The organism is Modestobacter lacusdianchii (assembly GCF_054177765.1).
Genome location: NZ_JBJJTJ010000005.1, coordinates 110016 through 207807, shown reverse-complemented (window position 1 = coordinate 207807; position 97792 = coordinate 110016). Strand labels below are relative to the sequence as shown.

The following is a 97792-nucleotide window of genomic DNA, read 5'->3' as shown; positions in this document are numbered from 1 at the left end:
CCCCCCCCCCCCCGCCCCCCCCCCCCCCCCCCCCCCCCCCCCCCCCCCCCCCCCCCCCCCCCCCCCCCCCCCCCCCCCCCCCCCCCCCCCCCCCCCCCCCCCCCCCCCCTCTGGCGTTGCTCATACCCTGACCGCATGCGCTCCCGCCGCCGTGGCACCCGCCCGTTCCCGTCCCCGCTGCGGGTCGCGGTCGTCGGGGTGGTGGTCGGCCTCCTGGCCCTGCTCGGCGGGTGCGGCAGCGACGACGCCGAGCAGCGCGAGCCCGGGGCCGAGGTCACCTCCCAGGAGGCCGAGGTGCTCAGCCAGGTGCTGTACGCCAACCGCCAGCAGGGCGGGGCCGACTTCGAGGTCACCGCACCGTTCGCCGAGGGCGCCCTGCTCACCCTGACCGGCGAGGTCGACTTCGCCCGCGGCATCGGGCGGGCGCAGGCGGTCACCAGCTACGGCGACGGCCGCCCCGAGGACGCCCGCACCCTCTTCTTCACCGCGGACGACCTCTGGCAGGGCGGCGTCCCCGGTCTCGACGCGGCGCTGACCGCCGCCGGCCTGCCCCCGGCCACCTACGTCCGCCGGCCGATCGCCGCGACCGACGCCTCCGGGACGGCGTCGCTGCTGGACGTGCTGGTGCAGATGGTGCCCCGGCTGTCCGCACGCTCCGCCGACGACCCGCGGTCCTTCGCCGACTACACCTGGGTCGGCAGCCGGTCGGTCAACGGGAAGCTGAGCTCGGTGTTCCAGAGCGGGACCGGCGCGCGGATCGCGGTCGCCGCGGACAGCAAGCTGCTGGTCCAGTACCTGACCCGGCTGCAGGACTTCGACGTGACCATCACCCTGGCCGACCACGGCGAGCGGGAGATCACCCTGCCGGCCGACGAGGACACCGTCTCGCTGACCGAGCACCCGGAGGTCGCCGCGGCGCTGGGCCTGTAGCCGGACAGCACAGGAGGGGGCGGCCTCTTCCCCAGGTCGCCCCCTCCTGTGGGCTCTTCCTACCAGTCCGGAGCGCCGACCGGGAGTCGACACGCCGGGACGGCGTCAGTTGGCCGAGGGGTCCGCCGGCGCCGTCGACAGCACGCCCAGCCGACCCGACTGGCGCCGCAGCACCGACCGCCACAGGTCCGGCCCCGTCGCGTCGGTCAGCACGTCGGAGGGGACGCCGTCCACGCACGCCCACGCGCCCTCGGCCAGCTCGGTGGCCAGCTGACCTGCGGACCAGCCGGCGTACCCGGCGAAGACGCGCAGGCCGCCGATCTCACCGTCCAGCTCGTCCGGGTCGCTGTCCAGGTCGACCAGGTGCACCGCACCGGTCACCTCCCGCAGGCCGCTCCCGGCCGGCAGCGGCGAGGTGCCCGTGCGGGTGGCCAGGCACAGCGCCGTGTCGGTCTCGCACGGCCCACCGACGTGGAAGACGCCGGGCTCGACCGCCAGCTCCGACCAGCCGGGCAGAACGTCGCCGATCCGCACCTCGCTGGGCCGGCCCAGCACCACACCGATCGTGCCGGTGTCGGAGTGGTCGAGCACGTAGACCACGGCCCCGGCGAACGTGGGGTCGGTCAGCGCGGGCATGGCCACCAGCAGCGAGCCGGGCCGGACGTCGTCCAGACAGCCCACCGAGAGGGCGGGTACGGCGTTCGGCCGGCGGCGCCCGGCGGCCTGTCCGGCAGCGGGACGACGCTCGGGCTCGGGTGACGAGGGCACCGGGTTCATCGCGTCCCAGTGTGCATCAGGTGTGCGGCAGGGTGGTGGCTCGGCGACCCCGCTCCTGACCGTGCGGCCCGCGCTCCTGCTCGCGGCGTGACCTGGCGGCTCCCGTACGGCGACGTAGGGTGGCTGGGATGCACCAGTCGCCCACCACCGTGCGGCACCTGCTGCGGCGCGGCGACTTCCGCCGGCTGCTGCTGACCCGGCTCTCCTCGCAGTTCGGCGACGGCGTCTTCCAGGCCGCGCTGGCCGGCACGGTGCTGTTCAACCCCCAGCAGGCGGCCGACCCGATCGACGTCGCCGCCGGGTTCGCCGTCCTGCTGCTGCCCTACTCGCTGGTCGGGCCGTTCGCCGGTGTGTGGCTGGACCGCTGGAGCCGGCGCCAGGTGCTGCTGGTGGCCAACGTGGTCCGCGCACTGCTGGTGGTCGGCGTCGCCGCGCTCACCCTCGCCGGCGTGCAGGGCGTGCTGTTCTACGTCGCCGGCCTGCTGGTCTTCTCGGTCAACAGGTTCGTGCTCTCCGCGCTGTCCGCGGCACTGCCGCACACCACCGACGCACCGTCCCTGGTCTCGGCCAACGCGCTCTCCACCACGGCCGGGGCGGTGGCCGCGGTGCTCGGCGGTGGCGTGGCGATCGGGTCCTCCGCCGTCCTCGGGTCCGGCAGCGGGGCCTACGCCGCGCTGGCCCTGGCCTCCGCGCTGCCCTACCTCATCGCCTCGGCGGTGGTCGCCGGGTTCGCCCGCCCGTACCTGGGGCCGGACCACCTGACCGTGGCGGCGACCGTCAGCGCCCGGGACGTGCTGCACGGCATGCTCGCCGGCACGCGGCACGTGCTGGCCCACCCGCCGGCCGGCGCCGTCCTGTCGGTGATGGCCGTGCACCGGGTGTGCTACGGCCTGCTCACGCTGATGACCCTGCTGCTCTACCGGAACACCTTCACCGACTCCACCGGGCTGTTCCGGGGCGGCCTGGCCGGGCTGGGCGAGGTGCTCGCCGCCGGCGCGGCCGGCACCCTGCTGGCCGCCACGGTGACCCCGTGGGCGGTCCGCCGGTGGGGCAAGGCCGCCTGGGTGGTGGCCATGCTGCTGCTCGGCGGGGCCGGCCAGCTGGTGCTCGGCGGGCTGTTCGAGCCCCCGGCGGTCGTGGCCGCCGTCCTGACCCTCGGGTTCGTCGCCCAGGGCATCAAGATCTGCGTGGACACGACGCTGCAGGAGGCGGTGGACGACGACTTCCGCGGCCGGGTGTTCTCGGTCTACGACGCGCTCTTCAACGTGACCTTCGTGCTCGCCCTGCTGGCCGGGGCGTTCGCGCTGCCCGCCTCGGGGGTGAGCTGGCCGCTGCTGGTGGTCATCGGGGTCGGCTACCTGCTCACCGCCCTGCTCTTCGCCCGCTGGGCCCGGGGGCAGGCCCGCCGGGCGCGGGACACCCCGCTGGCGCTGCGGGCGCTGCCCGGCCTCCGGCACGAGACCGGCCAGCACGCCTGACCCCTGGCGGTACGCCTCAGCTGCGGGAGCGCCACCAGGCCAGCAGCTCGGCCTCGGCCTCCTCGGGCTCCAGCGGGCCGCGCTCCAGCCGCAGGTCCTTGAGGAACCGCCAGGCCTCGCCGACCTCGCGGCCCGGAGGGATCTCCAGCAGCTCCATGATCCGGTTGCCGTCCAGGTCGGGCCGGATCCGGGAGAGGTCCTCCTGCTCCGCCAACGCCTGGATGCGCTCCTCGAGCGAGTCGTAGGTCGCCGACAGCGCCGCGGCCCGCTTCCGGTTCCGCGTCGTGCAGTCCGAGCGGACCAGCTTGTGCAGCCGGGGGAGCAGGTCGCCGGCGTCGGTCACGTACCGGCGGACGGCGGAGTCGGTCCACTCCCCGCGGCCGTAGCCGTGGAAGCGCAGGTGCAGGAAGGTCAGCCGGGAGACCGCCTCGACGATCTCCTTCGGGTACTTCAGCGCGGTCAGCCGCTTGCGCACCAGCTTCGCCCCGACCACCTCGTGGTGGTGGAAGGAGACCCGGCCGCGGTCCTCGTGGCGGCGGGTGGCCGGCTTCCCGATGTCGTGCAGCAGCGCGGCCAGCCGGAGCACCAGGTCCGGCGACGGCGACGCCGGGTCGGCCTGCTCCAGCGCGATCGCCTGGTCCAGCACGGTGAGCGAGTGGACGTAGACGTCCTTGTGCTGGTGGTGCTCGTCGATCTCCATCCGCAGCGCGGCGAGCTCGGGGAGCACGACGTCGGCCAGACCGGTGGAGACGAAGAGGTCCAGCGCCTCGCTGGGGGAGTCGCTGAGCAGGGTGCGGGAGAACTCGTGCTGGACCCGCTCGGCGGTGATCCGCGCGAGCTCGGGGGCCAGCTCGGTCATCGCCTGGACGACCTCGGGGTCGGGGACGAGCTGGAGCTGGGCGACGAAGCGCACCGCGCGCAGCATCCGCAGCGGGTCGTCGGCGAAGGAGTCCACGGCCCGGCCCGGGGTGCGCAGCCGGCGGGCTAGCAGGTCGCCCAGGCCGCCGAACGGGTCGGTCACGGTGCGGTCGGGGCCGAGGGAGACGGCCATCGCGTTGACGGTGAAGTCGCGGCGGGCGAGGTCCTCGACCAGCGAGTCACCCCAGGCCACCTCGGGGTTGCGCGACTCCCGGTCGTAGCGGTCGGCGCGGAACGTGGTGATCTCCACCCGTTCACCGCGCACCTCGGCGCCCACCGTGCCGAAGGCGATGCCGGTGTTCCACGTGGAACTGGCCCAGCCGCGCAGCACCTCGAGGGTCTGCTCCGGCCGGGCGTCGGTGGTCAGGTCGAGGTCACCGGTCGGCAGCGGCTGCCCGGTGCCCGCGGCCAGCAGCGCGTCGCGCACCGAGCCACCCACCAGGTGCACCTCGTGGCCGGCGGCGGTGAACCGCTCGCCCAGGGCCACCAGCACGGGGGAGACGTCGACGAGCTCGCGCACCGTCTGCTGCACCGCCGGGGGGACGGGCACGGGCGGTGGGGTCGGGCCGGAGGCGGCGCGACGCGAGGGCTCTGTCGACACGACGATCGAGGGTAGTGCCGTCCCGCGCGCTACCCTCCTGGCATGGCTGGGACGGGCGGGCGACAGCGCCCCGGCCGCCGCCTGCGCCGCGTCGACGAGACATCGGCCGGAGGCCTGGTGGTGGCCGACGACGACGTCACCGGCCCCCGCGCGGCCCTGATCGGCCGCACCGACCGCCGCGGCCGGCTGCTCTGGTCGCTGCCCAAGGGGCACATCGAGCAGGGCGAGACCCCGGAGGACACCGCCGTCCGCGAGGTCGCCGAGGAGACCGGCATCATCGGTGAGGTCGTCGCACCGCTCGGCATCATCGACTTCTGGTTCGTCGCCGACGGGCGGCGGGTGCACAAGACGGTGCACCACTTCCTGCTGCGGGCCGTCGGCGGCGCGCTCTCCGACGCCGACATCGAGGTCACCGAGGTCGCCTGGGTGCCGCTGACCGAACTCGGCGGGCGGCTGGCCTACGCCGACGAGCGCGCGCTGGTGGAGCGCGCGCCGGGCCTGCTGGCCGACAGCGCGTGACACGGCGGGCCGCCGGCCGCGCCGACGGTCGCCCCCGGACCCTCCCCGCTGCCCTCCAGTCGCCTCGCGACACCCGCTCCGGCCGGGTGGCGGCGCGGGCCGCGGCGCTGACGCTGGGGGCGGCGCTGACGCTGGGCGCCGGTCTCGTCGCCCCACCGGCCGTCGGGGCAGCGCCCTCCGACACCGACGCCGGCGCCACCGACGCCCTGAGCGCGCACCCGCTGCGGGTGACGGTGAGCCGGCTCGACCCACGGACGGTCACCCCCGGCGCGCTGATCGAGCTCACCGGGACCCTGGTGAACGACAGCACCGACACCTGGACCGACCTCGAGGTGCGCCTGCAGCGCGGGGAGCGGATCTCCACCCGGGCCGGCCTCGCCGCCGACGTCGACGACCCCGGCGAGGCCACCGCGGCCGCCGCCGCCTTCGTCCCGGTGCCCGGTGGACTGGCGCCCGGCGCCTCGCGGGAGTTCACCTACACGACCACCGCCGAGCAGCTGCAGATCGGCGCGGACGGCGTCTACCCGCTGCTGGTCAACGTCAACGGCGTCCGGTCCGGCGGCGGCGTCGAGCGCGCCGGTGAGCTCTGGACCCACCTGGTGGCCCAGTCGCCCACGCCAGCCGACCCGGCCGTGCCCACCGACCCCGCCGACCCCGCTGCACCGACCACTCCCACCGGCCCGGGCACCCGGACGTCGGTGGCCTGGGTGTGGCCGCTGACCGACGAGCCCCACCGGGACGCCACCGGCGCGTTCACCGACGACGAGCTGGCCGCCGAGGTCGCCGACGGCGGCCGGCTGGACCGGGCCGTGGAGGTGCTCGAGCGGATCCCGCAGGCACCGGGGGCCCAGCCGGGTGAGAGCCGGCCGGCCGTGCCGGTGACGCTGGCGGTCGACCCGGCCCTGCTGGAGGAGCTGGAGGTGATGGCCGACGGCCCGTACACCGCCGGCGGTGAGCAGGGCACCGGCACCGCCGACGCCGCCGAGCTGCTCGACCGGCTGCGGGCCGTCGCCGACGACCACGACGTCGCGGTGCTGCCCTACGCCGACGTCGACGGCGACGCACTCGTCGCGGCCGGGCTGCCGGCCGTGCTGACCCGCACCCTGCCGGGCACCGCCGAGGGCACCGCCCGCCAGCCCCTGGACGACGACGGCACGGCCGCGGCGTCCCCGACCACCCCGCCGGGGGAGGTCACCGGCACCCCGACCCCGGACGCCCAGGAGACCGCCCCGACCGGAGCGGGTGCCGAGGTGGTCCGCGAGGTGCTCCGGGTGGAGCCGCGCACCGACCTGGCCTGGCCGGTCGGCGGCACCGTCCGCGCGGACACGCTGGACCTGCTGCAGGCCGGCGGCGCCCGCACGGTCGTGCTGGCCGAGCAGGCGCTCACCGAGGGCGACCGGGCGGTGGGTGCCGAGGGCGACCCGGCCGACGTCCGCGGCACCCTGACCACCGCCGGCGGGGACGTGACCACGCTGCTGGTCGACGGGCGGCTGGCCGACGCCGTCGCCGGTGCCACGCCGGACTCCGGTGTCGGGCGGCTGGCCGAGCGGCGCTACCTCGCCGAACTGGGTGCGCTGAACACGCAGCTGGCCGAACGCGCGCCCGGCACGACGCAGACCGTCCTCGTCGTCCCGCCCCGGCTGGTCGACCCCGACGTGGACAGCGTCACGGCGATGATCACCGACACCGTGACCCAACCCTGGCTCGCCCCGGTGCCGGTGGCGGCGCTGGACCAGGGGCCGCCCGCCCCGACCGCTGCGCTGGTGCCCGGTGCCGAGACCTTCCTCGCGGCCGAGGGGATGGCCGCGATCGCCGAGAGCGCCCGGGTACGCGACGACTTCGCCGCCGCGGTCGACGACCCCGGCACGGTGCTGGCCGGCTACGACGCCGCGCTCGCCCGGGCCGCGTCGGGGCAGTGGCGCAGCGACACCGACGGGTTCGCCGACGCGGTCGCCCAGCTGCGCCAGACCATGGGCGACCTGCGCGAGCAGGTCACCCTGCTCGCCCCCGTGGAGGGCACCTACAGCCTGGCCTCGAGCACCGCCCCGCTGATCCTCACCGTGCAGAACGACCTGCCCTTCGCCGTCCAGGTCCGGCTGGAGCTGCGCACCCGGGGCGCGGTCGGGCTGGACACCGAGGACATCGGCGTGCAGACCCTGCCGCCGCTGTCCCGTACCCCGCTGGAGGTGCCCACCCAGGTGCGGCAGTCCGGCGGCTTCGCCGTCACCGCCCTGCTGACCACCCCCGGTGGCGTCCCGCTGGGCGAGCCGGTGCAGATGCAGGTCAAGAGCACCGTCTACGGGCCGATCACCCTGGGGCTCACCATCGGCGCGGCCGGCCTCCTCGGGCTGCTGTTCCTGCGCCGCGGCGTCCTGTTCCTGCTCAAGCGGCGCCGCGGGGAGACCGACGACGACGCCGCGGCGCACGGCGTCGGCTCCCAGCCGCCGACCCGGAGCCCGGTGTGACCGGCGGCCGCCGACCCGGCCCGCCGGACCAGCAGCGCGCCGACGACGGCCGCGACGAGCCCCGCCCGCAGCGCCCGCGGCCGGCCGCGCCGCTGCCCCCGCCGCCGTACCGGGGTGCGCCCTCGACCGGCGCCGGCCCCGTCGCGCCGCCGCCGCGTCCGGCCACCCCCGCCCGGGAGGCCGCACCCCCCGCCCGGCCGGCGCCCCGCCCGCTGCCGCCACCACCCGGCTACCCCGGCGCCCGGCCCGCTGCCGGGCAGCCCGCCGTCCCACCGCTGCCCGCGGGCCCACCGACGCCCGCCGTCCCCACACCTGCTGCGCCGGCGTCCCCGCCGCCGGCCGACGCCGCCCGGCGGCGTGCCCCGCTGCCTCCGGTGCCCCCGCCGGCGCGGCCGCGCCGCTTCGTCCCCGGGCCGGACGACACCCAGCTGATCCCGGTCGTCCCCGCGCTGCCCCGCTACCTGGAGGAGGAGCCGGACGAGCCCGAGGAGGCCGGCACCGACGGCGGTGCCTCCCGGGGCAGCCGGAGCGTGCTGCGGGCCGCCGGCACCATGGCCGTGGCCAGCCTGGTCTCCCGGCTCACCGGCTTCCTGCGCACCGTGGTGCTCACCGCCGCGCTCGGCTTCGGGCTGGTCGGCAACGCCTACACGGTGGCGAACACGCTGCCCAACATCGTCTACGAGCTGCTGCTCGGTGGGGTGCTGACCTCCGTCGTCGTCCCCCTGCTGGTCAGCGCCCAGGAAAGGGACACCGACGGCGGTGTGCGGTACACCCAGCGGCTGCTCACCCTGGCCACCGTCGGCCTGGCCGCGCTCACCGTCCTCGCCGTGCTCGCGGCGCCGGCGCTCACCTGGCTGATGGGCATCCGGGAGGACCCGGGACAGGTGGAGCTGGCGAACTGGCTGGCCCGGATCCTGCTGGTCGAGATCGTCTTCTACGGGATCGGCGCGCTCGCCACCGCGGTGCTCAACTCCCGGCAGGTGTTCGGCCCACCGGCCTGGGCGCCGGTGCTGAACAACGTGGTGGTCATCGCCACCGGCGCGGTGTTCCTCCTCGCCTCCGGGCCCGGCGACCTCACCCCGCTCACCATCACCGCCGGTCAGGTCTGGCTGCTGGGCATCGGCACCACCCTGGGCATCGCGGTGCAGGCACTCGTGCTGCTGCCGCTGCTGGGGCGCAACGGCGTGCCGCTGCGGCCCAGCTGGGGGCTGCGCGGCACCGGGCTGGGCGAGGCCGGCACGCTCGGGCTCTGGGTGATCGGCTACGTGCTGGTCAGCCAGATCGGGGTCGTGGTGGCCAGCGTCGTGGCCAACGCCGCCGCCGACGCCGGCGGCCTCGGGCCGTTCGCCTTCAGCAACGCCAGCCTGCTGTTCCAGATGCCGTACGGGATCATCGGCGTCGCCCTGCTCACCGCCCTGCTGCCCCGGATGAGCCGGGCCGCCGCGCGGCACGACACCGCCGGCGTGGTCGCCGACCTCTCCCTGGGCACCCGGCTGTCGGCCACCGGCCTGCTGCCGGTCACCGCGCTGCTGATGGTGCTCGGCCCGGCCGTCGGCGTCCTCGCCTTCGCCCGGGGGAACGCCGACGTCTCCGACGCCCGCGGGGTGGGCGTCGCCCTCGCCTTCGGCGCGTTCGGGCTGCTCCCGATGGCGGTGACCCTGCTGCAGCTGCGGGTCTTCTACGCGATGAAGGACGCCCGCACCCCCACGCTCATCCAGGTGGCGATGGTCGCCGTCCGGGTGCCGCTGCTGCTGCTGGTGCCCGTGCTGGTCAGCCCCGAGCACGTGGTCGCCGGGCTGATGGTGGCCACCAGCGTCACCTACGTCGCCGGCTGGGTGGTCGGCAGCATCGCGCTGCGGCGCAAGCTGGGCGTCCGGGTCAGCGCCGAGGCGTCCACCACGGTGCTGCACATGGCCGGCGTCTCCGCCGTCGCCGGGGCGCTGGGCTGGGCGGTCGTCTCGCTGGCCGGCCGTCACCTGGGTGAGTCCACGGCGGGCTCGCTCGCGACCGTCGTCCTCGGTACCGTGGTGGTGGGCAGCGCGGTCGTCGCGGGTGCCGTGGTGGTCGGCGTCCCGGAGCTCCGGGACGCAGTGGCCGGCGTCCGGTCTCGGCTGGGGCGGTCACGGTGACCGGCCGGTCCGTTGCCCGACCCGGGGGCGCCGTCCCCGGCCGTGAACGAGCAGGGGGTCGGCAGCGTCCGTGACGTCGACGACCACTGGCCTGCCCGACCGGTACCGCCCGCTCGACCAGGTGGCCCCTGACGAGCAGACCGCCACCGGCGTCATCCGGTCCTGGCGCGCCCGCGACCGGGTGCTCAACCGCGACGTGCTGCTGCGGGTGCACACCCCCGGCGGCCCGGCCGCCCGGGAGTGGATCAACCGCGCGCTGACCGCCGGCGGGCTGGCCACCCCCGCGCTGGCGATGGTGTACGACGCCGCGGAGGGCAGCGAGTCCGGCGGTGCCGCCTACGTGGTCAACGAGTGGATCGAGGGCACCCGGCTCTCCGACTGGCTGGCCACCGAGGGGCCGCTGCCCGAGCGGGAGACCAGGGCCGTCGTCCGCCGGCTGGCCGAGGGGGTCGCCGAGGCCCACCGGGTCGGTCTCGCCGTCGGCGGCCTGACCCCGGAGCACGTGGTGCTGCGCCCCGGCGGCCTGGTCGGGCTGCTCGCCGTCCCGGCGGCCAGCGGCACCGAGAAGGGCGACATCACGGCCCTCGGCGCGCTGCTCGAGCTCTGCCTCACCGGCCGCCGGTCCGACCTCCCCGGCGCCGGTCCGGTGCACATCAGCTCTCCCGACCTGGCCGCGCTGGTGCGGCGCGCCCGCTCCGACGACCCGGCGACCGGGCTGTCCAGCGTCGGCACGATGGTCTCGCTGCTCGCCGATCGCCCCCGCGCCACCACCGGCCCCCAGGAGGCCACCGGCCCGGACGCCGGCATCGACAGCGGCTGGATGCGCCGGCTGCGCGACCGCCGTGACCTGGCCGACGCCGAGGACGCCCGCTCCGGCGGCGACGGTGAGCACCCCGTCCGGCTCGACCGGTCGACCCTGCCCCCCGTCCCCGGGGCGTCGCTCGCCCGCCCGCTGGCCGCCCGGCACGCCCGCCCGGCCGACGACGAGGACGACCTGGACCTCGGTGAGACCTTCACGGGGCTGGACGACCGGGAGCGGCCCCCGTCGCGGCCGGAGCCGACCGCCCGGCGCCGGCTGGCCGTCGTCGGCCTGCCCCTCCTGGCCCTGGTGATGGTCATCGCCATCGGCTGGTGGTTCGGCACGAACGTGCTCTCCGTGGCCGGCAACGTCGACGGGGAGCCCACCGGCTCGGTGCCCTCGATCAGCGCCCCGGCCGGCGGCGGGGCCGAGGCACCGGTCGCCGGGAGCCCCGTGGCGATCTCCGCGGCCACCGTGTTCGACCCCTTCGGTGACGGCGAGCCCGAGAACGACGACGACGTCCCGCTCAGCTTCGACGGTGACCCGACCACCAGCTGGTCGACGCTGACCTACCGGGGCTCGGCCGACTTCGGCAACCTCAAGCCCGGTGTCGGCGTGCTGTACGACCTGGGCAGCGAGCAGTCGCTGGGCGGTGTCTCGGTGCAGACCACCCTCCCCGGCGCGACGGTCGAGGTGCGCACCGGCGGCACGGCCGACGACGACCTGGACGCCTTCACCGTCGCCGCCACCGGCGAGCTGGGCGGCAGCGACGACCTCGCCTTCGACGCGCCGGTGACCAGCCGGTACGTGCTGGTCTGGGTCACCGGCCTGGTGTCGGTCGACGACGGGTTCGCCGCCGACCTCGCCGAGGTCACGGTCACCACCGCCGGCTGAGGTACGACCGCCGACCCGTGCGGTGCCGTCGGGGCAGCCGGGGAATGGCGCACCTACCCTGTCCGTTGTGCGCCCCGTGACGACGAACCAGCCGACCCCCGGACCCGCGGTCTCGACCGACGGCCCGCCCGCCATCCCCCCGGCGGAGCACGACGGGGTCCGTGACCTGATCATCATCGGGTCCGGTCCTGCCGGGTACACCGCTGCCACGTACGCCGCCCGCGCGAACCTGCACCCCCTGGTGTTCGAGGGCTCCCAGTTCGGTGGCGCGCTGATGACCACCACCGAGGTGGAGAACTTCCCCGGTTTCCCCGAGGGCGTCCAGGGCCCCCAGCTCATGGACGACATGCGCACCCAGGCCGAGCGCTTCGGCGCCGAGCTGGTCGCCCGCGACGTCACCGAGGTCGACCTGACCGTCGACCCGAAGGTGGTCAAGGTCGGCGACGAGGTGCACCGCGCCCACGCGGTCATCGTGGCCACCGGGTCGAAGTACCGGTACCTCGGGCTGGACAACGAGCAGCGGCTGCTCGGCCGCGGGGTCTCCGCGTGCGCCACCTGCGACGGCTTCTTCTTCCGCGACCAGGACATCGTGGTCGTCGGCGGTGGTGACTCGGCGATGGAGGAGGCCACGTTCCTCACCCGCTTCGCCAAGTCGGTGACCGTGGTGCACCGGCGTCCCGAGCTGCGCGCGTCGAAGATCATGCAGAAGCGCGCCCAGGACAACGAGAAGATCCGCTGGGCCCTGGGCAAGCAGGTCACCGACGTGCACGGCGAGGACACCGTCAGTGCCGTCGAGCTGACCGACGTCAGCACCGGGGCCACCGAGCAGCTGCCGGTCAGCGGCCTGTTCGTGGCGATCGGCCACGACCCGCGCACCGAGCTGTTCGTCGGGCAGTTGAAGCTGGACGACGAGGGGTACGTGGTGGTCGACCACCCGACCACCCGCACCAACATCGAGGGCGTGTTCGCCTGCGGTGACGTCGTCGACCACATCTACCGGCAGGCGATCACCTCGGCCGGCACGGGCGCGTCCGCCGCGATCGACGCCGAGCGCTGGCTGGCCGAGACCTTCGACGAGCGCTGAGCGGGCATAGACCGGCGCACCCGCCCGTTGGACCCACCAGCACCTCCGAGCAACCACAGGGAGCAGCACCATGGCAGGCAAGAACACCGTGACCGTGACCGACGCCAGCTTCGCCAGCGACGTCCTGGGCAGCGACAAGCCCGTGCTGGTCGACTTCTGGGCCGAGTGGTGCGGGCCGTGCAAGATGGTCGCGCCGGTGCTCGAGGAGATCGCGGCCGAGCACGCCGACAAGCTCACGATCGCCAAGCTCAACATCGACGAGAACCCGCAGATCGCCCGCGACTACCAGGTCATGTCGATCCCCACGATGACGGTCTTCCAGGGCGGCAAGCCGGTCAAGAGCATCATCGGCGCCAAGCCCAAGGGCGCCATCCTGTCGGACCTCTCCGACTACATCTGATCCGCGCCGGCACCGCCGGCCACCCGCGGACACCGGTCCGCGCAGCACGACACACGAGGCCCGCCGGCCCCCCGACCGGCGGGCCTCGTCGTACCCGGGCCACCTGAGCCCGCCGGGACGACGCCCCCCGGGGGCCGTGCCACCGCCCCGGTGCACAGGGTCACCGGGCGCACCAGCCACAATCGACCCCACCCCCGCCGGACCACCCCGGCCACCGAGACCGGAACAGGAGCGACGACCTGCACATGGACGTCCTGCGACTCGGCAGCACCGGCCCCGCCGTGGCCGAGGTGCAGTCGGTGCTCCGTTCCCTCGGTCTGCTCGCCGGTGACCCTGCCCAGCCGGCGGGTCCGGCGGCCGACTACGACACCGACACCGAGCTCGCCGTCCGGCACTTCCAGCAGGTGCGCGGGCTGTCGGTCGACGGCCGCGTCGGTGACGAGACCTACCGCGCGCTCAACGAGGCCCGCTGGTCGCTGGGTGACCGGCTGCTGCGCTTCGACCCCGAGCACCCGGCCCGCGGCGACGACGTGCGCCGGCTGCAGGAGCTGCTGCTGGAGCTGGGCTACGACGCCGGCCCCGCCGACGGCATCCTGGGACAGGGGACCGAGACGGGCCTGCGGGGGTTCCAGCGCGACTACGGCCTGACCCCTGACGGCACCTGCGGACCGGCCACCCTGCGGGCCCTCAAGCAGCTGGGCCGGCGGGTGACCGGAGGCCGTCCCCAGCTGCTGCGGCAGAGCGCCTCGATGGTCGAGTCCGGCTCGCACCTGATCGGCCGGGTCATCGTGATCGACCCCGGGCACGGCGGCGAGGACACCGGCTACACCGCCGGGGAGACCACCGAGTCCGACCTGGTCTTCGACCTGGCGTCCCGGATCGAGGGCCGGCTGGCCGCAGCCGGCGCCACCGTCTACCTCACCCGGGGCCGCACCGGCGACCCGACGGCCGGGGACCGCACCGCCTTCGCCAACCAGGCCCGCGCCGACCTGTTCCTCTCCCTGCACATGGAGGCGCACGGTTCCGCGCACGCCCGGGGCGTGGCCAGCTACTACTACGGCACCGGCTCGGGGGCCAGCTCCACCGTGGGCGAGCAGTTCGCCAACCTGGTCCGCCGCGAGGTCATCGCCCGCACCGGCATGCTCGACTGCGGCTCGCACCCCAAGACCTGGGACATCCTGCGGATGACCCGGATGCCCGCCGTCCGGGTCGACTGCGGCTACCTCTCCCACCCGGTCGACCGCCTGCTCCTCCTGGACGCCCGCCTGCGCAGCACCATCGCCCAGGCCGTCGTCGCCGCCGTCCAGCGGTTGTTCCTCCCCGCCGAGGCCGACCCACCGACCGGCACGTTCCTGCTGCCCGCCCGGAGGTGACGGACGCCGGTCTCACCCGGCGGGGCAGCGGCTTACACTGCGACAGGTGACCCCTCCTGTGCCCGACCCCTCGGTCGGAACCGGTCAGGCCGGGGCGCATCCCAGCGGTGCGTCCCCGCACGTCTCCCCGCGGCACCCGCGGCTGGACCCTCTGGCAGACCGGTACGCAGCACGCACCCACGGGATGAAGAGCTCGGAGATCCGGGCGCTGTTCTCCGTGGTCAGCCGCCCCGAGGTGGTCTCCCTCGCCGGCGGCATGCCCGCGGTCACCGCCCTCCCGCTCGATGCGGTCGGCTCGATGATCGGTGAGCTGGTCTCCGGGATGGGCGCCCAGACGCTGCAGTACGGCTCGGGGCAAGGCGACCCGCGACTGCGCGAGCGGATCTGCGACGTCATGGCCCTGGAGGGCATCACCGACGCCTCGCCCACCGAGGTGGTCGTCACCGTCGGCTCGCAGCAGGCCCTCGACCTCGTGACCCGGGTGTTCGTCGACCCCGGTGACGTGATCCTGGCCGAGGCGCCGTCCTACGTGGGGGCCCTCGGTGTCTTCCAGGCGGCCCAGGCCCAGGTGCGGCACGTCGCGATGGACGACGACGGCCTGATCCCCGAGGCGCTGGAGCAGGCGCTGCTGGAGTGCCGGGCCCGCGGCGAGCGGGTCAAGTTCCTCTACACCGTGCCCAACTTCCACAACCCGGCCGGTGTGACGCTGACCGAGCCGCGACGGCAGGCCGTCGTCGCCCTCGCCGAGCAGTACGACCTGCTGGTGATCGAGGACAACCCCTACGGCCTGCTCGGCTTCGACCAGGAGCCGATGCGCGCGCTGCGGGCCCGCAACGCCGACCGGGTCATCTACCTCGGTTCGTTCTCCAAGACCTTCTCCCCGGGCCTGCGGGTGGGCTGGGTGCTCGCGCCGCTCGCCGTCCGGGAGAAGCTGGTGCTGGCCACCGAGGCGCAGGTGCTCTGTCCCCCGTCGCTCACCCAGTACGCCGTGGCCCGGTACCTGGACACCCAGCCGTGGCGGGAGCAGATCAAGGTCTTCACCGAGCTGTACCGGGAACGCCGCGACGCGACCCTGGAGTCGCTGGCGGCGCTGATGCCTCCGGGCACCACCTGGACCAGGCCGGACGGCGGCTTCTACGTGTGGCTCAAGCTGCCCGACGGGCTGGACGCCAAGCTGATGCAGCCGCGCGCGGTGGCCGCCCACGTCGCCTACGTGCCCGGCATCGGCTTCTACGCCGACGGTCAGGGGCAGCAGCACATGCGGCTGTCCTACTGCTACCCCGAACCGCACCAGATCCGGGAGGGCGTGCGCCGCCTCGCCCGGGTGATCGAGGCCGAGCTCGACCTGCACTCCACGTTCGACGCGGTCGACACCGGCACGTTCCGGGCGGTGAGCCCGGCCGCCACCCGGCCGGTCACCGAGCCCGAGAGCCCTCCGCCGGTCATCGGGCCGGCGAACACCGACCAGAGCGAGGACCGTCAGCCATGACCGACCAGGCTGCCGCACCGGCGGAGGCCCCCGAGGCGGCACGGACGCCGCTGCGCGCGCTGGTGCTCGCCGGCGGGCTGACCTTCGAGCGGGAGGTCAGCATCAACTCCGGGGGCCAGGTCGTGGAGGCGCTGACCCGGGCGGGTGTGGACGCCGAGCTGCACGACGCCGACACCGGGCTGCTCCCCGGCCTGGCCGCGTCGCCGGCCGATGCCGTCTTCATCGCGCTGCACGGGGCGACCGGCGAGGACGGCGCACTGCGCGCGGTGCTCGACCTGGCCGGCGTCCCGTACGTCGGCTCGCCCGCCGCGGCCTGCCGCCTGGCCTGGGACAAGCCGGCCGCCAAGTCGGTCGTGCGTGGTGCTGGGTTGGCCACCCCGGACTGGGTGGCGCTGCCGCACAGCACGTTCCGCGAGCTGGGTGCCGGCGCGGTGCTCGACCTGATCGTGGCCCGGCTCGGCCTGCCGTTGATGGTCAAGCCGGCCTCGGGCGGCTCGTCGCTGGGGGTGCAGAAGGTCAGCCGCGTCGAGGACCTGCCGGCGGCGATGGTCAGCTGCTTCGCCTACGGCGACACCGTCATGGTGGAGCGCTACGTCGACGGCGTGGAGCTCGCCCTCTCGGTGATCGACCTGGGGGAGGGGCCGGAGGCGCTGCCTGCCGTGGAGATCGCGCCGGAGTCGGGTGTCTTCGACTACACGTCGCGGTACACGCCGGGCCTGACCGAGTACCACGCACCGGCCCGGGTCAGCGACGAGGTCGCCGCCCGGGCGGCGGAGGTCGCCCTGCGGGTGCACGGTGCGCTCGGGCTGGCCGGGCTGTCCCGCACCGACGCCATCGTCACCCCCGACGGGGAGGTGCACTTCCTCGAGGTGAACGTCTCCCCGGGCCTGACCGAGACGTCGATGTTCCCGATGGCGGTCGAGGCGGCGGGGCTGCGGCTCGGTGACGTGCTGAGCCGACTGCTCGCCCGCGCGGCCACCGAGGGTCCGATCCGGCCCTGACGGGAGCCACCCCACGTTGCGTCTGTGACGCAACGTGGGGGCGACTCACTCCTGGGGGCTGCGGCCGGTGATGTCGGGGGCCATCATGCCGACGATGCGCTGCAGGTCGTCGACCGAGCCGAACTCGACCACGATCCGGCCCTTGGCCCGGCCGATCTGCACCTTGACCTTCGTCTCGAAGACGTCGGACAGTCGCCCGGCCAGGTCCTCGACGCCGGGGGCGGTGATCTTGCGGGCCGACCTGCGGGCGGCCGCGGGGGTGTCGGCGACGGCCATCGCGACCGCCTCCTCGGTGGCGCGCACCGACATGCCCTCGGCGACGATCCGGGTGGCCAGCGCGTCCTGCGCCTCGGCCTCCGGCAGACCGAGCAGTGCGCGGGCGTGCCCGGCGGAGATGACGCCCGCGGCGACCCGGGTCTGCACCTTCACCGGCAGCTTCATCAGCCGGATGGTGTTGGTGACCTGGGAACGGCTGCGCCCGATCTTGCTGGCCAGCTCCTCGTGGGTGGCCCCGAACTCCTCCAGCAGCTGCTGGTAGGCGGCTGCCTCCTCGAGCGGGTTCAGCTGGACGCGGTGGATGTTCTCCAGCAGGGCGTCCCGGAGCATGGCGTCGTCGGTGGTGTCCCGGACGATCGCCGGCACGGTCTCCAGGCCGGCAGCCCGGGAGGCACGCAGCCGGCGCTCGCCCATGATCAGCTCGTACCGGCCGTCGCCGGCCTCCCGGACGACGATCGGCTGGAGCAGCCCGAACTCCCGCACCGAGTGGGTGAGCTCCTCCAGGGCCTCGTCGTCGAAGACCTGCCGGGGCTGCTTGGGGTTGGGGACGACGTCCCCGACCGGCACCTCGCGCAGCTGGGCGCCGGGCACGCCGGCCACCTCGTCCAGTGCCCGCGCCGGCAGCTCGTGCACCGACGCGGTCCGCTCCGGTGCCGCCGGCGGCGTGCTGCCGGCCTGCTCCACCGCGGACGCCGCCTCGGCGGCCTCAGCCGCCTCCGCCGCACGGGCTGCCGGGGTGGCCGTCGGCGCCGGGGCGCTGGTGGGGATGAGGGCCGCCAGGCCCCGGCCGAGACCGCCGCGCTTGCTCACGAGTCCTCCTCGCTGGTGCCCGGGGTCCGCGGTCGCGGCCCGGGGATGTCAGTGGTGCGCCGGGTGGTCACGTCGCGTGCCGCCCGCGGGGGGCGGGGGTGGTCATCGGCTCGCCGAGCACCAACGCAGCCACCGACGGCATGGTCGGTGGGCCGGCCGCCGGCGGCGGGGGCGGGGGAGGGGGCGTCTGCACCACCGGCGCGCTCGGGGCGGCCGGCAGGTCGGCACCCCGGTTCGCCAGCTCCCGGGCGGCCTCCACGTAGCTGGTGGAACCGCGGGAGCCCGGGTCGTAGGTGAGCACCGACTGGCCGTACCCCGGCGCCTCGCTCACCCGGACGTTGCGGGGGATCACCGCCGTGAGCACCAGGTCGCCGAAGTGGTTGCGCACCTCGTCGGCGACCTGGTCGGCGAGCTTCGTCCGGCCGTCGTACATGGTGAGCAGGATGGTGCTCACCGAGATCCCCGGGTTGAGGTGGGCGCGCACCAGGTCGATGTTGGAGAGCAGCTGCCCCAGCCCCTCGAGTGCGTAGTACTCGCACTGGATCGGGATGAGCACCTCGTCGCCGGCCACCAGGGCGTTCAGCGTGAGCAGGCCCAGGGACGGCGGGCAGTCGATGAGCACGTAGTGCGGGCGCTGCTCGGCGGGGAGCTCGTGGAGGTAGGTCTCGATGGCGCGACGCAGCCGGTGCTCGCGGGCGACGACGGAGACCAGCTCGATCTCGGCGCCGGCGAGGTCGATCGTCGCGGGGACGCACGAGAGGTGCGGACTGGCGGTGGTCGGGTGGGTGACCTCGGCCAGCGTGTTGTCGCCGACGAGTGCGTCGTAGATCGACGGGGTGCCGACGGTGTGCTCGACACCGAGGGCGGTGCTCGCGTTGCCCTGGGGGTCCAGGTCGATGACCAGGGTGCGCAGCCCGTACATCGCCAGCGCGACGCCGAGGTTCACCGTCGAGGTCGTCTTGCCGACGCCACCCTTCTGGTTGGCGATCGTGATGACCCTGATCCGCCCCGGTGCCGGGAAGGGGTCCTGGTCGGCCGCGTGCAGGACGCGGGTCGCCCGCATCGCCTCCATGGCGATCGGGCTGTCGAACTCGGCACCGACTGTCTGATCGGCGGCGAGGCTGGAGCGCAGCCGCTCGCCCGGGTCCGTCATCGGTGCGTCCTCCTCACCACCGTGTTCCACGTGGAACGCCGATGCATCGCGGTGGCCAGTTCCACGTGAAACGCACTCACCCTGACGTCGGAGCCGAACGGGCCGGACCGCCCCGCGTCATGACCACCACGGTAGTGGCTGCGGCACCCAACTCCACACCGACCGCCCGGATGTGCACGTCCCGCATCCCGGCCGCCTCGAGCTCGGGCACCAGGTCGGGCACCTCGGCCGCCGCCCGGGCGCCGACGAGGGCGATCAACTGGGCTCCGGGGGCCAGCAGGCCGCGGCACCAGCCGACCAGGCGGGGCAGTGGTGCGACCGCCCGGGCGGTGACCACGTCGACCGGACCGACGGCCCGGACGACGGAGCGCTCCTCCGCGCGGCCGCGGACCACCCGCCACGGCGCCCCGAGGTCGGCGACGACCTCCTGCAGGAACTCCACCCGGCGGGCCATCGGCTCGACGAGGGTCAACGTGACGTCCGGGCGGGCCAGCCCCAACGGGATGCCGGGGAGCCCGGCACCGCTGCCGACGTCCACGACCCGTGCTCCCGCCGGAACCGCCTCGGCGAGCGCCACGCTGTTGAGCACGTGCCGATCCCAGAGGCGCGGCACCTCACGCGGCCCGATCAGGCCTCGGAGGACCCCCTCACCGGCGAGCAGCGACACGTAGCGCGCCGCGTCGTCGACCGCCGCACCGAACAGCCGGGCAGCCACCGGTGGCACTTCCGGAACCGCTTGGTCTCGCTGGTCGGCCGGGGTGTCCGCCCCAGCCGGGTCACCCGGGTCGCTCACCGCTCGGGCAGGACCACGACGCGACGGTTCGGCTCCTCGCCCTCCGACTCGCTGTGCACACCCTCGGCCGCGGCGATGACGTCGTGGACGACCTTCCGCTCGAAGGGGTTCATCGGGGCCAGCCGCTCGGCCGCCCCGCTCTGCGCCACCCGCGCGGCGGCAGCGGAGGCCAGGTCGGTCAGGTCCGCCCGGCGCTTGGCCCGGAAGCCACCGATGTCGAGCATCAGCCGGCTGCGGACGCCGGTGGACTGCGCGACGGCCAGCCGGGTCAGCTCCTGCAGCGCCTCCAGGGTGGCGCCGTCCGGCCCGATCAGCGTCCGCAGCTCGCCGCCGACGACCGCCACCGAGGCCCGGTCGCCCTCGACGTCCAGGTCGATGTCGCCGTCGACGTCCAGGATGTCCAGCAGCCGCTCGAGGTAGTCGCCGGCGACGTCGCCCTCGCGGACCAGCAGCCCCTCGGCGCCGTCCTCGTCGTCCGCGTCGTCCGCGTCGACGTCCACCGGCTCGACGACGGCGTCGGCGGAGGCCGGGTCGGCGTCGGGCAGGGCCGGGTCGCCGGTGCCGCCGGCCCGGGTGAGCACCGCGTCCGAGGTGGCCTCGGCCGTGGTGGCGGTGTCGCTCGTGGGGTCGCTCACGGTGTCGTTGTCAGGTGCGCTCACGGAGTCCTCCAGGGTCGTGCAGGCGGCCGGGCGAGCCCGGTGGTCGGGGCCGGGCACTCGACGGGCGCGGGGCCCGGGTGCACCGGTGCGTCAGCGGCGCTTGCGCTTGCCGCGGTTGGCCGGCCCGGCAGCCGACCGGCTGCCGGTCGAGCCCGAACGCGGGCGGTTGGACCCGGGTGGCCGACCGTTGGCCTGGCCGGACGGCGGCGCACCGTCGCTCGCGCCCGCCCCGGCAGTGCTGCCCTCGGCAGGGGAGTCGACCGGCTGACCGTCGGCGTCGACCGTGGACGCCGGCGCGCTGGTGGCCGCACGGGCGCCGGGCTTGGGCCGGACCGGCTTCGCGCCGGGCTTGGGCGCCAGCGACTTCGGGTCGATCTGCGGCTTGTCGGCGGCGGCCTTGGCGAGCGCAGCGGGCGACCCGGGCGGCGGCAGCTTCTTCAGGATGTAGAACTGCTGGCCCAGGGTCCACAGGTTGTTGGTGAACCAGTACAGCAGGACGCCGATCGGGAAGAAGAACCCGGAGACGAAGAGGCTCAGCGGCATGCCGTACAGCAGCAGCTTCTGCACCATCGCGGCCTGACCCTCGACCGGGCCGGAGCGCTTCATGATCTGCTTCTGGGTGAAGAAGGTCGTCGCGCACATGATCACGATCAGTGCGAACGCGACGATCCGGATGTTGGTGTAGCCGACGCCCGGCAGCGCCAGGATCAGCTGCTCCTTCTCCCCGGACATGTTGAACGAGGAGGAGATCGGCGCACCGAACAGCTGGGCCGAGGCGGCCTGGTCGGTGAGGGTGTCGTCCCAGCTGTAGAGGCCGTCCTTGCCCGGGGCGATCCGGCGCAGCACGTGGAACAGCGACAGGAAGATCGGGATCTGCGGCAGGATCGGCAGGCAGCCGGCCAGCGGGTTGACCCCGCGCTCCTTCTGCAGCGCCATCATCGCCTGGCTGAAGCCCTGCTTGTCACTGCCGTACTGCTTGCGGAGCTTCTGGATCTCCGGCTGGATCTCCTGCATCGCCCGCTGGGACTTCACCTGCTTGACGAACAGGCGGAACAGCAGCACGCGGATGGTGACGACCAGGAAGACGATCGACAGCGCCCAGGTGATGCCGCTCGCGGGGTCGAGGAACGTGGAGAACAGTGAGTGCCACTGCTTCATCACCCACGCGATCGCGGTGTACAGCCAGTCAAGCAACGCCAGCCTCCTGCTGCGCAGACCGGCAGGGAGCCGGCGGGGTGGCACGGTCGGGACGACGTGTGCCGTCAGCCGTCGGGGCGGTCCCGGCCCCGGGGGCCGGTTCCGGTGCCGTGGGACACGACGAGTGGGTGGCCGATGCAGTTCCGCAGGCCGGGTGCGGCGGCACGAGGTCGACGCCGCCGGGGTGCCAGGGGGCGCACTTGGCCAGCCGGCGCACCGCCAGCCAGCTGCCGCGCGCGGCGCCGTGCACCTCGATGGCCTCGGCGGCGTAGGCGCTGCAGCTGGGCACGAACCGGCAGCGCGGGGGGAACGCCGGGCTGATCGCCCGCTGGTAGAAGCGGACGCCGGTGAGCAGCCACCGCCCGGGCGAGAGCGTCACGAGCGTCGGGCCGGGCGGTCGCCGAGCAGCCGGGCGAGGCCGGCGTCGAGGTCCCGCCCCAGCACGGTCGAGTCGGCACCGGCCGCCTCGGGGCGGGCGCGCACGACGAGGTCGGCGGACGCCGGGAGGCGGTGCAGCTGGGCACCGACCAGGTGCCGCAGCTGCCGGGTCACCCGGTGACGGCAGACGGAGTTGCCGACCGTCTTGCCGACCACGAAACCGGCCCGCGGCCCGGTCGGGGGGTCCAGCGGACCCCCGGTCCGGGCGACGGGCCGTTCGGGGAGGTAGTGCAGCACGAGGGTCGGACGCCCGGCACGCCGGCCGGATCGCACCACCGTGGTGAACTCCGGCCGCCGGCGCAGGCGTGCCTGCGCGGGCAGCACCTCAGGCGGAGAGCTTGTCGCGACCCTTGCGCCGGCGGCCGGCGAGGATGGCGCGACCGGCCCGGGTGCGCATGCGCAGCCGGAAGCCGTGGGTCTTGGACCGGCGGCGGTTGTTCGGCTGGAAGGTGCGCTTGCTCACGAGGGACTCCCACTGCTGACGACGTCGGTGCGGCGCGTACCCGGTCGGGCAGCGCACGCGCGGGGGACGAGCTGGTCACGGGCCGAGGGCCACGCGACCGACGCCCGGCACCCCGTGGCTGGTCTGCTGCGCACCGGCCCCGGCCACCCCGCAGGTGGGGGAGTACACCGGGCCCTGTGCACAGACTCCGACCAGCATAGCCGAGACCCCGAGGGAGCCGGTGCGCTGGCCGGACCGGTCATGGTGCACCGCATCACCGCCCCCCGGTGCCGGACACGCCGTCGGGCCGGCAGCAGGCGGGCGGCGCGTGATTGCCGGGCTGTGGACGGGGCTGTTAGCGTCGCCGTCGCTCCGCGTTGGACGAACGGTGGCCGGTTCGTACGCCGATCCCGCCGTCCCGCCGGCCCGCACTCTCTCCTCCCGACCTCCCGGCAGGGCACCGACCAGCGACGACGTCGGATCCCGCAGCCGGGGACGCCGGTTCCGGGACCACCTGTCGCCGGGCGTGCACAGACTGTGGACACTCGTGTGGACAGCCAGCCCCCGCACGTCCACAGCTGGGGACCGGACGGGGGATCCAGCGGGTCGTCTGCACCCGTCCCCACCTGTGGACGGCGGTGCGGGGCGCAGGACCGAAGGCACGGGAAGGGACACAGTCGATGGCCGACTCTCCGGTCGACCTGGCGACGGTCTGGGACCAGATCCGCGAGCGGCTCTCGACCAGCCTGTCCCCACAGCAGCGGGCGATGCTCGAGCTCACCCGCCCGCTGGGCCTGGTCGAGGACACCGCCGTGCTCGCGGCCCCCAACGAGTTCACCCAGACCGTGCTCGAGTCGCGGATGCGCATGGTGCTGGCCGAGGCACTGTCCGCGGAGTTCGGCCGGGCCATCCGGGTCGCCGTCCAGCTCGAGGACATGCCGGCCGCCCCACCGCCGGAGCCGGCCACGCTGCCCCGCCGGGTCGAGCCGGACAGCCGGCGCTGGGCCCCGGTCGAGCGCGAGCGCCCCGCCGAGGACGTCGCCCCGGACTGGTCGGCCGACGACCGGCTGACCCAGGAGCGGCTCACCCAGGACCGGATCGCCCACGACCGCGCCGCCGAGGACCGCGCCGCCGAGGACCGGGCCGACCGGGACCGGGTGGACGACGGTCGCAGCGCCTTCGGGGTGCGCACCGATGCCCCGCGCCCGGAGGCCTGGCTGCCCGAGTCCGGCGACGGCCGGGACTGGTCGCGTGGTCAGGCCGCCGCCGAGGCCGACGGCGGACCGCGCCGGCTGGCGCCCTGGGACCGCGATCCCGGTGACGACGACGGCAACGGCGCGGCTGCCTCCGCGGGTCAGACGCCGGGCGAGGGTGAGCGGCGTCCGGCGGACCGGTCCGGCCGCGGAGCGGGTGCGGTCCCGCTGTTCGCCGACCGGCGGCCGGCCGGGCTGGACCCGGGCCTGAACGCCAAGTACGTCTTCGACAGCTTCGTGATCGGCAACAGCAACCGGTTCGCCCACGCGGCCGCGGTCGCGGTCGCCGAGGCGCCGGCCCGGGCCTACAACCCGCTGTTCATCTACGGCGACTCCGGGCTGGGCAAGACCCACCTGCTGCACGCGATCGGGCACTACGCAGCGCGGATGTTCCCCAACGTGCGGGTGCGCTACGTCAGCACCGAGGAGTTCACCAACGAGTTCATCAACCTGGTGCACTCCGGCCGGGCCGAGGACTTCCGCCGCCGCTACCGGGACATCGACTTCCTGCTGATCGACGACATCCAGTTCCTGGAGCGCGCCGAGCGGACGCAGGAGGAGTTCTTCCACACCTTCAACACGCTGCACAACGCCAGCAAGCAGATCGTGATCACCTCCGACCGGGCGCCGAAGAAGCTGACGACGCTGGAGGACCGGCTGCGCACCCGCTTCGAGTGGGGGCTCATCACCGACGTCCAGGCCCCCGACCTGGAGACCCGCATCGCGATCCTGCGGAAGAAGGCCTACGGCGAGCGGCTCCAGGCGCCGGACGCGGTGCTGGAGTTCATCGCCAGCAAGGTGCAGACCAACATCCGCGAGCTCGAAGGCGCGCTGATCCGGGTCACCGCCTTCGCCAGCCTGAACAAGCAGCCGGTCGACCTGTCGCTGGCCGAGCTGGTGCTCAAGGACCTGATCAGCGACGAGCAGGGCCCGCAGATCACCGCGGCGATCATCATGGCCGCCACCGCGGAGTACTTCTCCGTGACGATGGAGGAGCTGCAGGGCAGCAACCGCAGCCGCACCCTGGTCAACGCCCGGCAGATCGCGATGTACCTGTGCCGGGAGCTCACCGAGCTGTCGCTGCCGCGGATCGGTGCCTCGTTCGGCGGCAAGGACCACACCACCGTCATGCACGCGGTCAAGAAGATCACCGGCCTGATGAGCGAGCGCCGGGCCACCTACACGCAGGTCACCGAGCTCACCGCCCGGATCAAGAGCCGCGCCCGCCAGTGACACCCGCGCCGGCGTCCGGGCTCCGGCCCCGGACGCCGGCGGTCCGACCCGGCTCAGGAGGGCGGTCAGCCGGCAGCCGACCGCCCGGCGTGCTCGTGCTGCCCTCCACCGGTCTCCCGCGCGGTCCGGGTCGCTGCCACGGGGCCGGTCGCCTGGCGGTGACCCGTGCCCGGCGGTCCTCCATCGGGTGTCAGCACACCGTCCCCTGGTGACCGTGTGCACTCACACCGTCACCCGTCTGCGGTACATGTCGCCTTGTCCCCAGATCTGTGCACAGCCTGGGGAGAGCGGTCACCCACCGTCCGCAGCCTGGTCAGCACCGCCGGTCACCCGCTCGTCGCGCTGGACACGCAGGTCAGCGGTGTGCGTCCCGGACGGCGTCGTCCCCTGCGTGTCCACAAGTCGCCCACCGGGTGCGGTGGACAGCCGGTCGTCGTCCCCGGGGATGGGGACGAGCCTGCGGGGAAGGAGGGGACGTGGGGTGGAGAGCGGCCGGTGACGGTGCACAGCGGTCGAGTTGTCCACGTGTCGACACAGGCGGAGGGTCAGCGGCCCACAGCGGACCAACAGGCCCGAACCGGCCCTGACCTGGGCAGAGGGGCTCGTTCCCCAACATCCACACCGGTGATGACGAGGATGAGTGAGTTCTCTCCAGGTGTTCTCGAACCACACTCTGGGTGGGGACGGCCCGGTGCGGGGCCTCCCGGCACCCGACCGGGACGGCACCGGCGAAGGCCGTGACCGGGTGGGCGGAGCGGTCGACAGCGGTCTCTCACCAGGGGACTGGTCAGGGAGGGGGCTGTTCGGGAGAGGATGGCGCCGCACACCGCGCAGGACCGGCCGGCGCAGGCAGCAGTGCAACACCAGCAAGGGGTGGGTTACGAGATGAAGTTCCGGGTGGCACGTGAGGTGCTCGCCGAGGCAGTCGCGTGGACGGCGCGCAGCCTGCCGCCGCGGCCGTCGGTGCCGGTGCTCGCCGGGATCATGCTGGAGGTGCAGGGCAGCCAGCTGTCGGTCTCCGGCTTCGACTACGAGGTGTCCGCACGGTCGGAGATCGACGTCCAGTCCACCGAGGACGGCCGCACCCTGGTACCGGGCCGGCTGCTGGCCGAGATCACCCGTGCCCTGCCGCCGCACCCGGTGGACGTCGTGGCCGAGGGGGCCCGGCTGGCGATCAGCTGCGGCAACGCCCGGTTCAGCCTCCCCACGCTGCCGGTGGAGGACTACCCCTCGCTGCCCTCGCTGCCCTCCACCGCCGGGGTCGTCGACAGCGACGCCTTCGCCGAGGCGGTCGGGCAGGTGGCCGTCGCCGCCGGCCGGGACGACACGCTGCCGATGCTCACCGGCGTCCGGCTGGAGATCGAGGACGACCTGGTCACCCTGGCCGCCACCGACCGCTATCGGCTCGCCGTCCGTGAGTTCGCCTGGCGCCCGGAGACCCCGGGGCTGTCCGCCGCCGTGCTGGTGCCGGCCCGCACGCTCGCCGACGCCGCGAAGACGCTGACCAGTGGCCCGGAGGTGGTGCTCTCGCTGTCCTCCGGCGGCTCCGGTGAGGGCATCCTCGGCATGTCCGGCAAGGACCGGCAGACCACCACCCGGCTGCTGGACGCCGAGTTCGTCAAGTACCGGGCGATCATGCCCAGCGAGTCGGCCTCCTTCGCCACCCTGCCGGTCGGGCTGTTCACCGACGCCGCCAAGCGGGTGGCCCTGGTGGCCGAGCGGGGCACCCCGCTGCGCTGCGAGTTCACCCCCGGCCAGGTCACCCTCCGGGCCGGCGGCACCGACGACGAGGGGCAGGCCGAGGAGCGCTGCGACGTCGAGTTCGACGGCGACCCGCTGACCATCGGCTTCAACCCGACGTTCCTGCTCGACGGGCTGGCCGCGGTCCACACCGAGCGCGCGCGGATGGACTTCACCACCGCGCTCAAGCCCGCCGTGCTCTCCGGGGTCGACGAGCCCTCGGCCGACGACGCCGACGCCGACGCCGGCAGGCCCGCCGAGCGCCCGGGCAGCTACCGCTACCTGATCATGCCGGTGCGCCTGCCCGGCTGACGAAGGACCACCTCGCCCCCCACCCGCTCGCACGCTCACGGGCGGGCTCCTGCGAGGGGGGCCGAACCCCCGGCGCGCGGGTGCTGGACGGGGCGAGCACGATGGGCGGCAGCGAGTGATGCGGGCAGGGCCCGCTGACACCGGGCGCCGCAGCGGCGCGGCCGCCCGTCGACACCTGCCGCGGGAGCCCCGCGGACCACGAGCGACAGACGAGACTGAGGAGCGGGACGTGCAGCTGGGGATGGTCGGGCTGGGCAAGATGGGCGGCAACATGGCCGAGCGGCTGCGCCGCGCCGGTCACGAGGTGGTCGGGTACGACGCGTTCTCCGACACGCGGGACGTCGACAGCCTGGAGGCCCTGGTCGAGGCGCTCGAGGCGCCGCGCGTGGTCTGGGTGATGGTGCCCAGCGGCGAGCCGACCCGGTCGACGGTGCGTGCCCTGGGTGAGCTGCTCAGCCCCGGCGACGTCGTCATCGACGGTGGCAACTCGAAGTTCACCGACGACAAGGTGCACGCCGAGGAGCTGGGCGCCAAGGGCCTGGGCTACATCGACGCCGGCGTCTCCGGCGGCGTGTGGGGCCTGGAGAACGGCTACGCCCTCATGGTGGGTGGCTCGAAGGAGGACGTCGCCAAGGCCCAGCCGGTCTTCGACGCGCTCCGCCCGCCGGCTCCCGCCGACGAGTCCGGCGAGGCGCTGCCCGGCGCGGGCTTCGTGCACGCCGGCCCGTGCGGTGCCGGCCACTTCGCGAAGATGGTCCACAACGGCATCGAGTACGCGATGATGCAGGCCTACGGCGAGGGCTACGAGCTGCTGGCCGCCGTCGACCTGATCGAGGACGTCCCTGGCGTCGTCGCCTCCTGGACCCAGGGCACGGTCATCCGCTCCTGGCTGCTCGACCTGCTGGTCCGCGCCCTGCACGAGGACCCGCAGCTGGAGAAGATCACCGGCTACGCCGAGGACTCCGGCGAGGGCCGCTGGACCGTCGAGCAGGCGATCGAGCACGCCGTCCCGATGCCGGCCATCTCGGCCTCGCTGTTCGCCCGGTTCGCCTCCCGCCAGGACGACTCGCCGACGATGAAGGCGGTCGCCGCGCTGCGCAACCAGTTCGGCGGGCACGCCGTCCGTGCCCAGGTGGCCGAAGACCCCGAGTGATGGCCCCGACCCCCACAGCCCCCGGGGGCCAAAGTCGCGACTTTGGCCCCTGGGGGCGGCTCACCTGAGCCGTGTACCTCCGGCATCTGCAGGTCGGCCAGTTCCGCAGCTGGGAGGCCGCTGACCTGGCGTTGCCCCCCGGACCGACCGTGCTGGTCGGCCGCAACGGCCAGGGCAAGACCAACCTGGTCGAGGCGGTGGGCTACCTGGCGACCATGAGCAGCCACCGGGTGTCCTCCGACGCCCCGCTGGTGCGGCACGGGGCGAGCCAGGCGGTGGTCCGGGCGGCGCTGCGCCGCGACGAGCGCGAGCTGCTGGTCGAGGTGGAGATCAACCCCGGCCGGGCCAACCGGGTGCGGGTCAACCGCGCCCCGTTGCCCCGGCCCCGGGAGCTGCTCGGGCTGGTCCGGACGGTGCTGTTCGCCCCCGAGGACCTCGCGCTGGTGCGCGGCGACCCGGCCGAGCGGCGCCGGTTCCTCGACGACCTGCTGGTCAGCCGCACCCCGCGACTGGCCGGGGTGCGCGCCGACTACGACCGGGTGCTCAAGCAGCGCAACGCACTGCTGAAGACGGCGAAGCTGGCCCGCGGCGACGCGCTGGCCACCCTCGAGGTCTGGGACGGGCACCTCACCGAGCTGGGCGGTCAGCTGCTGGCGGCCCGGCTGCGGCTGGTGGCCGACCTGGCGCCGCACGTCGCCGAGGCCTACGCCGGGGTCGCCGGCCCGGGCGCCGACCGGGCGGCACTGGGCTACAGCAGCTCCGTGCCGCTGGCCGGCGACGGCGCCCCGCTCGACCCGGCGCGACCGCTCCCCGGCCCCGCGGAGCTCGCCGCCGCCCTGCGCGCCCGGATCGCCGAGCGCCGCAGGGAGGAGGTCGACCGCGGGGTCACCCTGGTCGGCCCGCACCGCGACGACCTGGTGCTGCACCTCGGGCCCGCCCCGGCCAAGGGGTACGCCAGCCACGGGGAGTCCTGGTCGTTCGCCCTCGCCGTCAAGCTGGCCTGTTTCGCGCTGCTGCGGGCCGAGGGTGACGACCCGATCCTGGTGCTGGACGACGTCTTCGCCGAGCTCGACGCCGGCCGCCGCTCGGCGCTGGCCGAGGTCGCCGCCGGCGCCGAGCAGACGCTGGTCACCGCGGCCGTGGCCGAGGACGTGCCGGAGGCGCTGCGCGGCACCCGGGTCCAGGTCGCCGAGGGGCGCGCGGTCGTGCTGCCGGGCCGGGACGCCGGGGAGCCGGCCGCCGCCGAGGTGGCGGAGGATCGGGACGACAGCGCCCCCCGCCCCCAGGAGGCCGACCGTGCCTGACGAGCGACCGGCACGCCCCTCGGACATCGCCCGCGCCGCACTGGAGGCGGCGCGGGCAGCCTCGGCCGCCCGGCCCCAGCCCACCCGGCGGCGGGTGGCCGGGCCGCGCCGCCGGTGGACCGGGCCGGGACCGGGTGCCGACGACCCGCAGCCGCTGGGCAAGCTGGTCGACTCGCTGGTCAGCCAGCAGGACTGGACGGCGCGCACCAAGGTCGGCGCGGTGTTCGGCCGGTGGGACACGCTGGTCGGGCCGGACATCGCCGCGCACTGCCGCCCCGAGTCGCTCAACGAGGGCGAGCTGCTGGTGGTCGCCGAGTCCACCGCCTGGGCCACGCAGCTGCGCCTGCTGGCCCCCTCGATCCTCGGCCGGCTGCGCGCCGGGGTCGGCGGGGACGTCGTGACCAAGCTGCGCGTTGTCGGTCCGACGGCGCCGAGCTGGAAGAAGGGCCCGCGCACCGTCCGCGGCCGGGGGCCGCGGGACACGTACGGCTGAGGTGCTCCACGCGGGCACCCGGCGACAACAGGCACAGGACGACGAGGAGCACCCCGCGATGAGCACCCCGCGCGACCGGAACGGCGACGGCTTCGACGACGGTCCCGCCGGCTGGCAGGAGCCCGCCCACCTGGGCGGCGACGACCCGACCCGCTCGTCCGAGGGCAGCGACCGCCCGGCGGACGACGCGCCGGCCGGCGGCAGCACCGCGGCCGGGGGGTGGCAGCCCCCGGGCTGGGACCTGCCCGCCGTCGAGCCGGAGCGGCGGACGCCCGACCCCGACGCGGGCCCCGGGCCCGATGCGGCGTCCGAGGCACCTCCCGGGTCCGAGGCAGCTCCCGGGTCCGAGGTGCGTCCCGGGTCGGAGGTGGGCTGGCAGCCGCCGGGCGTGGAGCAGCGGCCGTCCGACGTCCCGCCGGAGCAGGCACCCCCGCGACGCGGCCTGGGCGGGCTGTTCGGCTCCCGCCGCCCCGCCGGCGGCGACACCGGCCCGGACGCCCCGCCGGCCGGCCCGCCGCCGGAGCAGCCCGGCGGGTGGAGCCCGATCCGCCGGCGGAACCAGGCCATCCCGGTGCCGCCGTCCGACCCGGCCGCGCTGCTGGCCTGGGCGCAGCACCTGGGCTGGGTGCCCTCCGACGGGACGACCGAGGAGGACGCCGCCCTGCTGCCGCTGCTGCAGAGCGCCCCGGTCCGCCCGGGCAAGGAGGACCGGCCCAGCCGGGTGCTCCGCGGCCGGGGCAACGGGCTGGACCTGGTGGCCTTCGACATCGCCTCCCCGGCCGGCCGCTCCTGGCTGAGCACGCACGCGGTCACCGCGGCGCCGGTGCTCGGCTCGGTCCCCGGCTTCCGGCTGTCCCCGGCCCGGATCTGGCGGCACGGCACCGGCGGGCTGCTGCAGATCCCCAGCCCCGACCCCGAGTTCGACCGGCGCTGGGTGCTCCTCGCCGCCGAGGACGGCCCCCAGATGCGGCGGCTGGCCGAGGACCCGATGGTCCGCCAGTCGCTGCTGGGCAGCGACGACGGTGACGAGCTGTGGTCGGCGGCCGGGTACGTCGCCGCGGTGCGGCCGGACGCCAACCGGCCGCAGCTGATCGAGCACCACGCCCGGCTGCTTGCCGCCGTGGTGGGCGCGCTCACCGTCTCCTGGTGACCGTGACCACCGCGCGCCGCAGGTGAGCACGACCGCCGGCGAGGAGGCTCCCGAGGCATCCGCGCAGGCCGGGCTCCGGGAGCTGCTGCCCCTGCTCCGCCCGCACCGCCGGGCGCTGGCGGGCGCGGCGGTGCTCTCCCTGGCCTCGGCGGCCGCCGCGCTGGCCCAGCCGGCGCTGGTCGGGCAGGTGATCAGCGCGGTGGGCTCCGGCGGTGCGCTGCTGCCCGGGGTGGTCGCGCTGGTCGTCGTCCTGGTGGTCGCCTCGGTGCTGGGCGCCGGCCAGCAGTACCTGCTGCAGCGCACCGCGGAGGGCGTGGTGCTGAGCACCCGGCGGCTGCTGGTCGACCGGCTGCTCCGGCTGCCGATCGCCGAGTACGACCGGCGGCGGACCGGTGACCTGATGTCGCGGGTCGGCGCGGACACCACCCTGCTGCGGGCCACGGTGACCAGCGGGGTCGTGGAGCTGGTCGGCTCGGCGGTGGTCGGCGTCGGCGCCCTGGTGGCGATGGCGCTGGTCGACGTCTGGCTGCTGCTGGTCACCGTGCTCGCGGTCGGCGTCGGGGTGACCACCGCGGTGCTGGCCTCCCGGCGGGTGCGGGCGCTGTCCCGGCAGGCGCAGGAGCAGGTCGGGGCGATGAGCGCGGCGGTGGAGCGGGCACTGTCGGCCGTGCGCACCATCCGGGCCAGCGGCGCGACCGCCCGGGAGGTCACCGCGGTCGGCGTCAGCGCCGAGCGGGCCTTCCGGGCCGGCGTCTCGGTGGCCCGGCTGGAGGCGCTGGTCTCCCCGGCCGGCTCGATCGCCGTCCAGGGGGCGTTCCTGTCGGTTCTCGGCCTGGGCGGCTACCGGGTGGCCACCGGCTCGATCGCCGTCGCCGACCTGGTCGCCTTCATCCTGTACCTGTTCCTGCTGGTCATGCCGCTGGGCCAGCTGATCGGCTCCTACACCCAGCTGCAGGCCGGGCTGGGTGCGCTCGCCCGGGTGTAGGAGGTGCTCGCCCTCCAGCCCGAGGACGACGAACGCCCGGCCCGCCCCGGCGCCCCTGCGCCGGCCGTGCTCCGGGTGCCGGCGGCAGGTGACCCGGTGCCGCTGCTGGAGCTGGACGGTGTCGGCTTCGGCTACCCCGACGGCACGGCGGTGCTGCACGAGGTCTCCTTCACCGTCCCGGCCGGCACGCGCACCGCGCTGGTCGGTCCGTCCGGCGCCGGGAAGTCGACCGTGCTGGCGCTGCTGGAGGGCTTCTACCCGCTGTCGGCCGGCACCGTCCGGTGGGCCGGGACCGACGTGCGCGAGCTGCCGCGGTCCGCGCTGCGGGCCCGGATGGGCTACGTGGAGCAGGAGGCGCCGGTGCTGGCCGGCACCGTCCGGGAGAACCTGCTGCTCGCCACGCCGGACGTGCCCGAGGAGCAGCTGTGGCGGGCGCTGGCCGAGGTCGGCCTCACCGGCGTCGTGCGGCGGTCGCCGCTCGGGTTGGACGTGCCGGTCGGGGACGACGGGGTGCTGCTCTCCGGCGGCGAGCGCCAGCGGCTGGCGATCGCCCGCTCGCTGCTCTCCCGGCCCGCGCTGCTCCTGCTGGACGAGCCGACGGCGAGCCTCGACGCCCGCAACGAGCAGCTGCTGCGGGAGACCCTCGCCGCGGCCGCCGTCGACCGGGCGCTGCTGGTCGTCGCGCACCGGCTGTCCACCGTCGTCGACAGCGACCAGATCGTCGTCCTGGACGGCGGCCGGGTGGTGGCCGTCGGCACGCACGACGAGCTGGTCGACACCAGCCCGCTCTACCGCGAGCTCGCGACCGCCCAGCTGCTGGTTTGAGGACCCCCTCGCCCCCCACCCCTCGTACCTCGGGGCGGGCCCCTGCGAGGGGGCCGGGGGGCGCCGGGGTCGGGGTGTTGCGGTGGTTCCACGTGGAACGGGTGGGTGGTTGCGGTCGACAAGCGGGCCGGGGCGCTGGACGATCCGTGCCTACCGCCAGGGAGGCAGGCCGATGGCCGAGAGCGTGCGCACCGACGACGAGACCGGCGCCAACGGCCAGCCCAGCCTGAGACGGGTGCTCGGCCCGGGTCTGCTGCTGCTCTTCATCGTCGGCGACATCCTGGGCACCGGGATCTACGCGCTGACCGGGCATCGCCGCCCAGGTCGGGGGCGTGGTGTGGCTGCCGTTCCTGGTCGCCTTCCTGGTCGCGCTGGTCACCGCGTTCAGCTACCTGGAGCTGGTCACCAAGTACCCGCAGGCCGCCGGGGCGGCGCTGTACACGCACAAGGCGTTCGGCGTCCACGTCATCACGTTCCTGGTCGCCTTCGCGGTGATGAGCTCGGGGATCACCTCGGCGTCCACCGCGGCCCGGGCGTTCAGCGCCAACGCCGCCGACGTGCTCGGCCTCGGCTTCTCCGACGGCATCGGCATCACCCTCATCGGGCTCGGCTTCATGACGCTGGTCGCGCTGGTCAACCACCGCGGCGTCGGCGAGAGCGTCAAGGCCAACGTGCTGCTCACCTGCGTGGAGCTGACCGGTCTGCTGATCGTGATCGGCGTCGGGGCGTGGGCGCTGGGCGCCGGCGAGGGCGACTTCTCCCGGGTGACCGACTTCGACACCGGGGAGCGCTCGGTGCTGGGTGGGGTGATCGCCGCGACCGGGCTGGCGTTCTTCGCGATGGTCGGCTTCGAGGACTCGGTGAACATGGCCGAGGAGTGCAAGGAGCCGCGGCGGATCTTCCCGAGGGTTCTGCTCGCCGGGCTGCTGGCGACCGGCGTCATCTACGTGCTGGTGTCGATCTCGGCGATCGCGCTCGTGCCGGCCGACGCCCTCAGCGAGGGCGACACCCCGCTGCTGCAGGTGGTCGAGGCCGGGGCGCCGGGCTTCCCGATCGGGGTGTTCGGCGTGATCACGATGTTCGCCGTCGCCAACTCGGCGCTGATCAACATGCTGATGGCCAGCCGGCTGGTCTACGGCATGAGCAGCCAGCACGTGCTGCCCCCGCTGCTGGGCAGGGTGCACCCCACCCGCCGCACCCCCACCACGGCGATCCTGTTCACCACCGCGCTGGCCTTCGGGCTGATCACCTTCGTCGGCGCCGTCCCCGCGCTGGGCGGCACGACGGCCCTGCTGCTGCTCGTCGTCTTCACCGTGGTCAACGTCGCCGTGCTCGTGCTGCGACGCGACCCGGTGGACGGCGACCACTTCCGCACGCCGACGGTGCTGCCGGTCATCGGGGCGCTGGCCTGCGCGTTCCTGGCCACACCCTGGGCGGGGCGGCCCACCGAGGAGTACCGGATCGCCGGCGTCCTGCTCGGCGTCGGCGTGCTCCTGTGGGGGGTGACCGTGCTGGTGAACCGGCGCACCGGGGCCGCCGTCCCGCCGCTGGACCCCGACCGCTTCACCTCCGGCGGCCCGGTCAACTGAGGAAGGACCCCCTCGCCCCCCACCCCTCGTACCTCGGGGCGGGCCCCTGCGAGGGGGCCTGACCCTCGCACCCGGGTCTCGGGGGGTGGCCCGGCGGAGGGGCCGTCCAGTGGCCGGAGGACGGCGTGTCGGGGGCGGGGGCAACACGGGTGGTGGCTCGAGTGTCGCCAGGGGCTCTGGAGCGACGTCAGGGCGTCGGTGGCACACCTGAGGTGTGTCGACCCGGTACGCTGGAGGGGACACACCCCCAGCAGCCCCCTGAGAGCCGTCCTGCGCCGGTCGACGTGGTCGTCGACGTGGTCGCGCCGGCTGATCGGCTGCGCAAGAGAAGGGCCCCACGTGGTCGCTGCGCCCCAGAACGAGACCGCCTACTCCGGCAGCTCCATCACCGTCCTCGAGGGCCTGGAGGCGGTCCGCAAGCGCCCCGGCATGTACATCGGCTCGACCGGCGAGCGCGGCCTGCACCACATGGTGTGGGAGGTCGTGGACAACGCCGTCGACGAGCACCTGGCCGGCTGGTGCGACACCGTGCGGGTCACCCTGCTGGCCGACGGCGGCGTCCGGGTCGAGGACAACGGCCGTGGCATCCCGGTCGACATGCACCCGGTCGAGAAGCGGCCCACCGTCGAGGTCGTCCTGACGATCCTGCACGCGGGCGGCAAGTTCGACGGCAAGAGCTACGGCGTCTCCGGTGGTCTGCACGGTGTCGGCGTCACCGTCGTCAACGCGCTCTCCACCAAGCTCGACGTGACCGTCTGGACCAAGGGCCGCGAGTGGCAGCAGCACTACGACGAGGCCAAGCCCGGCAAGCTCGAGGAGGTCGGTGCGACCGACAAGCGCGGCACGGTCATCACCTTCTGGGCCGACCCGTCGATCTTCGAGACCACGAACTACTCGTTCGACACGATCAACCGCCGGCTCCAGGAGATGGCCTTCCTGAACAAGGGCCTGACGATGGTGCTGCGCGACGAGCGCCCCGGTCAGGGCAAGGCCGACACCGGCCTGGCCGACGAGGCCTCGCTCGTCGAGGAGGCGCCGGCCCCCGGCCACGAGGACGAGGCGTTCGAGCCCACCGAGGTGACCTACCGCTACGACGAGGGCCTGGTCGACTACGTCACCCACCTCAACCGCCGCAAGACCGCGATCCACCGCTCGGTCATCGGCTTCTCCGCCGAGGGCGTGGGCAAGAACGACACCGCGATGTCGGTCGAGGTCGCCATGCAGTGGTCCGACGCCTACTCCGAGTCGGTGCACACCTTCGCGAACATCATCAACACCCACGAGGGCGGCACCCACGAGGAGGGCTTCCGTGCGGCGCTGACCTCCATCGTGAACAAGTACGCGGTGGAGAAGAAGCTCCTCAAGGAGAAGGACGACAAGCTCACCGGCGACGACATCCGCGAGGGTCTGGCCGCCATCGTCTCGGTGAAGCTGGGCGACCCGCAGTTCGAGGGCCAGACGAAGACCAAGCTGGGCAACACCGAGGTCAAGGGGTTCGTGCAGCGGGTCTGCAACGAGCAGATCGGCCACTGGTTCGAGGCGAACCCGACCGAGGCCAAGGTGATCATCACCAAGGCCGCGTCGGCCGCCCGCGCCCGGCGCGCGGCGCAGGACGCCCGCAAGCTCGCCCGCAAGAACCTGCTCAGCGTCAGCGGCCTGCCGGGCAAGCTCGCCGACTGCCGCTCGACCGACCCCAGCCGCTCCGAGGTCTACATCGTCGAGGGCGACTCGGCCGGTGGCTCGGCCAAGTCCGGCCGGGACTCGATGTTCCAGGCGATCCTGCCCATCCGCGGCAAGATCATCAACGTCGAGAAGGCGCGCATCGACCGGGTGCTGAAGAACACCGAGGTCCAGTCGATGATCACCGCCTTCGGCACCGGGATCCACGACGAGTTCGACGTCACCAAGCTGCGCTATCACAAGATCGTGCTGATGGCCGACGCCGACGTCGACGGCCAGCACATCCGCACGCTGCTGCTCACCCTGCTGTTCCGCTTCATGCGGCCGCTGGTCGAGGGCGGCTACGTCTACCTCGCCATGCCGCCGCTGTACAAGATCAAGTGGGGCGGCAAGATCGGTGACGAGTACGTCTACACCGACCGCGAGCGCGACGCCGTCCTGAAGGCCGGCGCCGAGGCCGGTCGCAAGCTGCCCAAGGACGACGGCATCCAGCGGTTCAAGGGCCTCGGCGAGATGGACGCCAAGGAGCTGTGGGAGACCACCATGGACCCGGCCACCCGGATCCTGCAGCAGGTCACCATCGAGGACGCCGCCGCCGCCGACGAGCTGTTCAGCGTGCTCATGGGCGAGGACGTCGTCGCCCGCCGCAGCTTCATCACCCGCAACGCCAAGGACGTCCGCTTCCTCGACGTCTGAGGAAGGACCCCGCTGCCCCCGCCACGAGCAAGCTCGCGGCGGGACCCTGCAGCGGGGCCGACGGGGCCCTGCGAGGGGGCCGACGACGGCGCCTGTGAGGGGGCCGGCCCGCGGGTGGGCGCGTGAGCTGCGCACTCATCCACCACTGTGTATCGACTTGTGGAGAACCAGACCGTGACGGAAACACCCAGCCGCGACCGCGTCGAGCCGGTCGACCTCCAGCAGGAGATGCAGCGCAGCTACATCGACTACGCGATGTCGGTCATCGTCGGCCGTGCGCTCCCCGACGTGCGGGACGGCCTCAAGCCGGTGCACCGCCGCGTGCTGTACGCGATGTTCGACCAGGGCTTCCGCCCCGACCGTGCCACCGTCAAGTGCGCCCGCGTCGTCGGCGAGGTCATGGGCAACTACCACCCGCACGGTGACTCGTCGATCTACGACGCCCTCGTGCGGCTGGCCCAGCCCTGGTCGATGCGCTACCCGCTGATCGACGGGCAGGGCAACTTCGGCTCACCGGGCAACGACCCGGCCGCGGCCATGCGGTACACCGAGGCCCGGCTCACGCCGCTGGCCATGGAGATGCTGCGGGACATCGACGAGGAGACCGTCGACTTCCAGCCCAACTACGACGGCAAGAACCAGGAGCCCCTGGTCCTGCCCTCGCGCATCCCGAACCTGCTGATCAACGGCTCGGCCGGCATCGCCGTCGGCATGGCGACGAACATGCCGCCGCACAACCTGCGCGAGGTCGCCTCCGCCGTCTTCTGGATGCTCGACAACCACGAGGCCGAGCCGGAAGAGGCGCTGAACGCCTGCATGGAGCGGGTCAAGGGCCCGGACTTCCCGACCCACGGCCTGATCGTCGGCCGCGAGGGCATCGAGGACGCCTACCGCACCGGTCGCGGCTCGGTCCGGATGCGCGCGGTGGTCACCGTCGAGGAGGACAGCCGGGGGCGGGTGCAGCTGGTCGTCACCGAGCTGCCCTACCAGGTCAACCCGGACAACCTGGCCGAGGCGATCGCCGAGGCGGTCAAGGACGGCCGGCTGCAGGGCATCAGCGAGATCGCCGACGAGTCCTCCGACCGGGTCGGGCGCCGGCTGGTCATCACGCTGCGTCGCGACGCCGTCGCCAAGGTGGTGCTGAACAACCTCTACAAGCACACCCAGCTGCAGACCACCTTCGGCTGCAACATGCTCTCCATCGTCGACGGCGTGCCCCGCACGCTGCGACTGGACGAGCTGATCCGGCTGTGGGTGAGCCACCAGATCGAGGTCATCGTCCGGCGCACCCGGTACCGGCTGCGCAAGGCCGAGGAGCGCGCGCACATCCTGCGCGGCTACGCCAAGGCCCTCGACCACCTCGACGAGGTCATCGCGCTCATCCGGCGCAGCGAGTCGGCCGAGGCCGCGCGCAGCGGCCTGATGGAGCTGCTGGACGTCGTCGAGGTCCAGGCCGTCGCCATCCTGGACCTGCAGCTGCGCCGGCTGGCGGCCCTGGAGCGCCAGCGGATCCTCGACGAGCTGGCCGAGATCGAGGCCCGCATCGCCGAGCTGCAGGCGATCCTGGACTCCCCCGAGCGGCAGCGGCAGATCGTCCGCGACGAGCTGGCCGAGATCGTGGAGAAGTACGGCGACGACCGGCGCACCCAGTTCGTGGCCAACGACGGTGACGTCTCCATGGAGGACCTCATCGCCGAGGAGCAGGTGGTCGTCACGATCACCCGCACCGGCTACGCCAAGCGCACCAAGGCCGACCTGTACCGCTCGCAGCGGCGCGGCGGCAAGGGCGTGATGGGTGCCCAGCTCAAGCAGGACGACCTGGTCCAGCAGTTCTTCGTGGGGTCGACCCACGACTGGATCCTGTTCTTCACCAACAAGGGCCGGGTCTACCGGGCCAAGGCCTACGAGCTCCCCGAGGCCGCGCGCACCGCCCGCGGCGCGCACGTGGCCAACATCCTGGCCTTCCAGCCCGACGAGAAGATCGCCCAGGTCATCCAGATCAAGGACTACACGGTCGCGCCGTACCTGGTGCTGGCCACCGCCCGCGGTCAGGTGAAGAAGACCCGGCTGACCGACTTCGACTCCCCGCGCAGCGGTGGCGTCATCGCCATCAACCTGCGGGAGAACGACGAGCTGGTCGGCGCGGCGCTGATCAGCCCCGACCAGAACCTGCTGCTGGTCACCCGCAAGGCGATGTCGATCTGCTTCAAGGCCGACGACGCGCAGCTGCGGCCCATGGGCCGGGCCACCGAGGGCGTCCGGGGCATCTCGCTGTCCGACGACGACCAGCTGCTGTCGATGATCGTCGTCCAGGAGGGTGTCGACGTGCTGGTCGCCACCGAGGGCGGGTACGCCAAGCGCACCGGGATCGAGCACTACCCGGAGCAGGGCCGCGGCGGCAAGGGCGTGCTCACCGCCGACCCCAAGGCCCGCAAGGGCGCCCTGGTGGGTGCGCTGGCCGTGGTGCTCGGCGACGAGCTGTACGCGATCACCTCCGGCGGCGGCGTGATCCGCACCCCGGTCAACGGCGTGCGGCACACCCGCGACCGGGCCACCATGGGCGTCAAGCTCATGAACTTGCCCGAGGACGTGTCGATCGTGGCTATCGCGCGTACGACGGACAACGACGAGCCCGACGCCTAGGGTGAGGCGGATGACGGACCGGGATCCGGGACGACGACGTCCCGCTCCCGGTCCGCACGCCGACCACGGCAGTGACCGGACCGGCGTCCCCGTCAGGGCAGCGGGTCCGGTGGGTGCAGCGACGCGGCGAGGGCCGCTGGGTGACGGGAGACTGGGATGAGCGACCGGGCGCGAGGTTCGGTGCGTACCGAGTCCCGAGAGGGGTCCGGCACGGCCGACGAGGCGCCGGCAGGCGCCGCCCCGGTGAGCGACCGGACGGAGTCGGCGGGCGGGTCCCCGGACCCCGCCGGCACCCCGGCAGGCGGCGCCGAGCCGGCCAGGACGTCGTCGGCGAGCAGCTCGCCGGACGCCGGCGGGAAGCCGTCCCGGTCCGGCGCCCCCGCGGCGGCCGCTGCCGACCAGCCGGGCAAGACCCCCGCGGCAGCCGCACAGCCGGCCCAGGCCACGGCGTCGGCGCAGGCGGGCAAGACGCCGGCCGGCAAGGCGCCGGCGGGCAAGACCCCGGCGGCCGCGCAGCAGCCGAACGAGACGACCTCTCCCGGCTGGAGCCCCAACGCGGCGGGCAAGGCGCCGGCCGCTGGCTCCGGCACGGCGCCCGCGGCGGGACAGCCCACCGCCGAGCCCGGTCCGCGCCCGGTGACCACCCCGGCACCCCCGGTCCCGCCGGTCACCGGCACCAACCGCGCGGTCGGAGCGGGCCGGCCCGCCTCCGCGCGCAGCGGGGTCCCGGCCTCGGGGTCGGTGCCGGTCGAGTCCACCCAGGCCGTCCCGCTGCCTCCGGCCGGCGCTCGTCCGGTCGACCCGTCCCGCCCTGCCGGCGCCCGGCAGGCCGGTGGGACCACCGGGCGAGAGGGCACCGGACGGGTGCGGGGCGCCGGTCGTGGCCCGCGTCGCGCCCGGCTGCAGTTGCGGCACATCGACACCTGGTCGGCGCTGAAGATCTCCCTGGTGCTGTCGATCGCGCTGTTCTTCGTCTGGATGGTCGCGGTCGGCATCCTGTACGGGGTGCTCAGCGGGCTCGGCGTCTTCGAGAGCCTCAACGACCTCATCGGCCAGGTGAGCAGCTCCACCGGCACCGACGTCACCGCCGACGGTGCCGTGATCAACGCCGGTGTCGTCTTCGGTGGCGCGGCGCTCATCGGCGCGGTGAACATCGTGCTGCTGACGGCGCTGTGCACCGTGGGCACCTTCGTCTACAACCTGTGCTCGGACCTCGTCGGTGGCCTGGAGGTCACCCTCGCCGAGCGCGACTGACCACCCCGCGCCGTTCCGGGCCGGTCGCCAGGAACAGGCCCGGAACGGCGCGCGTGGTCACCGACCCGGCTGCAGCACCCCCCTGGGGGAGGTGCAGCGGGCGGAAGGTAAGCTGTTCACCGGTCCACGGGCCTGTAGCTCAGGCGGTTAGAGCGCATCCCTGATAAGGATGAGGCCGGAGGTTCAAGTCCTCCCAGGCCCACCCGTGCACCGATGGTGGGAGATCCCGGTCCGAGCCGGTTCCGGGTCTCCCACCCCGCGGTCGCCCGTCAGCGGTCACCGTGGCCGCGGTGACCACCATCGTCCGAGGAGGTCCCGCGTGCTGAAGAAGCTGGCGGTGGCAGCGCTCGCTGCCAGTGCCGTGGTCGCCGTCCGCAAGCGCAGCAGCGGCAAGGGCGAGGCCGACCTGTGGGCCGAGGCCACCCGTGGCCCGGGTGCCGTGAGCTCCCCCCGCAGCTGACCCACCGGCGCGCCGCGCGCCGCCGGGGACGTAGCTCAATTGGCAGAGCACCGCCTTTGCAAGGCGGGGGTTAGGGGTTCGATTCCCCTCGTCTCCACTCCGCTGACCTGCGGATTCACCTCCGTCGGGGGCTCCGGCGAACCCTCCCGCCGGGTCTCAGTCCGCAAAAAGTCCGCAACTCGTCCGCGGGCTGCGGCCCGCAGGGCGTCCAGCCGGTCTGCCACGTCGTCCAGGTCGTCATCGAACAGGTCGGCGTAGCGGTCCAGGGTCATGGCCGCCGAGGCGTGCCCGAGCATCCGCTGCACCGCCTTGACGTTGGCTCCCGCCTTGATCGCCAGCGAGGCCGCGGTGTGCCGGAGCTCATGCGGCGTGAGCCCGGGCTCCCCGATGGCCCGGGCCGCGGCGTCGAACCAGGCGGACCGGGCGTTCCGGTTGCGCAGCACCGCGCCCTGCGGCGAGGGGAAGGCCAGCTCGTCGGCAGGGCGGGTCACGACCGCCCGGGCGAGCTCGTCGACGAGGAACCGCGGCAGCGGCACCGAGCGGCGGCCGTGGGTCTTCGGCGTACCCCACACCAGGCGCGAGCCGTCGACCTCGGTGACCGCCTCCTCCACCAGGACCCGCCGGCGCAACAGGTCGAAGTGCCGCACCCGCAGCGCCGCCAGCTCCGACCAGCGCAGCCCGCAGTAGCCGAGCACCAGTACCGCCACCCGGCCGGGCCCGGCGGCCTCGGCGAGCGCGTCGAGCTGCTCGGCGGTGAGGTACCGCCGGCGCTTCTCGCCCATCGGCGGCAGGGCGACGCCCAGGGCGGGATTGACCGCCAGGCGCCGGTCGCGCACCGCGAGCCCGAGGATGCCCGACAGGACGCCCTGGGCCTTGCGGACCGAGGCCCCGGCCAGCCCCCGGCCGGAGAGCTCGGACAGCCAGGCCTGCACGTCGCCGTGGGTCACCCGGATCAGCGCGACGTGCCCCCAGCGCGGTAGGACGTGGGTCTTGAGGACGTCGGCGTAGCGGGCCCGACTGGTGGGCTTGAGGTTGATCTTCCCGGCGAGCCAGACGGGCGCCAGCTCTCCAACGGTCGTCCTGGCCCGCTTGGGGTCGACGTAGGTGCCCGTCTGCACGGCCGCGGTGACCTCGTCGAGCCATCGCTGGGCATCGACCTTGCGCTTGAAGTGGCGGGCGTGTTCCTTGCCGTGTTCGTCGCGGTACCGCGGCCGGTACGTACCGTCAGGTCTTCTCGCGATCGACACCATCGCCGACCACCTGCCTCTCCTCGATCCCCGGCCACGGCGTGCGCACGAGGGGTTCTACCGCTCACGCGAGCATCTGCCGAGCCAAGCTTGCCGTCGGTCGCCTGTTCTTCGGTGGATGCATCGGCATTCTGTGGATTCCTGTGGGCGCCGGGTGGTGGCAGCTCACTGCCTGCCTCGTGGGCCAGGGGCGACCTGGCCGTGCTGTGCGTCGATCCAGCTGCGGAGGTCGTCGTGGCGATAGAGGACGCGGCGGCCGAGGCGGAAGCTGCGGGGGCCGGTGCCCAGGTGGCGCCAGTACCGCAGGGTGGCGACCGGAGCACGGAGGAGCTCGGCGGCTTCGGTGATGGTGAGCAGTTCGGGCTCGCGGCTGGCGGGATGGTCGGGCATGGCTGGCTCCGTTCTGGTCGGGTGGACTGGCTCCGTCACCTGAGAAGGCGCCGATTCAGAGCCCTTGCTGACAGCCGACCGCCAGATGCTTCCGAAAACCTCCAGTTGTTCTCCTGCTCCGCGTGGCCGAACCCGCGGTCGCCGGCGGAGCCACGCTGCTCATCGACCGATGCCTGGGGCGCTGCCACGCGGGGCGAGGGACGAGCCGAGGCGCTCCTCTTCGGGCCGAGGGACCCCCGGGACGGGGGCGGGCGGCCGCGGGCGCGCCGATCCACGTTGGTCGGGGCCGGCCGTGCGCCATGTGCGCCAGGCCTCGCGCTCGCGATCGAGCCGCTCGGGCGACTGGGCGAGGAGGGCCGGCTCGGCGGTGAGGGTGGCGATGCGCGTCCGGGCGTCGGTGAGCTCCTGTCGGGTGGCGGCGATGTCGCGCTGGAGGTCGGTGAGCCGGCCGGCCGGGTCGGGGGTCCAGGCCACGGGCCCGAAGCGGTCGAGCCGCTCGTCGCGCCGGCGGCTGGCTTCGGCCAGTGCGCGCCGGGGCTGCTCTGCCGCGTGCCGGGCGGTGTCGGCTGCGGCGCGGAGCTGGGCGTGTTCGGGGTGGGCCTGTTCGGTCGCCTGGTGGGCGGCGGCGTCGAGCGTCCTCCAAAGGGCGGGCCGGTCGTCGAACCAGCCGGCAACCTCCGCGAGGTCCTTCCGCTCGGTGGGCAGGGACGGCACGTGTGGCCGCCACCGGTCGGCCCAGTCGGTGAGCTGCTCGCCGGCCCGCGCGACCGCGCCTCGTCGGAGTCCGAGCCGGCCGGGGCCGTTGAGCACGACTCGTGCGGCCTGGCGGGCGGCGTCGCGTTCGCCGTCCCAGCGCGCGAGCAGGCTGTCGCGGACCCGGTCGGCGTGGGCGGCGAGGGCCGCGCCGCTGGCTGCGGCCTGCTGCTTGGCCTGTTCGGCGGTGATCGCCGTCCGCCTACTGGTGGCTTCGAGGTTGGCGAGTTCGCTGGCGTGGGGCGCTTCGAGCGCGATGACCTCGCGCAGCGTCTCGCGCTGTGGCTCCCAGTGGGCGAGTCGCTGAAGGCAGCGCTGCTCGGTGGTCCACGCCGCGCGCAGCTCGGCCAGCACGTCGGCCAGCGGTCGGGATGGGGCGTAGCGGGCGGCCTCGGTGGCGGCGAGCTGGGCGGCGTGCGCGGGGCCGAGGTCGGCGCGGTCGCGGGCGAAGACCGCGAGCCACTGCTGCCGCGCCTCGTCGGCGTCGGCGGCGACGAGGTGGGCGGTGTTGCTTTCCCGGCCGCGGGTCATGCCGACGTAGGCCGAGGAGGCGCCGGTGTGCTCGCCGATCACCACGTGCGCGGCGGTGACGGTGTCGCCCTGCACGCCGTGGGCGGTGCTGGCGTAGGCGAGCTCGACGTGCTCAGTGACGTAGTCCGCGGGCAGTACCCGGGTCCCGAGGCCGGCCGGGGTGACACCGCCGGACCCGTTCCCGGGGACGGTGCCGGTGGGGGTGACAGCGGGGGTGACGAGCAGCCGGCCGCGGCGGCCGACGGCGGTGACGGTCCAGGTGTCGCGGTTGGCGACGTCGAGGTGGCGGTCGTTGCGCCGGGTGGCGATCCGGTCCCCGGCGCCGATCCGCTCCCCGGCCCCAGTGATCACGACTTGCCGGTCGTCGACCCGGCCGGCGGCGGCCAGCCGTTCGCGGATGGCGGTGTTGAGCTCGGCGGCCTGGTCGCGGGTGTCCACCACCACCACCACCGCCACCGGTCGGCCCTCGGCATGAGAGGCGGCGGCGGTGGCGGCCAGCGTGTCCTGCAGCGCGGCGGCGTCGGGGTGCAGCTCGATCTGGCCGCGGGTGAGGAGGGCGTCGAAGACGGCGCCGGGGTCGGCGCCGGTGCGCATGGCCAGGGTCAGCTCGGCGTAGCCGGTGTCGGGTGTTGTGCGGCCCTCCTCGTCGGTTCGGGTGAAGCGGTGCACCGCGTCGAGTGTCAGGTGCGCCGCCGGGTCGGCCTGGGCGATGGCGAGGTCCAGGACGCCGCCGCGGCCGACCGCGGACAGCTGGTGTCGGTCGCCGAGCAGCGCCACCCGGACCTGGCATTCGTCGGCGACGGTGAGCAGGGCGCGGGCGGTGTCCTGGTCGAGCATCCCGGCCTCGTCTATGAGCAGCAGATCCCCGGGCCGCAGCTGCGCCGCCTCGCTCGGCCCGGCGTAGACACCGCCGGTCACCGGGTCGACCTGGCCGACGGCGAGCCGGGTCCAACGCCCCTCGTCGTTCCAGCGCCAGCCGTGCTGGAAGACCAGAGACGCCGCGGACCCGGCGGCCGTCCCCACCTCGCCGGCGGCCACCTTGGCCGCCTTGCGCGTGGGGGTGACCACCACCAGCCGGCGGCCCTGCGCCTCGAGCAGGTCGCGGGTGGCGGACAGGGTGGTGGTCTTGCCCGCCCCGGCGGCGCCCTCGACCACCACCAGGGGCCGGTCGCCGGCGAGCGCGGCGACCGCCGCGGCTTGGCCGGCATCCAGCCGGCCGGCGGCAGCCGCGCCCTCGATCGGGAGTGCCAGGTCGGTGTCCGGCACGCCGCGCGCAGCGCGGGCGGCGAGCCGGGTGGTCAGGTCGGCTTCGACGTCGAGGACCGGCTGGGAGGTCCACGCGCGGATGTGCTCGGGCACCCCGTCGCGGTCCAGCAACGGCACGCACCGGTCCATCGCGCGGGCGGTGAGGTCTTCGGCCAGCTCGATGCGCACCCCGGCGTCGCCGACGACGCCTGCGGCGGCGATCAGCCGCTCGGCCTCGCCCCGGATGTCGGCGGCGTTCCACGCCGACCGCCCGGCCGCGAGCCGGGCCAGCGCGCGCTGCACCAGCGCGTCGCGATCGAGGGCCCCGATCGGGGTGGGGGCCAGGTCGACCGGCTTTCCCGGGTCGCGGTAGCCGAGGGCGGACAGCTCGGCCCGCCAGCGTTCCTGCAGCCCGACCCCGGGCTGGGCAGTGACCTTGTCCGGACGGCCGTCGGCCCACGCCCGGACGTCCCAGGCCCGGCGCAGCACCGGCCCGGGGGATTCGCCGGGGTGCGCCGCGGTCCATTCGGCTTCGTAGCGGTCCACATTCCGGGCGATCTGCGCGTGCCGGGCACTGAATGGGCCCGTGTACTCGGCGAGCTCCAGTATTTCTCCAGTACCGCCCTTCGTGTAGCCCTTCGCGGCGAAGGCGGCGTTCAATTCCGGGTCACACGCCATCGCGGCGTGCCCGATCCCGTTGATCGCGCCCAAGAAGTCGCGGACGCCGACGGTGTGCAAGCCGCGCCATTTCCCGGCCGCGAACACTCGGGACAGCAGCTGTAGGTGCAGGTGCCAGTGCGGGTCGTTCGCCCGGGAGGTGTAGTGCCGAACCGTCGCCGCCTCCAGCACCTCCAGCGGCACCTGCACCTGCCCGCCGCGCGGCCCGACCCGGGTGGTGGCGTGCTGCGAGAGCCAGGCGATGATCTGCTCGGCGGCGCGGTCCTGCGCCGCCTCGTACGCGAGGGCAATGTCCGAGTGCAGCGCGGCGGCCAGCGACCAGGTCTTCGGGCCGTTGACCACCACCTCGGCGAACCGCACGGCGTGCTCGTCGCCGCGCAGCTGCCCCCTCGGCTCGCCCGTCTCCGGATCGCGGCCGGCCACCCAGGTCTCGTAGGTGTCGCCGGTCAGCGGAGCCAGCTCGGCCACGCGCCCGTCGGTGGCGGTGAACCGGCGGGCGATCCCGGTGCCCTCGGTGAGGTAGTAGTCGTCCGCCCGGCCGCGGTCAGCCTCCACGTAGTGCCGGGCAGCCGCCGGCGCGCCGGCGTAGATTTTCATTCCACCGTGCATATTCAACGCCACCCGACAATGACCAACAAGTCACCCCTAGAAACGCCGATGGGCCCCGCAAAGCGGGGCCCGAACTACCGCCAAAGGTAGCATTCGTGCCGTTCTTCACGGAATATTGGCGTTCTCTTTCAGCACGTGGCGGCATCTAGATGATCAATGCCGGTGGTTATTGGCAATAATCCATTGCCTTGACTGAACTCGTGAACGAGGACGATCACCGCTTGCGAATGCTGGTCCGGTCTGGCGTCAGGTCGCGCTCGGCCCCAGTGACCCTCGACCAGATCGCGGCGACATCCCGCCGCAGCTCGCTCGTACCAACGCCTGTTGCTATGTTGGTCTGGACTCGACCGGGATGCGAAGGGAACCGATGAACGGCGACACCTGCGAGCTGTTGTGTCTCGATCTGCCGCACGCTGAGGCGGTCCGTGCCGCGCTGACCGGCGAGGAGCGGGCGCGGGCGCTGGCCGCGCAGGCGAAGGCGCTGGGCGATCCCACCCGGCTGCGCATCGCTGTGGCGCTGCAGCTGGGCGAGGAGCTGTGCGTGTGCGACCTTGCCTGGATCACCGAGCTGTCGCAAAACCTGGCTTCGCACCACTGCCGCGTCCTGCGCACCGCGGGCCTGTCCACGTCCCGCCGCGACGGCAAGCTGGTCATGTACCGGCTCACCGACGCCGGCCACCGACTGCTGACCGCGGTCGCCGGCTCGTCGGTGCCGCTGCCTGTCGGCGCCGCGGAAACCGCTGAAACGACGGTCCGGTGAGCGTGGCCCCGGCCCAGGTCCACGCGCACTCCGAGCTAACCGACGCCGAGCGGGCCTGGTTGGGCGCCGCGGCGCTGGCCGCGCTGGTGGTCGCGGTGCAGCTGCAGGTCCGCAGCATCGAGGAGCCGTACCTGCGCGCGGTGCACGGCGCCGCCTACCTCGCCTTCGCCACCCGCGCCGGCCGGTTCCTGCCCGGCATCGGCCGGCTGCCCGCACCGGCCGACCCGGAGCGCATCGCCGCCTGACCCGCCCGGCGCCGCTCGCCGGAGCACCCACCCACCAGACGCTCCCGCTCGCCGGCACGCCCACACATGCACGACCGGCCGAAGGCCGCACCACGCCCACCCGGGCAAACACTGATCGGAGAACTTGTTCGTGGACGTCGCCACCTGGACGCTGCAGGCGCTCGGCCTGTTCGTGGTCACCAACATCGACGACATCATCGTGCTGTCGCTGTTCTACGCCCGCGGCGCCGGCCGGCGCGGCACCACCGCAGCGATCCTCGCAGGCCAGTACCTGGGCTTCGGCGCGATCCTGGCCGCGGCGGTACTCGTCGCACTGGGCGCGCGCAGCTTTCTGCCCGAGGCCGCAATCCCGTACTTCGGGCTCATCCCGCTGGCGCTCGGCCTGCTCGCAGCCTGGCGGGCCTGGCGCGGCGACGACGACGATGACGATGACGACGAGGGCAAGGTCGCCGGGAAGTCGGTGAGCGCGCTGACCGTTGCGGCGGTGACGTTCGCCAACGGCGGCGACAACATCGGCGTGTACGTGCCGGTGTTCGCCACCGTCGGCACCGCCGGCATCGTCGCCTACTCCGCGGTGTTCCTGGCCCTGGTTGCGGTGCTGGTCGCTGCGGCCCGGTTCGTGGCCACCCGCAAGCCGATCGCCGAGGTTCTCGAGCGCTGGGAGCACGTACTGTTCCCGCTGGTGCTGATCGGCCTCGGCATCGTCATCCTCGTCGAGGGCGGCGCGTTCGGGCTGTAGCACCGGCGGAGGGGGATGCGGCGGACAGGCGCCTTGCCTGTGCCTGCGGTGGCGGCCACGGTGGTCACATGAGCAGATCTCCGGAAACGGTGCCCGGGGCGACGCCGGCGGGCGAATCGCTGGTGGACCGGCTGGCCATCGCGCGAGAGATGGACGCGGCCCGGGCGTCGCTACACGAGCTGCTCGCCGGCGCCGATGCCGCCGACCTGCGCCGCCCCAGCGACGGCACCCGGTGGACCAACGAGCAGCTGCTGTTCCACATGGTCTTCGGCTTCCACGTCGTGCGGGTGCTGCTGCCGCTGGTGCGCCTGGTCAGCCGGCTGCCGGCCCCGGTCGGCCGGGGATGGGCGGCGCTGCTCAACTTCACCACCCGGCCGTTCCACGTCATCAACTACTGGGGATCGGTGGCCGCGGCGCGGGTGTTCGACCACGCCCGGATGGGGTCGTTGGCCGACCGCACGACCGCTGCGCTGAAACGCCAGCTGGACCGCGAGCCCGAAGAGGCGCTGCACCGCGGCATGCCGTTCCCGACCGGGTGGGACCCGTATTTCGGCTTCATGTCGCTGGCCGACGTGTACCGGTATCCGGCCCGGCACTTCGAGCATCACCGCCGCCAGCTCACCCTTGCCGCCGCGGCCCCGAAGCGACCGGCCGGGTGACGCCGCCATCAGCGCAGGGCCAACACCGGACCGGATGAACAGACACCGCGACGTCTTGCGTGCAAGGAGTCGGCCGGTGCCCGTCGCTGGCCGACATCGTTCCCCGTCTGCCGATCGCTTGACCGCCGACCCGGATGGGCACCGGGCGGTGCCGTCCTACCGGCGGCCGATCCGGGTCGCGGCCCACAACCCGCAGCGGCGGCAGATGTAGACGCCCGGGGTGGCGCCGAGCTCGTGCACGGCCGTCACCGGCAGGTCGCGGCCACAGCAGCCGCACGACCGGATCTCGTCGGTGCCGACGAGCCGGCGGCCGGGCAGCCTCACTGCAGGACCGCGAGCAACTGGTCGACCGTCGGTGATCCGGCCAGGCCGTCCGCAGTGCGTACACCCGGCAGGACAGGCCGACCGGGGCAGCGGGATTTGCGAACGGGTCCCGCCCGTCCACCAGCACCGTCGGCGACCCGCGGAACCGCGCGGCCTCGGCCTGCTCCGGGGTGCTGACCAGGCGGCGCTGCACACGCACGTCGTCGCGGCCGGCGCGGGCCAGCGCTTCCTGCAGCCGCTGGTCAGCCACCTGCCAGGTCGTGCACCCGTCGAAGTACAGCAGCGTCACGTCCATGCCCGGAGAGCCTCCCGCCTCAGCGCCGTCTTCCCGCGGTTGCGTGGCCGCGGGCCGGGCGCAGTCGCGGCAGATGTGCGACGCCGGGCGCGGGCGGCCAGGGAGCGCGACGGTCCGCCCCGAACGTGTGACGGGCGCATACGCCTTGACTCCCCGAATCGCTTCGTCGGTGGCACCCTGTAGACACGTGGGTGTGGACGTCCTTGTGGAGGGACGTGTGGATGAAGGAGGGGTGCTCGTGTCGATCGCGGAGAGCAATGCGTCCGTCGAAGCGAAGGAGCTCACCCCCGAGGAAGCTGCCGTCGCCTTCGACCGGATCGCCCGCCGTGCCCTGGACCTGAGCGGGGAGGACTTCCTCGTCGCCCTGGACGAGGGCACGTTCGACGACGTCGATCCTGATGCCCATCCCGGGCTGCTCGACGTGCTCATGGCCCTGCCCCTCGTGCGCTGACGACTCGTGCCGGGAGCGTCGCCGTATCAAGCGGTCGAGGCGTTCCTGACCCCTCTTGAGCGGGCGGTAGCCTGCCTCGGAGTCGGCAAGATCGTCGTTTCGCCGGGCGGCCGCGCCACCGCGGGCAAGACGCACCTGTGGAGCCTCAACGGCGGCGACGGCCTCCTCCTGCGTGGTGACGCAGCCGGCTGCCGGTTCCTGGCGTCCATGCATTATCGGATCGTCCCGACCGACCCCGAGAGGTACGACATCGAGCAGGGGCGCTGGCGGGTCACCACCTCGGCTTACCTGTACGAGTTCAGGACTCCGGACAACGCGAAGCTGTGGGCGATGCACTGGCACCCGACCGGTCGGAGTCACGCCACCTTCCCGCACCTCCACCTCTACACCGTCCGACCTGACGGGCACTTCGTCACGCCGCGACAGACCCTCGAGTCGGCGGTGCAGTGGTGCATTGAGATGGGCGGGGAGCCGCAGAATCCCCGGTGGCGCACCGTGCTGGCCGAGTCCGAGGGCATCCACCAGCTCTACCGATCCTGGTCGGAGGACCCGCCATCGCCACCAGCGGATCGGTGACGTCAGCCCTCCCGCGCCGAAGCAGAACGTGGGCGGTCAGCCGAGTGTCTACTCCGCTTCCCCATAACCAGCTCGCCTCCGACTGTGCAGCGCCGGGGGAAGGGTGGGCCGCAGGCCCATCCCGCAGGGACGCGCAGCGCCCTTCCGGCGGCCGGCGCAGTCGGAGAGGCTCCTGCGGGGATGGGGCGGGTGCCGCCTCCGAACGCAGCAGTCGGAGCGACGGCTGTGATGCGTCCAGTCCGCACACAGTCCGCAGATAGTCCGCAAAACGGCCGAAAACGGCCAACATCGCCCGACGACGGCCGACGATGAAAGTGCTGGTCAGGATGGGTTTTCAGTCATAGCCCATTCTGTCAAACCACCCCTCGGTCGATTTTGCAAGGCGGGGGTTAGGGGTTCGATTCCCCTCGTCTCCACTCCCGGCCCCGCCCCCGTGCGTGCGCCCGCACAGCCGCTCCTGACCGGGTACCCGGCAGGCTCCCGGGCAGCAGTGGGAGAGTGGTGGTCGTGACCGAACAGACCCCCGCCGCACGGCGCGCCGTCCTGCACACCAACCACGGCGACATCACCGTCGACCTGTTCCCCGACCACGCGCCCAAGACGGTCGCCAACTTCGCCGAGCTCGCCGAGGGCAGCCGCGAGTGGATCGACCCGCGCACCCGCGAGAAGACGACCGCCAGGCTCTACGACGGCACGGTGTTCCACCGCGTCATCGACGGCTTCATGATCCAGGGTGGCGACCCCCTCGGTCAGGGCACCGGTGGCCCCGGCTACCGCTTCGGCGACGAGTTCCACCCCGACCTGTCGTTCAACCGCCCCTACCTGCTGGCGATGGCCAACGCCGGACCGGGCACCAACGGCTCGCAGTTCTTCATCACCGTCACCAACACCCCGCACCTGAACAACAAGCACACGATCTTCGGTGAGGTCGCCGACGAGGCCAGCCGCGCCGTGGTGGACCGGATCGCCACCACCCCCACCGCCCGCGGTGACCGCCCGGTCGACGACGTCGTCATCGAGTCCGTCGAGGTGCAGCGCAGCTGACCACGCCCGAGGGCATCGGGGGCGCCGGCGCGGGTGGACCGCAGCCGGCGCCCCCCGCCACCTGCTACCGGCACCCGGACCGGCCCACCGGGGTGCGCTGCACCCGCTGCGGCCGGCCGATCTGCCCGGAGTGCATGAACCCGGCCGCGGTCGGTTTCCAGTGCCCGGACGACGTCCGGGCCGGCAACGCCGCGGTGCGTCAGCCCCGCCGGGGCAGCGGTGTCCGGCTGGCCGGACGGCGCTGGGGGGTCGTCACCCTGACCCTGATCGCGGTCAACGTGCTGATCGGGGTGGCGACCGCGATCTCGGCCGTCAGCGTGGGGGTCGACCCGCTGCGCAGCTTCGACTCACCGTTGCAGGACCAGTTCGTCCTCGCCCCCTTCCTGGTCGACCTGGGCGAGTGGTGGCGGGTGCCGACGAGCGCCTTCACCCACGTGAGCCCGGTGCACCTGCTGCTCAACATGTTCGCCCTGCTGCTGTTCGGCTCCGAGCTCGAGCGGATGCTGGGCAGGGCCCGGTACCTCACCGTCTACCTGGTGTCCGCCCTCGGCGGCGCGGCCGCGCTGCAGCTGTTCGGCAGCTACTTCGGCGGGGTCGTCGGCGCCTCCGCGGCGATCTACGGCCTGATGGCCGCCTTCGGCGTCGTCCTGGTGCAGCAGAAGCAGGACCTGCGCGGCCTGCTCACCCTGCTGGGCATCAACCTGGTGATCAGCTTCCTGCCCGGCGTCTCGTTGCTCGGGCACCTCGGCGGCCTGGTCACCGGGGCGCTGACCGCGGCCGTGCTGGTGTTCGCCGGCCGGCGACGGCCGCTCGCCGTCGCAGGGGTGGCCGTCCTGGTCGTCGTCCTGCTGGTGCTGGTGTTCGGTCAGCTGCGCTGACCCGTCAGGACGCCGCGCCGGCGTCCTGCAGCGCCTCCACGACCGTCGCCGGGTCCACGCCGAGGTCGCGCCGGCCGAGCACCAGCAGGACACCGTCGGCGTCCGCGCGGAGCCGGGGGCGCAGCAGCGCGTCGCGCGCCGCCAGGGCCAGGAGCAGGACGGCGGCGGCGCCGACCAGCACCCGCCCGACCGGGTCGACCAGCAGGGTGGCCAGCGCGAGCCCCAGACCAGCGACGGCCACCGCGACGGTCTCGCCGACCTGGGGGGACCACTGCACGCCGCCAGCTTGTCAGCAGCTCCTGGTACGCCTGCGTCCGAGGCATAGCATCACCGGGACAGGACGTCCCAGACGTCCCGGGGCCGGCCCGCGGGTCGCGGCCCGCTCGCTGCTCGACGAGGAGGAGTGCCATGCGGGACGCGGTCATCTGCGCCGCCGTCCGGACGCCGGTCGGCCGGCGCGGAGGTGGGCTGGCGGGGGTGCACGCGGCCGACCTGTCCGCGGCCGTGCTCACCGCACTCGCCGAACGGACCGGGCTCGACCCGGCGCTGGTCGACGACGTGTTCTGGGGCTGCGTCAGCCAGGTCGGTGAGCAGACCAGCAACATCGGTCGGGTCGCCGCGCTGGCGGCCGGCTGGCCGGAGTCGGTGCCCGGCACCACGATCGACCGGCAGTGCGGCTCGTCCCAGCAGGCAGTCGCGTTCGCCGCCGCCACGGTGATCAGCGGCCAGGCCGACGTGGTGGTCGCCGGCGGCGTCGAGTCGATGAGCCGGGTCCCGATGGGGTCGTCGTCCGGCGACGGGTCGGCCGGGCGCCCGCTCGGTCCGGCGTTCCTGGCCCGCTACGAGGGCGTCGTCCCCAACCAGGGCATCGGGGCGGAGATGATCGCCCAGCGGTGGGGGCTCAGCCGCGCCGAGCTCGACGAGTTCGCCCTCCGCTCGCACGAACGCGCCGGCAAGGCACAGGCCGACGGTGCCTTCGACGACCAGATCGTCCCCGTGACCACCCCCGAGGGCGTGCAGGTCACCCGCGACGAGGGGATCCGCAGCGGTGGCACGCTGGCCTCCCTCGGGGCGCTGAAGACGCCGTTCCGGCCCGACGGGGTGATCAGCGCCGGCAACGCCAGCCAGATCTCCGACGGCTCGGCCGCGCTGCTGGTCACCACCTCCGAGCGGGCCCGCGAGCTCGGCCTGACCCCGATCGTCCGGGTGCACACCACCGTCGTCGCCGGCGACGACCCGGTGATCATGCTGACCGCCCCCATCCCGGCCACCCGCAAGCTGCTGGCCCGGGCGGGCGTCCCGCTGGCCGACGTCGGCGTCTTCGAGGTCAACGAGGCGTTCGCGCCCGTCCCGCTGGCCTGGCAGCGCGAGATCGGCGCGGACCCGGCGGCGGTGAACCCGCTGGGCGGGGCGATCGCCCTCGGTCACCCGCTCGGCGCCTCGGGGGCGCGGATCATGACCACCCTGGTGCACCACATGCAGGCGACCGGCACCCGGTTCGGGCTGCAGACCATGTGCGAGGGCGGCGGTCTGGCCAACGCGACCCTGCTCGAGCTGCTCACCGACTGAGCCCGGTGGCTCCTCCGTCCACAGCCCCCGCCCGTCCGGCGGGGGCTGTGGTGTCTGCGGCCCTGTGGGCACCGCCAGGGTGTGGACGGGCGTGGACCGATGTCGACAACTCACCCGGACACGCCCAGGACCGGCCCGTCACGCTGTCGGTTTGCCATTCACCGGGACGGGTAGTAAGGGCTCGCAGGCCGGTCGTGTGCGGGCGGTTTTCCCACAGGTGTGTACACAGCTGGGGACGGACTTCCACCGGTGTAGTTACCCACGTGCCGTTTCCGTCCCAGTGGTCACATCGTCGGCATCTGCCCAGGTCAGCGCGGTATGAGATCGGCTCCGGAGTCCACACATCGTGGACAACCCGGTGGACGACGGATCCAGCCTCCTGTGGACGGCGCGAGGCGCTGTGCACAGACGATCTTCACCCTTCCCGGTGACAGGCCGCTGACCTGCGGGTTGACGGTTTGTCGACTCCGCGAGCCGCTCACTGGCCGGAGTGTGCACATCACCGGACGTCCGGATCGCCGCTGGTGTGCGCCGACGGTCCCCAGGGTCCGGCGTCCCGCGGGCAACGGTCGTCCACAGCAGGGGCGTGCACTGTCGCTCCGCCGCAGGCCGCGTCGCGGCACCCGCTCCGGGAGGCTCGAGGGCTCACGGAGGGCGGACGGCGGGCCCGGGAACGACGAAGGCCCCCGTCCCGGAGGACGAGGGCCTGTCGCAGGGGGGGCGGGGGTCAGCGCCAGCGCATCGACATGACGAGGCCGGCGACCATGGCGCCGAACCCGATCGCGAAGTTCCAGGCGCCCAGTGAGGTCATGAACGGGATGCGGTCCCCGGCGACGTAGTAGACGACGATCCACAGCAGCCCGAGGAGCATGAGCGCGACCATCACGACCGCGTACCACCGGGGGCTGGGCTCGGCGGCGCGGGCGCGTGCCGCGCTCGAGGGCAGCACACCCTCGGGCGGTGTGTACACCGACTTCTTGCGCACCTTCGACTTCGGCACCTGCGGACTCCCTCCCGGGCCGTGGACTGTCGCCCCGGCGTGACCTGACACCAGCCTAAGCTGCAGGGGGTCAGGGGCCGCCCCGCGCGCGGGCCGCGCGTCCCCCCGGCCCGCCGTCGCCCAGCCGCCAGGAGGTGCCCGTGCGCCGCAGCACGAAGCTCCGCCGTCCGACCGTGTGGACGGCGCTCGTCCCGGTCGTCGGGCTGGTGGCCGGGCTGCTCTTCGCGACCTCCAGCCAGACGGCGCAGGGCACGGACCTGCGGGCCGGGGAGAGCTCCCAGCTGTCCGGACTGGTGGAGGAGCGCGACGCTGCGGTCGCCCGGCAGCAGGCCGAGCTGGCGGCGTTGCAGGCACGGGTGCAGGAGCTCACCGACCTCGCCGCCTCACGCAACGGTGACGTCGCCGCGGTGCAGGCCGACGGGGCGACCGGCCTGGCGTCGGCCGGGCTGACCGAGCTGACCGGTCCGGGGCTGTCGGTGGTGCTCGACGACGTGAAGCCCAAGGCCGGTGCCAACCAGCCGGGCGGGGTCGACCCCGACAACCTGGTCATCCACCAGTCCGACGTCCAGGGAGTGGTGAACGCGCTCTGGGCCGCCGGCGCGGAGGGCGTCGCCATCATGGGCAAGCGGCTGGTCGCCACCAGTGCGGTCATCTGCGTCGGCCCCACGCTGCTGCTGCAGGGGCGCACGTACTCCCCGCCCTACGTGGTCACCGCAGTCGGCGAGGCCGACGAGATGCGCGCCGAGCTGGCCGCCTCCCCGCAGGTCCGGCTGCTCGAGGAACAGGCCGACGCCTACGGGCTCACCTACCGCCTGGAGGACCAGCAGCAGCTGACCCTGCCGCCCTACGACGGGTCGCTGGACATGCAGCACGCGGTCGCCGCCGGCTGATCCGCACAGCCGGGCGGGCAGCCCGGCCGTGACGGGGCCCCTCCCCGGCGTGTACACCTGGCGTGTGCAGAACGCGAGTGAGCCGGCCGTCCGGCCGGTGCTGGTCGTCGACAACTTCGACAGCTTCGTCTACAACCTGGTGCAGTACCTGGGCCAGCTGGGGGTGCCCAGCGTGGTCCGGCGCAACGACGCCGTGACGATCGCCGAGCTGGCCGACCTGGACGTCGCCGGCGTCCTGCTCTCGCCCGGGCCCGGGACGCCCGTCGACGCCGGGGTGACCGTGCCCATGGTGCGGGCGGCCGCCGAGGCCGGGCTGCCGGTCCTGGGGGTCTGCCTGGGCCACCAGGCGATCGCCGAGGCGTTCGGCGGCGTCGTGGGCCGGGCCCCCGAGCTGCTGCACGGCAAGACCAGCCAGGTCGTGCACGACGGCGTCGGTGTGCTCGCCGGGCTGTCCTCGCCGTTCACCGCGACCCGCTACCACTCGCTCGCAGTGGAGTCCGACAGCGTGCCGGCCGAGCTGGAGGTGACCGGACGGACGCCCTCGGGGATCGTGATGGCCCTCCGGCACCGGGAGCTGCCGATCGAGGGTGTGCAGTTCCACCCCGAGTCGGTGCTCACCGAGGGGGGCCACCAGCTGCTGGCCAACTGGCTGACCTCCTGCGGCCTCGCCCCGGACGCCGACCGCGTCGAGGCAGCCGCCGCCACAGCCCGCCGGCTCACGGTGGCCGTCAGCTGACCGCAGGCACCTCACCGGGCCGCTGAGCGGCCCCCAGACGAGACGAAGGCCCCTCCCGGACGTCCGGGAGGGGCCTTCGTCGTCTGGCGTGCCGGTCAGGTGGTGGGCGACGCCGACGGGGGGGCCGTCGGAGTGCTGGACGGCGGGGGGACCGGTGCAGAGCTGGTCGGCGTCTCGACCGGGATGGCGACCGCGACCAGGAGCGTGATCTCGTCGCCGGCGGCGACCGCGGAGCGGGCGCCGGGCTGGGTGCCGGCGACCAGGCCCGGGGCGACCTCGTCGGTCTCGGAGTTGATCTCCTCGATGTCGCTGTCGTCGATGCCGAGGGCCCCGAGGGCGGCCCGGGCCTCGGCGGGGGTGCGGCCGACCAGGTCGGCCGGGATGGAGACCGTGCCAGTGGAGACCTGCAGCGTGAAGGAGGCGTCCGGCGCGGCGTCCGTCCCCTCGCCCGGGTCGATGCCGATGACCTGGCCCTCGGGCAGCAGCGAGTCGGCCTGGCGGCTGCTGATCGACCCGGTGAACCCCGCGCTGCGCAGGTTGCTGGTGGCGCGGTCCTCGGTGAGCCCGACGACCTGGGGGACGGTGAGGGTGTCCGGTCCGGCACTGACGACCAGGCCGATCACCGAGCCCTCGTCGACCTCCGTGCCGGCCACCGGGTCGGTGCTGATGACCAGGCCCTCGGCGATCTCCGGGTCGGACCGGGTCGTGACCCCGCCGACCTCCAGGCCCTCGGCCGTCAGCCGCGACCGGGCGTCGGCCTCGGTGGCGGTGGTGACGTCCGGGACGGTCACCTGGGCGATGACCGGGGCCTCCTCGCCGTCGTTCGCGACGGCCAGGGCGATGCCGATGGAGCCGGCGATGAGGACCAGCCCGGCGACGACGAGGGCGATGAGCCGGTTGCGGTTGCGCTTGCGGTCGGCACCCTCGTCGGTCCACTCGTCCCCGGCGTAGCCGCCCGGCGTGGCGCCGATGATCGTGGTCTTCTCGGCGTCGCTCATCACCGGCGTCGCCTCGACCCGCTGGCCGGCGACCGCACGGAGCAGGTCGGCCCGCATGTCCGCCGCCGACTGGTACCGGTTGGCCGGGTTCTTGCTCATCGCCTTGAGCAGGATCGCGTCGAGCTCCGGCGGGATCGCCGGGTTGATCGAGGACGGCGTCCTCGGGTCCTCGCGCACGTGCTGGTAGGCGACCGCCACCGGGGAGTCGCCGGTGAACGGCGGGGTGCCGGTGACCAGTTCGTACAGCAGGCAGCCGGCCGAGTAGACGTCGGACCGGGCGTCGACGCCCTCGCCGCGGGCCTGCTCGGGGGAGAGGTACTGGGCGGTGCCGATCACCGCGGCGGTGGAGGTCATCGTGGCGGCCGAGTCGGAGACGGCCCGGGCGATGCCGAAGTCCATCACCTTGACGGTGCCCTGCGGGGTGATCATCACGTTCCCGGGCTTCACGTCCCGGTGCACGATCCCGTTGCGATGGCTGAAGTCGAGGGCCGCGCAGATGTCGGCGGTCAGCGACATGGCCCGCTCGGGGGACAGCCGGCCCTCGCTGCGCAGCACGTCGCGCAGCGTCTCGCCCTCGACGTACTCCATGACGATGTAGGGCGTGGCGCCCGCGGGCGTGCGGTCCTCGCCCGTGTCGTAGACGGCCACGATCGCGGGGTGGTTCAGCGAGGCCGCGGCCTGCGCCTCACGGCGGAACCTGACCTGGGACGACGGGTCACGGGCGAGGTCCTGGCGCAGCACCTTGACCGCCACCTCGCGCCCCAGCCGCAGGTCGCGGCCGCGGTGCACCTCCGCCATGCCGCCGCGGCCGAGCACCCCGCCGATCTCGTAGCGCTCGCCGAGCACTGAGGGGGTGGTCATCGGGGGTCCTCTCGGGTGACGCGGTGCGACGGTCGCAGCTCCGGTACGGCGGGACCGGGGGACGGCACGCCGTCGGCGAGCCTAATCGCCGGGACGCCCGCCACCGGCGCGACGCGGACGGCCGGGGACGGGTGTGTCACCAGGGACGCACGAGCTGCCCGGAGAGGACCCAGCCCGGTGATCAACATGTGCTGCTCGTCGGCGCCGCCGAGGGGCTCGCCGTCGTCGTCGATGGACTCGACGGTGCTGATGGCGGCGGTTTGGGCGATTCAGGAGGCGAGGGGCTGGACGGTTCGACGGGTGAGGGACTGGACGGCTCGCCAGGCGACGGACTCACTGTGGAGGGCTCGGCGGCCACCAGCGACTCGTCGGGCGCTACCAGGCCTCGGATGCCACACCCCGGGTCCTCGACTGCATCGTCTTCGCTGGAGTCGTCCTCGGGAGTGGGGGCGGGGGCGGGAGCGGGTGTCTCGTCGCCCTCCGGGGTGTACGGCGCGCCGCTGACGAACAGGACCACCTGGTCGCCCGGGGCGAGGCTCGCCTGCGCCGGGTCAGCTGTGACTACGACGTCCTCGTCAAGCTGCTGGCCGGCGGCGGCCAGCTGTGCGTCGCTGGCCGCCGCCTGATCGACGCTCAGCCCCAGGCCCTCGAGCACCTGCTGCACGGTGTCGGCGTCGTCGCCGACGTAGGAGGCGACGTCCCAGTCGATGCCGCCGGTGGCGTTGGTGCTCGCCGCCGGCCTGGATGACGGCGCGGTGCTGGTGGTGCTGGGAGCGGCCGTGTCGGAGCGCTCGCTGCCGCCGGAGTTGATGACGATCCAACCGACGACCACCAGCGCCAGCAGGGCCACCGCGGCGCCGGCCCACAGCAGCCGGGTGCGGCGCTGCCGGGCGGGGTCGGGCTGGTCGTCGTCCCAGGTGCCGGCGTCGTCGTCGCCGACCGGGCGTCCGTGCAGCGGCGGCATGGTGCGCGGCGCGGTCCTGGGGTTCACCACGGTGCCGGGGCCGGTGGCCGGGATCATCGTGGTGGCGGTGCCGTCGTCGGCGAACACCTGGGTCATCGCCGTGGGCGGGGGCACCACGCCACCGGCGGCGACCTGCCGCACGGCGTCGGCGAAGGCGCCGCCGTCGGGGAAGCGGGCGGCCGGGTCCTTGGCCAGGGCGCGCTCGATGAGCGCCCGCACCTCACGGGGGACGTCGGCAGGCAGCGGCGGCGGCGGCCGGTTGATCTGCGCCAGCGCGATCGCCACCTGCGACTCGCCGTCGAAGGGCCGCACCCCGGCGACGCACTCGTAGCCGAGCACGCCCAGGGAGTAGACGTCGGAGGCCGCGGTGACCACGTGGCCCTGCGCTTGCTCGGGGGAGAGGTACTGCGCGGTGCCCACGACCATGCCGGTGCGGGTCAGCGGGGCGGCGTCCCGGGCGTAGGCGATGCCGAAGTCGGTCAGCTTGACCACGCCGTCGGGGCGCACCAGCAGGTTCCCGGGCTTGATGTCCCGGTGCACCATGCCGGCGGCGTGCGCCGCGGACAGCCCGTCGCCGGCCTGGCCGAGCACGTCCAGGGCCTGCTCGGAGGTCAGCCGGCCGCGCTCGGCGAGGATCGTGACCAGTGGCTTGCCCTCGACGAACTCCATGATCAGGTAGGCCAGCCGCTGGCCCTCCTGCGTCGTCTCGCCGTAGTCGTAGACCGAGGCGATGTTGGGGTGGGAGAGCGCCGCGGTGTGCCGGGCCTCGTTCCGGAACCGGATGAGGAAGCTGGTGTCGCTGGTGTACTCGCTCTTGAGCACCTTGACCGCGACCGTGCGGCCCAGCGTCCGGTCCCGGGCCTGCCACACCTCGCCCATGCCGCCGGTGGCGATCGGTGCGGTGATCTCGTACCGGCCGGCCAGCAGGCTGCCCACGCGGACGGCCATCAGCCCCCGCCCCCCAGGTGCGCCTCGATGACCGACCGGGCGATCGGGGCGGAGGTGTCGCCGCCGGTGCCACCGCCGTTCTTGACGAACACCGCGACCGCGATCTGCGGGTCGTCGGCGGGGGCGAAGCCGATGAACCAGTTGTGGTCGTCCCCGGCGTTCTCCGCCGTTCCGGTCTTGCCCGCCACGGTCACCCCGCTGATCTGCGCGCGCCGGCCGGAGCCGTTCGCCACGACGCTGGTCATCATCTCGGTGAGCTGGGCGGCGACGTCGTCGGAGACGGGCTCGGTCAGCACCTCGGGGTCGGTCTGGTCGATCACCGTGAGGTCTGGGGCCTGGATGGAGTCGACCAGGAACGGCTCCATCAGCGTGCCGTCGTTGGCGACGGCGGCGGCGATCATCGCCGCCTGCATGGGGGTGACCGCCACGTTGAACTGCCCGATCGACGTCTGCCCGAGCTGGGCGTCGCCGTCGACGTCGCCGATCGTGCTGCCGGCGACCCGCAGCGGCATCTCGAAGCCCTCGTCGTCCATGCCGAACGCCTCGGCCATCTCCCGCACCCGGTCCTCGCCCAGGTCGATGCCCAGCTGGGCGAAGGCGGTGTTGCAGGAGATGGTCAGCGCGTCGATCAGCGGCTGCTCGCCGGTGGGGCTGCAGGCCGAACCGCCGAAGTTCTCCAGCGGTTCGTCGGTGCCCGGGAGCGTGTAGTCCGTCGGCGCCGGGATGACCGTCTCCGGGGTGTAGTCGCCGCTGGCCAGGGCCGCGGCGGAGACGATCACCTTGAAGATCGAACCCGCGGGGTACCGCTCGGTGATGGCCTGGTTGACCGTCGGCTCGATGCCCTGGGCGTCGAGCTGCTCGGCGTAGGCGCGCATCGCGGCCGGGTCGTGGCTGGAGAGCTGGTTCGGGTCGAAGGTCGGCGTGCTGGCCAGGGCCAGGACCGCACCGGTGGACGGGTCCAGCGCCACGACGGCGCCGGTGACGCCGGCCAGCCCCTCCATCGCCGCCTGCTGGGCCGCGGGGTCCAGGGTCAGCTCGACGTTGCCCCCGGAGAGGTCGCGGCCGGTGAAGATGTCGGCCAGCCGGCGGCCGAAGAGCCGGTCGTCGGTGCCGCGCAGCACGTCGTTCTCCGCGCGCTCGATGCCGGTGTTGCCGAACAGGACCGAGTAGTAGCCGGTGACCGGGGCGTAGAGCGGGCCGTCGGCGTAGCGGCGCAGGTAGGTGAGGGAGTTGTCGGTCTCCTCCGAGAACGCGATCTCGTTGCCGGCGACCACGATCGCGCCGCGCTGCTGGTCGTACTCCTCGGTGAGCACCCGGGTGTTGCGCGGGTTGTCCCGCAGGTCGTCGGCGCGGATCACCTGGATGACGTTGACGTTGACGATCAGCAGGGTGAACAGCACCAGCACGCTGATGGCGACCTTGCGCAGCGGGGCGTTCACGGCCGCACCACCTCGGTGGGGGCGTCGGTCAGCTTCGCCGGCGTCGGGGCGGGCGGTGCGGCCGGGCGACGGGCGGCGTCGCTGATCCGCACCAGCAGCGCGACCAGGCCGAAGTTGGCGACCAGCGAGGAGCCTCCGTAGGCGACGAACGGGGTGGTGAGGCCGGTGAGCGGCAGCAGGCCGGTCACGCCGCCGAGGACGACGAAGACCTGCCAGGCCACCGCGAAGGCCAGCCCAGCGGCCAGCAGCTTGCCGAAGCCGTCGCGGACGACGAGCGAGGTGCGCAGCCCGCGCTCCACCAGCACCAGGTAGATGACGATCATGGCGACCAGGCCGAAGAGCCCGAGCTCCTCGCCGATCGCGGCGGCGATGAAGTCGCTCTTGGCCACCGGGACCTGGTCGGGGCGGCCGCCGCCGAGCCCGGCGCCGAACAGCCCGCCGGTGCCGAGGCTGAACAGCGACTGGACGATCTGGTAGCCGCCCTCGTCGGCGTAGGCGAACGGGTCCAGCCAGGTGTCGACCCGGACCCGGACGTGGCCGAAGGCCTGGTAGGCGATGAACGCCCCGCCGGCGAAGAGCAGCAGACCGATGACCAGCCAGCTCGCCCGCTCGGTGGCGATGTAGATCATCACCACGAAGATGCCGAACAGCAGCAGCGAGCTGCCCAGGTCGCGCTCGAACACCAGGACCAGGATGGAGGCGACCCAGGCGAGCAGCACCGGGCCGAGGTCGCGGCCGCGTGGCAGCTCCAGCCCGGCCACCTTGCGGCTGGCCAGGGCCAGCACGTCGCGCTTGTCGACCAGGTAGGCGGCGAAGAAGACGATCAGGCAGATCTTGGCGAACTCACCGGGCTGGATGGAGAAGCCGGCGACCCGGATCCACAGCTTGGCGCCGTAGACCTCCGAGATCGAGGCGGGCAGCACCGCGGGGATCGCCAGCAGCACCAGGCCGACCAGGGCGAGGGTGTAGGCGAACCGGGCCAGCACCCGGTGGTCCCGGACGACGACCAGGACGGCGATGAACAGCACCAGCCCGACCGTGGCCCACAGCAGCTGCACCGGGGCGTCCTCGCCGGTGGCGCTGGCCCCGATCGTGTTCCCGGAGAGGTCGAGGCGGTGGATCATCACCAGGCCGAGGCCGGACAGCACGGCGATGCAGGGCAGCAGCAGCGGGTCGGCGTAGGGCGCCAGCTTGCGGACGACGAGGTGGGCGACCAGCCAGAGGCCGGCGAACCAGGTGCCGAAGGTGGCCAGCTCGGTGGTGAGCGACCCGGTCACCGTCAGGTCGACGATGCACTGGGCGACCAGGGTGACGACGACCGCGAACCCGAGCAGCAGCAGCTCGGTGCCCCGCCGGGTGGGCGGTGGGGTGCTGCCGGCCGTCGCGGCGCGCGGGTCGGTCCCGGGGCCGGTCACCGGCTCCGCCCAGCCACTAGTCGGCCTCCCGGCAGTCCACCCCCGGCTCACCGGAGCGGGACCGAGTGGTGCCCGTCGCGGAGGCGGTGGTGGTCCCGGTCTCGGTGGGCGCCGCGGTGGGCTCGGGGGCGCCGGGGTCGGCGGCGGTCGTCGCGGCGGGGACGCCGGCAGGTGAGCTGGGCGCCGCGCTGCTCGCGCTGGCGGTCGAGCTCGTGGCGGTCCGGCACAGCGGCAGCCGCTGGCCGCGGAGGTTGTCCAGGATGCGGTCGGCGTCGGCCCGGTCGCTGGCGGCGATCCCGTCGGTGACCCGGCTGCGCGCGGCCTGGGTCAGGTCGGTGGTGCTCATCCCGGTCGACTCCTCGAGCCGGTACAGCTCCAGGCCGACCAGCGAGGCGTTCAGGCCCCGGAACACCCCGACCTCGTCGCCGTCGTCGGTCTCGGCCACCCCGACGAACCAGTGGTCCATCACGAACAGGTAGCCGCCGATGGTCGCCGCCCCGAGGACGACGACCGCGGCCAGCGCTGTCAACGCGGTGCGCAGCGGGCGCCGCCGCCGGGGCGGGGGCGACGTGGTGGCCTGGGCGGACACCGCCGAGGAACCCTGCGGGTCGGCCAGCGCCGCCCGTCCGGCGGCCGAGCGGCGGTCGACCTCGCGCTGCCCGACGTGGTCGCCGGCGGCCCCGTCGACCACCGGGTCGAGCAGGGCGCCGCGGCCGTCGTCCTCGACGACGTCGGCGACGATGCAGGTGATGTTGTCCGGGCCCCCGCTGCGCAGGGCCAGCTCGATCAGCCGGTCGGCGGTGGCCTGCGGGTCGGCGTCGCGCATCGCCTGGGACAGCGTCTCGTGGCTGACCACCCCGGACAGCCCGTCGGAGCAGAGCATGTAGCGGTCGCCGGCGCGGGCCTCGCGCATCGACAGGTCGGGCTCGACGTCCTGGCCGTTGAGGGCGCGCAGCAGCAGCGAGCGCTGCGGGTGGCTGTTCGCCTCCTCCTCGGTGATCCGGCCGTCGTCGATGAGGGTCTGCACGAACGTGTCGTCGTGGGTGATCTGGTGCAGCTCGCCGTCGCGCAGCAGGTAGGCGCGGGAGTCGCCGACGTGGCACAGCCCCAGCCGCCCACCGGCGAACAGGACGGCGGTGAGCGTGGTGCCCATCCCCTCCAGCTGCGGGGACTCCCGGATCACCTCGCGCAGGTGCTCGCTGCCGTCGAACACCGCCTGGCGCATCGACTGCAGCAGGTCGCCGGAGGGGGCGTCGTCGTCCAGGTGCTCCAGCGCGGCGATGACCACCTTGCTGGCGACGTCGCCGGCCGCGTGCCCGCCCATGCCGTCCGCGACGGCCAGCAGCCGGGGCCCGGCGTAGACCGAGTCCTGGTTGGTGCCGCGGATCAGGCCGCGGTCGGAGCGGGCCGCGTAGCGGAGGACCAGGCTCATGAACGGAGCTCCAGGACGGTCTGCCCGATGCGGATCGGCTGGCCGGTGCCGACCAGCAGCGGCCCCTGCACCCGCTGCTGGTCGAGGTAGGTGCCGTTGGTGGAGCCGAGGTCCTCGACGTACCACTGACCGCCACGGTTGGTGAGCCGGGCGTGCCGGGAGGACGCGAAGTCGTCGGTGAGCACCAGGGTCGAGTCGTCGGCGCGGCCGACCAGGATGGCCTGCTCGCCGAGGGTGATCCGGGTGCCCGAGAGCGGCCCGGCGGTGACCACCAGGTGCCGGGGGCCGCGGGAACCGCGCTTGCGCCCGACCGCCGCCCGCGGCGGCACCGAGGCCACCCGGCCGGGGCGGCCTCCGAAGAGGTCGGCCCGGACGACGCGGAACGCGGCGAAGATGAACAGCCACAGCAGCGCCAGGAAGCCGAAGCGGAACGCCTGCAGCACGATCTCCGACGTCACGGCGTCACCTCCGCGGCGGGTGCAGTGGTCGGACGCGGACTCGACGGCACGCTCACACGCCGTCCTGCCGGTAGACCAGCACCGAGTGGCCGATCCGCAGGACGTCGCCGTCGGCGAGCTCCTGGCGCCCGACCCGCCGGCCGTTGACCAGCGTGCCGTTGGTGGAGCCGAGGTCCTCCACGGTGACGGTGCTGCCGGAGAGCTGGACGTCGGCGTGCTTGCGGCTCACCCCGGTGTCGGGGAGCCGCACGTCGGCCTCGGTGCCCCGGCCAAGCACGTTGCTGCCCTGCTCGAGCACGTGCTTGGTGCCCGGCCCGTCGACGACCAGGACGTGGCTGACCCGCTGCCCGGCCCGCCCGACCGCGAGCGGCTCCTGCGCGCCGGTGTCGGTGGCGCCGACCCGCAGCGGGGGCAGCGGGGGCAGGCCCGGCGGCGGCACCGGCGGGGCGCCGAGGTCGGGCCGGTGAGGGGTGCCGCTGTCGCCGACGTGCGAGGCGACCTCGAAGACGCCGGTGCGCAGCTCGTCGTCGAGCTCCAGCCGCACCTCGATGTCGCCGAAGGTCTGGTAGCCCTCGCCCTCGATGTGCTCGGCGACCATGTCGGCCAGCTCACCGGCCAGCTGCTCGGACCACTCGGCGAGGTGGTCGTGGTCGGTGGGGCCCAGGGTCACCACGTAGACGTTGGGGGCCAGCACCCGCCCGCCGCCGAGGACGGAGCGCTGCTCGTCGGCCTCACGCTGCAGGGCGTGGGCGATCTCGGCGGGGTGCACCTTGCCCTTGAAGACGCGGGCGAACGCCAGCCCGACCATGCCCTCGAGGCGTCGCTCGAAGCGCTGCAGCACACCCACAGTCGCTCCCTTGCGTTCGGCTGATCTCCCACTGCACCTGAGCGCTGATCGTAACCGGGGGAGGGTCGTCGGACCGGTCGGCGAGCGCAGGACGCCCCGGACGATCTCGTCCGGGCCGCGTCGCCGCACCTGTCTACCAGCGTGGGCGTGGGATCGGCGAGGAGGCGCGGGTGAGGGGGGTCCCGGAGTCGTCCCGGGCGGCTGCTACTGTTCTCCCTCGCCAGGGCAAGTGGCGGAATGGCAGACGCGCACGGTTCAGGTCCGTGTGTCCGAGAGGACGTGGGGGTTCAACTCCCCCCTTGCCCACGCACACGAAGGCCCCCTCCCGATCGGGAGGGGGCCTTCGTCGTCCTGCCGGCGAGGTCAGGCCGTGCCGCCGTGGCCCTGCAGGAAGGCAGCCGAGTCGTAGTACGTGCGGACGCCGGACAACTGCTCCTCGTCGCCCTCGATGACGGTCACCCCGCGGTAGGTGAACGGCTTCCCGTCGCGCAACGTGCCGGTCGACGTCCACTCCAGCGCCGCGCTGGACTCGCCGACCACGGTGGAGGTGAAGGTCGTCTCGATCTCGCCGAACACGTCGCGGTAGTCGGTCCAGAACGTCCGTGCGCCCTCCCGGCCCCGCGTCTCGTGGTGCTCGTCGAGCTTGACCAGCTGGGTGTCGTCCCCGGCGAGCTCGACGAGCGGGCCGGTGTCGCGGTCGGCGTCCAGGCGGTGCAACGCCTCGGTGAAACGGTCGGTCATGGTGTGCACGTGGGTCCTCCGGGGTCCTCGGCTCGGACCCCTGTGCTACCCCGCCGCTGCCGGCTGACCCGCGCGCGACGGGGGTCAGTCCCGGTGGCCGGGGAGAGGCCTGCGCCGGTCGCCGTCCGCGGGCCCCTGCCCGCCGTTGACGGTCTGGAACGCCAGCACGACCCCCCACGGACCGATCACCCACATCGGCCAGAAGTGCAGCAGCTCCCCGGCGCCCCAGGAGCTCAGCGCCCAGACGGTGAGCACGATGAGCGCGGTGGCCGCCCAGCTGCGCCAGGCGGCCCGCAGCGGCGACCCCCCGGCCGGCGCGCCACCGAAGGGCCCCCAGTGCCCGACCCAGGGGAAGGCGCCGCCGGGGTGCCCCGCCGCCGGCCCGGCGGTGGGGGTGGCCACCCCGGTGCCCGTGGACTCCTCGGGCAGGTCCGCGGTGAGCGGGGTCAGGTCGCCGTAGGTCCGCGCGGACCAGGCCCGGGCGAGCCGCTCGTCGTACTCCTCGACGGTCAGCCGCCCGGCGGACATGTGCCGGCCCAGGATCTCGGCGACCGCGGACCGGTCGGCGTCGGCGGCGCGCAGGTGGGGCTCGGGCATCTCGGGTCTCCTCGGGATCTGGCTGCCCGCCCAGTCTGTCGAGGCAGGGGTGTCCGGGGCCACTGACGTCTGTCATCAGTCCCGGCTGATGGGGGTCAGCCGGGTTCCACGTGGAACAGCCGGTCGCCGGCTGTGGTGAGCTGTCGGGGACCGCCGATCCAGGAGGACCGCATGGCACTCGACCACCCGCCCGCCGACCAGCTCTGGCCGCGCACCGAGCCCCTGGACGCCGAGCTGACCGCCGGCGACGCCCGGCTGGCGGTGGACCTGCGTGGCGGTGCGCTGCGCGAGCTCGTCGTCGGCGACTGGCACGTGCTGGACGGCTACCCCACGGGCACGGTCCCGGCCGGGCGCAAGGGCGGCGTGCTGCTGCCCTGGCCCAACCGGCTGCGCGGCGGGCGCTGGTCGTGGCGGGGGCGGGACCTCCAGCTGGACGTGGTCAGCGCCGAGTCGCCCAACGCCGTCCACGGGCTGGTCACCGCCCAGCCCTGGCACGTGCTGGCGCAGGAGACGGACGCCGTGACCGTCGGGACGACGATCGAGCCGCGCACCGGCTGGCCGTTCCGGCTGGCCGCGGCGATCGACTACGCCCTGGCGGCCGACCGGCTCACCGTGACGGTGCGGGTGCGCAACGCCGGCGCCGAGGACGCACCGTTCGGTGCGGGCATGCACCCCTACTTCCACGTGGGGGCCGACGCCCCCGGCGAGGTGTCCGCCGCCGAGCTGACCGTCCCCGCCCGCACCTCGCTGGTGCTGGAGGGTGGCCTGCCCACCGGGGAGCGCCGCCCGTTCGACGGTGCGATCGGGCGGGTGGGGGAGCAGGCGATCGACACCGCGGTCACCGACCTGGTCCGGGACGACGACGGCTGGGCGCGCACCCGGCTCAGCGGCCCGGCCGGGGCGGTCGAGATCGCCGTGGACGGGGCCTGGACCTGGCTGCAGGTCTACACCGGCGACACGCTGCCGGCCGACCAGCGGCGGCGCAGCGTGGCCGTCGAGCCGATGACCTGCCCGGCGAACGCCCTGGCCGACGGGGTCGACCTGCTGGTGCTCGCGCCGGGGGAGACCTGGTCGGGCACCTGGACCCTGGGCTGGACGCCGAAGTGAGCAGCCGGGCGTGACCGCGTCGCTGCGGGTGCTGGAGATCTGGCGGTTCCCGGTGAAGTCGCTGCTGGGTGAGCGCCTGGACCGGGCGGAGCTGGGTGCCGAAGGGGTCGTCGGGGACCGCGGCTGGGCGCTGTTCGACGTCACCACCGGGTTCGGGCTGACCGCGCGCCGGGTGCCCGAGCTGCTGTTCGCCGCCGGCCGCTCGCTGCCCGGCGGGGCGGTCGAGGTGGTGCTGCCCGACGGCACGGTGACCTCCGACGACGCCGTGCTCTCCGACTGGGCGGGGCGGCGGGTCGCCCTGCGGCCGGCTGCGGCGGTCGGTGGTGACCGGCGCTACGAGGACCCGGCCGACGCCGACGACGAGGCCGGCCGGTGGGACCCGTTCTCCGGGGCCGACGGTGCCTTCCACGACAACGCCGACGCCCGGGTGACCCTGCTGTCCACCGGCACGCTGGGCAGCTGGGACCGGCGGCGGTTCCGGGCCAACGTCGTCCTGGCCGGTGCGGGGGAGGACGACCTGGTCGGCACCCGGGTGGCGGCGGGCACCGCGCAGCTCGACGTCGTCGGCCGGGTGCCGCGCTGCGTGATGACCACCCGGCCGCAGGCCGGGGGCATCGGCCGGGACACCGCGGTGCTCAAGACCGTCCACCGGGAGCGCGGCGGTGCGCTGGCGGTCGGTGCCCTGGTCGCCCGGCCGGGGCTGCTCGCGGTGGGCGACGTGCTCCGCCCGGCGTGAGGCGGGGAGGATCGTCGGCGTGCGCACCATCGAGCTCCGCTCCGGCGAGGAGACCATCCGGCTCGGCCAGCTGCTCAAGCTGATCGACGCCGTGCCCACCGGCGCCCAGGTGAAGGACGTGCTCACCGCGGGGGAGGTGCAGGTCAACGGCGAGCTCGAGGAGCGCCGCGGCCGGCAGCTGCGGCGCGGTGACGTGGTGTCCGTCGACGGCCAGGACGACGTCCGGATCGGCTGACGTCGGTCAGCAGGCGCCTGCGGTGGGTGAGCCCGCGCCGGGTGAGGTGTTGTTCACCCAGATGTCACGCGACCGAGGTGCAGACCGCCGATCCGTGGGCACCGTGTCACTGCCCGGGCGGCGGTGGCGCGGAACCCGCCGCCCGGGACACAGTCCCCACCCCGTCCCCGAGCGTGCTCGGCAGCCGGAGGTCGGCGACCAGCGCGCGGTGGTCGGTGCCGGGCACGTGCACCACGCGCAGCGATCGCACCTCGACCCGCGGGTCGACCAGCACGTGGTCCAGCGTCAGCCGCGGCCAGGAGACCCGCATCGGTGACCAGGTCGAGCGCAGCCCCTGGCCGGTCGCGAGGCCGGCGTCGACCCAGCCGCGGCTCAGCAGCCGGCGGAAGGACGCGTGGTCCGGCGTCGCGTTGAGGTCGCCGGCGACCACGCGCAGGACGTCGTCCGCGGGCTCGGGGAGCAGCTCGAGGTCGGCCTCCCAGCGCGCCACCTGGGCCCGGGAGCGTGCGGGGGGATGGGTGTGCGCGGCGGTCAGCTCCACGTCGGGTGCACCGGGCACGGCGAGCCGCACCGACGGCTGGCCGAACCGGCCGGGCACCACCGACCGGTGCAGCACCTCCAGCCGGGTCCACAGCGCACCGCCGGCACCGGCGGGCTGCCCGTCCCCAGCGGGGACGACGTGCCCGGCGGGGAGCCGGTCGGCGACGCCGGCGTCCAGCAGGCCGTGCACCGCCTCCGGGGTCACCTCCATCAGCGCGAGCACGTCGGCGTCGTGCCGCACGGCGAGCGCGACCGCCGCGGCCGGGTCGGCCCGGCCGTGCAGCATGTTCAGCGAGACCACCCGCAGCCCGGGGCCGTCCGCGCGCGCCGCGGCCGGTGCGGGCCGGGTCCGGCGCAGGACGGCGCCGCCGAGCACCGCCGCGGCCCCGGCGGCGACCGCGGTCGCGGCACGCGACCGGCTCAGCACCGCGGCGGCGAGCGGCAGGGCGCTGCTCGCCGCGGCGTAGGGGGTGAAGGCCAGCGCGGGGACCAGGGGGAAGCCGCGCTCGGCGCCGGTCGCCCGCAGCACCGCCCAGCCGGCCCAGGGTGCGGCGAGGGCGAGGGTGGACCAGCGGGTGCGGGGTGCGGGTGCGTCGTCCATCACCTCCAGCCTCCCCGCCGTGAGTCCGCTGGTCACCGCCGGGTGCGCCGTTCACCTGCGTGCGGTAGGACGGACGGTCACAGCGGGCCGGCCGGGAAGGCGCCGGCCGGCGCGGACGAGGAGTTGCTGCTGGTGGCTGTCGAGCATCTGGAGATCGAGCGCAAGTACGACGTCGAGGAGGCGTTCGCACTGCCCGAGCTCACGGGGCTGCCCGGGGTGGCGGAGGTCCGCGGACCCGTGGAGCACCTCCTGGAGGCCGCCTACCACGACACCGCCGACCTGCGGCTGGCCCGCGCCCGGGTCACCCTGCGCCGCCGGACCGGTGGCACCGACGCCGGCTGGCACGTGAAGCTGCCGGCCGTGGCCGGCAGCCGTCGCGAGCTGCACTCGCCCGTCGGCCGGGCCGCGAAGACCCCGCCCAAGGCCGTGCTCGAGCCGGTGCTGGGCATCGTGCGCCGCGCTCCCGCGACCCAGGTCGCCCTGCTGCGCACCCGGCGCCTGGTCACCGAGCTGGTCGACGCCGAGGGGCGCGTGCTGGCCGAGGTCGCCGACGACCACGTGACCGGGACGGCGCTGCCCGCCGAGCCCGGCGACGCCGCGGTGGTCACCACCTGGCGGGAGGTCGAGGTCGAACTGGTCGACGGCGACGAGGAGCTGCTCGCCGCGGTGGCCGAGCGGCTGCTGGACGCCGGTGCCCGGCCGGCGACGGCCGCGTCGAAGCTCGGCCGGGTGCTGGCCGACCGGCTGACCGCGCTGACCGGCCCGCCGCCGGTGCGCGCCGCCGAGTCGGCCGGCGGGAAGAAGGGCAAGAAGGGCAAGAAGGGGAAGCGGGGGCGCACCTCCACCGCACCCGCCGGTGAGGTCGTCCGGGCCGCGCTGGACCTCCAGGTGCAGGCGCTGCAGGACGCCGACCTGATGGTGCGCACCGGTCAGCCCGACGGTGTCCACCAGGTGCGGGTCGCCTGCCGGCGGCTGCGCAGCACGCTGGCCGCCTTCCGCCCCGTGCTCGACCGGGCCCAGACCGACCCGCTGCGCCAGGAGCTGGCCGAGGTCGGTTCGGCCCTCTCCCCGGCCCGGGACGCCGAGGTGGCCCTGGCGCACCTGCGGGCGCTGGTCGACGAGCAGCCGCCGGAGCTGGTGGTCGGCCCGGTGGCCGCGCGCCTGCAGCAGGCCGCGGTCAAGGACGAGCAGGCCGGCGACGCAGGCGCCCGCAAGCTGCTCAGCAGCCCGGCCTACCTGCAGCTGCGGGACGACCTCGCGGCGCTGGTCGCCGAGCCGCCGCTGACCGAGGACGCCGCCCGGCCCGCCGACGAGGTGCTGCGGGAGGTGCTGGCCCGCACCGCCCGCCGGCTGCGGCGCAGCGTGGAGGCGGCGCAGGACTCCGACGACCCGGAGGCGCTGCACGACGTCCGCAAGGCCGCCAAGCGGCTGCGCTACACCGCCGACGCGGCCGTGCCGGTGCTGGGCCGGCCGGTGGCGGAGCTGGTGAGCGCGCTCAAGGGCGTGCAGACCGTGCTCGGCGACCGGCAGGACACCTTCGTGACCCGGCCGCTGTGCCGCCAGATGGGCCTGCAGGCCGCCGCAGCGGGGGAGAACGCCTGGACCTGGGGCCGGCTGCACGCGCTCGAGGAGGCCCGCTCCGACCAGGCCGAGCGGGAGTTCTGGCTGCGCTGGCCGGAGCTGCGCCCGGTGCTCAAGGCGGCGACGGCATAGCGTCTGGGCTCCGCCACCTGCTGCCGAGGAGCACCCCCTGTCCCTGATCCGCCTGCTCGGGTTCGGTGCCGTCGTCCTGCTGGCCATGCTGCTGCTGCACGGCTACGTGTGGTGGCGGCTGGTCCGCGGCACCACCCGCCCGGGCCGGGCGCGGCGGCGGCTGACCGTGCTGACCGTCGTCCTGGCGCTGCTGCCCACCGCGGCGGTCGTGCTGGGCGACGAGCTGCCGCCCGCGGTGGCCACGCCGCTGGACTGGGCGGGCTACACCTGGCTGGGCGTGGTGTTCTACCTGTTCCTCGCCGTGCTGGCGACCGAGCCGATCCGGCTGGGAGCCGCGCTGGTGCGCCGCCGCCGGCGCCCGGCCGCGGCCGCCACCGGGACGGGCGCCGCAGCGCCCGACGTCGCCGACGACCGCACCGGCGCGGACACCGGACGGGACGACACCGGACGGGACGACGCCGGACGGGACGACGCCGGACGGGACGACGCCGGACGGGACGACGCCGGACGGGACGACGCCGGACGGGACGACGCCGTCTCACGGCGGCTGTTCCTGGCCCGGACGCTCGCCGTCGGGGCGGGCGCGGTGGCGGTGGGCACGGCGGGCACCGGCGTCGTGCTGGCCAACTCGGCCCCCGTCGTCCGCCGGGTGCCGATCCGCCTGCCCGGGCTGGACCCGGCGCTGGCCGGGCTGCGGATCGTCACCTTCGCCGACGGCCACCTGTCCTCGACCTACGGCGGGCGGCGGTTCGAGCGGGTCGTGGAGCTGGTCAACGCCCAGCGCCCGGACGTCGTGGCGATCGTCGGCGACCTGGTCGACGGCGACGTGGCCCAGCTGCGCGAGGACGTCGCCCCCCTGTCCGACCTGGTCAGCGAGCAGGGCGTCTACTTCGTCACCGGCAACCACGAGTACTTCGTCGACACCCAGGAGTGGATGCGGCACCTGCCCACCCTCGGGGTGGACGTGCTGCGCAACGAGCGGGTGGCCATCGGCCGGGGCGGTGCCACGTTGGACCTGGCCGGCATCGACGACCGGGTGGCGGCCGACTCCGGCGTCCCGGGGCACGGCGCCGATCTGGACGCCGCGCTCGACGGCCGGGACGACGCCACCCCGCTGGTGCTGATGGCGCACCAGCCGGTGATGGTGGAGCAGGCACGGGCGGCCGGGGTGGGGCTGCAGCTGTCCGGGCACACCCACGGGGGTCAGCTGTGGCCCTTCGACTACGCGGTGCTGCTGGACCAGCCGGCCGTCGAGGGCTGGTCGATGCAGGGTGACACCCAGCTGTACGTGACCTCGGGGGCCGGCTACTGGGGCCCGCCGATGCGGGTGGGTGCCCGCCCGGAGGTGACCGTGATCGAGCTCCAGCCCGGCGACCCGGTGCGCCCGCCGACCTGAGCCTGCCGTCCGGGACGGGAGGCCGGGCACCGCGGGGGCACGGCGGTGCCCGGCCCGCTCTGGTGCGTGGCGACAGGCCGGGAGCTGCGGCCGCGAGGTCCCCCTCGCCTCGCGACCGCGGCGAGAGGTTGGTACCTGCCTGATGTGGCCACGACGTGGCCGTGCGGGGGGCGGGGGCCATGCCAGGGGAGGTCGGGGAGCGGACGGTCGGGGTGCGGTGGGCCGGCGAGCGGCTGGCCGAGTTGCTGGGCGAACCGCGCTACCGCCGCCGCTGGCAGCGGTACAGCAGCGTGCGGCGCGGGGCGCTGCCGCGGGCCGCCGTCGCCGCGGTGCTGGCCGCCCACCTCGTCGAGACCGGTGAGGTGGGCTGGGACCACCGGCCGCGCAGCCTGGAGAACCGGGTCGGCCGGGCGCTGAACGGCGACCGGCTCTCCGACCGCACGCTCGAGCTGTTCGTCGCCGCCTTCGAGATGACCGACGAGCACGCCGAGGAGCTGCGGACGCTGCGCCGCGGCCGGCCGGTGGGCGGTCGTCTGGTGGTGGCCGGCTCCCTCGACGGGGAGCGGCCGATGCCGCGGCGCACCGTGCGCACCCTCCAGGTCGCCGAGCACCACGAGGTCGGCGCCGACCGCGCACCCCGCCAGCACGTCACCCGGCAGCTGCTGGAGGCGGTGGAGGCGACCGACCGGCACCACTACGTCTTCGACACCGACCACGCGGCCGTGTCGGTGGTGACCGGCGGCACGCCGGTCGCCGCGTTCCGGGTGGCCGGCACCCCGCTGTGCGTGGTGGAGATCCTGCTGGACGAGGTGCTGCTGCCCGGCCAGACGACCCACCTGGAGTACCAGACCTCCTTCGCCTACCCCGAGCCGCCGGCCCCGCAGTTCCGCCGCGGGGTGTCCGCCGGCGTCCGGCACCTGGCGCTCACCGTCCGCTTCGACCCCGCAGCGACGCCCGCTGCGGTGCTGCGGGCCCGGTGGGCCGGGGTGGACGCCACCGAGCCGGCGGAGGAGGAGCAGGTGCAGCTGGTCGGCGGCCAGACGTCGCTGGCCGTCGTCCCGGACGGCGCCTGCGTGCTCGGGTGGCGGTGGCGCTGGTGAGGGCCGCCGTCAGCCGGTGAACGACCGGGTCTCGGCCAGCCGCGACGGCGGGACGGTCTTCAGCTCGGCGACGGCCTCGGCCAGCGGCACCAGCCCGATCTCGGTGCCGTGCAGCGCGACCATGTTGCCCACCTTGCCCTCGTGGGCGGCGATCGTCGCGTGCAGCCCGAAGCGGGTGGCCAGCACCCGGTCGAAGGACGTCGGGGTGCCGCCGCGCTGCACGTGGCCCAGCACCGTCGTCCGCACCTCCTTGCCGGTGCGCCGCTCCAGCTCCTCGCCCAGCTGCTGGGCGACGCCGGTGAACCGCCGGTGGCCGAACTCGTCGAGGCCGCCGTCGCGCAGCGGCATGGTGCCGGGCTTGGGGGTGGCGCCCTCGCTGACCACGCCGATGACGTGCCGGTGGCCGCGGTCGAACCGGGCGGTCACCAGCTCGCAGACCTCCTCGATGTCGAAGGGCTGCTCGGGCGTGATCGTCAGGTGCGCCCCGGAGGCCAGGCCGGCGTTCAGCGCGATCCAGCCGGCGTGCCGCCCCATCACCTCGACCAGCAGCACCCGCTGATGCGACTCGGCGGTGGTGTGCAGCCGGTCGATCAGGTCGGTGGCGATGCTGACCGCGGTGTCGAAGCCGAAGGTCAGGTCGGTGCCGTGGATGTCGTTGTCGATCGTCTTGGGGACGCCGACGACCGGGACCCCCTCGGAGGCGAGCCAGGCGGCGGCGGTGAGCGTGCCCTCGCCGCCGATCGGGACGAGCACGTCGACGCCGTGCGCGTCGAGCACCTCGCGCATCCGGCCCAGGCCGTCGCGGATCTTCTGCGGCGCCACCCGGGCCGAGCCCAGGATGGTGCCCCCGCGGGTGAGCAGGTTGTGGACGAGTGGCCGGTCCAGGACCATGGCGTCGTCCTCGAGCAGTCCGCGCCAGCCGTTGCGGAACCCGACGACGGTGCTGCCGTACTCCTTCTCGGCGGTGCGGACGACGGACCTCAGGACGGCGTTCAGGCCGGGGCAGTCGCCGCCGCCGGTCAGCACTCCGATGTGCACTGGCTCTCCTCCGGACGAGGGGGTCGGGCAGCTGAACCGTACGTCATGACGTCTAGACGTCTCCTGGTGCAGTACCTTTATGGGCGTGGCGAGTTCGGAGGCGGGGCCCAAGTACCTCGCCGTGCGGGAGGCGCTCCGCCGCCGCGCGTCCGCGCTGCCCGAGCACACCCTCCTCCCGCCCGAGCCGGTGCTGTGCGCCGAGTACGGCGTCAGCCGGATCACCCTGCGCCGCGCGGTCGACGGGCTGGTCGCCGACGGGCACCTGGTCCGCGAGCAGGGCCGCGGCACCTTCGTGAGCCGGCCGGGCATCCGGCACGAGTACCGGGAGAGCTTCGTCCACCGGATCGCCGGGTTCCACTCGGTGATGACCGAGCAGGGCGCGCAGGTCGGCACCACGGTGCTGGGCCAGCGGGTGGTGCCGGCGGCCCCGGCGATCGCCGCCGAGCTGTCGATCGGCACCGCCGAGGACGTCGTCGAGCTGGTCCGGCTGCGCAGCGTCGACGGGCTGCCCAACCACGTGGTGCGCAGCTTCCTGGCCGCCGACCGCTACCCCAAGGCCGCGACCGAGGACTTCGGCCACGGGTCGCTGTACGAGTTCCTGCGCCGCGAGTACCACGCCGACCTGGCGCACGCCCGGCTCGTCGTCGACGTCGGCACCGCGGCCAGCGACGAGGCCGACGTCCTCGACGTCATCGTGGGCTCGCCGCTGCTGGTCGTCCGCACCACCGTCCGCGACACCTCCGGCCACCCGCTGGTGCACTCCTTCTCCCGGCTGCGCCCGGACGTCAGCCAGGTCGAGTTCGAGGTGTCCGTCGGCGGTCGCTGACCGGCCCGCCCCCGGCACGGGTGCCCGGCGCACCGCCGGGTAGGGAGCCGCCCATGACCGTCAGCTTCTTCGCGCTGTACCAGACCCCTGACGACCCGGCCGAGTTCGAGGAGCGGTACTTCGGCACCCACGTGCCCCTCGTGGAGAAGACCCCCGGGCTGGTGGAGAACCGGGTGCACCGGGTGCGCCGGCAGATCGTCGGCGAGCCCGCCTACCACCTGCTGGCCGAGCTGGTCTTCGAGTCGCAGGAGGCGATGCGGGCCGCCTTCGACTCACCGGAGTGGGCTGCCAGCGGCGCGGACCTGCAGGAGTGGGGTGGCATGGAGCTGGTGACCATGTTCACCGCCGAGCCGCACGGTGCGGGGCGGGCCCCGGCCAGCTGATCGAGCCGGCCGGTCCGGTCAGGCGGAGTCGCGCGCCGGCGGGGTCGCGGCCAGCCGCAGCAGCTGGTGGCGCAACAGCACCCGGTCCAGCGCGTGCCCGACGTGCCGGCCCAGGTCGACGGCGACGGCCAGCAGGGCCGGGTCGAGCTCCCGGCGCTGGGCCCAGGCCACCAGCAGGCCGGCCGACGAGGAGTGGTGCCCGAGCAGCAGCGGCACCGCCAGCCCCGTCTCGGTGCCGGCCGGCAGCCCGGACCGGGGCGAGGCCCCCTCCTCCGGCGTGCCGACCGGCACGAGCCGCCGTTCACGCATCGCGACGGTGAGCGGGTGCGGGTCGGCCAGCTGGTGCACGGCGACCTGCTCCGACGACGGCGGGCCGCCCGGGGTCACCGCCCAGACACGCACCTCCGGTGAGTCGCCCTCCGCGGTCCCGAGCAGCGCCGCGGCGGCACCCAGCGGGGAGCGGAGGTCGCGGTCGACGCAGCGCAGCAGCTCGGACAGGGTGTCGACGGTCAGCAGCGCCTCACCGAGCCGGGCCACCAGCCGGGTGCGGTCGGCCTCCGCCTCCGCCTCGACGAAGGCGTCCCGGGCGGCGTCGGCGGTCACCCGTGCGGCCGCGGCGTCCCGGACGGCGGCGGCCCGGGCCTCGCGCTCGGCCAGCTCGACGGCCCGCACCTGCAGCTGACGGGAGCCCTCCTCGGCCAGCCGGCGCAGCACCGCCAGCTCCGGGCCGGTCCAGTCACGGGGGGCGGTGTCCACGGCGCACAGCACCCCGGTCGGCCGCCCGTGCACGTCCCACAGCGGCATCCCGGCGTAGGCGACGACCCCCAGCTCCCGGGCCGCCTGACCGTCGCCGAACTCCGGGTGCTGCCGGGCGTCGCGGAGCACCAGCGGGCTCCCGGTCGCCGCGACCCGCTGGCTCATCGAGTTGCCCAGCGGCATCGACCGCCGGCTGGCCCACGGCTCGGCGATGCCGTGCGCACCCGGGAACACCTGGCCGCCCTTGGACACCAGCACCACCAGCGCGCGGGGCACCCGGAGCTGCTCGGCCACCGTGCGGGCCAGCCGGTCGAAACCCGGGTCGGCACGCGCCGGCAGGGCGGCCCAGGTGGGCAGCTCGTAGGTGGTCGTCACCGTCGCCCCCTGTCCCGCGGTCGGTGTGGCCGGCTCGCCGCCGGTCAGCTCACCCGTTGGGAGCAGGTCGATGCTGTCAGACTCGAGGGGGCGATGTCCGGCTCCGATGGGGGACGACGTGGAGCAGCTCCAGTCAGCACCGCCGGCCGACGTCCGAGCGGTGATCGCCGATCGTGCCGTGAGCAGCCTGTTCCAGCCGATCGTCGAGCTGGACAGCGGGCGGGTGGTCGCCTACGAGGCACTCGCCCGCGGGCCGGAGGGGCCGCTCCACGCGCCCGATGCGCTGTTCGCCGCCGCGCGCGCCGAGGGCTGCCTCACCGAGCTGGACCTGGCCTGCCGGGCCGCGGCCCTGCGGGGCGCCGTCCGCGCCGGGCTGCTCGCGCCGCTCACCGTCTTCGTCAACGTCGAGCCCGACGCGCTCGACGAGGCGCCGCTGGAGGCGCTGTTCGACCGCGCCGACCGCAACGCCGGTGACCTGCGGGTGGTCCTGGAGATCACCGAGCGGGCCCTCGCCGCCCGGCCGGCCGAGCTGCTGCGCACCGTGGCCCGGGTGCGGGAGCTCGGCTGGGCGATCGCCCTGGACGACGTGGGCGCGGAGTCGCTGTCGCTGGCCTTCATGCCACTGCTGCGGCCGGACGTGGTCAAGCTGGACCTGCGGCTGGTGCAGGACCGCCCGGGTCCGGCGATCGCCGAGATCATGAACGCGGTCAACGCCTACGCCGAGTCCACCGGTGCGCCGGTGCTCGCCGAGGGCATCGAGGACGGCCGGCACCTCACGATGGCCCGGGCACTGGGGGCGACCCTGGGGCAGGGCTGGCTGTTCGGTCGTCCCGGGTCCGGCGCCGTGCCGGGACACCCGGTGACGGCGCTGCGGTTGCCGGCCGCGCCCGTGCCCGGCCCGCCGGGCGAGCTGGTGTCACCGTTCTCCTGCCTCCCGCCGGAGGTCCCGGTGCGCGAGGCGCCCAAGGCGCTGCTGATCGAGCTGAGCAAGCAGCTGGAGCGGCAGGCGATGCGGCTGGGTGAGACCTGCGTGGTGGCCTCGGCCCTCCAGGAGGCCCGGCACGTCACCCCGGCGACCCGGCTGCGCTACCGGGACCTGGTCGAGCGGGTCGGTTTCGTCGCCGCGATCGGGGAGGGCCTCACCACCGAGCCGTTGCCCGGGTTGCGCGGCGCCGACCTGACCGCCGGCGACCCGGTGCGCGGCGAGTGGGACATCGTCGTGCTGAGCCCCCACTTCAGCGCGGCACTGCTCGCCCGCGACCTGGGGGACGACGGCCCGGACATGGACCGCCGGTTCGCCTTCGCCCTGACCTACCAGCGCGACACCGTCGTCCGGGCCGCGCAGGCGCTGCTGTCCCGGGTGGCCCCCCGCGCCGACGACCCGGCCCCCGCCGCGCAGGCGGCCGAGGTCGTCGGCTCAGCGGCGGAGCCGTCCACCGGCTCAGCGGCGGAGCCGTCCACCGGCTCAGCGGCGGAGCCGTCCACCGGCTCAGCGGCGGTCGACGCCGCGGCGCGGCTGCTGACCGGCGGCGCGACCGGTGGCCCGGGGGAGGCGCTGCTGCAGCGCGCCCTGGCCGTGGTCGGCAGCGGGGTGACCGTGGTGGACCTGCGGCTGCCCGACCAGCCGCTGGTCTACGTCAACCCGGCGTTCGAGCAGCTGGCCGGGTACCCCGCCGCCGAGGTGCTGGGCCGCAACTGCCGGTTCCTCCAGTCGGCCGACACCGACCCCACCGCGGTCGCCCGGATCCGCAACGCGATCGCTGCCGGTGCGGAGGTGCGCGAGGTGCTGCTCAACGTCCGCGCCGACGGCAGCAACTGGTGGAACGAGTGCCACCTGACCCCGGTGGCCGACGCGACGGGCACCGTCGTCCAGTACATCGGGATCCAGACCGACGTGACCGACCGCGTCACCGTCGAGCGGGCGCTGGTCACCGAGCAGGACCGCTCGCGCAGCTACGCGGCCCGGCTGGCCGAGCTCGACGGCCGGCCCGGGGCGGGCCTGCAGGTTCAGACGGTGACGGACTCGCCCGGGGCCAGCCGCGCGTAGGGCGTCGGCTGACCGGGGCCGCGCTCGCCGAGCAGGCCCGCGAGCAGGCCCAGCCCGGTGTCGTTGAGCAGCCCGTCGTGCACGGCGAGGGCACGTTCGGCCCGCACCTCGCGCAGGTAGTCGATCAGCTCGGCGGTCTTGGACCACGGCGCGTGCGCCGGCAGCAGCAGGGTGGCCACCGGTGCCTCCGGCACGGTCAGCGCGTCGCCGGGGTGGAACACCTGCCCCTCGACCAAGAAGCCGACGTTGCGCACCCGTGGGATCTCCGGGTGGATCACCTCGTGCCACTCACCGTGCACGGTCACGTCGAAGCCGGCCGCGGTGAAGGCGTCGCCCGGGCCGACCACGTGCACCCGGGTGCCCAGGCCCGCCAGCTGCGCGGCGACCGAGGAGTTGGTCCACATCTCCAGCGCCGGGTCGGCGTCCATCGCGGCCCGCACCCGGTCGGCGACGAAGTGGTCGGCGTGCTCGTGGGTGACCAGCAGCGCCGAGGCGCCGGCCCAGGCGTCGTCCGCGGTGAACGCGCCGGGGTCGACGACCAGCCGGCGGTCGCCGTCGGACAGGACGACGCAGGCGTGTCCGTGCTTGGTGAGCTGCACCAGGGCCTCCTCGAGGGCGGGGGACGTCGGTGCTGCACGCTGCCACGCGGGGGCTCACACGCACCCGCGGGGGTCGCTCACCCGATGTGGTGAGCCGGGCTGCGCCGAGCGGTCGCCGCTGCCGACGACCACAGGGTGACCACGCAGACGCTGACGTTCGCCGCCGCCCGCAGCCGTGCGCACGGGCCGAGCACCGCGCTCTGGCACGCCGTCGAGGTGCACCGGGCGCCGGTGGACCTCGACGGGGCCTGCGAGCTGACCGTCTGCGGCACCCTCGCGCGGGTGAGCACCGACGAGCACTGGCCGGTGCGCACGCTGGACACCTGCCCGGCCTGCACCGTCCAGGCCCGCTGACGAGGCGAGGACGCCGCGCGTCGTTCCACGTGGAACGAGGGCTCAGCGGCCGGTGAACACCGGCGGGCGCTTGGCGAGGAAGGCCTCCACCGCCTCCCGGTGGTCCGCGGTCGCCCCGAGCCCGGTCTGCAGGCTCGCCTCCAGGGCCAGCGTCTGCTCCAGCGAGTCGGTGGCCGCCGTGGCCAGCACCCGCTTGATCGCCCGGTGGGCAGCGGTCGGCCCGGCAGCGAGCCGCACGGCGAGGGCCGTCGCCTCCGCGAGCACTCCCTCCGCCGGCACGACCCGGTGCACCAGCCCCCACTGCTCGGCCGTCTCGGCCGGGAACGGCTCGGGCAGCAGCAGCAGCTGGGCGGCCCGGGAGCCGCCGACGCAGTGCACCAGCCGGGAGGCCAGGGCCGAGTCGCTCGACAGCCCGACCCCGGCGAATGCGGTGGTGAACTTCGCGCCGGCGGCCGCCACCCGCAGGTCACCGGCGAGCGCGATGCCCATGCCGGCACCGGCGCAGGCGCCGTTCACACCGACCACCAGGGGCACGGGCAGAGCGGCCAGGGCCAGCACCAGCGGGTTGTACTCCGCCTCCACGACCGAGAGCGCCCCCTCGGCCCGGCCGGCCGGCGACCGCAGCTCCTCGACGTGCTCGGCCAGGTCCTGCCCCACGCAGAAGGCCCGGCCGGTGCCGGTGAGCAGCACGGCGCGCACCGAGTCGTCGGCGGAGACCTCGCGCACCAGCGCCAGCAGCTCCGTGCGCAGCCGGTGGGAGAGCGCCGGGCGCTGCAGGGTCAGCGTGGCCACGCCGTCGGCGTCGGCACGGGTGACGGTGGGCTCCCGGTCGGACTGGGACACCTGGTCGGGCTGGGACACCTGGTCGGGCTGGGACATCGTCGTCCTCTCAGTCTGCGTCGTAGGTGTGGAAGCCGCGGCCGGTCTTGCGGCCCAGCTCACCGGCGGCCACCTTGTCACGCAGCAGCTGCGGCGGGGTGAACCGCTCGCCCAGCGTGCTGGCCAGGTAGTCCGCGATCGCCAGCCGCACGTCCAGGCCGACGAGGTCGGTCGAGCGCAGCGGCCCCATCGGGTGCCGGTAGCCCAGCTCCATGGCCGCGTCGATCGCCTCGGCGTCCGCGACGCCCTCCTCGAGCATCCGGATCGCCTCCAGGCCGAGCAGCACGCCCAGCCGCGAGGAGGCGAACCCCGGGGAGTCCCGGACCACGACGTCGGTCTTGCCGAGCGCACGCACCCAGCCGCGGGTCGCCGCGACGACGTCCTCCCCGGTCTCCGGGGCGACGACCACCTCGACCAGCTTCGAGGCGGGCACCGGGTTGAAGAAGTGCATCCCGAGGAAGCGGGCCGGCCGCTGCAGCGCGGCGGCCAGCTCGGTCACCGACAGCGAGGAGGTGTTGGTGGCCAGCACCGCGTCCGGGCTCAGGGCCGCCTCCGCGGCGGTGAGCACCGCGACCTTGAGGTCGGCCCGCTCCGGCACCGCCTCCACCACCAGGCCGGTGTCGGCGGACAACTGCTCCGGGGCGTCCACCAGGGACAGCCGCGCCAGCACGTCGGCCACGTCGCCGGTCAGCTTGCCGCGCCGGGCCGCCTCCTCGAGCCCGGCCGCCACCCGGCCGCGGGCCGCCTCGGCGGCCTCGTCGCCGGCCTCCACGACCTCGACCCGGGCGCCTGCGGTGAGGAGGGCCTGGGCGATGCCGGCGCCCATCCGGCCGCCACCGATCACACCCACCCGGTCAAGGACGTCGCTCATGGACTCGTCTCCTCGCCGCGGCCCGCGTGCCGCCGAGCTCCGTTGCCGGCGAGGGAGACGCGGACCCGCCCGCCCATCATGCCGACGCCCGCGCGAGCGTCCACCCCGGAGTGCCGGTCAGGCGTGCTGGGCCAGCTCCGCACGCAGCCGGGCCAGCAGGTCCGAGCGGGTGCTCGCCCCGAGCCGCTGCCGCATCCGCGAGACGTGGTGCTCCACGGTCTTGGGTGAGATGTAGAGCCGCCCACCGATCTCCCGGTAGGTCTGCCCGGCGACCACCAGCTCCGCGACGTCGCGTTCCCGCTGGCTGAGCGTGGGGTGTCCGGACGGTGCGGTCGCGGCCGCCGGGCCGGGGACGCCGGGGTCGGCCGCCGGCCGGGCCGCGGTGGCCGGCGACGGCTCGTCGCCGGCGGCGAGGTCGCGGGCGCAGTGCAGCAGGTCCAGCCGGTCGCGGGACTCCACCGCCCGGGCGGCGGCCTGCCCGGCCAGCCGGGAACCGTCCCAGGCCAGACCGACCCCGGCCAGCCCGGTCGCCGCGGCGACCACCGCGGCCGCGTCGACCTGGCCGCCGAGCAGTCGCAGCCAGCAGCGCCCCGCGGTGGCCACGGTCGCGGCGTAGTGGTTGGTGCGGGCCGCGGCGACCAGGGCGGTGGCGTGCGGCTCCAGGCCGGCCGGGTCGTCGACCAGGATCGCCGCCTGCACCCCGCTCCAGTGCAGCGGGGCCGACCACACCGGGGGCTGGTGCAGCCGGGAGAGCAGCGCCTCGGCCTGGGTCAGGTGCGGCGCCAGCCGGTCGGCCTCGGCCAGCCGGGCGCCGGCCACCAGCAGCTCGCCGAGCGGCAGCAGGGTGAACAGGTCCATCGGGTGGCGCAGGGCGACCTGGCGGGCCCGCTCCCAGGCGGTGGTCAGTGCCGGGGCGTCGCTGGCGCGGCGGGCCAGCCCCACCTCGAGGGCACGCAGGAACAGCTCGTCCCGGGGCTCCAGGCCGCGGGGCGCCTCCTCGACGGCCCGGGCGGCCAGCGCGCGGGCGCTGGTGCTGCCGCTGCGGAGCATCGCGGTCCACGCCCGCAGCAGCAGGTGCCGGGGGCGGCACGGCGGCCCGCCGACGTCGGACTCCAGCGCCCGGTCCAGCACCGACTCGGCCACGGTCAGCTCACCGCTGTGCAGGGCGAGCAGCGCGGCCAGCGCGGCCGGGCTGTCGAGCAGCAGCACGCCCCGCCCGACCGGCTCCAGCAGGGTCGCCGCACGGGTGAGGGTGGACAGCGCCTCGGCGACGTCGGCCGCGGTGGCGTCCGGGCGGACCGACTGCAGCACCCCCTGGGCCATCAGCCGCTGCGCGCCGGCGACCATCGTGGCCGCGCGGTGGTCGCCCGGGCCGTCGCCGGTGGCGAGGCAGCTCGTGGCGTCGGACACCGCGCCGAGCGCGACCAGCGCCAGGGCGGTGGACCCGGCGTGCTCCGGGCCGGCCAGCCGGCACAGCTCGGCGCTGCGGCCGAGCATCCCGCGGCGGGCCAGCACCGCAGCAGCGACGCTGGCGGCCCGGCCCCGGTCGGGGGCGGCCTCGTCGTCCAGCGCCCGGTCCGCCCACTGCAGCGCCCCGTCCAGGTCACCGACCAGAGCGGCGGCGGTGGCCCGGCGGGCCGCGAGCCGGGCGGGCGGGGCACCGGCGGCGGCCGCCTCGTCCAGCAGCGTGCCGGCCAGCTCCGGGTCCGCGGCCAGCACGGCCCGGCCGTGCTCCTCCAACACCTGGGCGGCGCGGGGGTCCCGGACGCGGTCGGCGGCCAGCGACCGGGCGACGGCCAACGGCTCCTCCCCGCGGTCGAGCAGCACGCGCAGCAGCCGGCGCCGGGTCTGCCGGGTGATGTCGGGGGGCGTCACGTCGAGCAGCACCTGGTGCACCAGCGGGACGACCGCCCCCTCGGCCAGCAGCAGGCCACCCCCGCGCGCCCGGGCCACGAGGTCGCCGGACCGTCGGACCGGCAGCTCGAGCACGTCGGCCAGCAGCTCGGCGTCCAGCGGGGTGCCGGCGGCCAGGGCGTGCAGCAGGGCGCGGTCGGCCTCGTCGAGGGCGTGCAGGTCGGCCCGGACCCGGTCGACGACGTCCGGCGGGACGACCGGGACCAGGGGCCGGCCGCCGCGGCAGGCGCCGGCCAGCGACCGCAGCAGGTGGTCGACGAGCACGGGCAGCCCGCCGGTCTGGTGGACGACGAACTCCACCACGTCCTGGGTGGCCGCGGGCCCGAGCTCGTCGGCCGCCCACCGCTCCACCTCGTCGTGCTCCAGGTGGCCGAGCACCACCAGGTGCCGGTCGTCGCCCATCGCCTCGATCAGGGAGGTCAGCTCGGGCAGGTGCGGCCACGGGCGGTAGGCCAGGCTCACCCGGGCCCGGCGGGACACCACCAGCTCCTCCAGCCGCCGGCAGGTCTGCGCCGTCAACCGCTGGCCGTCGTCGACGACCACGGCCACCTCGCTGGTCACGTTGCCCCGGTCGGCACCGTCCAGGGCCGCGGCCGTGGGGGCCGCCTCGGCGTCGACCACCGGCACCCCCGCCGCCCGGTAGGCGGCGGCCAGCTCGGCCAGCAGCAGGCTCTTGCCGGTGCCGCCGGGCCCCTGCACCGCGACCGACGGGACGGCGCCGTCCTCGCCGTTGACCAGCCGGCCGGCGACGACCCGCAGCGAGCGGGCCCAGTGCGTCGCGGTCTGTTCCGGGGAGCTCAGCGCGATCGTCATGCCTGCTCAGGCACCTCGCTGCCGGTGGCCTCCGGTGCCCCCGTCGCGGTCGGTTCCCCGGTGGCCGGCGGCTCCTGGCTGGCCGGTGGCTCCTCGCTGGCCGGCCCCGGGGTCTCCGTCTCGGTGGGGCTGGGGGTGGGGGTGGGCGTCCCGACCGGGGTCGGCGTGGGGTCCGGCGTGGGGTCCGGGGTCGGGTCCGGTGCCGGGGTCGGGGTCGGCGTACTGGTGCCCGGCGGGGTCGTCGGCGTGCCCGTGGGGGGCCGGCTCGCCTGCCCGGTCGGGTCGCCGGCCTGCGACTGGGTGCCGGGGGTGGTCGTACCGGTGCCGGTCGTGCTCCCGCCGGGGGTGGTGGACGGGCGAGCCGCTGGGCCCTCGTCGCGGCCGGCGGAGGTGGCCGCCGCGCTGCTGCTCGCCGTGCTGCGCGAGGAGCTGGTGGCCGTCCCGTCGCGGGCGGTGGAGCGGGACCGCGCCGTGCTGCCGGCCGGCTCGTCGTCCTCGTCGTCGCGGGCGGCTGCGCCCTGGGTCTCCGCCCGGCCGGCGGCGGCGGGCGAGAGGCCGCTGCGCGGGTTGCCCCCGCCGTCCTCCTCGACGTCGGCGACGGCATCGCCCGACCCGGTGGACACGGGTGCGGCGACGGCGTCCTCACCGGTGCCGGTCCAGCCGGCGGAGACGGCCGCTGCCACGCCCACCACGATCGCGACGAACGCGGACAGCACCACGCCGACCCGGGCGGCGTGCCGCCGGCCCTGGGGATCGGGGGCGGGGACCGGCGGACGGTCGCCCGACCGTGCGGGCGGCCGGCCGCCCGTGGGAGGCGTGCCGGGGCGGGCCGCGGCTCGCGGGCCGGCCGTCACCGCCGAGCGGGTGGTGCGTCGCCGGCCCGGGCGCGCGACGGGCACCGCCGCCACGGCGGCCGGCTCGCCGTCGTCCGCGGGCAGCTCGGCGGTCGCGGCCTGCTCCGGGGCGGCGTCCTCCGGGGTGGGGACCGCGACCGGTGCGGCGAGCACCTGGTCCCGGGCCAGCTCCGCGGCACCCAGGGCGGCGGTCACCGTGGGCTCGGCAGCGACCACGACCGGCCGGTCGAGTGCGGCGGAGAGCGTCTCGGCCACCAGCGGGACCGCTGCGGTGCCGCCGGCCAGCACGACGGCCGCGACGTCGGCCACCTCCAGCCCGGCGTCGGAGACCGCGCCGCGGACCGCGGCGACCAGCGCCTGCAGCGGCTCGGCGACCAGCTCCTCGAGGTCCTCGCGGACCAGTCGCAGCGAGATCGGGCCGTCGGCGCCGGCGACCTCGACGCAGGCGACGTTGTCGGTCGACAGGGCCTCCTTGGCGACCACGCAGGCCGCCCGGAGCTCCGCCGGGGTGGCGGCGACGCCCTGCTCGGTGGCCAGGCAGTCGTCGACCAGCTCGACGACCGCGTCGTCCAGGTCGCGGCCGCCCCAGGCCAGGGGGAGCGGGGGCACCGCGAGGGTCTCGACGTCGCCGTCGGCCGTCGTCCGCACGACCGCGGTGTCGACGGTGCTCGCCCCGAGGTCGACGACGACGACCGGGGCGCCCTCCGGGACGGCGTCCCGGTGGTGCCGGGCGATGGCGACCGCGCTCGACTCCAGGCAGAGGTGCTGTAGGCCGGCGGCCCGGACCGCTGCGTCGAGCAGGTCGCGGCGGTGCCCGGCCCAGCTGGGGGGCACGGTGAGCACCGTGCGCGCCGCGGTCGAGCCGTCGGCCGGGGTGGCCTGCTCGACCACCTGGGCGGCGAGTGCGGCCACCACGTCGGCCGGGTCGACCGGCCGGCCGTCGACGACCATCGGCACGGGGCCGCCCACCCGCCGCAGCGGGTGCCCGGCCGGCACCGGGGGAGCGGTGACCGCGGCCGGGGCGGCGTCGGCGTCGGCGTCGGGGGGCACGACGTGCCCGGCCGGCCACAGTGCCCGGGCCGCGCCGTCCGGGGGGCAGACGGCCGCCACGACCGTCTCGTCCCCGATGTCGATGCCCAGCGTGTAGTCGCCCTGCCCCATGAGCCCCCCACCCGTCGTGACCGGGGCCACACTGCCCGAGTCCGCTCGAACGTAACCCTCCGCGACGGGTATGTGGAACCGGTGTGGCCACTGTTGCGTGAGAAGACGGTGAACATCGGCGACACCCCGGTGCCCCTAACGGTGTGTCATCGGCCATCCCCCATCCGGGGGTCGGCCGATGGGGGGCCAACACCCGATGGGCAACCCGGCCCCGTGGCCCTTGACTGCTCCCAGCAGCCGGACGCCGACGTCCGGAGCAGACCCCTGGAGGACGCCATGACCACTCTCGCGAGCTCGCTGCTCGACTTCATCCTCGACCTGCTGCGCGACCCGGCTGCGGCCGAGGAGTTCCAGGCCGACCCCGAGCAGGCCCTCGCCTCGGCCGGGCTGGACGACGTCTGCGCCGCCGACGTGCACGCCGTGATGCCGATGCTGGCCGACTTCGCCCCCGTGGGCGTCGGTGCCGCCGGGATCGCCCACGCCGCACCGGCCGGCCACGCCGCTGCCGCCCCGACGCACACCGCGCCGGCCGAGAAGCCCGACCACGACAAGCCCGACCACTGCGAGGACGACCACGCCAAGCCCCCGGCCGAGGGCGCCCCGGCGATCGAGCACCTCAAGTACATCCAGACCAACTACACCTACACCTCGACCACCACCATCGACGCCTCGCACAGCGTCTGGGCCGGCGAGGACGTCTACCAGGTGTTCGGCGAGGACATCGTGGTGGCCACCGGTGGCAGCGTGGCCGCCGGCGACGACGTGGAGAAGGCCCTCGTCGACAACAGCGAGCACACCGACAACAGCGTCGACATCGACGGCTCCTTCAACGTCGACGACTCGTACAACAACGAGGACTCCAACAACGTCGACGTCGACGTCCGCAACTCCGGCAACACCGTGGAGGGCCACGGCAACGCCGTCGGCGAGGGCAACACGGTCGACAACTCCGACAACTCGGACAACTCCGACAACTCCACGAACGTGGCCGTCGACATCGAGGACTCGCTCAACGGCAACACCCTGGCCGGTGGCGACGTCCACAACGGCGACAACGTCCACACCGACGTCGACGTGGACGACGTGATCGTCGGCAGCGGCAACATCGTCGGCGACTCCAACGTGGTCGGGAACGAGACCGACAACTCCGACAACTCGGTCGACGTCGAGGACTCGTTCAACGACAACTCGGACAACTCCGACAACTCGGACAACTCCACGAACGTCGACATCGAGGACTCGTTCCAGGACAACTCCGACAACTCGGTCGACGTCGAGGACTCCTTCAACGACAACTCGGACAACTCCACGAACACCGAGGTCGACGTGGACGTCGAGGACTCGTTCAACGACAACTCCGACAACTCCGACAACTCGACGAACACCGACGTGGCCGTCGAGGACTCGTTCAACGACAACTCGGACAACTCCACGAACACCGACGTCGACGTGGACGACTCCTTCAACGAGGAGACCGTCGAGGTCGAGGACTCGTTCAACTACGAGCCGGTCGTGGTCGAGGTCGAGGACTCCTTCAACGACAACTCCGAGGAGTACACCGACAACTCGGTCGACGTGACCGACAACGTCGTGGCCGTGGACGACTCGAACGCCCTGGACGTCGAGCCCGTCCACTGATCCCGGACCCGGTCCCGGCGGCGGTGTCCCCGCCGCCGGGACCGATGCCGATGCCGCCCGGCCCCGCCGTTCCCGAGCTCTGGGAGCGGGGAGGCCGGGCGCTCCGGCGTCCGAGGTGGCACGGTGCACGTGCGGCGACGGGCCGGGGACCGAGGGGTGGGCGTGACGACACCGACCAAGCAGGCGACTTCACCGATCAAGCTGCTGGACGGGCTGCTGGCTGCCGCGGGGGCCTGCGAACGGCCGGACCTGCAGCGCCGGCTGGAGGCGGCCAAGCGGCGCACCCAGAGCCCGACGGTGCGGGTCCTGGTGGTGGGCGAGCCGGGCCAGGGCAAGAGCACGCTGGTGAACGCGCTCGTCGGCGCCCCGGTCTGCGCCGTGGGGCCGGGCACCCCGACCCGCGTCCCGACGGTGGTCCGGGAGGGGACGACGGCGGCTGCCGCGCTGGTCTACGCCGACCGCTCGGCCGGGGACGACGTCGCCGACGCGCCGCTGGAACGGGTACCGGTCTCGGTGACCGAGCTGTCGGCCCGGGCCGCAGAGGCCGCGGCGGCCCCCTCGGTGGAGGGCGGCCGGTCCTTCCTGCGGGCCGAGGTCGAGCTGCCCCGGCGGCTGCTCACCGGCGGTCTGGAGCTGGTCGACACGGCCGGGGTCGGCGGGGTGGGCACCGGAGCGGAGCTCGCCACCCTCGAGCTGCTGCCCAGCGCCGACGCCGTCCTGCTGGTCAGCGACGCATCCCAGGAGTTCACCGCCCCGGAGATGACGTTCCTGCGGCAGGCCGCGGCGCTGTGCCCCACGGTCGCCTGCGTGCTGACCAAGACCGACGCCTGCCCCGACTGGCGGCGGATCGCCGACCTGGACCGGGACCACCTGGTCACCGCGGAGGTGAGCGCCCCGGTGTTCACCGTCTCCTCGGTGCTCGAGGTGCTGGCGGTCCAGCGCAAGGACCGGGAGCTGCACGAGGAGTCCGGGTTCGGGGCGCTGGCCACCCACCTGCGGCGGGAGGTGGTCGACCGGGCCGAGACCCTGGCCCGCCGGTCGCTGGTGCACGACCTGCGGTCGGTGGCCGACCAGCTGACCCTGGCGCTGCGCAGCGAGCTCGCCGGGCTGCATGACCCGGCCCGGGGTGAGCAGCTGGTCGAGGAGCTGGAGCAGGCCCGGGAGGCGGTGGAGGACCTGCGGCGGCGCTCGTCGCGCTGGCAGCAGGTGCTCGGCGACGGGGTGACCGACCTGATGGCCGACATCGACTACGACCTGCGCGACCGCACCCGGGTGGTCACCCGGGAGGCCGACGCGGCGATCGACGCGCACGACCCCGGCCCGCTCTGGGACGACTTCGCCGACTGGCTCGACCGGCGGGTCTCCGGCGCGGTGGCCGAGAGCTTCGTCTGGGCGACCCAGCGGTCGGAGTGGCTGGCCGCGCAGGTGGTGGAGCAGTTCACCCGGGACGGCGGGGGTGCCCTCCCGGAGCTCCAGGTGGGCGACGGCGGTGACGCGCTGGGTGCCCTGGTCGACCTCACCGACATCGACCGCGGTCAGCTGAAGGTGTCCCAGCGGGTGCTGATCGGGATGCGCGGCTCCTACAGCGGGGTGCTGATGACCGGGCTGGTCACCAGCCTGGTCGGGATGTCGCTGATCAACCCGATCTCGCTGGGCGTGGGGCTGGTCATCGGCAGCAAGGCCTACCGCGACGACAAGGTGGTGCGCCGGCAGCGCCGCCAGACCGAGGCGAAGGCCGCGGTGCGCCGGCACCTGGACGAGGTGGTGTTCCACGTCGGCAAGCAGCTCAAGGACCGGCTCCGGGTCGTGCAGCGCACCCTGCGCGACCTGATCACCGACACGGTGGAGGAGATGTCCCGGACGCTGGCCGAGGCCCACCGCACGGCGCAGCGGGCGGCGAAGACGGCCACCGCCGACCGGGCCGCCCGGATCCGCGAGCTGCGGGGCCGGCTGGAGGAGGTCCAGCGGTTGTCGGCGGAGGTGACCCGGCTGGCCGGGGCGGAGGTGGCGGCGTGAGTGCCGGGGTCGGCCCGGCTCCCGGCCGGGCGCTCCCCGACGACGTCCGGCGCCTGCTGGACGACGCGGTGGAGGTCTACCGCGACGAGCCGGCCGCGGTGGCCCGGCTGCGCGCCTCCCGGGAACGGATGGACGAGCCGCTGCGGGTGGCGCTGGCGGGCCGGGTGAAGGCCGGGAAGTCGACGCTGCTCAACGCCCTGGTGGGGGAGCGGATCGCGCCCACCGACGCCGGTGAGTGCACCCGGGTGGTCACCTGGTATCGGCGCGGCCCGGTGCCGCGGGTGCTGCTGCACGGCGTCGACGGCACCCACCGCGCGCTGCCGGTCCGCCGGGTGCGCGGCGAGCTGCGGCTGGAGCTGGCCGACGCGGCGGTCGACCAGGTGGAGCGGCTGGTGGTCGACTGGCCGGCCGCCGGGCTGGGGACGGCGACGCTGATCGACACCCCGGGCATCTCCTCGCTGTCGGTGGAGAACAGCGCCCGCACCGAGGCGTTCATCGACGCCGGTGACCAGGTCTCCGGCGCCGACGCGGTGGTCTTCCTGACCCGGCAGTTCCAGCCGGCGGACCTGAGCTTCCTGGCCGCCGTCCAGCAGGCCTGCGGTGGCCTGGCGACGACGACGCTGTCGGTGCTGTCCCGGGCCGACGACGCCGGCGGCGGCCAGCTCGACGCGCTGATCGCGGCCGGGCAGCTGGCCCGGCGCACCGCGGAGCAGCCGGCGGTGCGCGCGCTGAGCGCGAACGTGCTGCCGGTGGCGGGGCTGATGGCGCTGGGGGGCCGCACCCTGCGGCACGGGGACTTCGTCGCCTTCCGGGCACTCGCCCGGGCCGACCGCTCCGACGTGGAGACGATGCTGCTCACCGCCGACCGGTTCCGCCGGCCCGAGGTGCCGGTCGACCTCTCCCCCGAGGTGCGGGTCGGGCTGGTCGAGCGGTTCGGCCTGTTCGGCATCCGGATGGCGGTGGCGCTGCTGCGCACCGGGGTGGGCGACGCCCCGACGCTCGCCGACCAGCTGGTGGCCCGCAGCGGGCTGGGTGAGCTGCAGCGCCTGCTGGCCGTGCAGTTCACCGAGCGTGGCGACCAGCTCAAGGCGGCCACCGCCCTGCGCCTGCTGGAACGGCTGCTGCGCGAGCGGCCGGTCAGCGGCGACGGCGAGTTGTGGGCCGGCCTGGAGCGGGCCCGGACGGCGTCCCTGGACCTGATGGAGCTGGACCTGCTGGCCCGCACCCGCTCGTCGGACGGGCCGTTCCCACCGGACGTGCGGGAGGACGCCGAGCGGCTGCTCGGGGCGCACGGCTCCGGGGTCGCCGCCCGGCTGGGGCTGGGCCCGGAGGCCACGCCGGGCGAGCTGCGCGCCGCCGCCACGGCGTCGCTGGCCCGCTGGCAGGCGCACGCGGCCGACCCGCTGGCCCGGAGGGCGACGGTCGACGCGGCGGAGCTGCTGGTGCAGGAGGCGGAGACGCTGCTGCTGGGGCTGCCGAGCGAGGAGGACGAGCAGCCGGCGGGCAGCGGGGAACGGGTCGCCGAGGGGTCAGCCGCGGGGCTCGCGCGACCAGGTGCGTGAGGCCGGCAGGAGCAGGAGCACCAGGGCCAGCGCGACCAGGCCGCCCTGGGCGATCGCGGCGATCCGGTCGACCTCGGGGCCGCCGGTGAGCAGGTCCTGGGCGAGCACGTCCAGCACGATGGTGAGCACGCCCAGCACCAGGAGACCGCGCGCCCAGCCCGACCGGCGCCGCAGGTAGAGCACCAGGCACAGGACGCCGAGCAGGGTCAGGACGGCCAGCGGGCCCAGCACGGCCAGCACCGTGGTGTCCGCTCCCTCGCGGAGCAGCTCCTCCTCGGCGGCCGGGTCGGCGGTCGCGGCGGAGTCGACCAGGCGCTGGCGCAGGTCGGCCAGGTCCAGCGCGGCTGCGGCGAGGGCGACCAGCGCGGCGAGCGTGGCGGCGCACCACGTCCACGCGGCTGCCCGGACGGTCCCGGGTGCCGGGGGCACGACGTAGGGGGCCGGCGGCGCCAGGTCACTGCTCGTCGGCGGCCGGGGCGGGGGCGGCGGGAGGCGTCGCGGTGTGCTGGTCGCCCGGCCGGGAGGCCGCGCTCCGGCGGCGTCCGCCTCGGTCATCCGTCCTCCGTCCCTCCGGCCGGTCCCGGCCACAACTGCGTCGGACACTCGCACCCGGACCGGGCCCGGAGGGCGCGGACCGGTCACCGGGGTGGCGAAGGCCCAGTGTCGGCGTCTTTGCGTCACGGGACGATTGCTCTTGGTCACCGATGTGCGCCCGATCACGCTGTCGGTGCACGTCGGGTGGCCTCGACCACGGAGCCGGCTCCCGGCCTGGTCCGCGCAGTACCGTGCTGGGGGCGGTGGACGCGGTAGGACCAGATCCCGGGGGAGCACGTGCACGGTCCGAGGTACGGCACGACGGCGGCGCGAGCCGGCGCGGCACGGTGACGGACCCGACCAGCCGCGACCAGCCGCCGACAGGGCTCTCCCGGCGCCGGTTCTTCGGGCTCGCCGGCGCGGGCACCGCCGGGGTGATCGCCGCCGGCGCGACCGGGGGCGTCATCGGGCGCGCGACCGCCGAGGTGCCCGCGGCGCCCGCCGACCCGGGAGCCGCTGACGCCGTCCCGTTCGAGGGCGCGCACCAGGCCGGCATCACCACCCCCGCGCAGGACCGGCTGCACTTCCTCGCCTTCGACGTCGTCACCGACGACCGGGCCGCGCTGGCCCAGCTGCTGCGGACCTGGACGGCGGCCGCGCGCCGGATGACCGCCGGTCAGGACGCCGGTGAGGTCGGCGCCGTGCGGGGCGGCCCGGACGCGGTGCCCGACGACACCGGCGAGGCGCTGGGGCTGCCGGCCGCCCGGCTGACGCTGACCGTCGGGTTCGGGCCCACCCTGTTCACCAGCGCCGAGGGCGTCGACCGGTTCGGGCTGGCCGCCCGCCGGCCGGGGCCGCTGGCCGAGCTGCCCGCCTTCCCCGGCGACGCGCTCGACCCGGCGATCAGCGGCGGCGACCTGTGCGTGCAGGCATGCGCCGACGACCCGCAGGTCGCCGTGCACGCGATCCGCAACCTCACCCGGCTGGGCGCCGGGGTGGTCCGGGCGCGCTGGTCGCAGCTGGGCTTCGGACGCACGTCGTCCACCTCCAGCGCGCAGGCCACCCCGCGCAACCTGTTCGGCTTCAAGGACGGCACCGACAACCTGAAGGCGGAGAACGCCACCGCGATCGACCGGTTCGTCTGGGTGGCCGACGGTGACCCGGGGGCCGACTGGCTGGCCGGCGGTTCCTACCTGGTCACCCGGCGGATCAGGATGCTCGTGGAGTCCTGGGACGCCTCGACGCTGGCCCAGCAGGAGGCCACGATCGGCCGCAGCAAGGGCGCGGGTGCGCCGCTGGGGCAACGGGGGGAGTTCGACCCGGTCGTCCTCAGCGAGCTGCCGCCGACCTCGCACGTGTTCCTGTCGCACCCCAGCACCACCGGGACGGCGATCCTGCGGCGCGGCTACAGCTTCGTCGACGGCTCCGACGCGCAGGGGACGCTGGACGCGGGGCTGTTCTTCATCGCCTACCAGCGAGACCCGGCCACCGGCTTCACCCAGGTGCAGCGGGTGCTCAGCGGCGACGCGATGAACGAGTTCGTCCGGCACACGTCCTCGGCGGTCTTCGCCTGCCCGCCCGGGGTCACCGGCCCCGACGACTGGTGGGGCCGAGCGCTCCTCGCCTGAGCGCGGTCGATCGCGGAGGTCCTAGGGTCGGCCCATGCGCTCCGACCGACGACGGCCGTTGCGGGTGGTCATCGCCCCCGACTCGTTCAAGGGCACGCTGGACGCCACGGCGGCCGCCGACGCGCTCGCCGCGGGCTGGCGGCGGGAACGCCCCGACGACGAGCTGGTCACCGTGCCCCTCGCCGACGGCGGTGAGGGGACGCTGGAGGCCCTCGGTCACGACCTGCCGGCGGAGTGCTGGCGCAGCGCGGAGGTGACCGGTCCCGACGGTCGCCCGGTCGACGCCGCCTGGCTGCTGCTCCCCGACGGCACCGCGGTGGTGGAGATGGCCCGGGCCGCGGGACTGCCGCTGCTCCGGCGTCCCGACCCGCTGGGCGCCACCACCCGTGGGCTCGGCCAGCTGCTCGCCGCGGTCGTCGCCGACCCGGCCGTGCACCGGGTGATGCTGACCCTCGGCGGCTCGGCGACCACCGACGGCGGCACCGGTGCCCTCGCCGCGCTGGGGGCCCGGTTCGTGGACGCCGACGGAGCGGAGCTGCCCCCGGGCGGTGGCGCGCTGGCCCGGCTCGCCCGGGTCGACCTCGGCGGGCTGACCCCACCGCCCGACGGCGGGGTGCAGTGCCTGGTCGACGTGACCGCACCGCTGCTGGGGCCGCTGGGCGCGGCCGGTCAGTTCGGCCCGCAGAAGGGCGCCACGCCCGACCAGGTGACCGTGCTGGACGGCGCCCTGGCCCGGCTGGCGGACCTGCTCGGCGGGGACCGGGAGGCGCCCGGTGCCGGCGCGGCCGGGGGAACGGCGTACGGCTTCGCCGCCTGCTGGGGAGCGGAGTTCGTCAGCGGCGCCCGGGCGGTGGCCGCCGCGGCCGGGCTGGACGACGCGCTGCGGGACGCGGCCCTCGTGGTGACCGGGGAGGGCCAGTTCGACGCGCAGTCGCTGCGCGGCAAGGTCGTCGGTGACCTGGTGGACCGGGCGGGGGCCGCCGGCGTGCCGGTCGCCGTCGTCGCCGGCCGGGTGGACGCCGCCGACGACCTGCCGGTCGCCCGGGCCCTCTCCCTCACCGAGCTGGCCGGTTCGGTGGCCGGTGCCATGTCCGAACCGGCACGCTGGCTGGCCGCGGCCGGGGCGCAGCTGGCCCGGGAACAGTCCGTCACACTCTGACGTTGACGGCGGAGGTCGACGGCCGCCCGACGCATGTGTACGAGCGCCCGGAGGGGGCATCCCCTCCCCGGTGCCCGGCACGCTTCCGGCTGCCTGGGCACCGATCTGACGAGCACGCAGGACGAGGGGGCGGCAACACGGTGGTGGAGCCCACGAGGAAGAGCCTCGGGAACCGCTACGAGCTGCTGACCCTGCTCGCTGCCGGCGGGATGGGGCAGGTCTGGCGCGCGGAGGACCACCTGCTCGGCCGCCCCGTCGCGGTCAAGGTGCTGCGCAGCGAGTACACCGGCGACGAGCTGTTCCTGGCCCGCTTCCGTGCCGAGGCCCAGCACGCGGCCGCACTGAGCCACCCGAACATCGCCGCCGTCTACGACTACGGCGAGGAGCCGGCGATCGACGGCTCCGGCGAGCACCTGGCCTACCTGGTCATGGAGCTGGTCGAGGGCGAGTCGCTCTCCGCCGTCCTGGCCCGGCGTGGCGCCCTCGGTGCCGACGAGACGCTCGACGTCCTGCGGCAGACCGCCTCGGCGCTGGCCGCGGCGCACGACGCGGGCGTGGTGCACCGGGACGTCAAGCCCGGCAACGTGCTGGTCCGGCAGGACGGCACCGTGAAGATCACCGACTTCGGCATCGCCTGGTCGGCAGGCAGCGTCCCGCTGACCCAGACCGGGCAGGTGGTCGGCACCGCCTCCTACCTCTCCCCGGAGCAGGCGGCCGGCGCACACGCGACCCCGGCCAGCGACGTCTACGCCCTGGGCATGGTCGGTTACGAGTGCCTGGCCGGGCACCGCGCCTTCGACGGCGACAACTCGGTGGCCATCGCGCTGCGGCACCTGCGTGACCAGCCCGAGCCGCTCCCCGAGAGCCTGCCCGCGCCGGTGCGCACGCTGATCGAGCGGGCCCTGGTCAAGGACCCGGCGCAGCGGTACCCGGACGGCGCCGCGGTCGTCGAGGCGATCGACGAGGTGCTCGCCGGCCGTCAGCTGCCGCCGGTCCAGCGCACCGACACGCAGAGCTTCTGGCTGCTCCCCGCCCCGGCCGCCTACACCGAGGGCGGGCCGGCGACCGACCCGGGCGCGCCCGTCGCCGGCCGGAGCCGGCCGTTCGGTCGCGTGCTCGTGCCCCTGGTGGCGCTGCTGGCGGGCGCCGGCATCGCCGCCGCGCTCTTCCAGACGCTGGCGCCGACCGGGACGACGACGACCGCCGCCGCCGCGGACGCGCCGGCCACGGCCACCGCCGCACC

84 protein-coding genes, 3 tRNA genes and 1 pseudogene (1 of these 88 running past the window's edge) are annotated in these 97792 nt (G+C 74.7%); 54 read left to right on the top strand and 34 right to left on the bottom strand.

Annotated elements, in window-relative coordinates:
- The first annotated feature begins 135 nt into the window (after window positions 1–135).
- Window positions 136–930, top strand: a complete 795-nt coding sequence (locus ACJTNH_RS05675) for a hypothetical protein (RefSeq protein WP_458173460.1) — start codon at window positions 136–138, stop codon at window positions 928–930.
- A gap of 105 nt (window positions 931–1035) precedes the next feature.
- On the opposite strand, the gene ACJTNH_RS05670 is transcribed toward ACJTNH_RS05675, so the two are convergent.
- Window positions 1036–1611, bottom strand: coding sequence for a YqgE/AlgH family protein (locus tag ACJTNH_RS05670; RefSeq protein ID WP_458173458.1), 576 nt, complete (start codon window positions 1609–1611; stop codon window positions 1036–1038).
- A gap of 224 nt (window positions 1612–1835) precedes the next feature.
- Here ACJTNH_RS05670 and ACJTNH_RS05665 point away from each other — a divergent pair, with 224 nt between their 5' ends.
- The gene (locus tag ACJTNH_RS05665) at window positions 1836–3185 is read left to right on the top strand and encodes an MFS transporter (protein WP_458173456.1); all 1350 of its coding nucleotides are present in this window, start codon (window positions 1836–1838) and stop codon (window positions 3183–3185) included.
- A 16-nt stretch (window positions 3186–3201) separates the two neighbouring features.
- On the opposite strand, the gene ACJTNH_RS05660 is transcribed toward ACJTNH_RS05665, so the two are convergent.
- Window positions 3202–4653: a CCA tRNA nucleotidyltransferase gene (locus tag ACJTNH_RS05660; protein ID WP_458173454.1), complete on the bottom strand. Its 1452-nt coding sequence runs from the start codon at window positions 4651–4653 to the stop codon at window positions 3202–3204.
- Window positions 4654–4746: 93 nt separating this feature from the next.
- On the opposite strand from ACJTNH_RS05660, the gene ACJTNH_RS05655 reads away from it, so the two are divergent.
- From ACJTNH_RS05655 to ACJTNH_RS05615, 9 genes are all read left to right on the top strand, one after another.
- A complete protein-coding gene (locus tag ACJTNH_RS05655; RefSeq protein ID WP_458173452.1) occupies window positions 4747–5223 on the top strand; it encodes an NUDIX hydrolase in 477 nt (158 codons plus the stop codon).
- 86 nt (window positions 5224–5309) lie between these two features.
- A complete protein-coding gene (locus ACJTNH_RS05650; protein WP_458173450.1) occupies window positions 5310–7688 on the top strand; it encodes a DUF6049 family protein in 2379 nt (792 codons plus the stop codon).
- Complete coding sequence (gene murJ, locus ACJTNH_RS05645) at window positions 7685–9817, top strand: murein biosynthesis integral membrane protein MurJ (RefSeq protein WP_458173448.1); 2133 nt, start codon at window positions 7685–7687, stop codon at window positions 9815–9817. The genes ACJTNH_RS05650 and murJ overlap by 4 nt, the downstream gene beginning before the upstream one ends.
- 70 nt (window positions 9818–9887) lie before the next feature.
- On the top strand, window positions 9888–11510 hold the full coding sequence (locus ACJTNH_RS05640; protein ID WP_458173446.1) for a lipopolysaccharide kinase InaA family protein: 1623 nt from the start codon (window positions 9888–9890) through the stop codon (window positions 11508–11510).
- A gap of 67 nt (window positions 11511–11577) precedes the next feature.
- Window positions 11578–12594, top strand: coding sequence for a thioredoxin-disulfide reductase (gene trxB / locus ACJTNH_RS05635; protein WP_458173444.1), 1017 nt, complete (start codon window positions 11578–11580; stop codon window positions 12592–12594).
- 70 nt (window positions 12595–12664) lie between these two features.
- Window positions 12665–12994, top strand: coding sequence for a thioredoxin (gene trxA / locus ACJTNH_RS05630; protein ID WP_222195707.1), 330 nt, complete (start codon window positions 12665–12667; stop codon window positions 12992–12994).
- A gap of 245 nt (window positions 12995–13239) precedes the next feature.
- Entirely contained in the window at window positions 13240–14367 is a 1128-nt protein-coding gene (locus tag ACJTNH_RS05625; protein WP_458173442.1) for an N-acetylmuramoyl-L-alanine amidase, read from the top strand.
- A gap of 184 nt (window positions 14368–14551) precedes the next feature.
- Window positions 14552–15856, top strand: coding sequence for an aminotransferase-like domain-containing protein (locus ACJTNH_RS05620; protein WP_458173440.1), 1305 nt, complete (start codon window positions 14552–14554; stop codon window positions 15854–15856).
- A complete protein-coding gene (locus tag ACJTNH_RS05615; RefSeq protein ID WP_458173438.1) occupies window positions 15853–16857 on the top strand; it encodes a D-alanine--D-alanine ligase family protein in 1005 nt (334 codons plus the stop codon). The genes ACJTNH_RS05620 and ACJTNH_RS05615 overlap by 4 nt, the downstream gene beginning before the upstream one ends.
- Before the next feature lie 45 nt (window positions 16858–16902).
- Here the strand turns inward: ACJTNH_RS05615 and ACJTNH_RS05610 are convergent, their stop codons facing one another.
- The 8 genes from ACJTNH_RS05610 to rpmH all read right to left on the bottom strand — a co-directional run bounded on the left by ACJTNH_RS05610 (window position 16903) and on the right by rpmH (window position 22646).
- On the bottom strand, window positions 16903–17943 hold the full coding sequence (locus tag ACJTNH_RS05610) for a ParB/RepB/Spo0J family partition protein (RefSeq protein WP_458173436.1): 1041 nt from the start codon (window positions 17941–17943) through the stop codon (window positions 16903–16905).
- A 67-nt stretch (window positions 17944–18010) separates the two neighbouring features.
- Entirely contained in the window at window positions 18011–19096 is a 1086-nt protein-coding gene (locus ACJTNH_RS05605; protein WP_458173434.1) for a ParA family protein, read from the bottom strand.
- 76 nt (window positions 19097–19172) lie between these two features.
- Complete coding sequence (rsmG, locus tag ACJTNH_RS05600) at window positions 19173–19811, bottom strand: 16S rRNA (guanine(527)-N(7))-methyltransferase RsmG (protein WP_458173432.1); 639 nt, start codon at window positions 19809–19811, stop codon at window positions 19173–19175.
- A 74-nt stretch (window positions 19812–19885) separates the two neighbouring features.
- The gene (locus tag ACJTNH_RS05595) at window positions 19886–20548 is read right to left on the bottom strand and encodes a Jag family protein (protein ID WP_458173430.1); all 663 of its coding nucleotides are present in this window, start codon (window positions 20546–20548) and stop codon (window positions 19886–19888) included.
- Between the two features lie 90 nt (window positions 20549–20638).
- Window positions 20639–21742, bottom strand: coding sequence for a membrane protein insertase YidC (yidC, locus tag ACJTNH_RS05590; protein WP_458173428.1), 1104 nt, complete (start codon window positions 21740–21742; stop codon window positions 20639–20641).
- Entirely contained in the window at window positions 21735–22124 is a 390-nt protein-coding gene (yidD, locus tag ACJTNH_RS05585) for a membrane protein insertion efficiency factor YidD (protein ID WP_458173426.1), read from the bottom strand. The genes yidC and yidD overlap by 8 nt, the downstream gene beginning before the upstream one ends.
- Complete coding sequence (gene rnpA / locus ACJTNH_RS05580) at window positions 22121–22507, bottom strand: ribonuclease P protein component (protein WP_222195700.1); 387 nt, start codon at window positions 22505–22507, stop codon at window positions 22121–22123. Before rnpA ends, yidD begins: the two co-directional genes overlap by 4 nt.
- 1 nt (window position 22508) lies before the next feature.
- Window positions 22509–22646 carry a 50S ribosomal protein L34 gene (rpmH, locus tag ACJTNH_RS05575; RefSeq protein WP_056296149.1) on the bottom strand — a complete coding sequence of 46 codons (138 nt, stop codon included), beginning with the start codon at window positions 22644–22646 and terminating at the stop codon, window positions 22509–22511.
- A gap of 659 nt (window positions 22647–23305) precedes the next feature.
- Between rpmH and dnaA the strand changes: the two genes are divergently transcribed.
- The 15 genes from dnaA (at window position 23306) to ACJTNH_RS05500 (ending at window position 41492) form a co-directional block, all read left to right on the top strand.
- Window positions 23306–25111, top strand: coding sequence for a chromosomal replication initiator protein DnaA (dnaA, locus tag ACJTNH_RS05570; RefSeq protein ID WP_458173423.1), 1806 nt, complete (start codon window positions 23306–23308; stop codon window positions 25109–25111).
- Window positions 25112–25984: 873 nt separating this feature from the next.
- A complete protein-coding gene (gene dnaN / locus ACJTNH_RS05565) occupies window positions 25985–27163 on the top strand; it encodes a DNA polymerase III subunit beta (RefSeq protein WP_458173421.1) in 1179 nt (392 codons plus the stop codon).
- A 118-nt stretch (window positions 27164–27281) separates the two neighbouring features.
- The gene (gene gnd, locus ACJTNH_RS05560) at window positions 27282–28316 is read left to right on the top strand and encodes a phosphogluconate dehydrogenase (NAD(+)-dependent, decarboxylating) (RefSeq protein WP_458173419.1); all 1035 of its coding nucleotides are present in this window, start codon (window positions 27282–27284) and stop codon (window positions 28314–28316) included.
- 71 nt (window positions 28317–28387) lie between these two features.
- Window positions 28388–29620, top strand: coding sequence for a DNA replication/repair protein RecF (gene recF / locus ACJTNH_RS05555; protein ID WP_458173417.1), 1233 nt, complete (start codon window positions 28388–28390; stop codon window positions 29618–29620).
- On the top strand, window positions 29613–30113 hold the full coding sequence (locus ACJTNH_RS05550; protein ID WP_458173415.1) for a DUF721 domain-containing protein: 501 nt from the start codon (window positions 29613–29615) through the stop codon (window positions 30111–30113). Before recF ends, ACJTNH_RS05550 begins: the two co-directional genes overlap by 8 nt.
- Window positions 30114–30171: 58 nt before the next feature.
- Window positions 30172–31263, top strand: coding sequence for a hypothetical protein (locus ACJTNH_RS05545; RefSeq protein ID WP_458173413.1), 1092 nt, complete (start codon window positions 30172–30174; stop codon window positions 31261–31263).
- A gap of 22 nt (window positions 31264–31285) precedes the next feature.
- A complete protein-coding gene (locus tag ACJTNH_RS05540; RefSeq protein ID WP_458173411.1) occupies window positions 31286–32248 on the top strand; it encodes an ABC transporter transmembrane domain-containing protein in 963 nt (320 codons plus the stop codon).
- A 3-nt stretch (window positions 32249–32251) separates the two neighbouring features.
- Window positions 32252–33073 (top strand): ABC transporter ATP-binding protein, encoded by an 822-nt coding sequence (locus ACJTNH_RS05535; protein ID WP_458173409.1) that lies wholly within the window; start codon window positions 32252–32254, stop codon window positions 33071–33073.
- A gap of 332 nt (window positions 33074–33405) precedes the next feature.
- Complete coding sequence (locus tag ACJTNH_RS05530; protein WP_458173407.1) at window positions 33406–34662, top strand: APC family permease; 1257 nt, start codon at window positions 33406–33408, stop codon at window positions 34660–34662.
- 339 nt (window positions 34663–35001) lie between these two features.
- A complete protein-coding gene (gene gyrB, locus ACJTNH_RS05525) occupies window positions 35002–37038 on the top strand; it encodes a DNA topoisomerase (ATP-hydrolyzing) subunit B (protein WP_458173405.1) in 2037 nt (678 codons plus the stop codon).
- A 174-nt stretch (window positions 37039–37212) separates the two neighbouring features.
- Window positions 37213–39681: a DNA gyrase subunit A gene (gene gyrA, locus ACJTNH_RS05520; RefSeq protein ID WP_458173403.1), complete on the top strand. Its 2469-nt coding sequence runs from the start codon at window positions 37213–37215 to the stop codon at window positions 39679–39681.
- A gap of 243 nt (window positions 39682–39924) precedes the next feature.
- The gene (locus ACJTNH_RS05515; RefSeq protein ID WP_458173401.1) at window positions 39925–40935 is read left to right on the top strand and encodes a DUF3566 domain-containing protein; all 1011 of its coding nucleotides are present in this window, start codon (window positions 39925–39927) and stop codon (window positions 40933–40935) included.
- A gap of 128 nt (window positions 40936–41063) precedes the next feature.
- A tRNA-Ile gene (locus ACJTNH_RS05510) sits at window positions 41064–41137 on the top strand.
- Between the two features lie 117 nt (window positions 41138–41254).
- Window positions 41255–41395 (top strand): DLW-39 family protein, encoded by a 141-nt coding sequence (locus ACJTNH_RS05505; protein ID WP_458173399.1) that lies wholly within the window; start codon window positions 41255–41257, stop codon window positions 41393–41395.
- A gap of 24 nt (window positions 41396–41419) precedes the next feature.
- Window positions 41420–41492: transfer RNA gene (locus ACJTNH_RS05500), tRNA-Ala, on the top strand.
- A 205-nt stretch (window positions 41493–41697) separates the two neighbouring features.
- Here ACJTNH_RS05500 and ACJTNH_RS05495 read toward each other — a convergent pair.
- From ACJTNH_RS05495 to mobF, 3 genes and pseudogenes are all read right to left on the bottom strand, one after another.
- Window positions 41698–42645 (bottom strand): annotated as a pseudogene (locus tag ACJTNH_RS05495) (tyrosine-type recombinase/integrase); the annotation flags it as partial.
- Window positions 42646–42807: 162 nt separating this feature from the next.
- On the bottom strand, window positions 42808–43032 hold the full coding sequence (locus ACJTNH_RS05490; protein WP_116452079.1) for a helix-turn-helix transcriptional regulator: 225 nt from the start codon (window positions 43030–43032) through the stop codon (window positions 42808–42810).
- 159 nt (window positions 43033–43191) lie between these two features.
- Window positions 43192–46836 carry a MobF family relaxase gene (mobF, locus tag ACJTNH_RS05485; RefSeq protein WP_458173397.1) on the bottom strand — a complete coding sequence of 1215 codons (3645 nt, stop codon included), beginning with the start codon at window positions 46834–46836 and terminating at the stop codon, window positions 43192–43194.
- 379 nt (window positions 46837–47215) lie between these two features.
- On the opposite strand from mobF, the gene ACJTNH_RS05480 reads away from it, so the two are divergent.
- The 4 genes from ACJTNH_RS05480 to ACJTNH_RS05465 all read left to right on the top strand — a co-directional run bounded on the left by ACJTNH_RS05480 (window position 47216) and on the right by ACJTNH_RS05465 (window position 49251).
- The gene (locus ACJTNH_RS05480) at window positions 47216–47608 is read left to right on the top strand and encodes an ArsR/SmtB family transcription factor (protein WP_097197171.1); all 393 of its coding nucleotides are present in this window, start codon (window positions 47216–47218) and stop codon (window positions 47606–47608) included.
- Complete coding sequence (locus ACJTNH_RS05475; RefSeq protein ID WP_458173394.1) at window positions 47605–47853, top strand: hypothetical protein; 249 nt, start codon at window positions 47605–47607, stop codon at window positions 47851–47853. Before ACJTNH_RS05480 ends, ACJTNH_RS05475 begins: the two co-directional genes overlap by 4 nt.
- Window positions 47854–47983: 130 nt before the next feature.
- Window positions 47984–48592: a cadmium resistance transporter gene (locus tag ACJTNH_RS05470; RefSeq protein WP_097197169.1), complete on the top strand. Its 609-nt coding sequence runs from the start codon at window positions 47984–47986 to the stop codon at window positions 48590–48592.
- Between the two features lie 68 nt (window positions 48593–48660).
- Window positions 48661–49251: a DinB family protein gene (locus ACJTNH_RS05465; RefSeq protein ID WP_176523087.1), complete on the top strand. Its 591-nt coding sequence runs from the start codon at window positions 48661–48663 to the stop codon at window positions 49249–49251.
- 156 nt (window positions 49252–49407) lie between these two features.
- On the opposite strand, the gene ACJTNH_RS05460 is transcribed toward ACJTNH_RS05465, so the two are convergent.
- Window positions 49408–49575, bottom strand: coding sequence for a hypothetical protein (locus tag ACJTNH_RS05460; protein ID WP_164704576.1), 168 nt, complete (start codon window positions 49573–49575; stop codon window positions 49408–49410).
- Between the two features lie 533 nt (window positions 49576–50108).
- Here ACJTNH_RS05460 and ACJTNH_RS05455 point away from each other — a divergent pair.
- The 4 genes from ACJTNH_RS05455 (at window position 50109) to ACJTNH_RS05440 (ending at window position 52819) form a co-directional block, all read left to right on the top strand.
- Window positions 50109–50321 carry a hypothetical protein gene (locus tag ACJTNH_RS05455; RefSeq protein ID WP_097197189.1) on the top strand — a complete coding sequence of 71 codons (213 nt, stop codon included), beginning with the start codon at window positions 50109–50111 and terminating at the stop codon, window positions 50319–50321.
- Window positions 50322–50327: 6 nt separating this feature from the next.
- Window positions 50328–50897 carry a hypothetical protein gene (locus ACJTNH_RS05450; protein ID WP_097197168.1) on the top strand — a complete coding sequence of 190 codons (570 nt, stop codon included), beginning with the start codon at window positions 50328–50330 and terminating at the stop codon, window positions 50895–50897.
- A gap of 507 nt (window positions 50898–51404) precedes the next feature.
- Complete coding sequence (locus tag ACJTNH_RS05445) at window positions 51405–51941, top strand: peptidylprolyl isomerase (protein ID WP_458173391.1); 537 nt, start codon at window positions 51405–51407, stop codon at window positions 51939–51941.
- A 134-nt stretch (window positions 51942–52075) separates the two neighbouring features.
- Window positions 52076–52819: a rhomboid family intramembrane serine protease gene (locus ACJTNH_RS05440; protein WP_458173389.1), complete on the top strand. Its 744-nt coding sequence runs from the start codon at window positions 52076–52078 to the stop codon at window positions 52817–52819.
- 4 nt (window positions 52820–52823) lie between these two features.
- Here the strand turns inward: ACJTNH_RS05440 and ACJTNH_RS05435 are convergent, their stop codons facing one another.
- Window positions 52824–53096 (bottom strand): hypothetical protein, encoded by a 273-nt coding sequence (locus ACJTNH_RS05435; RefSeq protein ID WP_458173387.1) that lies wholly within the window; start codon window positions 53094–53096, stop codon window positions 52824–52826.
- 131 nt (window positions 53097–53227) lie between these two features.
- Between ACJTNH_RS05435 and ACJTNH_RS05430 the strand changes: the two genes are divergently transcribed.
- On the top strand, window positions 53228–54388 hold the full coding sequence (locus ACJTNH_RS05430) for a thiolase family protein (protein ID WP_458173385.1): 1161 nt from the start codon (window positions 53228–53230) through the stop codon (window positions 54386–54388).
- A 727-nt stretch (window positions 54389–55115) separates the two neighbouring features.
- On the opposite strand, the gene crgA is transcribed toward ACJTNH_RS05430, so the two are convergent.
- Window positions 55116–55388: a cell division protein CrgA gene (gene crgA / locus ACJTNH_RS05425; protein WP_222195686.1), complete on the bottom strand. Its 273-nt coding sequence runs from the start codon at window positions 55386–55388 to the stop codon at window positions 55116–55118.
- A 140-nt stretch (window positions 55389–55528) separates the two neighbouring features.
- Here crgA and ACJTNH_RS05420 point away from each other — a divergent pair, with 140 nt between their 5' ends.
- Together ACJTNH_RS05420 and ACJTNH_RS05415 are read left to right on the top strand one after the other, a co-directional pair.
- Window positions 55529–56278 (top strand): DUF881 domain-containing protein, encoded by a 750-nt coding sequence (locus ACJTNH_RS05420; RefSeq protein ID WP_458173382.1) that lies wholly within the window; start codon window positions 55529–55531, stop codon window positions 56276–56278.
- Between the two features lie 49 nt (window positions 56279–56327).
- Window positions 56328–57014: an aminodeoxychorismate/anthranilate synthase component II gene (locus tag ACJTNH_RS05415; RefSeq protein ID WP_458173380.1), complete on the top strand. Its 687-nt coding sequence runs from the start codon at window positions 56328–56330 to the stop codon at window positions 57012–57014.
- Between the two features lie 95 nt (window positions 57015–57109).
- Here ACJTNH_RS05415 and pknB read toward each other — a convergent pair whose 3' ends face one another.
- The 7 genes from pknB to ACJTNH_RS05380 form a co-directional block, all read right to left on the bottom strand.
- Window positions 57110–58873, bottom strand: coding sequence for a Stk1 family PASTA domain-containing Ser/Thr kinase (gene pknB / locus ACJTNH_RS05410; RefSeq protein WP_458173378.1), 1764 nt, complete (start codon window positions 58871–58873; stop codon window positions 57110–57112).
- A gap of 181 nt (window positions 58874–59054) precedes the next feature.
- Window positions 59055–60785: a serine/threonine-protein kinase gene (locus ACJTNH_RS05405; protein WP_458173376.1), complete on the bottom strand. Its 1731-nt coding sequence runs from the start codon at window positions 60783–60785 to the stop codon at window positions 59055–59057.
- Window positions 60785–62224 (bottom strand): peptidoglycan D,D-transpeptidase FtsI family protein, encoded by a 1440-nt coding sequence (locus tag ACJTNH_RS05400; RefSeq protein ID WP_458173374.1) that lies wholly within the window; start codon window positions 62222–62224, stop codon window positions 60785–60787. The genes ACJTNH_RS05405 and ACJTNH_RS05400 overlap by 1 nt, the downstream gene beginning before the upstream one ends.
- Complete coding sequence (locus ACJTNH_RS05395) at window positions 62221–63639, bottom strand: FtsW/RodA/SpoVE family cell cycle protein (RefSeq protein ID WP_458173372.1); 1419 nt, start codon at window positions 63637–63639, stop codon at window positions 62221–62223. Before ACJTNH_RS05395 ends, ACJTNH_RS05400 begins: the two co-directional genes overlap by 4 nt.
- Window positions 63640–63655: 16 nt before the next feature.
- Window positions 63656–65071, bottom strand: a complete 1416-nt coding sequence (locus tag ACJTNH_RS05390) for a PP2C family protein-serine/threonine phosphatase (protein WP_458173370.1) — start codon at window positions 65069–65071, stop codon at window positions 63656–63658.
- Window positions 65068–65529 (bottom strand): FHA domain-containing protein FhaB/FipA, encoded by a 462-nt coding sequence (locus tag ACJTNH_RS05385; RefSeq protein WP_222195678.1) that lies wholly within the window; start codon window positions 65527–65529, stop codon window positions 65068–65070. Before ACJTNH_RS05385 ends, ACJTNH_RS05390 begins: the two co-directional genes overlap by 4 nt.
- 52 nt (window positions 65530–65581) lie before the next feature.
- Window positions 65582–66376 (bottom strand): FhaA domain-containing protein, encoded by a 795-nt coding sequence (locus ACJTNH_RS05380; RefSeq protein WP_458173368.1) that lies wholly within the window; start codon window positions 66374–66376, stop codon window positions 65582–65584.
- Between the two features lie 223 nt (window positions 66377–66599).
- On the opposite strand from ACJTNH_RS05380, the gene ACJTNH_RS05375 reads away from it, so the two are divergent.
- Window positions 66600–66682 (top strand) — tRNA-Leu (locus ACJTNH_RS05375).
- Between the two features lie 57 nt (window positions 66683–66739).
- Here ACJTNH_RS05375 and ACJTNH_RS05370 read toward each other — a convergent pair.
- Window positions 66740–67117 carry a nuclear transport factor 2 family protein gene (locus tag ACJTNH_RS05370; RefSeq protein ID WP_458173366.1) on the bottom strand — a complete coding sequence of 126 codons (378 nt, stop codon included), beginning with the start codon at window positions 67115–67117 and terminating at the stop codon, window positions 66740–66742.
- A gap of 84 nt (window positions 67118–67201) precedes the next feature.
- Window positions 67202–67714, bottom strand: coding sequence for a DUF1707 SHOCT-like domain-containing protein (locus ACJTNH_RS05365; RefSeq protein ID WP_458173364.1), 513 nt, complete (start codon window positions 67712–67714; stop codon window positions 67202–67204).
- 171 nt (window positions 67715–67885) lie between these two features.
- Between ACJTNH_RS05365 and ACJTNH_RS05360 the strand changes: the two genes are divergently transcribed.
- From ACJTNH_RS05360 to ACJTNH_RS05350, 3 genes are read left to right on the top strand one after another with little or no spacing between them, the layout of a single operon-like run.
- Complete coding sequence (locus ACJTNH_RS05360) at window positions 67886–68821, top strand: aldose epimerase family protein (protein ID WP_458173362.1); 936 nt, start codon at window positions 67886–67888, stop codon at window positions 68819–68821.
- A gap of 10 nt (window positions 68822–68831) precedes the next feature.
- Window positions 68832–69557, top strand: coding sequence for an MOSC domain-containing protein (locus ACJTNH_RS05355; RefSeq protein WP_458173360.1), 726 nt, complete (start codon window positions 68832–68834; stop codon window positions 69555–69557).
- Between the two features lie 19 nt (window positions 69558–69576).
- The gene (locus tag ACJTNH_RS05350) at window positions 69577–69792 is read left to right on the top strand and encodes an RNA-binding S4 domain-containing protein (RefSeq protein WP_299959446.1); all 216 of its coding nucleotides are present in this window, start codon (window positions 69577–69579) and stop codon (window positions 69790–69792) included.
- Between the two features lie 106 nt (window positions 69793–69898).
- Here ACJTNH_RS05350 and ACJTNH_RS05345 read toward each other — a convergent pair whose 3' ends face one another.
- Entirely contained in the window at window positions 69899–70933 is a 1035-nt protein-coding gene (locus tag ACJTNH_RS05345) for an endonuclease/exonuclease/phosphatase family protein (protein ID WP_458173358.1), read from the bottom strand.
- A 132-nt stretch (window positions 70934–71065) separates the two neighbouring features.
- Between ACJTNH_RS05345 and ACJTNH_RS05340 the strand changes: the two genes are divergently transcribed.
- The 3 genes from ACJTNH_RS05340 (at window position 71066) to ACJTNH_RS05330 (ending at window position 75142) form a co-directional block, all read left to right on the top strand.
- Window positions 71066–72646 (top strand): CYTH and CHAD domain-containing protein, encoded by a 1581-nt coding sequence (locus tag ACJTNH_RS05340; protein ID WP_458173356.1) that lies wholly within the window; start codon window positions 71066–71068, stop codon window positions 72644–72646.
- A gap of 85 nt (window positions 72647–72731) precedes the next feature.
- A complete protein-coding gene (locus ACJTNH_RS05335) occupies window positions 72732–74042 on the top strand; it encodes a metallophosphoesterase (RefSeq protein WP_458173354.1) in 1311 nt (436 codons plus the stop codon).
- Window positions 74043–74221: 179 nt separating this feature from the next.
- Window positions 74222–75142, top strand: coding sequence for a hypothetical protein (locus tag ACJTNH_RS05330; RefSeq protein ID WP_458173352.1), 921 nt, complete (start codon window positions 74222–74224; stop codon window positions 75140–75142).
- Between the two features lie 9 nt (window positions 75143–75151).
- On the opposite strand, the gene ACJTNH_RS05325 is transcribed toward ACJTNH_RS05330, so the two are convergent.
- Window positions 75152–76180 carry an ATP-dependent 6-phosphofructokinase gene (locus tag ACJTNH_RS05325; protein ID WP_458173350.1) on the bottom strand — a complete coding sequence of 343 codons (1029 nt, stop codon included), beginning with the start codon at window positions 76178–76180 and terminating at the stop codon, window positions 75152–75154.
- A 79-nt stretch (window positions 76181–76259) separates the two neighbouring features.
- On the opposite strand from ACJTNH_RS05325, the gene ACJTNH_RS05320 reads away from it, so the two are divergent.
- Both ACJTNH_RS05320 and ACJTNH_RS05315 read left to right on the top strand, forming a co-directional pair.
- Window positions 76260–77006, top strand: a complete 747-nt coding sequence (locus ACJTNH_RS05320) for a GntR family transcriptional regulator (RefSeq protein WP_281425436.1) — start codon at window positions 76260–76262, stop codon at window positions 77004–77006.
- 53 nt (window positions 77007–77059) lie between these two features.
- Entirely contained in the window at window positions 77060–77389 is a 330-nt protein-coding gene (locus tag ACJTNH_RS05315) for an EthD family reductase (protein WP_458173348.1), read from the top strand.
- A gap of 18 nt (window positions 77390–77407) precedes the next feature.
- On the opposite strand, the gene ACJTNH_RS05310 is transcribed toward ACJTNH_RS05315, so the two are convergent.
- Window positions 77408–78520, bottom strand: coding sequence for a GAF domain-containing protein (locus ACJTNH_RS05310; RefSeq protein ID WP_458173346.1), 1113 nt, complete (start codon window positions 78518–78520; stop codon window positions 77408–77410).
- Between the two features lie 70 nt (window positions 78521–78590).
- Here ACJTNH_RS05310 and ACJTNH_RS05305 point away from each other — a divergent pair, with 70 nt between their 5' ends.
- Window positions 78591–80567 (top strand): EAL domain-containing protein, encoded by a 1977-nt coding sequence (locus ACJTNH_RS05305; protein ID WP_458173344.1) that lies wholly within the window; start codon window positions 78591–78593, stop codon window positions 80565–80567.
- Here the strand turns inward: ACJTNH_RS05305 and ACJTNH_RS05300 are convergent.
- The gene (locus ACJTNH_RS05300) at window positions 80528–81166 is read right to left on the bottom strand and encodes an MBL fold metallo-hydrolase (RefSeq protein ID WP_458173342.1); all 639 of its coding nucleotides are present in this window, start codon (window positions 81164–81166) and stop codon (window positions 80528–80530) included. The two genes, ACJTNH_RS05305 and ACJTNH_RS05300, sit on opposite strands and share 40 nt — an antisense overlap.
- A gap of 135 nt (window positions 81167–81301) precedes the next feature.
- Between ACJTNH_RS05300 and ACJTNH_RS05295 the strand changes: the two genes are divergently transcribed.
- The gene (locus ACJTNH_RS05295; RefSeq protein WP_458173340.1) at window positions 81302–81520 is read left to right on the top strand and encodes a hypothetical protein; all 219 of its coding nucleotides are present in this window, start codon (window positions 81302–81304) and stop codon (window positions 81518–81520) included.
- 42 nt (window positions 81521–81562) lie between these two features.
- Here ACJTNH_RS05295 and ACJTNH_RS05290 read toward each other — a convergent pair whose 3' ends face one another.
- From ACJTNH_RS05290 to ACJTNH_RS05275, 4 genes are all read right to left on the bottom strand, one after another.
- The gene (locus ACJTNH_RS05290; protein ID WP_458173338.1) at window positions 81563–82399 is read right to left on the bottom strand and encodes an enoyl-CoA hydratase-related protein; all 837 of its coding nucleotides are present in this window, start codon (window positions 82397–82399) and stop codon (window positions 81563–81565) included.
- Between the two features lie 10 nt (window positions 82400–82409).
- The gene (locus ACJTNH_RS05285) at window positions 82410–83270 is read right to left on the bottom strand and encodes a 3-hydroxyacyl-CoA dehydrogenase family protein (RefSeq protein WP_458173336.1); all 861 of its coding nucleotides are present in this window, start codon (window positions 83268–83270) and stop codon (window positions 82410–82412) included.
- A 117-nt stretch (window positions 83271–83387) separates the two neighbouring features.
- On the bottom strand, window positions 83388–85997 hold the full coding sequence (locus ACJTNH_RS05280; RefSeq protein WP_458173334.1) for a LuxR C-terminal-related transcriptional regulator: 2610 nt from the start codon (window positions 85995–85997) through the stop codon (window positions 83388–83390).
- Window positions 85994–88012: an Hsp70 family protein gene (locus ACJTNH_RS05275; protein WP_458173332.1), complete on the bottom strand. Its 2019-nt coding sequence runs from the start codon at window positions 88010–88012 to the stop codon at window positions 85994–85996. Before ACJTNH_RS05275 ends, ACJTNH_RS05280 begins: the two co-directional genes overlap by 4 nt.
- 276 nt (window positions 88013–88288) lie before the next feature.
- Between ACJTNH_RS05275 and ACJTNH_RS05270 the strand changes: the two genes are divergently transcribed.
- The 3 genes from ACJTNH_RS05270 to ACJTNH_RS05260 all read left to right on the top strand — a co-directional run bounded on the left by ACJTNH_RS05270 (window position 88289) and on the right by ACJTNH_RS05260 (window position 93228).
- Window positions 88289–89650: an IniB N-terminal domain-containing protein gene (locus ACJTNH_RS05270; RefSeq protein WP_458173330.1), complete on the top strand. Its 1362-nt coding sequence runs from the start codon at window positions 88289–88291 to the stop codon at window positions 89648–89650.
- Between the two features lie 162 nt (window positions 89651–89812).
- Window positions 89813–91666 (top strand): dynamin family protein, encoded by a 1854-nt coding sequence (locus tag ACJTNH_RS05265; RefSeq protein WP_458173329.1) that lies wholly within the window; start codon window positions 89813–89815, stop codon window positions 91664–91666.
- Window positions 91663–93228, top strand: coding sequence for a dynamin family protein (locus ACJTNH_RS05260; RefSeq protein ID WP_458173327.1), 1566 nt, complete (start codon window positions 91663–91665; stop codon window positions 93226–93228). Before ACJTNH_RS05265 ends, ACJTNH_RS05260 begins: the two co-directional genes overlap by 4 nt.
- Here ACJTNH_RS05260 and ACJTNH_RS05255 read toward each other — a convergent pair.
- A complete protein-coding gene (locus ACJTNH_RS05255; protein WP_458173325.1) occupies window positions 93196–93783 on the bottom strand; it encodes a hypothetical protein in 588 nt (195 codons plus the stop codon). The genes ACJTNH_RS05260 and ACJTNH_RS05255 overlap by 33 nt on opposite strands.
- A gap of 326 nt (window positions 93784–94109) precedes the next feature.
- Between ACJTNH_RS05255 and efeB the strand changes: the two genes are divergently transcribed.
- The 3 genes from efeB to ACJTNH_RS05240 form a co-directional block, all read left to right on the top strand.
- On the top strand, window positions 94110–95390 hold the full coding sequence (gene efeB, locus ACJTNH_RS05250) for an iron uptake transporter deferrochelatase/peroxidase subunit (protein WP_458173323.1): 1281 nt from the start codon (window positions 94110–94112) through the stop codon (window positions 95388–95390).
- A 34-nt stretch (window positions 95391–95424) separates the two neighbouring features.
- The gene (locus ACJTNH_RS05245) at window positions 95425–96549 is read left to right on the top strand and encodes a glycerate kinase (RefSeq protein WP_458173321.1); all 1125 of its coding nucleotides are present in this window, start codon (window positions 95425–95427) and stop codon (window positions 96547–96549) included.
- Between the two features lie 143 nt (window positions 96550–96692).
- Window positions 96693–97792, top strand: partial view of a protein kinase domain-containing protein gene (locus ACJTNH_RS05240; protein ID WP_458173319.1) — the 5' portion only. It continues 658 nt past the right edge of the window; only the first 1100 of its 1758 coding nucleotides appear in the window; its start codon is at window positions 96693–96695; its stop codon lies off the right edge, out of view.

Coding starts and splice junctions, on each gene's coding strand:
- ACJTNH_RS05675 (WP_458173460.1), top strand. CDS start 136: ATGCGCTCCCGCCGCCGTGGCACCCGCCCGTTCCCGTCCCCGCTGCGG.
- ACJTNH_RS05665 (WP_458173456.1), top strand. CDS start 1,836: ATGCACCAGTCGCCCACCACCGTGCGGCACCTGCTGCGGCGCGGCGAC.
- ACJTNH_RS05655 (WP_458173452.1), top strand. CDS start 4,747: ATGGCTGGGACGGGCGGGCGACAGCGCCCCGGCCGCCGCCTGCGCCGC.
- trxA (WP_222195707.1), top strand. CDS start 12,665: ATGGCAGGCAAGAACACCGTGACCGTGACCGACGCCAGCTTCGCCAGC.
- ACJTNH_RS05625 (WP_458173442.1), top strand. CDS start 13,240: ATGGACGTCCTGCGACTCGGCAGCACCGGCCCCGCCGTGGCCGAGGTG.
- ACJTNH_RS05620 (WP_458173440.1), top strand. CDS start 14,552: ATGAAGAGCTCGGAGATCCGGGCGCTGTTCTCCGTGGTCAGCCGCCCC.
- ACJTNH_RS05615 (WP_458173438.1), top strand. CDS start 15,853: ATGACCGACCAGGCTGCCGCACCGGCGGAGGCCCCCGAGGCGGCACGG.
- ACJTNH_RS05605 (WP_458173434.1), bottom strand. CDS start 19,096: ATGACGGACCCGGGCGAGCGGCTGCGCTCCAGCCTCGCCGCCGATCAG.
- dnaA (WP_458173423.1), top strand. CDS start 23,306: ATGGCCGACTCTCCGGTCGACCTGGCGACGGTCTGGGACCAGATCCGC.
- gnd (WP_458173419.1), top strand. CDS start 27,282: ATGCGGGCAGGGCCCGCTGACACCGGGCGCCGCAGCGGCGCGGCCGCC.
- ACJTNH_RS05545 (WP_458173413.1), top strand. CDS start 30,172: ATGAGCACCCCGCGCGACCGGAACGGCGACGGCTTCGACGACGGTCCC.
- ACJTNH_RS05490 (WP_116452079.1), bottom strand. CDS start 43,032: ATGCCCGACCATCCCGCCAGCCGCGAGCCCGAACTGCTCACCATCACC.
- mobF (WP_458173397.1), bottom strand. CDS start 46,836: ATGAAAATCTACGCCGGCGCGCCGGCGGCTGCCCGGCACTACGTGGAG.
- ACJTNH_RS05480 (WP_097197171.1), top strand. CDS start 47,216: ATGAACGGCGACACCTGCGAGCTGTTGTGTCTCGATCTGCCGCACGCT.
- ACJTNH_RS05465 (WP_176523087.1), top strand. CDS start 48,661: ATGAGCAGATCTCCGGAAACGGTGCCCGGGGCGACGCCGGCGGGCGAA.
- ACJTNH_RS05440 (WP_458173389.1), top strand. CDS start 52,076: ATGAACCCGGCCGCGGTCGGTTTCCAGTGCCCGGACGACGTCCGGGCC.
- ACJTNH_RS05430 (WP_458173385.1), top strand. CDS start 53,228: ATGCGGGACGCGGTCATCTGCGCCGCCGTCCGGACGCCGGTCGGCCGG.
- pknB (WP_458173378.1), bottom strand. CDS start 58,873: ATGACCACCCCCTCAGTGCTCGGCGAGCGCTACGAGATCGGCGGGGTG.
- ACJTNH_RS05405 (WP_458173376.1), bottom strand. CDS start 60,785: ATGGCCGTCCGCGTGGGCAGCCTGCTGGCCGGCCGGTACGAGATCACC.
- ACJTNH_RS05390 (WP_458173370.1), bottom strand. CDS start 65,071: ATGAGCCTGGTCCTCCGCTACGCGGCCCGCTCCGACCGCGGCCTGATC.
- ACJTNH_RS05370 (WP_458173366.1), bottom strand. CDS start 67,117: ATGACCGACCGTTTCACCGAGGCGTTGCACCGCCTGGACGCCGACCGC.
- ACJTNH_RS05365 (WP_458173364.1), bottom strand. CDS start 67,714: ATGCCCGAGCCCCACCTGCGCGCCGCCGACGCCGACCGGTCCGCGGTC.
- ACJTNH_RS05360 (WP_458173362.1), top strand. CDS start 67,886: ATGGCACTCGACCACCCGCCCGCCGACCAGCTCTGGCCGCGCACCGAG.
- ACJTNH_RS05345 (WP_458173358.1), bottom strand. CDS start 70,933: ATGGACGACGCACCCGCACCCCGCACCCGCTGGTCCACCCTCGCCCTC.
- ACJTNH_RS05335 (WP_458173354.1), top strand. CDS start 72,732: ATGCTGCTGCTGCACGGCTACGTGTGGTGGCGGCTGGTCCGCGGCACC.
- ACJTNH_RS05330 (WP_458173352.1), top strand. CDS start 74,222: ATGCCAGGGGAGGTCGGGGAGCGGACGGTCGGGGTGCGGTGGGCCGGC.
- ACJTNH_RS05320 (WP_281425436.1), top strand. CDS start 76,260: ATGGGCGTGGCGAGTTCGGAGGCGGGGCCCAAGTACCTCGCCGTGCGG.
- ACJTNH_RS05315 (WP_458173348.1), top strand. CDS start 77,060: ATGACCGTCAGCTTCTTCGCGCTGTACCAGACCCCTGACGACCCGGCC.
- ACJTNH_RS05305 (WP_458173344.1), top strand. CDS start 78,591: ATGCTGTCAGACTCGAGGGGGCGATGTCCGGCTCCGATGGGGGACGAC.
- ACJTNH_RS05290 (WP_458173338.1), bottom strand. CDS start 82,399: ATGTCCCAGCCCGACCAGGTGTCCCAGCCCGACCAGGTGTCCCAGTCC.
- ACJTNH_RS05285 (WP_458173336.1), bottom strand. CDS start 83,270: ATGAGCGACGTCCTTGACCGGGTGGGTGTGATCGGTGGCGGCCGGATG.
- ACJTNH_RS05280 (WP_458173334.1), bottom strand. CDS start 85,997: ATGACGATCGCGCTGAGCTCCCCGGAACAGACCGCGACGCACTGGGCC.
- ACJTNH_RS05275 (WP_458173332.1), bottom strand. CDS start 88,012: ATGGGGCAGGGCGACTACACGCTGGGCATCGACATCGGGGACGAGACG.
- ACJTNH_RS05270 (WP_458173330.1), top strand. CDS start 88,289: ATGACCACTCTCGCGAGCTCGCTGCTCGACTTCATCCTCGACCTGCTG.
- ACJTNH_RS05255 (WP_458173325.1), bottom strand. CDS start 93,783: ATGACCGAGGCGGACGCCGCCGGAGCGCGGCCTCCCGGCCGGGCGACC.
- ACJTNH_RS05245 (WP_458173321.1), top strand. CDS start 95,425: ATGCGCTCCGACCGACGACGGCCGTTGCGGGTGGTCATCGCCCCCGAC.